We start from the raw sequence: 115,343 nt of genomic DNA, 5'->3' as shown, positions 1-115,343 counted from the left end.
CTGAGTTAGGAATGATGTCTGCATCAATGAGAGCCTGACGATAACCATCGGCACGTTGCTTACTGGCTAGCATCCAACTTTCACCAGACAGCATGGCAATGCGACGATAACCTTGCGCTGTGAGGTGTGAAACTGCTTTGTAAGCTCCAATCATATCGGCCGGCAAAATACTTGGCGTTTCGGTGTGTTCTTCGTTGGTGCAGTTCAGCAGCACAGTCGGTAAGGAAGTTGTGACGCGTTGCTGCTCCAACTCTCGCGTCATACTGGATGCGTAAACCAAACCTGCGTAATCACCGCCGTTGATCTCCGACTCAATCTTGCTTGCCAACACTTCATCATGGCTGTAATTGAACGTCACCAATATGTAGTCGTTCGACCACGCTTCTTCTCTCGCTGCATTGATGGCATCGATAAATGGGTCATAACTGGTTAAGCCGTTGATCACCAATGCGATCTTTTTAGGGCGTCCCAAAGCATGGGCAACCTTTTTGTTTTTGTAGCCAAGTGATTCTGCGGTTTCGAGCACTTTACGTTTGGTCGCTTCCGCGATTTTTACGGAAGTTGAGCCATTCAATACCAGCGATACGGTCGACTGAGAGACGCCAGCCGCCGCCGCAATGTCACTCATGGTGATTTTTTTAGCCATTCTGCTCTTTTACTTAATTTCGTTAGCTAAAGATATTAGCTAAAGATTAAGTTCGGATCATCCTTTAAAGATGAAGATCACAAAAGTAAGTCAGAGCAACTTAAAAGCTGTGATTTTCACCACGTTTATTCTTTGAGCACCTAGTCATTAAATTATTAATTAATATATTAGCTAATATTATTAGTTAATAATTTAGCTTTAAGGTGAGTAAGATGAAAAGATGGTCGGAAGAGAAAGCGTGGCAATGGCAAAAAGAGCATGGCTGGCTACGTGGCTTTAACTATTTACCGCGCACAGCGGTTAACTGGAATGAGATGTGGCAAGCGGAATCTTTTTCTCCAGAGGTGATGGAACAAGAGTTAGCTTGGGCGCATGATGTGGGTTACAACACTTTACGTACCAACTTACCATTTATAGTTTGGCAAGCGGATCGCGATGGTTTACATGCGCGAATTGAGCGCTTTCTGGATATTTGCGAACGCAATCAAATCAAAGTGATGCTCACGCCGATGGATGACTGCGGTTTTTCGGGCGACCATCCTTATCTTGGTGAACAAAAAGCGCCAGTACCGGATTTGCACAACAGCCAAGCAGCAGCAAGTCCTGGTCGCAATGTGGTGATGGACAAATCTATGTGGGGTGAGGTCGAAGCGTATATTCGCGACATCATCTCTACCTACAAAAATGACCCTCGAATCGTTATTTGGGATCTCTATAACGAGCCAACCAACCGCATGATTTTCACCACTACGGGTGAGATCGCTTACGACGAAGAAATGGAAATCTTTAGTCATGAGCTGATGGAACAAGCGTTTGAGTGGGCACGTGAAGAAAACCCAACTCAGCCTCTCACCGTTGGCGCTTGGCATGCGCCAAGCATTCTTGACCGAAGCCTGCCGATTTATGAACACCCAACCGATCGCAAAGCGATGGAGCTATCGGACATCATTACTTTCCACGCTTACTTACCACTCGATCTGTTCCATAAAGCCGTTGAAATTGTAGAAAGCTACAACCGACCAATGATGTGTACTGAGTGGCTTGCTCGTCATGCGCAATCGTACATGCACGAACAGCTTCCGGTCTTTAAACAGAAAAACATTGGCTGCTACCAGTGGGGATTAGTGAAAGGAAAAACACAAACGCATCTGCCTTGGCCAGAGATAAAACGTAGCGATGCAAACTATGCGAGTCAATGGTTCCACGATCTGCTTGATGAGCAAGGACAGCCGTATGACGCAAGCGAAGTGCAATTGATAAAAACACTCGCAGAAGTGGATTAATTGCCTGTGAGCCGACTCTGAGAAATGGGTCGGTTTCTTATTTACAATAAAATCAATTGAGACGTGAACAATGACTACTCTACAAAACAAACTCACTAATAAGGAGCTGATGTCTTATTTCGGCTATGGGGTAGGCCAGTGCTTTAGCTTTGGTCTAGTCGGCTCTTTTATTCTTTATTTCTATACCGATATTTTGGGCATTTCTCCAATTGCGGCGAGTACGATTTTTTTGATTGCTCGTGTGTGGGATGCGGTAAACGATCCGCTCATTGCCGGATACATGGACACGTTAGACTCTCGCTTTGGTAAATTCCGCCCTTACATGCTGTTTACGCCGGTTCTGATTGTTCTGGTCACGGTGGCCGCTTTCTATAACATCGATGCTGATACATCGACAAAAGTGATGTATGCCGGTATCACTTACATTCTTTGGGGTACGCTTTACACCATTTCTGATGTGCCGTTTTGGTCTATGTCTTCTGTTATGACGGATGAACCACAAGAGCGAGCAAAAGCGGCAACTTGTGCCATGTTAGGGGTGAATGCGGGTATTGGTGCGACTTTGGTTGTGTTCCCAAAACTGAGCGCTTACTTCGCTGATGGCCGGGCAGATCAGGGTTACTTACCAGCTGTGACTGTGTTGATGATTGCGGGTTTGTTCTTCATGCTGAACGGTTTTTACAACACCAAAGAACGCATCTCGACGAAGAGCTGCGAAAAAGTTACTCTAAAACAAACCTTTCAAGCTGTTCGTAAAAACAAGCCGTTGTTTTTTATTCTGGCAGCTTTTTTCATGAATGTGTTTTTCAATCTAGTGAATGGCCTGTACATTTTCTTCTTCACATACAACATGGGGGACGCAGGGTTAGTCTCTCTGATTGGTACCATCACTTTGGTAAGTGCGATTGCGTGTTTGGCTACGCCTGTGCTGACAAAGCGTTTCAAAAAGCGTGACATCTTTATTGCGCTGTGTGTTTTAGAGATCATCGCTCGCATTGGGTTCTATTTTACTGGCTATGATAATCCAACGGTCGTGATGGCGTGGTTAGCGGTGATTACAGGCATCTTTATGATGACCAACCCTCTTATCTCGGCCATGATTGCAGATACAGTAGAGTACTCGTACTACCACAGCGGCAAACGTACTGCGGCGATCACGTTCTCGGGACAAACCTTTACAGGCAAACTCTCTGTCGCGGTAGCGGGCGGCTTGACGGGGGTAATCTTGACGATGATTGGCTATGTACCAAATGCGGCGCAAACGGAAACCGCGCTCAATGGCATGTTCTTCTGTATTGCGTTGCTACCCGCATTGGGAGCTCTAGGGCGCATCTTCATTATGTCTCGCTACACATTTACCGAAGACCAACATGCGATTTTACGAGAAAAATTACAGCGTGGTGAGTTTGCGCAAGGCGTTGACGTTAAGTCTGTAAAACCGCATGAAGCCTTGAGCTAGAATCCATATCGTCTCGACAAGTGCTCAAAGAAAAGCCCACTCAATAAACTGAGCGGGCTTTTCGTTTTCAATTTACAGATTATCCACTATCAACAACGCTCAACAGAATTTCTTCGTACTAACGTTGGGCTAAAAATAATGGTTTCATCTTCAACTTTTTCGTCACGAGATAGCGCCAAAGCCAAACGGGCGGCGCGTTCTGCCATCATCTCGATTGGGTAGCGAATAGTAGTCAAGCTAGGGTGAACAAAGCGGGCGATCAAGCCATCATCGAACCCGACCATAGAAACCTTACTTGGTACGTCAATGCCATTTTGATCTAACGCTGCGAGTGCGCCAGCGGCCATGTAGTCGTTGTAGGCCACCACTCCAGTAATCTCCAAAGATTTGGTTAACAGGTTGGTCATCGCAACTTCGCCACCATCACTGTTGGGCTCACCGTATTCGATGTAGCTTTTGGAGAGTTCAATACCATGTTCTTTCAATGCGGCTTGGTAACCTTGCAAGCGTTCATCGGTATCTTCGATATCGTGGGATGAGGCAATGCAAGCGATTTTGCGATGCCCGTGACGAATCAAATATTCTGTCGCGAGGAATGCTCCTTTGCGGTTATCAAGGGAAATACAGCGTTCGGCCAGCTCTGGGATATGACGATTGATAAGCACCATACCTTTCACCTCTTGGGCGTAGCCAATTAGCTCCTCATCAGATAAGCCTTTCGAGTGGATGACTATTGCATCGCAACGGCTGTTGATCAGCAATTCTAGGGCTTGACGCTCATCTTCTGGATTATGATAACCGTTGCCAATCAAGATATGTTTGCCATTTTCGCGCGCGACATTATCGACGGATTTGACCAGCGTGCCGAAGAAAGGATCGGACACATCACTCACCAACACACCCATGGTATTTGTGCTTTGACTCACCAGAGCGCGAGCTGCGGCATTGGGTCTGTAACCCAATTTTCTCATTGCTTTGGTGACCGACTCTACCGATGATTGACTGGCTTTTGGGGACTTGTTGATCACGCGAGAAACCGTTGCGACCGAAACGCCGGCTTCTTTCGCGACATCCTTGATCGTTGCCATATAGAACCTTTAGTGGCTAAAAAATTTTGACTGAAAGTATTAAACACCCATTGTGTAATAAGTGCAATTTGATAGAGGATTTGCTTTCGGAAATGAGATCTTTACCACTTGTATTTATTAAGCTTACTGATAGTGTAAACGTTATCTTTTTAGTAAAACTTTACTGAGGTTTTAATTATGGAAACTATCGCTTACTCTGATTTTGCCAAATTAGAAATTCGTACCGGAAAAATCATTGAAGTAGCTCGTCATCAAAATGCAGACAAGCTGTATATTGTGCAGATTGATATTGGTGAAAAAACACTGCAAACCGTAACCAGCTTAGTGCCTTATTACACCGAGGAAGAGTTGATGGGCAAACAAGTGGTCGTATTGTGTAATCTTGCCAAAGCCAAAATGCGCGGTGAAACCTCTGAATGTATGTTGTTATGCGCAGAAACGGATGATGAATCCGAAAGTGTGTTGCTAACGCCAGAAAGAGCGATGCCGACCGGGGTGAGAATTGTTTAATCAGTTCACTGGTCGCTCTATTGTAAAAACAGCTCTTAGTTTAGAGCTGTTTTTATAGATGGGATTGAGCTACGAATTTTGGGCAATCAGATTATCAATCAACTCATAATGGTGCTCTTGCACGCCTGCAAGGTTGCCATATTTGGGTTGGTGGCGGTCATTTTCTTTCGCGTGGTGCCAGCCAATGGTGTGACGTACAAAATGCTCCGCAAACGCATGGGATACCTCCAAGCAACCTGCTAGCACGGTATCAACATAGCTTTGCATGATTGGGCTGTTTGCGCACGGTGGTAGTGGCTCGTCTTTTACGTAAACCCAAATCTCATGTCCTTGGTTAAAGTTCGCGTCCGTTTCGATTTGATCTGGCTGAATTTGAATACGATGATAGCCACGTTCACGGCGATCGAATTCTGCGAGAGCTTCTTCATTCACTTCGAGTAAAACGCCATTAACCTGTCCATTGCCTTGGTTCACAACCAGTGGAGACAGAGTGTAGCTGTCATCAATCTTTCCCCAGTAGCGAACCAGTCCATGAGCAATGACGGGAATGGCTTCTCCCGTTTGTCCTGTTAACTTGCGCGACGCGGAATTGATTAAACTGCCATAGCCAAATATGTACATCTTCGTTGCATCCCTTAACTCATTTTTTGTGTCTTGGACTGTTTATACCTAACCAGCCCATGAAGCACAAACTTTACCCCTTAAGTATAATCTTATTTTTTAACATGTATTTTTTATGCATGTTTATGGTAGCATCAACATCGTAGTTGAGTTAACCAGCATCGAGAGACGCTTGAGGGCAAGATAATGCTGAACATCACCGATAAAAAAGTGGAAGAAAAAATCCCCGCATGGCTGCGATTAGGCTTTCGGCCGTTTTTTCTGTTTGGGTCGATTTACGCCATTGTTGCGATTGCGTTGTGGGTGTGGATGTTCCAAACCGGACAGCCAAACGCATTAGCTGTACCGGCATTGTGGTGGCACGTACATGAAATGTTGTTTGGTTTTTCGATGGCGATTGTGGTTGGTTTTGTATTGACTGCTGTACAAAACTGGACGGGCATTAATGGCACCAAGTATTACACGCTTTTGGTCATATTTGGCTTGTGGTTAGCACCTAGAATATTGCTTTGGACGCCAGTACCCTTGTGGTTAACCAGCAGCATTGAAGCGGTATTTTTACTGTTTGTTGCCTATGAGGTAGGCATTCGTGTTTATCGAGCCAAAGGCTGGCGTAATTTATTTTTTGTGCCTCTGTTCCTTTTGGCCATCTTTGCGAACTTTGCAAGCTACGCGGCGATAAAAGGCATGCCGCCGTTTACTTCTTCTGCTGTGTGGCAGGCGATGTTGTGGTGGTTTACGTTGTTATTGTCGGTGATGGGCGGACGTGTGATTCCATTTTTTACTGCGCGTCGATTTAACTTCGAAAAAGCGCAACCATTACCGTGGTTAGATTGGTTCGCGAACTTGCCGTTGGCAATGCTATTTGTGCTGAGTTTTTTCCCCGTGACGTTTGCAGAATTAGGCAATCCGTTGATGCTGTTTGCAGGAGTTGCTCAGTTGGTGCGTTTTGTTCGCTGGAAACCTTGGTTAACCCTGAGCGAGCCTTTAGTGTGGTCGCTGCATGCTGCGTATTTGTGTTTGCCGCTAAGCTTAATTTTGCGAGGCGCTTGGGGAGATGCATTTGCTAGCCATAACCTCATTCACCTGTTTGCGATAGGTGCGTTAGGCGGTTTGATTTTGGCGATGATCGCGCGCGTGACGATGGGGCACACTGGTCGCATGATCTACAAAGGGCCAAACATGAGCCTTGCGTTTGCGGCGATTACCGCGGCTGCTTTGGTTCGCAGTTTCGCCGTGATCTTTGACCCAGCGAACATGATGCTGTGGATTGATATCAGTGGCGGATTGTGGATTGTCGCGTTTGGGCTGTTTGTGTGGCGCTTTGGTATGATGCTCGTGACCCCTCGTGTGGATGGTCATCCGGGATAAATCGTTTAGACTTGAGTGATAAAAAAGAGGAGCGACACGCTCCTCTTTTGGTTTCTGCGCTTTACGGTTTTATCGCTTATTCATCATCCGTTTTGTTCGTGAACCCTAAGCGTTTGAACAGCAACCACTCTAGGCCAAAGATCACAATCAAAGCGATGCAGAACCAAGTGAACGCCATGGAGGATTCTACGCCCGGCATGCCACCAATGTTGATACCAAGTAGTCCTGTTAGGAAGCTGGTTGGTAAGAAAATGGTGGCAACTAAAGTAAACAGGTAACTGTTTTTATTGGTCTTCTCGTCTCGGTTGTGTTTGATTTCGTCTTGGAAAAGCGCCACTTCGCCAAGGTAAAATTCAATCGTTTCGTTGATGCGAGTAATGTTGTTATGCGCGAAGCGATATTGGTGAGGTCTTGATGTTACCAATTCTGACTCTGACTCGATCAAATCACGAATCGCATATTGCTGAGGGCGAATAAAACGTTTGATGGAAATAAGCGCCTTTTGTGCCGCAATGTGGTTGTACGTTGACTCATCATTGACGTCAAACTCGTTTAACGTTTCTTCGATGGTGTCGAGATACAAGTCGATTTTGCCGTTCAACCCTTCGATGATTTGATTCAGTAAGCTCGCCAGGCTTTTCGGCCCTTTGTGCTCTGCTAATGCTTGGCGAATTTCCATGATTGCACGTGATGGGATCTTACGAGTCGAGATCAGTGCGCCCTGAAAATAGAGAATACGGATACTGAGCATGTCTTCCGGCGACGCATTCTCGTTCATGTTGATGCCTCGTAAGATCAGCATGAAGTTATCGTCATCCAAAGGATGGAAAGATGGTCGGCTCTCGTCGGCTAACAGATGATCGACCGTCGCACGTGGTACGTGATTGTCCTCTAGCCAGCCACGAATATCGGGATGAAGCCTTTCACAGTGGTACCAATGATTCGATTGAATGTGTTCCGCCGCTGTTGTTTCTTGAGTCGCCATTGGGGTTGAGAAATCCCAATGTTCAATCATAAAACCCATTTTCTTTTCCTTGTATGAGCCTATACCCCAATAATCCCCAGATGCTTAACTTAGCGAGAATGACTGAGCGCACTACACGCCGCAACTTTCTCACTCCTTCACATTGAAGTCATGGGGGATAATTATTCAAATGAGTATGATTGCATTTTACGCCAAATGTCTATGAATAATTGTTCTTATTGGTAAGCAAGTGAAGCAATAAGAACCGCACAGCAACAAGGGGAAACAAAAAGCCTGCAACGAGGCAGGCTTTGTCATAGGTGAGGGGGGAGGAGCTTTCTAGCTAACCTGAGAAAGGTTGACCACTTTTTGTTGCAACTTTTCTTTCAGGTAGTCGGCAAGTGCCTGTTTTTCTTCGTCGTTCATGTAAAGGCCAAGTTTAGTACGACGCCATAAAATGTCTTCGTCGGTTAGCGCCATTTCATGATTCATCAAGTAATCGATCTCGCGTTGGTATACGCCGCCTGCTTGCTCTGAGAACGCTTGGCCAAGATCGGCTTCACTGGATGCGCCTTCCATCAAATCCCACGTTTGCGTACCAAACTGAGTCACATAGCGCAGAATCAGCGCTTGCGGTGCCCATGAGTATTTCGCGTGAATTTGTTTCGCTAACTGTTCACGGGTGCAGCTAAAGTTACCACCTGGTAGCGTTTGATTTGCTGTCCAGTTACCACCCATTTGAGGTAGGTACGGTTCCAGCTTCTTCATCGCCGCTTCACCGAGTTTACGGTAAGTCGTTAGCTTGCCACCGAATACTGACAACAATGGTGCTTGGTCGTACTCTGCATCGAGCTCTAGCGTGTAGTCTCGTGTGATCGCTTGCGGTGAGTCAGACTCATCATCACACAGAGGACGTACACCACTGTAAGTCCAAACCACATCTTCACGAGTAAGCTGGTGGACAAAGTGTTGGTTCACGATGTCGATGAGGTAATCAACTTCGTCATCCGAGATCGCCACTTCACGTGGGTCACCTTTGTATTCCACATCTGTCGTACCGATGATTGAGAACTTATCTAGATAAGGAATCATAAATACGATGCGGTTATCTTTGTTTTGAAGAATGTAGGCTTGCGGTTCGTTGTGGATACGAGGAACAACGATGTGCGAGCCTTTGATCAAACGAATGTTGCGAGGGGAGGTTTGCTCCAATCCTTCATCAAAGAACTGTTTCACCCATGGACCAGCAGCGTTAACCAGAGCTTTCGCTTTGCGCTCGAAGCGTTGGTCTGTCGTTACATCATGGATAGTCACATGCCATACGCCGTTTTCACGGTGCGCTTTTTCAACGCGACAGTAGTTACGTACTTCGGCGTGGTTTTCACGAGCCGCCATAACGTTCAGCAAGACTAAACGAGCGTCATCAACCCAGCAGTCTGAGTATTCGAAACCGGTTTTCATTTCTGGTTTTAGCAAGCCAGATTTTGCAAGGTTGACGGTTTTACTGCCTGGTAGAGTTGTGCGTTTGCCCAAGTTATCGTAAAGGAACAGGCCACAGCGGATCATCCAAGCTGGGCGTAGGAATGGGCGATGAGGCAAACGGAAACGCATTGGTAGAGCGACGTGTGGTGCTTTACGTAGAATCACTTCACGCTCTGCGAGCGCTTCCGAAACCAAACGAAACTCGTAGTGTTCAAGGTAGCGTAATCCACCGTGAATAAGTTTAGAACTTGCTGAAGACGTTGCTGATGCAAAATCGTTAGCTTCATATAAACCGACACTCAAACCGCGGCCAGCTGCATCAGCTGCAATGCCAGCCCCGTTAATGCCGCCACCGATAACGATCAAGTCTAAAAGAGTGGATGAGCTAGTTGTGGAAGTATTTTTTTGTATACTCATGAATTTGACCTCTTGGTGAGCGAACGAGCATTTTAGAACATGATTTAATCCTAGCTCAGGTTTCGTTTGTGATCATCTATTATTTTCGTTTGTGAGCGTTTTGTGTGATTTGGGCATAAAAAAACCTCTGTCTAATTAAGACAGAGGTCATTTTGAGGTTCAAATTTGAGCGATTTATCTATTCGGCGTCTGCTGATGTTACATTCGCTTCGACCACTTCGAGGGGAATTGCGGCGTCTTTTAAGATCGCGAGAATTTCTTCTGGTGGCTGTTTGTTAGTAAATATCATGTTCAGTTGCGCGATGTTGCCCAGTTTCACCATGGCATTGCGACCAAACTTGGTGTGGTCGACGGCGAGAAATACGCTGCGGCTGTTGTCGATGATCGCTTGCTTCACGCGTACTTCGTGGTAATCAAAGTCCAATAGGGAACCATCAAAATCGATGCCACTGATGCCGAGAATGCCAAAATCGAGACGGAACTGTTTCACGAAATCGAGCGTTGCTTCGCCTACGATACCGCCATCGCGGCTGCGGACTTCACCACCTGCTAAGATGACCTTAATCTCTGGGTTGGGGAAGAGAATGGTTGCCACGTTGATGTTGTTGGTGACGACGCGTAGCTGCTTGTGGCTCTTAGTTAGCGCACGTGCGACTGCTTCTGGTGTTGTGCCGATATCAATAAATAGCGTCGCGCCGTCAGGAATGTGTTTCACCACCTCTTCTGCAATGACATCTTTTTCATTGAAGTTAAGCGCTTTACGCGTGTTGTAAGATGTGTTTTCAGAACTGAGAGGGATGGTGGCACCACCGTGATAACGACGAATTTTGTTGTCGTCTGCGAGTTCGTTGAGATCGCGTCGGATGGTTTGTGGGCTGACATTGAATCTTTCTACCAACTCATCCGTGCTGACATAGCCTTGTTTTTTCACCAGTTCAACAATCTGCTGGTGTCTAGGTATTTGCTTCACTTACCACTCCCTTGTGCATTGGTAACGGCCAATGCTTCAAATTCGAAGCGCTATTGTGCTCGAATTTGCGCGTTGTGAGAAGTAAAGGCAGGTAGGAATCGGGGATAAGACGCAAAAAAGAGCGCTCAAATGGCGCTCTTTGTTCGTTTGGGAGAAAAATTAATCGTCTTCGTCGTGCAGTTCAGACCAAGTTTGCGCACATTTCACAGCGCGTTTCCAACCTTTGTAACGACGGTTGCGTTTTTCTTCGTCATCATGCGGTTCGAACGTACGATCAAGCACCGCTTTATCTTGCAGCTCATCAATGCTGTTCCAGTAACCAACCGCTAAACCTGCCAGGTATGCAGCACCAAGAGCCGTTACTTCAGTCACTTGTGGGCGGTGCACTTCTGTGTTTAATACATCCGATTGGAATTGCATTAGGAAGTTGTTTGCTACCGCACCGCCATCAACACGCAAGTTTGCGAGCTTGATGCCAGAGTCAGCTTGCATCGCATCCAATACGTCACGAGTTTGGTAAGCGATGCCTTCCAGAGTCGCGCGGATAATGTGGTTTGAGTTCACACCGCGAGTAAGACCAACAATGGTGCCACGTGCGTAAGCATCCCAGTATGGAGCGCCAAGGCCAGTAAAGGCTGGTACCACATAAACGCCGTTCGATGTGTCTACTTTTGTTGCGAAGTATTCAGAATCTTCTGCACCGTTTAGGATTTTCAGTTCATCACGTAGCCACTGGATAGAGGCACCACCCATGAACACCGCACCTTCAAGTGCGTAAGCAGGCTCGCCTTTCGGGCCGCAAGCTAGCGTGGTAAGCAGACCATTCTTCGAGGTGACTTTCTCTTGGCCAGTGTTCATCAGCAAGAAACAACCTGTGCCGTATGTGTTTTTCGCTTGGCCAGCTTCCACACACATTTGGCCGTATAGCGCCGCTTGTTGGTCACCTGCAATCCCTGCGATAGGAATACGAGTACCACCTTTACCACCGATGTTCGTTTTGCCGTAAATTTCCGAAGAGCGTTTTACTTCTGGCATCATTGACGCCGGAATGCCCATCTCATCCAACAGCTTTTGGTCCCAACATAGGTCGTTGATGTTAAACAGCATGGTACGTGATGCGTTGGTGTAGTCAGTAACGTGAACGCGGCCTTGAGTCATCTTCCATACTAACCACGTATCGACGGTACCAAACAGCAGTTTACCTGCTTCTGCATCTTCGCGTGCGCCTTCTACGTTATCCAGAATCCACTTAACTTTAGTGCCAGAGAAGTAAGGGTCAAGCACCAAGCCGGTGTTGTCGCGAACGTAATCTTCTAAGCCGCGGCTTTTTAGGTCTTCACAAATGTCTGCGGTACGACGACATTGCCATACGATTGCGTTGTAGACGGGTTTGCCTGTTTCTTTGTTCCAGACGATGGTGGTTTCACGCTGGTTCGTAATACCAATGGCAGCTAATTGGTCGCTTCGGATGCCTGACTTAGCCAAAGCTTCAACTAATGTAGAGCTTTGTGTTGCCCAGATTTCCATTGGATCGTGCTCAACCCAACCTGCTTGTGGATAAATCTGAGTAAACTCTCGCTGAGCGACGCTTACGATATTGGCGTCGTGATCAAGAATAACAGCGCGAGAGCTTGTCGTACCTTGGTCGAGGGCAACAATGTATTTTTGCTCAGTCATGGTAAGAATCCTTTTGTTTCGTTATTTATATTTTAGTAATTGGCAAGCGGTTAAGCTCGAGCTTCTTCTGTTTCTTCTTCAGTATCACATTGGTTTGGAATGGTACAACCGTGACCTTGGCGAGGGAGGTACGCCGCGATCGCTTTTGGATATAACCAACCACCAAAGCAAGCACCCGCAATAGGAGCAAGAAGGGGAACGATAAAGTAAGGGATGTCTTTAGCGCCGGTCAGTGCGTAATCCCAACCTGCAAAGTACGCGAACAGTTTAGGGCCAAAGTCACGAGCTGGGTTCATTGCAAAGCCAGTCAGTGGACCAAGAGAACCACCAATAACCGCAATCAGAATACCAATCAATAATGGGTTCATCGCGCCACGAGCGGCACCGTTGTTTTCATCACCCAGAGCCAAAATGGCAAACATTAATACAGCTGTAATGACGAATTCCACAGCAAATGCGCCAAAGAAAGAAAGAGAAGCGTGTGGGTAAGTTGAGAAAATACCAGCCGTTGCAAGGGCGTCTTGGCTGCTACGTACAAAGTTGTGTGCGATTTCGTAATCGGTGAAAAGGTTGCTGTACAAGCTGTAAACCAAAGCGGCAGAGAAAAATGCACCTAACATCTGAGCGATGATGTACGGCACTACTTTCGCTTTATCGAAACCATGAAACATCGCTAATGCAATGGTCACGGCTGGGTTGATGTGTGCGCCTGAAACGCCGGCAGTACAGTAGATCGCGATGGAGACACCTAAGCCCCATACAATACTAATTTCCCATTGTCCAAAAGATGCGCCTGTTAACACTAAGGCTGCGACGCAGCCAACGCCGAAGAAGATGAGTAGTCCTGTACCGATGAACTCGGCCAAACATTCTCCGAGCAGAGAGGGGTGTTTGTTGGTTGTCATGTTAAGAGTCCTATAGTTATTTTTGCTTATCTAGCACGATAGTATTGTGCACATATAAACGTTTGCGAAAACAAACGAGCATTAAAAATGAGCGTTTGAGCATGAATTTGTTAACCAAACTCTTCGTTTTTGTTAAATGGCGCATCTTTTGACCAGAAAGGAAACTGATAGAAAGCTCTTTATAGGGATGAGCGAGTCATTTTCAACGCTCAAATTACCGATGTGAAAACAAATGCACAACTGGTAAGAGGAGTTTTGTGAAGCTGGTTCGTCAATGGTGGATTATCGTTCAATAGTTTGTGTGAAAAGTAATCCCTAAGAGGTAGTTAAAGCCAGATACAGCAAAGGCTTTGGGGGAGATCCTGAAAGAAAATAACTAGAACGCACGACGATAAAATCGGACTCGCGTAGAACGAGAGTATGATGTGGATTCTGCCTTCCCAAAGTGTGTTCATCGCGCTAAGTGTACGAAATGTACACCTCAGTAGAACTTGGTTGTTTTTGGACTCTTTATTTCGTTTGAAACTAAACACCAAACTTTTCCTTCACTTTTGTTATTACTGATTTTTCCTTAGCTTAATACGTCATGCCGCACCATTTATCTCGAATTTGTGTTCCTATTCGAGCCTTTATTTTGTTTAGTTTCGAATGTGAGTGATTAAATGTTCTTTTTTGATCAAGAAAAGATATTAACGAATTCTGAGTAAAGTTGAACGGCTGTCTAATTAATGGTGGCTAATTTGCTGTATTTACTAATAATTAATTCCTATGCAACATTTATCACAGAAATTAAATCCTAACCTCATACAATGCAGAAACTTTCGAACGAATGTTGATTTTGTTTCGTTCGCTCCTTTTGGGTTCTTTACCATCGCATATACATAATGAGGTTCCTATGTTTGGAATATTCAAACCTAAGGCGCACATTGATCGTCTATCCCCAGATAGCATTGATAGCACCTATTCTCGCCTCCGTTGGCAACTGTTCATCGGTATTTTTGTTGGCTACGCTGGCTACTATTTGGTTCGTAAAAACTTCAGTTTAGCGATGCCATACCTCATCGAGGAGGGTTACAGCCGTGGTGACCTTGGTGTTGCTTTGGCCGCTGTTTCAATCGCTTATGGCCTTTCAAAATTCTTGATGGGCAGCGTGTCTGACCGTTCTAACCCGCGCTATTTCCTCAGTGGCGGTTTGTTGATGTCTGCTTTGGTTATGTTCTGCTTTGGCTTTATGCCATGGGCAACAGGCAGCATCACGGCGATGTTTATTCTTCTATTTTTGAACGGTTGGTTCCAAGGTATGGGGTGGCCGGCCTGTGGGCGAACCATGGTGCACTGGTGGTCACGTAAAGAGCGTGGTGAGATCGTTTCGGTTTGGAACGTGGCGCACAACGTGGGTGGCGGTTTGATTGGTCCACTATTCATTTTGGGTCTGTGGGCATTTAACGATGATTGGCGCACCGCATTTTATGTACCTGCATTTTTCGCCACTTTGGTTGCAGTGTTCATTTGGATGACGGTTCGAGATACGCCTCAGTCTTGTGGTCTACCGCCGATTGAAGAGTACAAAGATGACTACCCAGATGACTACGACAAGTCGCATGAACAAGAAATGACGGCGAAGGAAATTTTCTTCAAGTACGTATTCAACAATAAACTGTTGTGGTCGATTGCGATTGCAAACGCGTTTGTTTACTTGATCCGTTACGGTGTGTTGGACTGGGCACCCGTTTATCTAAAAGAAGCGAAGGACTTCTCGGTAGATAAATCGTCTTGGGCTTACTTCCTATATGAGTGGGCGGGTATTCCTGGCACGTTATTGTGTGGTTGGATTTCGGACAAACTGTTCAAAGGCCGTCGTGCACCTGCAGGCATCTTGTTCATGGTATTGGTAACGTTGGCGGTATTGGTTTACTGGTTCAACCCTGCGGGCAACCCAACTATCGATATGATGGCTCTTATCGCGATTGGCTTCTTGATTTATGGCCCTGTCATGCTGATTGGTTTGTATGCACTTGAATTGGCACCGAAAAAAGCAGCGGGTACTGCTGCTGGTCTAACTGGCTTGTTTGGTTACTTAGGCGGTGCGGTGGCTGCGAACGCGGTTCTTGGTTACACCGTGGACCATTTCGGTTGGGATGGCGGTTTCATCATTCTAATTGGTTCATGTATTACTTCTATCGTGTGTTTGACGTATGCGCTTCTAGGCGAACGCGCACACCACGAGCAAAAAGAGCGCGAAAAGGAACAAGAAGCGCTAGCGTAATATTTATTTAAAGAGGCAGTGGAATACTGCCTCTTCGCTTTATCAAGGATATAACAATGAAAACCAAGTCAGTATGTCTCACATTTTTAGCGCTTAGCCTATCTGCTGGCGCAATTGCAAAGCCGCTTGTTATCGCTCACCGCGGCGCTTCTGGTTATTTACCAGAGCACACTTTAGAAGCCAAAGCTTTGGCTTATGCAATGAAGCCAGATTACATCGAGCAAGATGTCGTGATGACGAAAGACGATCAGTTAGTGGTGTTGCATGATCATTATTTGGATCGCGTCACGGATGTAGCGGAGCGTTTTCCTGATCGCGCACGCGAAGATGGTCGTTATTACGCGATTGACTTTACTCTGGCTGAAATCAAATCTCTGCGAGTCACTGAAGGGTTCAATATCGACGAAAACGGCAAAAAAGTCGCCGGTTATCCAACCCGATTCCCAATGTGGAAATCTGATTTCACTGTACCGACGTTTGCTGAAGAGATTGAACTGATCCAAGGCCTTAACAAGACGTTGGGTTACGACATCGGTATTTACCCAGAAATTAAAGCGCCTTGGTTCCATCGTCACGAAGGCAAAGACATTTCTAAAGCGGTGCTTAAAGTCTTGAAGCAGTACGGTTACGACTCGCAAGACGACAAAGTCTACCTGCAGTGTTTTGATGCGAATGAACTGCAACGCATTAACAGTGAGTTGATGCCCGCAATGGACATGGATTTAAAGCTCGTTCAGCTCATGGCTTACACCGATTGGAACGAAACTATGGTGTACAAAGGCGATACAGCAATGCCATACAGCTATGATTGGATGTTCGAAGCCGACGGCATGAAGAAAGTGGCGAGTTACGCCGAAGGTATTGGACCTTGGAAGCCGATGCTGGTGGATGATAAGTCAACCAAAGACAATATCATCATCAAGCCGTTGATGAAGTCTGCAAAAGACGCTGGCTTGCAAGTTCATCCATACACGTTCCGTGCCGATCCAGGACGCATTCCTGCGTACACGGACAGCTTTGAAGGCATGATGGATGTGTACTACAACCAAGTGAAAGTGGATGGTTTGTTTACTGATTTCCCAGATAAAGCAGTCAGCTTTTTAAATCAGTAATCAGCACTCACACATTTTGCTTTAAGCTAAAAAATCCCCCAACAGTTTCCTGCAGGGGGATTTTTGTATTCTTATTAGTTGTTTTTATGCAGTTCGCTGTTCAGTTCAACCGCGCTCTTGTTTGCAAGACACTCGATTTGACCTGTCACAGAGTTACGACGGAACAGTAGGTCAGAAACACCAGCAAGGTCACGTGCTTTCACCACTTCGACTTCTTGACCTGCAGAATCTAGCATGCGCACTTTAGAACCAGCAGTCACGTACAAACCTGACTCGATAGTACAACGGTCACCCATTGGGAAACCAAGGCCAGCGTTCGCGCCTAGTAGTGAGTTTTCCCCAATAGAAACCACAACTTTACCACCGCCAGATAGCGTACCCATGATCGATGCGCCGCCACCGATGTCTGAACCGTTACCAACAACCACGCCAGCAGAGATACGGCCTTCAACCATGCTCACGCCAGTTGTACCCGCGTTGAAGTTGATGAAGCCTTCGTGCATAACAGTTGTGCCTTCGCCAACGTGTGCGCCAAGACGAACGCGAGAAGTGTCTGCGATACGAACACCAGTTGGAACCACGTAGTCCACCATTTTAGGGAACTTGTCTACGCAATCTACGCTTAGCGTACGGCCAGCTAGGCGAGCTTCGATTTGACGCTCAGCCAGCTCAGGTAGGTCGATTGGGCCTTCGTTTGTCCATGCGATGTTGTGCAGCAGACCGAAGATGCCATCCAGTACTGTGCCGTGTGGCTTCACTAGACGGTTAGAGATAAGTTGAAGTTTTAGGAAGCCTTCAGCAACAGATTGTGGCTGTTCATCCGTAGCTAGGATAACCAGTACAAGCGGTTGTGTTGATTCTGCTGCTTTGGTTGCGAAAGATGCGTTTGCTGCATCGCCGTTTGCTTCGAATGCTGCCGCAAGTTCTGCACTTTGTGCCGCAGAGATCTCGATAGCTTGGTTGCCTTGCTCGTAACCTGCTACTGCAGCCAGTGCGTTAACAAGTGCGTCGCTTGGGTTAAGAACTGGGTTTGGGAAAAACGCTTCGATGATTTTACCGTCGCGGTTTTTAGTTGCCGTACCAAAGGCTAGAGAAAAGAAAGCCATAGTTGATCTCCATGTGTTGAGTCTTGTGTCTCGTCTGTTCACTGACAAGAAATAATTACGTTGTCAGCCATCATAAAGAGAGTATTGGGGAGTTTAAAGGGGAGAAATGGAGAAAGTCCGTAGATGGATACCTTTTGTCTTTTCGGAGATATGTCTGTCTGATGAGAAATGTGGCTGCGAGGTGGTCTATTGGGAGAGTTTTGCTGAAACGATAGAAGGCAGTTTCTTGTCTCGGATCTAGAAAGAAAGGGCGTTCTTTCATTATGTTCTATGCTTTCAGGCATAAAAAAACGCCACAAGATGCGGCGTTATTTGAAGGGCAGTCATTGGATTATGCTGCGTCTTCTTGCTGTTCTTCTTCAACAGCTTCAAGCTTTTTTGCTTTCTTTGGTGCAGGTTTACGTTTTGCACCGATTGCGTAAAGCAACTCTTCTTTGTTTTGCGCAAGGAACATCGCAAGATCTTCTTGCTTGCCTTCGTCTTCTAGAAGTTCACTTTTACCTAGCAGTGTGAATAGTTCATCTGCCATATCCAGCATTTTGTCGTATGCGTCAGCTTCCGCTTTAGAGGTAAAAGTCATTTTCTCTTCTCCATTGCGTTCTACCACGTACTTGACGATTACAGCCATGGTTGGTCCCCTAATTTGGTGTATTGATACTGGCTTTTTATACAGTTTTTGACCAATCAAGTCTAGCCACAAGCCTCAGAATGAGAGACACGTACAACTAACTGACTAGCATTTAAACTATCTTGGTTTCACTTTGCGGATTTATTCCCCAAAGGAAGGTTGGTTGGTCGTTCCCAATCTTGGCAAAATTCGATAAACGTTTTGAGCAATGGGCTTTGATATTTCTCTTTATGAACCAGTAACCAGAAGCGACGTTTCATATCTAAAGGCATGTCGAGCAGTTTTACACGACCGTCACGAATAGCAGGTTCTGCAGACAAGCGTGACAAGCAGCCTAAGCCCAGCCCAGCAGATACTGAGTTGATCAACGCTTCGGTGGTATTGAGCTGAAAAGCTTCATGCCAATGTTCCAAGCGCGGCGCGACAACGCGCATAAAAAATTCGCGTGAACCAGATCCCGCCTCTCGTAATATCCATTCACTGTTTTCTAGCTCGGTTAAGTTTACTGGCCCTTCGTGCGCGGCTGGGCAATCGGGCGCGCAAATCACGCACATTTCATCTTCGCTAAACTGGGTAGACTGCAATTCAGGGTGAAGTGTTTTGCCTTCAATGAGGGCTATGTCTAACTCGTAATCGGTCAGCATGTCGCAGATTTGTGCGGAGTTAGAAATGAACAGACTTTGAGAACGATGGTTCGTTTGCTGACGAAATTCGCTAAGCAAATAGGGCGCGACTTGGTTGCCAATGGTGTCGCTGGCACCAATGCGAAGTTGGCCCGATAGCGCTTGGTCACCATCGAAAATGCTCTCGATGTCCTTGGCTCGGTTGAGTAATTCATCTGCCAGTGGCAGTAGCTTTTGGCCTTCTTGGTTCAAAATCAGTCGGTTATTAACACGATCAAACAAGTGATGGCCGATCTGCTTTTCTAATTCTGAGAGTGCCATGCTCACAGCGGCTTTTGATAAAAAGAGACTATCAGAAGCTGCTGTGAGCGTTTTGTGCTGCGTGATCGTCGTAAACACTTTCAGTTGTTTAAGAGAAATGTGACTTGCCATACCCCACCGTTAAGTAATTTTGAACGTTTGTTTTAAATAATTAGATATATCGGAACGAAGTGCAAGCGTATTATACGCTCCATCAAGAGTGAGTCTGGTTGAGGTCATCATGATTCAAAGAACAAAAGCAAAAGTAATGGGAGCACCAACTCCGATGGCGGGTTTGGCTCTTGGTATTGCTAGCTTAGGCTGGAGTTGGGAAAACTTCGCCGAATTACATGGCTACGGACAGTGGATTAGTGCGGGTATTGCGAGCGTATTGTTGGTTATATTGGCAACCAAGTTTTTGCTACATAACCATCTATTGAGAGAAGATCTTGCTCATCCGGTTGTGGGCAGCGTGGTTCCGACATTTGCGATGGGCACTATGGTGGTATCGAACTCTCTCGGCCATTTTTACCCATTGGCTGGTGATGTACTTTGGCTGATTGCGGTGGTTCTGCACATCGTGTTCTTGGTGAGCTTTGTTTACCATCGCGCCAAAGATTTTGAATTGCACCACATGGTTCCTAGTTGGTTTGTACCGCCAGTGGGTATCATCGTTGCGGATGTGTCTTTCTCTGGCAACCTGATGTTAGCACCAGTGGCACAAGGTGCATTGATGTTTGGTATGGTGGCGTATGCGATCATGTTGCCGATGATGATTTACCGTTTCATGTTTACCTATGAAATTCCGGATGCAGCGAAACCAACAATGGCAATCATGGCAGCGCCAGCAAGTCTATCATTGGCAGGGTACTTAACGGTCACTGCGACACCATCACCAGTGATCATCGCTATGCTATTTGGTATCGCGGTATTGATGACAGCCATCATTTACCTCGCATTCTTTAAATTGCTTAGACTGCCATTTAGCCCAGGCTATGCGGCGTTCACTTTCCCGATGGTGATCGGTGCGACGGCGCTGTTTAAAATGGCGAATTGGATGGAGTTGCAAGGATTGGCTGCGCACTATGTTCAACAAGTGCGCGGCTTAGCTGGTCTTGAGTTGATTGTGGCAACATTTGTTGTCTCTTATGTGGCTTTACAATACATCAACAACTTATTGATTCAGCCACGCTTGATGCACGCTCATCACGCTTAAATAGCAGATAGGAAAAAGCCTCTTGGTCTTACAACCAAGAGGCTTTTTTATTTCAATCGGCGTCGATGTTGGACGCTAGCCTTTTTTGTAAAATCGCGACATCTCATCCAGAGAATGACGAATGATATCGACAGGAACTTTCTGTTCTTTCTCGACTTTTAACTGGCGATTCAGTTGCTGAGAGTGCCCGCCAGGATTGACCACAAGCATCAGTTCTTTGCCGACCAATGCATAGTTGTAGTAGCTGCCAGCAATATACCAATCGCGAGGGGCAGAGTTATCAAACAAGTTATGACCAACACTGTATGAACTTGTTGTGCCTTGAACGTCAAACAGCGTATTCATCATGGTTGGCACGACGTCAAAATGGGTCGTGCGGTAATCAATTTGCTCTGGTTGACGATTTGGCATGTACACATAAAGAGGCACATGTACTTGAACGTCACTGTAGTTACCCGTGTGGCCCCAATAGTTCATCTTATGGTCGTTAAACTCTTCACCATGATCTGATGAAATCACCACAATGGTGTTGTCTAAGTCGACGTTTTTCAGCACATCGCCAATCAAGCTATCGATGTAGTACAACGAGTTCTTGTATCGATTGTGGTAAAGCGAAGCGTCAAAATCGTTGTTGAGCAAAATGTGGTCAACGCGTTCCCAGTATGGTTTGAATTTCGCAAATTCAGGTTCGGGAAATACTGTGCCGTGGGCGGCATCGTAGAACAGAAAACCAAAGTACGGCTTGTCGCTGTCCTGCTTTTGGAACTCGATGAACTTGTCTGTTATCTGCTGATCGCGCTCTACTGCTGTTTCCCCAGTTTGTTTCAAGGTCAAGTCCGACACTTTTTTGAATACCGTGCGAGAAAGTGGCGGGCTGGTGAGCGGTGCCGAGCCAAAAATGCCCATGCGGTAGCCTTCTGCTTGCAGCGTATCCATAAAAACAGGAGAGCGTTGGCTTGCGTAAAAGCTTTCCCAGTAGGTCGCTGGCAAGCTGTAAAACAGGCTGAAAATACCGGCTTGAGTTGAGTTGCCGCCGCTCATATGTTGTGTGAAATTCACCGTTTTTTCGGCGAACTTACTGACATTTGGCATGACTTCCGGCGTCGCATCACTGTAGCGCCACGCGTCAACCAAGATAAACAAAACATTGGGCTGCTTCTCTTTGCTTTGCACTTGAATGGGCGCAAGCGGGTAGTTGAGTGAGCTACGTTCAATATTTGTTAACTCTACGCGGTTCTTCGATGCAATGTTCTCATCCACTAGATCGTGTTTGTAAATAAATTTACGAGCCGTCAGCGGGTAGTAAAGTGGCCAGTTATTCGAAAACTGACTGACTTCATCGTCGTAAAGCGCGTTTTTGTACGCATGAATCATCTGTGTGCTGAGCAATACAGCAAACCAGACGCTGATCAAAACGAACTTAGCTCGGCTTTGTGCCAGTTTATTACTTACCCAAACGGTACAGGCGAGCCCGATCACCAGAACGGCAACTTCACTGACGAAGATAAGCCAACTCATCCACGAAATATCGAAGACATCACCGCCACCTTCGAAAAACATACGGATTAATAGAGCGTTGATGTGAAGTTTGTATTGCTGAAAAACGAGGATATCGACTTTAAACATGATCAATAGACAGATCGCGATAGCGATCACGATGCCTTTGAATGCTCGAGTCGGTAGAAAAGAGAGCAATAAACTCAACAACATAAATGGAAGAGCGATCAAGCCCAGCCAGCCATATTGAGTTGAAACCAAATAGTAACCTTGCAACAAGGTTAGCGGTTCATTCTGATTGTTAGACAACACAAAAGGATAACAAGCGATCGACAGATACACTGCAAAGCAAGCAAAAAAAGCAATCAGCCAAGCGCTGTTGGAAGACAGTTTGCGAAACATACTTTTTATATATTTATAAATTATAGGTAGCAAGAGTATAAAACAGTGTTTTTTATTATGGAATAGTTGCGAGTAATGTCACATTTTGTATGGCTGTGTAAGATTTTGCTTACGCCTTGAAAAGGTGATGTTTTCTGTCCATTTTGAGCGATATGTAACCTTTTACTTTTTTCAGAACACGAGATCACTGCGGGTTTAAATAGGGCTGTGCTAAGCTAGCTAACAGTTTCAATCGGCGCTCGGTATTCCCAATTTGTTTACTGTTTATCACTCCAACCAAGTTGACGTTCTTAAATCACTCCTTGTCGAACTGATTCGAATCAGTCCGCTGGAAAACCCGTTCGAAAAAGAACAAATTCTGGTTCAAAGTCCGGGCATGTCCCAGTGGCTAAAAATGGAATTGGCCAAAGAGTTTGGTGTTGCTGCGAACATTGATTTTCCGCTCCCTGCTACCTTCATTTGGGAAATGTTTACGCAGGTGTTGCCAGACGTGCCCAAGCGCAGTGCGTTTAACAAAGAAGCGATGACGTGGAAGTTGATGCATCTGCTACCGGGGCTTCTCAACCAAGACGTGTTTTCGCCGTTAGCGCAGTACCTCAAAGATGACAGTGACCACTCTAAGCTGTATCAGCTGGCTGAGAAAATTGCCGATATTTTCGATGGTTACTTGGTGTATCGTCCGGAATGGATCGCAAGTTGGGAAGCTGGGCAGAGTGTGGCAGAGCTGGAAGATGAGCATCCGTGGCAGCCGATCTTATGGCAAGCGTTGTACGATCACACTGTGTCATTAGGACAGTCTCCTTATCACCGTGCCAACCTTTATGAGCACTTTATCGACGCGTTAGCGAGTTTTAACGGCAATTTTGACCATTTACCCAAGCGTTTGTTTGTTTTTGGTATTTCCTCGTTACCGCCTCGCTATATGGATGCGCTAAAAGCCATTGGTGAGCATATCGATGTGCATCTGATGTTCACCAACCCGTGTCGCTATTACTGGGGTGAAGTTCGAGATCGCAAGTATCTGGCTCGTTTGGCAGCGAGACATCGTCAGCACGTTGTGTGGCAGGACGATCACTCGGAAGTGCAAGGTGAAACTGAGCAACTGAAAGGCTCATTGGAAGATAATGTGATCGATGAGCTACACACCGATGTGGTCGGAAACAGTCTGTTGGCGTCCATGGGTAAACTCGGGCGTGACAATATGTATCTGTTGTCTCAGCTGGAATCTCATGAAATCGAAGCGTTTGTTGATGTTGAGCGCGACAGTCTGCTCCATCAATTGCAAGCGGATATTCTCAATCTTGAAGAACATCAAGATGACCAACAGATTGAAAACAGTCATCACAAACAAGTGGTTAGCTTGGGTGATAAATCACTGAGCCTACACGCTTGTCACAGCCCGATGCGTGAAGTGGAAGTGTTGCATGATCAACTGTTGGCGATGTTCGATGCTGACTCAACGTTAAAACCGCGCGATATTATCGTGATGGTCGCGGACATCAACGCTTACAGCCCTGCGATTCAGGCGGTCTTTGGTAACGCACCGGGTGAGCGTTTTATTCCATATTCGATTTCTGACCGAACCGCCGATCAAGAGAGCCCTATTCTGGCCGCATTTATGCAGTTGGTGAACTTACCCAATACGCGCTGTTTGGCATCAGAACTACTCGAACTTCTGGAAACGCCGGCGATATTAAAGCGTTTTGAACTCAGCGAAGATGATTTCTTACAAGCCAAACAATGGGTTGAAGAATCGGGAATTCGCTGGGGGTTGGATGCCAATACCGGACGCGAATTTGAACTGCCGGAAACCCGTCAAAACACATGGCAATTTGGTATTCAACGCATGTTGCTTGGCTACGCGATGCCAGAATCCGCAGGTTTGTTTGAAACCGAGCAAGGCAGTTTGTCTCCGTACAACGAAGTGCAAGGCATGGGCGCAGAGCTTGCGGGCAAGTTGGCACACTTTATCCAACAAATTAGCACTTATCGCAGCAAACTTTCTCATGTTCAGACTATTGATGGTTGGCGAGAGACTTTAGTTTTACTGCTGGATGACTTCTTCTCAGTTGAGTTAGAAGGCGAAATGGCGCTCAAATCCATTCGCGATACGCTCAGCCAACTCAAAGAGCAATTAGCTGATGCCGCATTTGATGATGCGTTATCGCCGTCGATCATCAGCCAATACCTTCAAAACAAATTATCTGGCACACGAGTCAGCCAGCGCTTCCTGGCTGGTCAAGTGAACTTTTGTACCCTGATGCCGATGCGCTCTATTCCGTTTAGAACCGTTTGTCTACTGGGGATGAATGACGGCGTGTACCCACGCTCCATGCCGCCAGAAGGCTTTGACTTGATGACGGGAAGAACCAAGCCGGGCGACCGTTCGCGCCGAGATGATGACCGTTACCTATTCCTCGAAGCGATGTTGTCTGCACAGCAAACGCTCTACATCAGTTATGTTGGCCGCTCAATCCAAGACAACACCGAGCGAGTGCCTTCGGTTCTGGTTTCTGAGCTGATGGAATACTGCCACCAAAACTATTGTTTAAGTGGTGATGAAGCGTTGCCCGTTGATGAGTCTGGCGACAACTTGTTAAACGCGTTGGTGAATACGCACGCCATGGTGCCGTTTAGCCCAAGTGCGTTCCAAGGCATGCACGCCAGCTATGCGAAAGAGTGGATTCCAGCGGCATTGACTCAAAGTAGTCAATCGCAAGGCTATGTTCGTCGTGATTTTAATCGGGCATTAGACGACTATCTGTTAGGAGCGACGTTCCCACTTGAGATCGACTTAGTCGAATTGCAACGTTTCTGGCGCTTACCGGTGCAGTATTTTTTCAATCGTCGCTTAAAAGTAATCTTTGAACCGCCATTACCGGTGATGGAAGACGATGAACCCTTTGTTTTAGGTGGTTTGGAAAGCTATCAAATGCGTGATGAGCTGTTAGAAACCTTGCTTGAAACGACATTGACGCAGCCAGAGAAAAAAGCAGAGGTGCTTAAACACTTTATGAGTCAACAGCGCGCGCAAGGCAAACTGCCGGTGGGGGCGTTTGGTGATATCGAGTTTGAAACCAACCGAGTTCAGGCGGAAGAGCTGGTGGACAAACTGGCGTTTTTATCTGGTGCGCCTCAAGACGATTTGGAAATCGACTTGACGTTTGATTCCTTGTTTGAGCGAAATGAAGGCGAAGAGAAAAACGTTCGCCTAACAGGTTGGCTAACCCAGTGCTACCAATCTGGGTTGATTCGTTACCGAAGCGGTAAGATTCGCTCGCAGGATTACCTTGCAGCGTGGATCGATCACCTTGCCATGTCGGCGTCGGGTTATGCCAAGAAAACTCATCTGATTGGCTACGATCGTAAAGAAGGCGCGCTGCATTTGATCTACCCAGAAATTGCCGATGCGCAGTATGCCAAACAGCTACTGACTGAATTAGTTCGCTTATTCTTCGAAGGCATGACTAAGCCTTTGCCTTATTTCCCGAAAACGGCGTTGGCTTGTGTTGAAGCGGGCTTTAGCCGCGGTCAGTGGGTCGATGACGAAGAGAAATCTTTGAAGAAAATGGCTGACGCATTCAATGATGGCTTCATGAGCCCGGGTGAAGGCAATAATGCGTACATCTCTCGAATTTGGCCTGCTTGGAATGATGAGTTGGCCTCAGAAGTTCGTTTTCTGACAGCATTAGTTTTGCAAGGTGCGTGCTTAGCGGTTCAAGACGCTGATGACGTAAAAGCGTAATAAAGACAGTTGGATAAAGAGAAGGAAGAGTAGGGTGGCCGCCAGAAAATCATTATTTTTTGTAGGGCGTTCGCTGTACGGCCACAAGGTCAGAGGGACCATGATACTTTTGTTTAATTCGTTTGAGTTGTGCCGCCAAAAAGGTTTGGCTTATCTCGTGGGGCGCATACTAACGGTACGTCTTATGGATAACCGTGAGAAAGATCTCACAAAGCTCTAAATTATCCAACTTGTTAAACATATTAATAGAATTTTTAACTATAGATCACATTTATTAGGTGATACGTCCTAGTAAATAATCCGGAGAGATTCAGCGTTATGGATCAAATGTCAGGTGCAGAGTGCCCTCTACATACGTTAGACCGCACAGAGCAGCCTCAACCAACGCCACTAGAACCGATGACGTTCCCTCTGCACGGTGCGAGGTTAATCGAGGCATCAGCAGGTACAGGTAAAACCTTCACTATTGCAGGTTTATATCTGCGCCTTTTGCTTGGTCACGGCAGCGCGGAAACTCGACATCGCGTACCGCTTACGGTCGACCAAATTCTGGTTGTAACCTTTACCGAAGCGGCAACTGCGGAATTGCGCGATCGTATCAGGGCAAGAATCCATGATGCGCGAATCGCGTTTGCGCGTGGACAGAGTTACGATCCGGTGATCCAACCTTTGCTTAATGAGTTTGACGATCACAAGCAAGCCGCAGAAATTTTATTGCAGGCAGAGCGTCAGATGGACGAGGCGGCGGTCTACACGATTCACGGTTTTTGCCAACGTATGCTAACGCAAAATGCGTTTGAATCTGGCAGCCGATTTAATAACGAGTTTGTGACCGATGAAAGTCACCTAAAAGCGCAAGTTGTAGCCGATTACTGGCGTCGCAATTTCTACACGTTGCCGTTTACCTTGGCTGGGGAAATTCGCCAGCTATGGAGCTCTCCATCTGCGTTGTTGTCTGACATCAGCAATTACTTAACTGGTGCGCCGTTAAGCCTTTCTGTTCCTGCAATGAAAGGCAGTTTGGCTGATCTTCATACTGAAAATCTGAAAAAAATTGATGAATTAAAAGCACAGTGGCGAGAAAGCCAAGATGACTTCTTAACGCTGATTTCGTCTTCAGGTGTAAATCCGAGAAGTTACAACAAAAAGTCTCTGCCGACGTGGTTGGATGCGGTAAACGCTTGGGCAGCAACGGAAACCACAGGATACGATTATCCAGACAAGCTGGAGAAATTCGCGCAAAACGTCTTGTTGGAAAAAACACCGAAAGGCAGTGCGCCGCAGCACGCGGTATTTGAAGCCATTGAAACATTTCTTGCCAATCCAATCAGCTTAAAAGCGCCACTGCTTGCTCATGCGATTGAGCATTGTCGTGTGATGCTGGCCAATGCGAAAAATCAAAAACAGTGGCTCTCTTTCGATGATTTGCTGACGCAACTTTCTGCTTCTATCGATACGGACGAAAGCGAGCTTTTAGCGGCGCGTATTCGTACTTTGTATCCTGTCGCAATGATTGACGAGTTCCAAGATACCGACCCGCTTCAATACAGTATTTTCAGCCGTATTTATCTGAATAATCCGGAATGTGGTTTGTTTATGATCGGTGACCCCAAGCAGGCGATTTATGGCTTTCGTGGCGCAGACATTTTCACCTATATCAAAGCGCGTAACCAAGTAAGTGCCCACTACACGTTAGGAACCAACTGGCGTTCTAGCGCAGATATGGTGCAGGCGGTAAACCAAGTATTTGCTTTGCCAGACAGTCCATTTATCTATGATTCGGACATCCCGTTCTTACCTGTAAAATACAGTCCCAATGCCGAAAAACGCATTTGGACTATGGGTGGTCAAAAGCAACCCGCGCTGACTTATTGGTTGCAAGAAGCAGACGATAAACCGCTACCAAAAGGCGAGTATTTGACTCGAATGGCGGAGGCGACCGCAAGCCAAATCCAAACCATTTTGACGCAGGCTCAACAGGGGCAAGCGTGTCTGGCGAATGGCGAAAAACAGAAAGCGGTTCAAGCGGGCGATATCGCGGTGTTGGTTCGAACAGGTAGTGAAGGTCGAATGATCAAACAAGCGCTAGCAGACCAAGGTATTGCCAGCGTGTACCTGTCTAACCGAGACAGTGTGTTTACCAGTTCAGTGGCGCAGGATTTACAGCGTTTGCTGCAAGCGGTGCTGACGCCAGAAAATGACCGTGCGCTGCGTGCAAGTCTTGCCTCTGAGCTGTTTGCCCTCGACGCAGCAAGTTTGGATGCGCTTAATAACGATGAAGTGGTGTGGGAAAACGCCGTAAACGAATTCAAAGAATATCGCAAATTTTGGGTTCAACGTGGTGTGCTGCCGATGTTGCGCGCGGTGATCAGCAAACGCCATATTGCCGAGCGATTACTAGAAGAAGGTGCGAGTTCACAAGGTGAGAATGGTGAGCGAGTACTTACCGATTTAATGCACATCGGTGAACTGCTTCAACAAGCCAGTAATGAACTGGACAGCGACCACGGTCTGCTGCGTTGGCTCGCTCAGTCTATCAGTGATGCGGAAAACGGTTTGGGCGGCAGTGATGACCAAATCCAACGTTTAGAATCGGAACGTAACTTAGTGCAGATCGTAACTATTCACAAATCAAAAGGCTTGGAGTATGACCTCGTATTTCTGCCGTTTGTGTTCAGCTATCGAGAAGTCAGCGAAGCCAAATATTACGATGCAGCCAATGACCGCACGGTACTGGATATCACTGGCAACGATGCGTCCATGAAGCAAGCGGATAAAGAGCGTTTGGCGGAAGACTTACGCTTGATATACGTGGCACTAACGCGTGCTGTGTATGCGTGTTTTATCGGTGCCTCACCTTTGCGCAATGGCCGTTCGACCAAAGAGCCAACTGGCGTACACCGCAGTGCGATTGGCTATTTGATTCAGAATGGTCAAGAAGGTGGCATTAACGATTTGCACCAAGGTTTAACAAAGCAACAAGACGAGCTTGATTGTGTCGTTGTGGCCGATCCGCCGCAGCAACTCGAAGACAAGTACGTAGCGCCACAAGAAGAAATACACGATCTTAGCGCGAAAGAGCTGCAAAACCCTATCGACAGAAACTGGCGCATCACCAGTTATTCTGGCTTGGTCAAGCAAGGCTCTCATCACGCCGAGCATGATGCCACGATTGAGATTACGGGTTTTGATATCGACTCATCTGAAGAGCAAGACGAAGCGGATTTGGTGGAGCCAGAGCGTTCTATTTTTACCTTCCCTCGCGGTGCGCGTCCGGGTACGTTCCTGCACAGCCTGTTTGAGGAAATTGAATTTACTCAGCCAGCCACGACGGCAGAGAATACACAAATCATCCTTGGTTTGATGGAAAGCGAACAGCTCGATGAAGAGTGGTTACCCATTTTACAGCAATTGATTGATACCGTACTCGCAACTCCGTTGGATGGTAAGTCTTTGCTGCTGAATCAAAAAGCACCATCGCAACGTTTGGTGGAGATGGAATTTTTGTTGCCGATTGAAGTGTTGTCTGCACCGGCGTTAAACCGAGTCATTCAACGTCACGATCCGTTGTCGGCGAAAGCGGGGGATTTAGGTTTCCAAACCGTGCAAGGTATGCTCAAAGGTTTTATCGACTTGGTGTTTGAACATCAAGGTAAATACTACGTGCTTGACTGGAAATCGAATCATCTTGGCGACGATGTAACGAGCTACCATGGTGAGGCTCTGAAATCGGCGATGGCGGATCACCGCTACGATTTGCAGTATCAGATTTATGCGTTAGCACTGCATCGTTTCCTACGCAGCCGATTGGCGAGTTATCAATATGAGCAGCACTTCGGTGGCGTGTATTACTTGTTCTTGCGCGGTATGGATGGGCAGAGTGACCACGGCATTTTTGCCGCGAAACCAACCTTAGAGTTCTTACAAGAGATGGATCGTTTGATTGATGGTCAAGCACTTGAAACGCGCTCAACTCAAGCCGGGCAGATGGAGCTACTTTAATGACGACAAATCACAATCTTCATTCTGGCCAAGATAGTTTATTGGTAGTGCTGGAACGCTTGGCGCACAAAGGTGCTATTCGTCAGCTCGACTACCAATTCGCCTGTTTTATTGATTCTCAAACGCATGATGAACAGTCGGACAGTCAAGCATTGGCGTTTATCGCGGGTGTTGTCAGTAGTGAGCTTGGCAAAGGACATATCTGTCTGTCTCTGTTCGATGCACAAGGGCAATCTACGGATTTAGCCAGTAAGCTAGGGCTGTTTGGTGAGTCGGCATTGGCGCTCAACACACAGTTGCAAGGCATAGACTGGATTCAAGTATTAAAAAATTCCACCGTGGTCGGCGCGCAAGGAGAAGCCTTACCGCTGATGTTCGATGGCGAGCGTCTGTATCTGCACCGCTATTGGCATTATGAAGTGACACTGGCGGAAAAGCTTAATCAGTTGGGCGCCGCAGTTAACTTGCAAGCGCAAGAGTTTGCGCGATTATCCGAGTTGCTCAACCATTTGTTTGCACGCCAATACCATTTTCTGTTTAACGCGTTAGGCAAAGCAGTAGAAGCGGGAAGCAGCAACCAAGTGTTGCGTCAGCAATTGGTGTGTGACCACCTTGATGTGGTCGCAAGCGAATCGTTGGATTGGTACGCCATTGATTCCGTGCTTAGCAATGCGCGCAAAGTTCAAGATTTGCAAACACTGGATGAACTCGTACCACTTTCAGCTTGTGTGAACTGGCAAAAAGTCGCGGCGGCGGTTGCGTTAACTCGTCGATTTGCTGTGATTTCTGGTGGCCCTGGTACGGGTAAAACGACGACAGTAACCAAATTGCTTGCTGCTTTGATTGAACAGGCGACGCACGAGAAAAATCTAACCATCAAGCTGGTGGCCCCGACGGGGAAAGCGGCGGCGCGATTAACCGAGTCCATTGGTAAAGCAGTGCAAGAACTGCCAGTTTCTCCGGAGCTAAAAGCTAAAATTCCGGCTGAATCGAGTACCTTGCATCGATTGCTTGGCGCGATTCCTAATAGCGCAGAATTTCGTCACAACAAGCAAAATCCACTGCATTTGGATATTTTAGTTATCGACGAAGCGTCGATGGTCGATTTGCCAATGATGTACAAAGTGGTCGATGCCTTACCGAAACATGCGCGGCTGATTTTGTTAGGTGATAAAGACCAACTTGCCTCAGTTGAAGCAGGGGCTGTGTTGGGTGATATCTGTTCGTTCCATGCATTGGGTTATGGCAAAGAGCAGGCGTCAGCCATCGCAAAACTGACGGGTTTCGATACTTTAGCCCATACGGGGAACAGTGCCTCCAGCATTGCCGATAGCTTATGTATGCTGCAAAAGAGCTACCGATTTGACGCTCGCTCAGGCATTGGTCAGTTGGCAAAAGCGGTTAACTCTGGTTCTGCTGCGAGCGTAGATAACGTCTGGGCGCGTGACTTTTCCGATATCGAACATTTCGCGCTAAGTAGTCAACATTACAACCAAATGATGCAGACGTTGGTGCAGGAATACGGTCGTTACCTCAAACGCATTGGACAACAGGAAATCGATCCTAAAACCGGAGAGCCAGAGTCGCTAACGCACAAAGCCAAAGCGGTGTTAGATACCTTCAACCAATGCCGACTGCTGTGCGCGATCCGTGAAGGTGACTTTGGTGTGGCTGGGCTAAACCAACGCATCGAGAAAGCGCTCGCGGCGCGCAAGTTCATTCAAGTTCAGGATGAAATTTGGTATCACGGCAGACCCGTCATGGTTACGCGTAATGATCACGGTTTAGGTTTGTATAACGGTGATATTGGTATTTGTATGCGAGATGACAGTGAAGAAGAACCGCGTTTGAAAGTCTTTTTCGAGTTACCTGACGGCAGTGTGAAATCGGTCTTGCCAAGCCGAGTACCTGAACATGAAACGGCTTACGCCATGACCATCCATAAATCGCAAGGCAGTGAATTTGATTACACCCTTATGATTTTGCCACCAGACTTTAGCCCGATATTAACCCGTGAGTTGATTTACACAGGTATTACCCGCGCGAAAAAGCGCTTAGCTCTTTATGCCGAGCTCAATGTTCTGAAGCGAGGCATTAAGGTGAAAACGACTCGTGCGAGTGGGCTAGTACAGCGGCTTACTAACTAAAACAAGAAGACCGAGCTTATGGCTCGGTCTTCTTTTATGTACGTTGTGCAAAGGCATCGGTAAACGACACGCTGCGTATTTTGTATTGCTGTTGGTAAGTAAGGATAAAGTCTCGAATGGCGTCATTCACAGGAAAAACACAGTGAACATCTAGGCCTTCTAAAAACTGATTGTCAGCCATATCCCAGAAACTTTGAAGCGAATTACAAATGATTGTTCTCATAACAGTGCTCGTCTCGGCTTATTGAAAGTCAGATTAACAACTGTCCTTGGTGTGCAATGCGGGCTAACTAGTTATCGACTGCCCAGCATTTTAGGGTGAAGGCTACGTATCATCACCTAGATCCATTTGCATTGGTTAAAAACCAATCACTAGCGCGCAGAGTATAGCCAACAGTGTGTATATTGAAAAGGTAAAAATGGAACTAAAATCAATGTAATGCTTTGCATATCTAAATTAATGGTATTACTGCTTATGATTCATGGATTTATTATTGAGAGAGTCGGAGCATGGCGTTCCAAACCTCGGATTGAGGATTCAGAACGCATCTGTTAATGATGTTGAGTTTGTTTATAAGTCTAACGCTAAGATTTTGGACTTACGCTGAAAGTTGTACAGCCCTTGTTTGGCTCCTGGCAAGTAATCGACTCCAACTTCGTAGAATCCTTGCTCTCTAAACCAATGTAGACTGTGGGTGGTAAGGACAAAAATCTGGTTGATGTTTTCTGATTTTGAACGATGCTTCATGTAGTTCAGCAGCAACAAACCTCGGTTGCCATCCCGATAGTCTGGGTGAATAGCAACACAGGCCATTTCAGCTTTTCGTTCTTCAGAATATGGGTATAAAGCCGCGCATCCGATGATTAAGCCATCTTTTTCAATGATGGTGAATTTACCAATCTCTTGCTCTAGCTGTTCTCTCGAACGCCTGACCAAAATGCCTTGTTCTTCCAATGGATGAATCAATTCCAAAATGCCGCCGATGTCATCAATACCAGCTTGACGAACTTGCTCTGCGCTCGCCATGACGACTTGAGTTCCGATACCGTCAAACGAGAACAACTCCTGAATCAAAGCCCCATCTACTTTGTAGCTGATGAGATGGCTACGTGGGACGCCAGCGCGACAAGCGGCGATGGAACCTTTGAGGAAACGCAAAGTGCCCGTGTTGTAATCGGAATCTGAAGCGTGGTTTTCTGAAAGCGTTTTGATGACGTGCTCTGCCTCGATAGGCAGCAACTCTGCGACGGCATTGCCATTGTCGTCAATCACGCCTTGTTCAGAGCAGAAACCAATCAGTTTGTCTGCGCCTAGTTTGATCGCCAGTTGCGTCGCGACTTCTTCAGAAAGTAAGTTAAAACATTCGCCAGTCACGGAGCTCGCAATGGGGCCAAGTAGCACAATAGAGCCTTGGTCGAGCGTGCGATTAATCGCGTCGGTGTCAATGCGGCGAATGCGTCCACTGTGGCAGTAATCGACACCGTCATCTACGCCAAGTGGCTGTGCAATGACAAAGTTGCCACTGACTACATTCAGTTGTGTGCCAGCCATTGGGGTGTTGTTTAAGCTCATTGAAAGGCGTGCGGTAATGGCAAGTTGAAGCTGCCCCGCAGCTTGCATAACTACCGATAGTGCCGCTTCGTCGGTAATTCGGATGTTTTTGTGGTATGGCGTAGTAAGGTCTTGTTTTTCAAGTAATTGATTGATTTGTGGACGAGCGCCATAAACGACAACGACTTTGATGCCTAAACTGTGCATCAAAGCAATATCATTGATTATATTGCCAAAGTTATTATGGGCGACCGCTTCACCTCCCAGCATAATTACCATGGTTTTCCCACGGTGAGCGTTGACGTAAGGGGTTGATTGGCGGAATCCTTTTACGAGAGCGGTACTACGAATTTTCACTACTGCCATTCCTTGTGTTTATTTATGCTTAAATAATGTCTTTTTATTCAATTAATGGCAAGGCAATTTTTTGGAATAAAGCACAAACATCTGGAGTACGGTGCTTTGTCCAGTTTGGTTATGGAGGTTACAATACGCGCGTCTATTTCAAATAAGTGAACCTCATGTCTTCAGTTGTAAATAAGAATGCTGCGATCACTGCTCAAAACGAGTCTAATTCATCCACAAAATCGTCACTTCGCAAGTGGGCGGAACGTTCTCTCATGCTAATGGCAGTGCTGGGTACGGTCATTGTTTGTATGCTGTATGGCGATTTGATCACTCGGTACATTAACCCTCCCATCTCTAAATCAATAATTTATGGCCGCTGGGTTGAGCAAGATGTAGCGCCTTACTCGAGGGAAGAGTTTGTGCTTAGTGAAAGGGGCGTGACCGTTAATGGCTCGACCATTGCAACCGATTTTGAGTTTGATGGCGATTCGTTCTCATACAAAGTCGGTTCGACCGTGCGCCATTTTGATTTTGTCGGAAAACAACATACAGAAATGAAGTTGGATGCGCGGGCGCACTATCTTCCGGTCTTTCGTCTTGAAGGGCACGCTGGCATCGCCGTTCGTTAAATACTGTGTTTTCTATTTGAGCATTCGCCATTGCGCGAGTGCTCAACATTCCTATCTTTTTGATATCCACATCAGTTCAGACATTGTCTGGACAATTTCGTAAATATTCTCCTGTTATCATGTTGTTCGTCCCGAAATGGATGATTTAACAACAAGTAAACGGATTGGCTTAGTGTTGAAACATTTTGTCGTCGCTTTTCAATTGCGTCGTTTGCATTTGTTTGCCATCCTTTTGCTATTCTTTTTTACGGAAAAATCACGTGTTAAAAAAACTCCTTCCTATTATTTCTTTGAGTCTTCTATTTGGTTGTGCTCAACAAAATGATCGCGCTCAGCAATATCTCGATGGTGAGTTCCCTCAGATCCTAAATAAAGTGGATGTAGTTGAGTCCAACAAACCACGCGATTTTACTGAGTTTAATAAGCAAGCTGAGCAAGTGGTGATGAAGTCACCATCCATGGCGAAGATTTACCAACCGCTTTACCAAAGATTGAGTGAGTGGGCGCAGCAAAGTGGAGACACCAGCGCGCTGAGTGCGTTTGGCATTCAAGCTGCGCAATTGGGTGGTGGTGATAAAAAAGGTAATGTGTTGTTTACCGGATACTTTTCTCCCGTGATGGAGCTTCGTCATACACCAAACGACATTTTTAAGTACCCAGTTTACGGTAAGCCGAACTGCACATCAGATTGTCCGACTCGCGCGGAGATCTACAATGGGGCATTAGATGGCCAAGGTTTAGTGCTTGGTTATGCGCCAAATCGTATTGACCCGTTTATGATGGAAGTGCAGGGCAGTGGCTATGTGCATTTTGAAGATGATGATACGTTGGAGTACTTTGCGTACGCAGGGAAAAACAACAAAGCTTACGTCAGCATTGGCCGCATTTTGATTGAACGTGGTGAAGTGCCGCGTGAAAAAATGTCCCTCAAAGCGATTAAAGAGTGGGTGATGGACAACGACGATGCGACAGTGCGCGAGTTGTTGGAGCAAAATCCTTCTTACGTTTTCTTTGCACCAAAAGCGGAAGCGCCTGTAACAGGCTCGGCTGGTATTCCGTTGTTGCCAATGGCCGCTGTCGCGGGCGATCGTTCTATCTTACCAATGGGCACGCCAATCTTGGCGGAAGTGCCGTTGTTGAATGCCGATGGTACGTGGAGCGGCGCTCACCAACTGCGCATGCTGATCGTGTTAGACACAGGTGGTGCGGTAAAACAAAACCATTTGGATTTGTATCATGGCATTGGTGCGAGAGCAGGGACAGAAGCTGGGCACTACAAGCATTTTGGTCGAGTGTGGAAACTTGGGTTGGAAAACTCACCAACTCAAGCGCCTTGGGCTTTACCGCCAGAAAAGCTACAATAGCCATCCAAGAAAGAGGAACCCCCTCTTATCTAGACATTTCATCAAAGAGTGCGTATAAATCGCACTCTTTGTTTTTCTATCGATCATCTGGACTTCAATATGCGTGAACTCGATACCCCTGCATCTGACAGTTACAACCAACGCTTTGGCGGCACACGCCGTCTTTACGGCAATAGTGAAGTGGACATTCTTCGCGCTGCACACGTTTGTGTGATTGGTATTGGTGGTGTCGGTTCATGGGCGGTGGAAGCGCTGGCTCGTACGGGGATCGGTGAGCTGACTCTAATTGATATGGACGATGTTTGTGTCACGAACATTAACCGCCAAATTCATGCGATGACGGGTACCGTTGGTCAAAGCAAAATTGAAGTGATGGCTGAGCGCGTCAAGTTGATCAACCCGGAGTGTAAAGTTAATCTGATTGATGATTTCATTACGCCAGACAATCAACATGAGTACTTAAGTAAAGAGTTTGATTACGTGTTGGATGCGATTGATAGCGTAAAAGCGAAGGCGTCTTTGCTGGCGTATTGCCGCAGCAACAAGATCAAAGTGATCACCACGGGTGGCGCTGGTGGTCAGGTCGATCCAACGCAGATCATGGTCGCTGATTTAACGAAAACGATTCAAGATCCTTTAGCGAAGAAAATCAAAGACACTTTGCGTCGTCATCATAACTTCCCTAAGAATCCGGCTCGTAAGTTTGGTATTGATTGCGTGTTTTCAACCGAGCAGCTGAAGTATCCTCAAGCAGACGGTTCAGTGTGTGGTGTGAAGTCGACAGCGGAAGGTCCAAAACGTATGGATTGTGCTAGCGGATTTGGTGCGGCAACTGTCGTAACTGCGACGTTTGGCTTTGTTGCGGTATCGCGAATCGTTGAGAAGCTGATTCAAAAACACAAGAAGTAGTTCAGCCAAAAAGCATCAAACAGAAGGGCACATTATGATCGATTTTCCTGCATCTCCATTTGGAACAGAAATCACCAACGAAGATATTGTCGCAACGATGCAGCAATTTAAAGGCTGGGAAGATCGTTACCGTCAGGTCATTCAGTGGGGTAAAAAGCTGCCACAAATGCCAGAAGAGCTGAAATCAGAACAAGTTACAGTATCGGGTTGCGAAAGCTTGGTGTGGTTAGTGAGCCAAGCGCAAAATGGCGTGTGGCATTTTTGTGCAGATTCCGATGCGCGCATTGTACGCGGATTAATTGCGTTGGTAATGGCGGCTTATGACGGTAAAACGGCCGATCAAATTCAAGCGTTTGACATTGATGCTTATTTTGAGCAACTGGGACTCATCGCGCATTTAAGCCCATCACGTGGTAATGGCCTGAAAGCTATTGTTGAGCAGATTAAGCACACTGTCGTGTAATGAGCCATTTCCCCAATTTTTAAAAAACGCCGAATAGCTAGCTGTTTGGCGTTTTTTGTATCTGAGTTGAGACGTTTTTTGCGTGTGAATAAAAAATATGCAAATAGTCGACTATTTTGGCTTTAATTGACCTTTCTATTGATCCAGATTCATTATATTGCCCACTTGGTTTTTATAGACTCAATTGTATTTAAAATTTGTCTATATTAGATAATAGACATATGCCCCATTCGCTTCTATTCCCCAATGTTGAAACACATTTGGAGGCGATTGGGTTACTTAGATACAAACGCTAGGAACCTCCCTGTATGCAATTCACCTTGGAACATGCGCAAGACGTGTTATCCGGAATGCCTGACCCCACTTTTATTTTGAGTGAAGATGGTATCTATATTGATGTTTTTGGAGGAACAGACAAAAAAGCCTATCACGATGGAAGCAATTTGATAGGTAAGACGCTGCACAGCGTACTTGAGAAAGAGCAAGCCGACTGGTTTATCGAACAGATCAATCGGTCACTCAATCAAGACAGTATTGTGACGATCGAGTACAAGATGTGCGCCGACAGCATTCAGGGAATAGATGCGAACAGTGGGCCAAAAGGCGACCTCTATTACGAAGGGAAAATCTGTCCGCTCACTATAAACTATCAAGGTCGTCGCGTTGTTCTCATTCTTACCCGCAACATTTCCAACCGGCACCGAGTCGAAACCCTTCTTCGCCACCAAAGCCAAATTGACGCTCTCACAAACATCTACAATCGACGTGTTTTTTTCGAAAAGCTCACAGAAGAAGTCATTAAATCCCAAACTCCTGACTACCAATCTGCTCTATTATTGTTTGATTTGGATTTTTTTAAAGTTATCAATGATAAACGTGGCCATGATGCGGGAGATTATGTCTTAGAGACATTAGCCGATTTGGTTTCACACTTGTTGGTTAAAGACGAGATTTTTGCAAGAGTCGGAGGGGAGGAGTTTGCGATTATCCTGCCAGAAACCTCTCTATCGGCGGCGAAAGAAGTGGGAGAGGAAGTACGTTCCCATATTCAAAATTGCCAGTTTGAATTTGAAAAGATTGAAATTCCGGTCACGGTGAGCGTAGGCGTGGTCAAAATAGGCAGAAATGAAACCACCAAACGCTTGTATGCGCATGCAGATAAAGCGCTTTATGCTGCGAAAAGAAATGGCAGAAATTGCGTGGCGACTCTGGATAGGCAGATGGAGTAACCTTGTTGGTTACTCCAAGTCGAAAGGTGGGCGTTATAACATGTCGACGGCTTTCTCTACGGCGGCGATGAGCCTATCCACATCTTCAGCCGTGTTATAAATACCAAAAGAAACGCGTACCGTTCCTTTGACGTTTAGCGCATCCATCAATGGGTGAGCGCAATGGTGTCCTGCTCGTACCGCAATGCCTTGTTGATCGAGCAGCGTCGCCATGTCTTGGTGATGAACGCCGTCCATTACGAACGTCAGTACAGAGGCATTCGGTTGATAGCCTAGAATATGGATGTCATCCAACGCGTTTAGTGCTTGGTAGGCCTTATCCTGAAGCGCATGGAGATGATCCTCGACTTCGTGATGGTCAAAACCTTGGTACCACTCAATGGCTTTCGCTAAAGCAATCGCGCCCGCTACGTTTGGTGTGCCCGCTTCAAATTTGCCAGGAAGTGCTGAAAAGGTCGTTTTCTCGAAAGAAACGCGTTCAACCATTTTGCCGCCGCCGTGCCATGGTGGCATAGCTTCTAACAACTCTAGTTTGCCGTATAGAACGCCAATACCTGCTGGCGCATAAAGCTTGTGACCTGAGAAAACGTAAAAATCGATATCTGATGCCGACAAATCTAGCTGCTCGTGCACGATGCCTTGTGCGCCATCAACTACAACTACCGCACCAACGCTGTGCGCTAGCTCGGTGATCTTTTCGATAGGTTGGCGTGTGCCTGTTACGTTGGTTATTTGTGCGCACGCGACGATTTTGCATCGCTCAGAGAGCTTCTGTTCAAACGCCTGCAAGTCAAACTGGCACTCGGGTGTCATTGGCACTTTCACGATTTTCGCGCCAGTTTGTTCTGCCGCAATTTGCCACGGCACGATGTTGGCGTGGTGTTCCATCTCGCTAATCAAGATCTCATCGCCCGGTTGTAAGGTGCTGCGAGCGTAAGTTTGTGCAATTAAGTTAAGTGCTTCGGTCGCGCCTCGCGTCCAAATGATTTCTTTAGAGCTGTATGCACCAATAAACGTTGCTACGGCTTCGCGAGCGGCTTCAAACTGGCTAGTCGCGTTTGCTGTCAAACTGTGGCTACCACGATGCACGTTGGCATTTTGCGCGCTGTAGTAATGGCTGATGACATCAATGACGCAATGCGGTTTTTGTGTTGTTGCTGCGCTATCAAGGTAAACTAAAGGCGATTGGTTTACGTCTTGATTTAGGGCCGGGAACTGTTCGCGTACAGCGTTTACGTCAAACATTACTCTTCACCAAATTCGTGATAATGCAGTGTTGGGATAGTGACTAGCGGTTCTGCGACCATCCATCCATGCTCTTTACCGGAAAGTTTGATAATGATTTCCATTGCGAACTCAAGTGCGGTTCCTGGTCCCTGACTTGTCAGTAGGTTGTGATTCACATCCATGGTGACACGTTTAGCTCGCCATTTGTCTTCAGGAATATGAGATTGGAAGCTTGGATGACATGTCATCAAGGCTTCAGGGTAAAGGTTGTGGTGTTGCAAAACCAAAGCAGGAGCTGCACAAATTGCCGCCACCAGTTTACCCTCGTACATGTGCTGTTTGAGGATTTCAATCATAATGGTGCTATCACGGAAAGTTTCTGCGCCGCCCACGCCGCCAGATAATACAATGGCATCAAACTCGTCGTCAGCAATATCGACCAATTTGCAATCCGCGGTTAGTGTTACACCGCGAGAGGCTTTCATTGTCAGTGCACCATCAAATGCAGCACTTGCAACTGTAACGTCATAACCCGCGCGAACCATCAAGTCGATAACGGTGACGGCTTCCATTTCTTCGGTGCCCGGAGCGATTGGCACTAAGATTTTCTTACTCATTCTTCTGTCCAGCTTTGTTCTATTTGTTTGATGCGTTGGTAAAGTTCTAAATTCTCAGGTGTATTGATGCGATGTTTCTCTGCCGCTTTTAGCAAGTACCCAGTGATAAAATCAATTTCGGTCGGGCGCTGATGAAACACATCTTGCCTCATTGAAGAATAGTTCTCAGACGTTGCCCGCACCACTTGCATAATGGTCTCGAAAAGTACGTCGAACTGCGTCGCAATGTCTTCCTTATTCATCACTTCGACAAGTTCTTTCGTGATGATTTTCAAGGTGTCTTGAAAATCACCGTGTGCAAGGTCGCCATTTTTACATTGATGCAATGCTGTAAGCGGGTTGATTGCACAGTTTATGGCGAGTTTGGTCCATAACGCGGCATTGATGTTTGGGTTCCAAACAACTTCTGGTAAAGCGTGCTGCATAACATCTTGCAAAAACTGGCAATGAGCGCCAGATGCATTAAAGCCGCCAACTTGAGTGATGCCTTGCCCCGTGTGCATTACGAGTTCTTTATTCGGCTTATAAGCACCATGGGTTGTGGTTGCGATAACGACGGGATTTCCGGATAGCATCTCTTCTACCTGCTCGGCCGTACCCATACCATTGTGCATAAGCATAACAATGGCATCGCGATGAATGTACTCAATAAGAGGTTTGAGTGCAGTGATCACTTGCCACGCTTTCACCGTGACCAAAATCAAATCCGCTTGTTGTAAAGAGGGAATATGTTGGTTAGGAAACTCCATTGCAGGTGAGTCATCAAGCGTAAGGGAGTGTTGCGGCTCAGACGTTCTGCCCCACACTGATACTTGGTGTCCTGCCAATTGAAACTTTGTTGCCCACAGTGAGCCAATGGCCCCCGGACCTAAAATGAGAATATTCACCAAACGCTCTCGGTAAAAAGGTTTGCTGCAAGGATAATGAGGGGAGAGAGGAAAGCAAATAAAAATGGCGCCAATTGGCGCCATTTTTGAGGAAACTTATCGGTTCAATTAGAACTTGTAAGTTACTGCTACGTAGTGACCTGCACCAGAAGATTCTGGTTTGTGACCCCATGGTAGAGCTTCGCCGTCTTTGAAACCGTACACGTCTTTGTAAAGTTTTAGACCGTAACCAACTGCAAAGCGGTCAGAGTGCCAGTAGATACCGTTGAACATTGCACCGCCGTTAGACGCTGTAGTGTTGAACTTGTTACCTTTGTCGTCATCCATACCAAATTGGTAATCGATGTAACCTTGGTAAGAAATGAATGAACCGTTCTCGAAGAAGAAGAATGGTTTGAACCAGTTAGTAGAAACTTGGAAACCGTTCCAATCTTTCTTGTTGCCATCGTAAGTACCGTATAGGTTTAGGCCGATTTTGCCTAACCAAGGTACCATCACGTCAGAACCTAGACCGATTTTTTGAGAGTTAACGTCAGAGTTACCGCCCCACTCCATTAGAGTAGAAACGTATAGCTCTTGAACAGGACCGAAAGATAGGTCTTTACCAGTTAGCGCGTCTAGAGACATACGTGGTGCGAATTTCATGAAGATTTTCTCGCCGCCAGCTTTGTCGCTGCCTGGGTCAGAAGCTAGGTTGAATACGTCAACGTAACCGTAAAGATCGAAAATACCAGAGCGACCGCCGAATTCCATCTCTAGGTAATCATGAGAAGATTCAGCATAACCTTTCTCGTTGAATGCACCCATTAGGTTAAATTGCATCCACTTGTAATCGTTTTTGTGGATATCGCCGTCAGAGTAATCTGCAGCCAATACTGGAGCTGATGTAGCCGCTAGAAGGCTAAGAGCTAGAAGTGATTTACGCATAAGGGGACTCTCTATGTTTGTAATGATTCAGAACACGCAATCTGTGCTGCGCTTTCCAATTGGCGGGAATAATAGCGATAAAAATCGCAAATGAAAGTGATAAAGGGTGCAAAAATGAACGTTTTTAGTGAGGTGTGTCACGAACTTATCTTTATTTACGGAACTTTTTGTTTGTTGCATTAACTTGCAATAAATATGTGATTTAGATCGTTTGCGTAAGCGATTTTATGACTTTTTAAGCCAGTCGATTAACCAACACAAATCGTTAGTGATCCGAGTGATAAGGCGTTCGTATGAATCGGAGAACCAAAGAGGACGTTTGAATGAAAGAAGTCATGTTATTCCCGCTCACCTCGGTTGTACTACCCGAAGGCAAGATGAATCTGCGTATTTTTGAACCTAGATATAAGCGTATGGTGAAAGAGTGTAGTCTGCAAAATGTGGGGTTTGGAGTTTGCCTAGTAGGAAGCGAGGGTGACCCTAAAGACGTAGGAAATGTTTCATCTATCGGAACTTTGGTCAAGATGGTTGATTTCGAAACGCTTAGTGATGGGCTTCTTGGTATCACCGTCGTCGGCGAAAAACGTTTTACAGTGAAACGTGTACGCGCTGACGCTGATGGATTACGACACGCCGAAGTTGATTGGTTGGATAATTGGCAAACGCCTTCTCAACAGCTCGACTTTGGGTATTTGAGTCAACAACTCGCCCAAGTATATGAACAGTTTCCCCAACTCGGAACGTTGTATCAGCATCGCTTTTACGATGATCCAATTTGGGTCACGCAACGATGGCTAGAGTTGTTGCCCCTAGACAGTCATTTGTTTGAAATCTTAGTCGGCGCTCAAGATTGCCGTCCTGCATTGCGATTTCTTAACCAAGCAATCGAAGCCCCTTCAAACAAAGAGGCAAGGATATGAAAGGATTGAGCTGAGTCTGAGCAGAGCCGCTGCAATATTGGCAATGGCTTTAGGTTTAGTCGCTTGTGGTTCATCAGACACTGACGCAATCGAACATTCCAGCAGGAGACTATCAAGTCCGATTAACCGTGGGCGATTCCGTTGTTTTTGATTCGGGTGCAGTCGTGCTTTCTGCTAACTCCAATTTGACCATTGCAGCTATTAATACTGGTGATTCAAGTAGCTCTTTACCAGTTAAGCACCTCGTTCTTGATGGTTCCTCCTCTTCTATAATTGAAATCACAGGAAACCAAGTTAAGTTCGAGTCGGGCATCTTGTCGATGGCACTACGAGTCATCCGATCATTGATGTTGATGGACTAAGGGTTGATGGCGGGAAAGATGACAGCGTATATGCTGTCGGGGTCGTAAGCCCTTTTACCGCGATAGAGTCTTTAATGGTGAAGACATGAGAAGAGCGGTTGCAACCAGTGCGACGTTAAACGTGACTCATGCGGCAGCCAACCCAGTAGCAGAGATGGTTGATATCTACCTCACAACGTCAGTAGGGATAGAGGGCAGTGATCCAACCATCACAAACTTTGCGTATAAAGAAAGTGCGAAAGGATTGTATGTTGCGGCAGGCACTTACTACGTAACTGTCACCGTCGCGGGCAACCCTGCCGCGGTCGCGATCGATTCGCTACCAGTAGACTTAATGAATGGTGTTGTCTACCAAGTGGTTGCTATTGATGACGGAAACAATGGTGGCTTCAATCTTCTCGTTGATGACATCACCGATTAGGAAGAAGGGAGGTGAGAGCCTCCCTATAGTAAAGGCTGATTATGATGAGTGATAGCCCACAAAAATTGGGGCGAAATGAATGGAACGCTTACATGGATAAAGTAAAAGCCAAAGATAGAGAGGCTTTTGCGTTCGTATTCCGTTTTTATGCACCCAAGCTAAAACAGTTTGCCTACAAGCACGTTGGTAATGAGCAAGTTGCTATGGAGATGGTTCAAGAAACCATGGCAACGGTCTGGCAAAAAGCTCATCTTTACGATGGAAAGAAGAGTGCGTTATCGACGTGGATATACACGATTATACGCAACTTGTGTTTTGACTTACTCAGAAAACAAAAGGGTAAAGAGCTTCACATCCATTCTGATGACATTTGGCCATCGGAATATTATCCGCCAGATTTGGTTGATCATTATTCTCCAGAACAAGACATGTTGAAGGAACAGGTGGTGAAGTTTCTTGATATTTTGCCTAAAAATCAGAGAGACGTATTGCAAGCGGTTTATATCGAAGAACTGCCACATCAGCAAGTAGCGGAACTTTTTGACATACCACTAGGCACGGTGAAGTCTCGGTTAAGACTCGCAGTAGAAAAGTTAAGGCACTCAATGCATACGGAGCAACTATGAACAAACATCCAGATAACAACTTGTTAGAAGCATACGCTTCGGGCAGCATTGATGCGGTTTCTGGTCTTGTGGTCGCCACACATTTAGAGACGTGCTCAAAGTGCCGAGCGTATGTAAACCAAGTAGAAGCAAGTCAAGCAAATACAGTGAGCGAAAGTCCATCAGAGTATTCACCTGAGTTTGATGACATGTTGAACGACATTATTAACGCAGAACCTGTGAACGACTATGTGGTGATTCAAGATACAGCTTTCGTCAATGTCGCAGGTAAAAGCTTCGAGCTTCCAAAAACGTTAGTGCGCTTTTCTGATTTGGTGGGATCGTGGCGAAGCTACGGTGGGAAAGTTTTCAGTGCACAAATTGATTTGGGTGAAGATGCTCGAGTGAGCCTGATGTACATCGGCGAGAATGTACAAATCCCGCAACACACGCACAGAGGGTTGGAATCCACACTGGTTCTGCATGGTGGATTTAGCGATGAAGACGGGCAGTATGAAGAAGGCGACTTGATGATACGTGATGCCTCAGTCAAACACAGCCCATTTACTCAGGAAGGTGAAGACTGTTTGTGTTTAACGGTGCTCACTGAGCCAATGATTTTCACGCAGGGTGTTGCACGAATCTTCAACTTGTTTGGCAAAGGGCTTTACCCGTAAGCTTCGAACGCCGCGTTTTGTATAGAAAAAACCACCGTATTGTGCGGTGGTTTATTATTACTTTTGCGCAAATTTGCGGTCGTTAGTGCTTATGCCGCGCTTTTTCCAAAAGATCCGTAAAGTAATGACGCAGTGAATACAACATGATCAAGCTCGGGATCACCATTACGGCCGTGAGAATGAAAAACGTGCTCCAGTCATTTAGGTAGTCAACCAATTCACCGCTGAATGACGCTAGCGTGGTTCGTCCAAAGTTTCCTAGCGACGCAAGCAATGCATATTGAGTGGCAGAGAACGCTTGCCCGGTTAATAGAGTCAGAAACGAGACAAAGGCCACGGTAGAAAATGCCGTCGTAAAGTTATCAACGATGATAGTCGCTAAATACAGATGCTCGTTAGGGCCAACAGATGCTATCCAAGCAAACATCAAGTTACTCGCTGACATAGCAATGCCGCCAATCATCAAACCGCGCACGATACCAAACTTCACATTGAACATACTGCCAACGAGAGTAAAGAAGATGGTGGCTCCCCATCCGATCAACTTCGAGTAGTAGCCAATTTGTTCGTTGCTAAAGCCAATGTCTTTGTAGAAAGCAATCGACATGCGGCCCAGAAATGCTTCGCCAATCTTAAACAAGAAGACAAACAGCAACAGGGTTATCGCGACGCGAACACCATTTCGGTTGAAGAAATCGAGGAAAGGCTCAACAACGGTGACAGTAAACCACGCCACAAGTTTTGAACCGACGACTTCTTTGTGTCTTTGTTCCGCTTCGGATTGGAGCTTTTCACGTTGTGTGACAGGTTCGCCCACTAGCAAAGTGAACACCATGAGTACCACAACAACGGCTGCCATACCGTAATACACACCGTTCCAGCCGATAGTATCGGCGTTAACAAACGCTAAGTATCCTGGCAATGAGTAGCCTGTCCACCATCCGATGACTGCCATAGCCGAAGCTTGTGGCAACTTAGATTCTTCCGATTTTGGAAAAGTATCAATTCGGAAAGCGTCGATGGCGATGTCTTGTGTTGCCGATGCCGTTGCAATACACAAGGCGAGCAGAGAGGCGAAAATGAGATTTTCCGCAGGATTGACCCCTGCAATGAATAATGTGGCAACCAGCACAATGCTTTGACAGAAAAAGATCCAACTGCGTCTTTGTCCAAGCAGAGGATACAACAACGGTAACTTCACTCGGTCGACCAAGGGAGCCCACAGAAAGTTGATCGCATAGACCGCAAAGACACTACCAAAATAGCCGATTGCGGAAAGGGTCAAGCCGGCGTCTTTTAGCCAACCAGACATGTTTGAGCCGATAAGTACCCATGGAAAACCGCTAGAACAGCCCAACATGAAAACCCACATGAGTCGCTTATCAAGGTAACTTTTTACCGTTTCCAACCAAGTGATGGAAGGTAATGAAGACATAAATCAATCCAATAAAATGAAGCCATGGAACGAGAAAGCCCTTCGAATATTCAAAGGGCTTATGGATTTGGTTATTTGAGTAGCGTTGCTTTAGTAATGACGATTTGCGTCTCTGGTACATCGCGCATTCGACCTACTGTAGTGGTCGGTTGCTGTGCCATTTTTTCGATAACGTCGAATCCTTCAGTCACCTCACCAAATACCGCATAACCAGGTGGGCGAGCGCCATAGTTTAGGAAGTCATTGTCGACGAGGTTGACGAAGAATTGGCGAGTTGCAGAGTCTGGTGCATTAGTGCGTGCCATTGCGATGGTCGCACGGTCATTGTTCAGACCATTGTTTCCTTCGTTTTTGATTGGCGCGTATGTTTTTACCATCTGCATGTCTTGGTTAAAGCCGCCACCTTGTGCCATGAATCCTGGGATAATACGATGGAAAATCGTACCTTCGTAGCTGCCGTCTTCTACATATTTCAGGAAGTTAGCCACTGTGATTGGCGCTTTTTCTTCATTCAGTTCGACGGTAAATGAACCTAACGTTGTTTCAAACGCCACTTTTGGCCCTGCCCAAACACTGCAGCTAAGTAATGATAAAGAAAGAATCGCTTTGCGTAACATTAGAAACGCTCCTGCATGTACTGACGAAGTTCAGGGTCGTTAGCAATTTCTTTAAGCGTTAACGTCACTACATCATTCAGTGTTTCTTCAATATCAGAATCTGAAGCGCTTAAAGTGCCAGAGCGTTTTGCAGTACCTGTATAGGTTTTCACCAATTTGCCTTGTGGTGTTTCTGCTGTGATCTCTAGTATCACTTTGGCATCCATTTGGTTTTCCATCACGGAATGTTTGACGTTCACTAGCGCTTCTTGAACATTCAGTTCAATTGCGTTGTTGCTGTTTAAATCAGAGTGGAAACCTTGAGATGAGAACTGTTTCTCTAAAGCTTCTTCTAATGCAATGCGTAAGTTTTGTTTCGCATGAAGCGGTAGAATGTTTGAACGACCGTTATCAACCAAAGCTACGTACTGCGCTGCGCGCACGTCTTTGCTGGTCAAGCTGTATGTTTTGCCTTGTACAATAGGATTGGTGCTCAAGGTGCTTTCAGGCATTAGGTTCAGTTGCGGTTGTTGTGGCGCTGAACATGCAGCAAGTAATGCAACCGAAGCCGCGAGTAACAGTTTTTTCATTTTATTGTTCCTTGTAAACATTTTGCTCGGAGAGCTCTATTGTTTTGCGCTTAATTTAGCAGGATTTTTTGTTGCCTGTAAAATCACGAACTTATTGTTAGAAGCGATGAGTTTCACATTCTTATCGCCAAACAGACGTTTCAACTTGGCATCGTAGCCGAGGTGACGGTTTCCTATGACGAGTAACTTGCCATTTTGGTTCAAAATTTGTTTTGCATCACAGAACATTTGCCATGCGATATGATCGGTAATGGCTTGTTGCTGATGGAACGGTGGGTTACACATGATTAAATCGCAACTGTCAGGTTTGAATCCATCCAAACAGTTATTGGCCACGCACTGAATGTCGCGACCTTCGCCTAAGTTATCCAATAAGTTCTGCTTGGCAGATTCAAGCGCCATGAAGCTTTCATCAACGCAAGTCAGTCTTACATTTGGATTGAGTTGACCTGCTTTTACCGATAAGACGCCGTTACCGCATCCCAAATCGATAATGTGGTTGATTGAGGCGTCTTGAGGAATATGTTGCAGCATAAAACGCGCACCTAAGTCTAAGCTTTCTCCTGAATAGACATTTGGCAGGTTTTTAAGCTGAATGTGTTCTCCTTCGACACCCCAAGCCGTGATTGGATCTACTTCAATTCTTGGTTCTGCATTGGCCTGAGAAAAGACCAGTCGATGCTTTTTCCACGCCAGTGACGTTTTAGTCTCTCCAAGGTATTTTTCGAACAATTTTAATGTAGACGTATGGATTTCTTTGGCTTTGTTTACAGCAATCACAGGGCAAGCGGTTGGAAGCATTTTGCGAAGTTGGCTCAAAATCCAAACAAGATGACGATTACTTTTAGGTAGCTGGACTAACACAAGATCTGTATTCGCAGGAATACTGTCCATTGTGGTCAGAAATGCCACTTTATTACATTGATTGTCTTCAAGATTTTTTTGAGCACCTTTGTGAGAGACGAAAGAATCGCTCATAAAAGTGACATGATGTTTTTCAGAAAACCAGCAAGCGAGGGCGCCAAAGTTGTCATTGATAATAACGATGTTTTGATGGTCGGGTAATGCCATTTCTTCGACGTGATTGATCAGGTACTCATCACCCGCATCCCAAGCTTGAAGCGTTTCGTTAGAACGCTTAGGAAAACGATGAAGCGTGAGGCTTCTACCGTGAAGATTCAATTCGGTTTTCATAAGTAAACGTAGGTTGATTCAATAAACTAGTGATTATTGTCGCAAATGATGGCTTACGTAGATACAAAAAGCTGTCAAATTTTCTATTTAACTCGCCGAAATAGCGTAAAGTGGCAAGCTTGTGGCTCGTGCTTTAAACGCATCAGTGCTGAATGGGTTGAACCTTTGCCAGTATTAACGCGAAACAAAGTCGCAAAATGGAAAGAGTATCAAGTCTCCACCTCTTTAGGAGTTGGGTATATACTTATGGCATTTGCATCATTGAGGAAAGAATATGATCCAAGAAATCATAGAGAAGAAGTTACATAGTGAGCTGCAACCAAGCTACTTAAAAGTCATCAACGAAAGTTACATGCACAATGTGCCGCCTGGCTCGGAAAGTCACTTTAAAGTCATTGTTGTGAGTGACTTATTTGCCGGTCAGAGATTGATTGGCCGTCACCGTCAAGTTCATCAAATTCTTGCCGATGAGCTAGACAATCATATTCACGCGCTTGCGATCCATACTTACACAGAGGAAGAGTGGAAACGTGAGCAAAATGGTGCACCAGACAGTCCAATGTGTATGGGAGGAGGGCGTTAACCCCTTTCAACCCAGACGTTTTTAGAAAGATGGCTCAGGCCATCTTTTTTTGTTTTACATTTTGTGTGGGACAAAAATGTGGCACAAATGTTGGTTAAAAAATGTGTTAACAGCGTTTCAACAAATGAATATAAATTAAAGCATATTTCAGGCTGTGAATATTTCATTTCCATAAGATATGTGTGGAATATGTCATTTGTGCGTTCGGTCAAAGTTATGACTAATATTTGACCTTTTAGACCTGATTCTATCGAAATTACCCCTCTATTCTGATGATTGGTCATGGCATCAAGTTCCTAAAAAATGCTAGACTACCGCACCTGATAAATCTCTCATATTTCATGTGACGAGATTTTTAATAGGATGTTGCGATTTTGGTGTTTTAAACAACATCAAAACCGGACACTGATGTCGTGTCTAAAAGTTACGCAATCAAAAGAATCTTTTTCCCGATAAAAGTAGTGCAAGTGCGTATGATTACAATAAAGAAGGGCTTGGATCTTCCTATCGCAGGAACTCCATCCCAGGTGATTAATGATGGTAAGACCATCAAAAAAGTCGCCTTGCTTGGCGAAGAGTACGTTGGCATGCGTCCTACCATGCATGTCCGCGTTGGTGATGAAGTGAAAAAAGCGCAAATTCTTTTTGAAGACAAGAAGAACCCTAGCGTGAAATTTACTGCACCAGCAGCCGGTAAAGTGATCGAAGTTAACCGTGGCGCTAAACGTGTCCTTCAATCTGTAGTGATTGAAGTGGCAGGTGAAGAGCAGGTGACATTCGATAAGTTCGAAGCCGCTCAACTATCTGGTCTAGATCGCGAAGTGATCAAGACTCAACTGGTTGAATCTGGCCTTTGGACCGCTTTACGTACTCGTCCGTTTAGCAAGGTTCCAGCAATCGAGTCTGCTACTAAGGCTATTTTCGTAACTGCAATGGATACTAATCCTCTTGCAGCTAAGCCTGAGTTGATCATTAACGAACAACAAGAAGCATTCATTGCCGGTCTAGACATTCTTTCAGCCCTGACAGAAGGCAAGGTTTACGTATGTAAATCTGGCACTAGCTTGCCACGCTCTTCTCAGTCTAACGTAGAAGAACACGTCTTCGATGGCCCTCACCCAGCAGGTCTTGCTGGCACCCACATGCATTTCCTATACCCAGTAAATGCAGAAAACGTGGCTTGGAGCATCAACTACCAAGACGTTATCGCGTTCGGTAAGCTGTTCCTAACAGGTGAGCTATACACAGACCGTGTTATCTCTCTAGCGGGTCCAGTGGTGAATAACCCACGTCTGGTTCGTACCGTAATGGGTGCTAGCCTTGACGACCTAACAGATAGCGAACTGATGCCTGGCGAAGTTCGTGTGATCTCTGGCTCAGTACTAACTGGTACTCACGCTACAGGTCCACACGCGTACCTTGGCCGTTACCATCAGCAGGTTTCTGTATTACGCGAAGGCCGTGAAAAAGAACTGCTCGGCTGGGCTATGCCTGGTAAGAACAAGTTCTCAGTAACTCGCTCATTCCTTGGTCACCTATTCAAAGGTCAGTTGTTCAACATGACAACATCGACTAATGGTAGTGACCGTTCAATGGTTCCAATCGGCAGCTACGAACGCGTAATGCCATTAGATATGGAACCTACTTTGCTACTTCGCGATCTATGCGCGGGCGATAGTGACAGTGCTCAAGCACTGGGCGCTCTAGAGCTAGACGAAGAAGATTTGGCATTGTGTACCTTTGTTTGTCCTGGTAAGTACGAGTACGGTCAACTACTTCGTGAATGCCTAGATAAGATCGAGAAGGAAGGGTAATTTCCATGGCTCTTAAAAAGTTTCTTGAAGACATCGAGCATCACTTTGAGCCTGGTGGTAAACATGAAAAATGGTTTGCCCTGTACGAAGCTGTAGCGACAGTTTTCTACACGCCAGGTCTAGTAACAAAGAAAAGCTCACACGTTCGTGATAGCGTTGACCTAAAACGTATCATGATCATGGTTTGGTTTGCGGTATTCCCAGCAATGTTCTGGGGTATGTACAACGCAGGTGGCCAAGCTATTGCAGCTCTAAACCACATGTACGCTGGTGATCAACTAGCGACAGTTATCGCAGGTAACTGGCACTACTGGCTGACTGAAATGCTAGGCGGATCGATTTCTGCTGATGCAGGCGTCGGCAGTAAGATGCTACTAGGTGCGACGTACTTCCTACCAATCTACGCAACAGTATTCCTTGTTGGTGGTTTCTGGGAAGTGCTTTTCTGTATGGTGCGTAAGCACGAAGTTAACGAAGGTTTCTTTGTAACTTCTATTCTGTTCGCACTTATCGTTCCACCAACGCTACCTCTATGGCAAGCGGCACTAGGTATCACATTTGGTGTTGTTGTTGCTAAAGAGATCTTCGGTGGTACAGGTCGCAACTTCCTTAACCCTGCACTTGCAGGTCGTGCTTTCCTATTCTTTGCTTACCCAGCGCAAATCTCGGGTGACGTAGTTTGGACTGCAGCTGACGGCTTCTCTGGTGCAACTGCTCTTAGCCAATGGGCTCACGGCGGTAGCGGCGCGTTGATCAACAACATCACTGGCGCTCCTATCACTTGGATGGATGCTTTCATCGGCAACATCCCTGGTTCAATTGGTGAAGTATCGACTCTTGCTCTAATGATCGGTGCAGCGATGATCGTTTACATGCGAATCGCTTCATGGCGCATCATTGCGGGTGTAATGATCGGTATGATTGCAGTATCGACACTGTTTAACGTGGTCGGTTCTGACACCAACCCAATGTTCAACATGCCATGGCACTGGCACCTAGTTCTAGGTGGTTTTGCATTCGGTATGTTCTTCATGGCTACAGACCCAGTATCAGCTTCATTTACTAACAAAGGTAAATGGTGGTACGGCATCCTAATCGGTGCAATGTGTGTGATGATCCGTGTAGTTAACCCAGCGTACCCAGAAGGTATGATGCTGGCGATTCTATTCGCGAACCTATTCGCACCTCTGTTCGACCATGTAGTAATTGAGAAGAACATCAAGCGGAGACTAGCACGCTATGGCAAGTAATAACGACAGCATTAAAAAGACGCTGGGTGTTGTTATCGGGTTGAGCCTTGTTTGTTCAATCATCGTATCAACAGCAGCAGTAGGTCTGCGTGATAAGCAAAAAGCTAACGCTGTCCTAGATAAACAATCAAAGATTGTTGAAGTTGCTGGCATTGAAGCAAATGGTAAGAAAGTACCTGAGCTATATGCTGAATACATCGAGCCTCGCTTGGTTGATTTCGCAACAGGCGAATTCGTTGAAGAAGCGGCTGATGGTTCTAAAGCAGCTAACTACGATCAACGTAAAGCAGCGAAAGACAACGCGACGTCTATTAAGCTTACAGCTGAGCAAGACAAAGCTAAGATCATTCGTCGTGCTAACACGGGTATCGTATACCTAGTGAAAAACGGTGATGACGTTTCTAAAGTTATCATCCCAGTTCACGGTAACGGTCTATGGTCGATGATGTACGCATTCGTTGCAGTTGAAACTGACGGTAACACTGTGTCTGGTATCACTTACTACGAGCAAGGTGAAACTCCTGGACTTGGTGGTGAAGTTGAGAACCCATCATGGCGTGCTCAATGGGTTGGTAAGAAACTGTTCGACGAAAACCACAAACCAGCAATCAAGGTTGTTAAAGGTGGTGCGCCAGCAGGTTCTGAACACGGCGTTGATGGCCTATCTGGTGCGACACTAACTGGTAACGGTGTTCAAGGTACATTCGACTTCTGGTTAGGTGACATGGGCTTTGGTCCTTTCCTAGCAAAAGTTCGTGACGGAGGTCTGAACTAATGTCTAGCGCACAAAACATTAAAAAGAGCATTATGGCGCCGGTGTTGGATAACAACCCGATCGCGCTACAAGTTCTTGGTGTATGTTCTGCTCTTGCAGTAACAACTAAACTAGAAACGGCGTTTGTAATGACACTAGCGGTAACATTCGTAACTGCTCTGTCTAACTTCTCTGTTTCTCTGATCCGTAACCACATTCCTAACAGTGTGCGTATCATCGTTCAAATGGCGATCATCGCATCTCTAGTAATCGTGGTAGACCAGGTGCTAAAAGCTTACCTATACGATATCTCTAAACAGCTATCAGTATTCGTTGGCCTGATCATCACAAACTGTATTGTAATGGGTCGTGCTGAAGCATTCGCAATGAAGTCTGCGCCAGTACCTTCTCTAATCGACGGTATTGGTAACGGTCTAGGTTACGGTTTCGTTCTTATCACTGTTGGTTTCTTCCGTGAGCTATTCGGCTCAGGCAAACTATTTGGTATGGAAGTACTACCTCTAGTGAGCAACGGTGGTTGGTACCAGCCTAACGGTCTAATGCTACTAGCACCATCTGCATTCTTCCTAATCGGCTTCCTGATCTGGGTAATCCGTGTGTTTAAACCAGAACAAGTAGAAGCGAAGGAGTAAGGGCGTCATGGAACATTACATCAGTCTGTTAGTTAAATCGATTTTCATCGAGAACATGGCACTGTCTTTCTTCCTAGGTATGTGTACTTTCCTTGCCGTATCTAAGAAAGTTAAGACCTCTTTCGGTCTAGGTGTTGCAGTTGTGGTAGTTTTGACTATCGCTGTTCCTGTGAACAACCTAGTTTACAACCTAGTTCTGAAAGAAAATGCGTTAGTTGAGGGCGTGGACCTTAGCTTCCTAAACTTCATCACCTTTATCGGTGTAATTGCAGCACTTGTACAGATCCTAGAGATGGTTCTTGACCGTTTCTTCCCACCTTTGTACAACGCGCTAGGCATCTTCCTACCGTTGATCACAGTAAACTGTGCGATCTTCGGTGGTGTATCTTTCATGGTACAACGTGACTACAACTTTGCTGAATCTGTTGTTTACGGTTTCGGTTCTGGTGTGGGTTGGATGCTAGCAATCGTTGCTCTTGCAGGTATCCGTGAGAAGATGAAGTACTCTGACGTACCTCCAGGTCTACGTGGTCTTGGCATCACATTCATCACTGTAGGTCTTATGGCGTTAGGCTTTATGTCTTTCTCTGGTGTTCAACTGTAAGTCGGGTAAACCGCAACAATTAAGGAATAGTCAATGGACATTATTCTTGGTGTAGTGATGTTTACTCTGATCGTACTTGCGCTAGTACTAGTGATTCTTTTCGCTAAGTCTAAGCTTGTACCAACAGGTGACATTACAATTTCTGTGAACGGTGACGCTGATAAAGCGATCGTTACACAACCAGGTGGTAAGCTACTGAGTGCTCTAGCTGGTGCTGGCGTATTCGTATCTTCTGCTTGTGGTGGCGGTGGCTCTTGTGGTCAGTGTCGCGTAAAAGTTAAATCTGGCGGTGGCGACATCCTACCAACTGAGCTTGATCACATCACTAAAGGTGAAGCTCGTGAAGGTGAGCGTCTAGCGTGTCAGGTGGCAGTGAAAACTGACATGGACATCGAACTACCAGAAGAAATCTTCGGCGTTAAGAAGTGGGAATGTACGGTTATCTCTAACGATAACAAAGCGACATTCATCAAAGAGCTTAAGCTCCAAATTCCAGATGGCGAATCAGTACCTTTCCGTGCTGGTGGTTACATCCAGATTGAAGCGCCAGCTCACCACGTTAAATACGCGGACTACGATATTCCTCAGGAATACCGTGAGGACTGGGAGAAGTTCAATCTTTTCCGTTACGAGTCTAAAGTTAATGAAGAAACAATTCGTGCATACTCAATGGCTAACTACCCTGAAGAGCACGGTATCATCATGCTTAACGTTCGTATCGCAACTCCGCCGCCGAACAACCCAGACGTACCACCGGGCATCATGTCTTCGTACATCTGGTCTTTGAAAGAAGGCGACAAGTGTACTATCTCTGGCCCATTTGGTGAGTTCTTCGCGAAAGACACTGACGCAGAAATGGTATTCATTGGTGGTGGTGCAGGTATGGCTCCAATGCGTTCTCATATCTTCGACCAGCTAAAACGTCTGCACTCTAAGCGCAAGATGTCATTCTGGTACGGTGCACGTTCTAAACGTGAAATGTTCTACGTTGAAGACTTCGATGGCCTAGCGGCTGAGAACGACAACTTCGTATGGCACTGTGCACTGTCAGATCCACTTCCAGAAGATAACTGGGATGGTTACACAGGCTTTATTCACAACGTTCTTTACGAGAACTACTTACGTGATCACGAAGCTCCAGAAGACTGTGAGTACTACATGTGTGGTCCACCTATGATGAACGCGGCTGTTATCGGCATGCTGAAAGACCTAGGTGTAGAGGATGAGAACATCCTACTAGATGACTTCGGTGGTTAATCCCTCCAAGTGATTGTATTTGTGGCTAGCTCTCTAAGGGCTAGCCATTATTTTTTCTGGAATACAAAACCATATTCAACAGTTGCTATAGGAAATTGGATTGACGGACATGGTCCTATTTCCCATATCAATTCAACAACAATGGGAGTAAACAAGTGAAAAAGTGGCTTGTTGCATTCGCTTCTCTATTGATTTTGGCTGGTTGTGAACAGCCTGCTGATCAAATTCATCTAAGCGGTCCTACAATGGGGACTTCTTACAATATTAAATACATTGAGCAAGATGGCATTCCGACGCCGAAGGCTCTGCAAACGGAAATCGATCGCCTGCTTGAAGAAGTCAACGATCAAATGTCGACTTACCGTGAAGACTCAGAGCTGAGTCGTTTTAACCAGCATCAAACAAGTGAGCCTTTCGAAGTGTCAGCGCAAACGGCAACCGTAGTAAAAGAAGCGGTTCGTCTCAATGGCCTAACTTTAGGTGCGCTCGATGTAACGGTTGGTCCTCTGGTTAACCTTTGGGGCTTTGGCCCAGAAGCTCGCCCTGACGTAGTGCCTTCTGATGAAGAGTTAGCGGCTCGTAAGGCAAACACTGGGATTCACCACCTGACCGTTGATGGCAATAAACTGTCAAAGGACATTCCTAATTTGTATGTTGATCTGTCAACGATTGCAAAAGGTTGGGGGGTTGATGTGGTTGCTGATTACCTACAATCGGTAGGGATCAAAAACTACATGGTCGAAGTTGGTGGCGAAATGCGTTTGAAAGGTATCAACCGAGAAGGTGTGCCATGGCGAATCGCAATTGAGAAACCAACGGTTGATGAGCGATCTATTCAAGAGATCATCGAACCAGGTGACATGGCAATTGCAACAAGTGGTGACTACCGTAATTACTTTGAGAGCAATGGTGTGCGATACTCTCACATTATCAATCCGCAAACAGGCAAACCAATCCATCATAAAGTGGTGTCTGTGACAGTATTGGATAAATCGTCGATGACTGCTGACGGTCTAGCAACGGGTCTTATGGTGCTAGGCGAAGAAAAAGGCATGGAAATCGCGAACGAAAATAACATTCCTGTTTTCATGATTGTGAAAACGGAAGATGGTTTTAAAGAGCTGGCTTCGGAAGCATACAAGCCATTCATGAACAAATAACATCAGAAGTGAGCATGTTCTTATGAGTACATTTCTAATTACATTTGCAGTGTTTGTTGCGGTGATCGCAGCGATGGCCGTTGGCTACATCTTCCAGAAGAAAGTAGTGAAAGGCAGCTGTGGTGGTCTTGGCGCAGTCGGCATAGAGAAAGTATGTAACTGCCCAGAGCCATGTGACGCGCGCAAGAAGCGTGAAGCTCGCGAAGCTGCTCGTGCTGAAAAGCTAGCTGCGTGGGAAAAAGACCGTATCGCGTAACGCGCAAGCATAGAGTGCTTATCATTTTTCTATAACCCAGCTTCGGCTGGGTTATTTTTTGCGTGTATCAAAGCGCCGTGCTTTCTACATAGAGAGTGAAATATTAGTACTTTCACGGGCGCATAATTGGGTGAGGTATATACTCAAGTAGAGGTTCATTCGAGTCGGGGGACACAATGGAATTACATCAACATGGCATGGCTGATCTTTTCAATCAGCTCGGGTTAGGGAGCTCTTCCAAAGAAATTAAAGATTTCGTCAATACGCATCGACATAAACGTGAATCAGCACCTTTACACGAAGCGAGTTTCTGGACACATTCTCAGGCTGCATTTTTAAAACAAGCTATTGAAGAAGATGCTGATTGGGCTGAGCTTGTGGATCAGCTCGATGTAATGTTGCGTGATTGAACCGCGATAAAAAAAGATAATTCAACCCTTTAGAAACTTGGCAATATGTTCTTTGAGCGGTGGTTTTAATCTTTCATTTTCTTGCTTCGTTAATTGAATTATACTGTATTTTTAACCAGTATTTTGTCGGGTATGTCAGAGCGAATCAGAAAGATTATTCATGTCGATATGGATTGTTTAAGTATGCTGCCGTCGAGATGCGAGATAACCCAAATTATCGAGATATAGCGCTTGCGGTTGGCGGGCATGAAAAACAGCGCGGCGTCATTAGCACGTGTAACTACGAAGCACGCAAGTTTGGCGTACGTAGTGCCATGCCTACCGCTCGTGCGTTGCAGCTTTGCCCGCATTTGCTCGTTGTTCCCGGTCGAATGCATATCTACAAACAAGTCTCACTGCAAATTCGAGCTATCTTCGAACGTTATACTTCCTTAATTGAACCTCTTTCTCTTGATGAGGCCTACCTAGATGTTACCGATGCGACAGCTTGCAGGGGCTCAGCAACCCTGATTGCGGAGTCTATCCGTAATGATATTCGAAACGAGTTGGGCCTGACGGCATCAGCTGGAATCGCGCCGATTAAGTTTCTCGCTAAAGTTGCTTCGGATATGAACAAACCCAATGGACAGTTTGTTATTCCTCCTGAGAAAGTTCAAGAAGTGGTCGATAAGCTACCACTAGAAAAAATCCCTGGAGTTGGTAAGGTCAGTCTAGAAAAGTTACATCAAGCGGGCTTTTATCTGTGTGAAGACATTAAAAATAGCGACTATCGAGAACTGTTACGCCAATTCGGTCGCCAAGGCGCATCATTGTGGAAACGCAGTCACGGTATCGATGATCGAGAAGTTGTGGTCGAGCGTGAGAGAAAGTCGGTTGGTGTTGAGCGAACGTTTAGCCAAAACATCTCTACTTATGATGAGTGCTGGCAAGTGATCGAAGAGAAACTTTACCCTGAACTGGAAAAGCGACTGGAGCGTGCCAGTCCAGATAAATCGATCATTAAGCAAGGCATTAAGGTAAAGTTCGCGGACTTCCAGCTCACTACCATTGAACACATTCATCCTCAGTTAGAACTTGAGGACTTTAAGTTGCTGCTAAAAGACATTCTAAAGCGTCAAAATGGTCGTGAAATTCGCCTCTTAGGCTTGAGCGTTATGCTCAAGCCAGAAGAGCAAGCTCGCCAACTCAGCTTCTTTTAATCTATTCCCGCACACTTTCAACTAATTGTAGTACCTGTTCGAAGGACACATTAGCCAATGCACCATACCCAGATAGCTTTGAGGCTTTAAGTTGGCTGATCAACGGCGTGCTGATGCCACATAAGAATCGGGCGATGGCTTCGTTACTGATTGCAGAAGGGGAAAGTTGGACAAACTCTGCAATCCAAGCGGAGGCGACTGCTGGTTCAGGTTGGTCGTAAATCCGAGGTGGGAACGCCGCTCTCTGTCCTCGACACACAGAACAATGACCGCAGTGAGCAGGGGCATTGTGGTCGGCAAAGTAACTGGCTAATTGATGACTTAAACAATCTGACGATTGGAACAATCTCAACATGGCGTGAATTCGGTCGATGTCTTTGCGCTCTTTAGACTGGAACAGCTCGTACAGATGCTGCGTGATGTCTTCGATATTCTGTGTCTCAGGTAAGACGGAATACACATCGGTTAGCTGCTTGCTTTCCAGTTCAACCCAACCATTCTGATGAAAGTAATCCAGTGCAGCGACCACGCGGCTACGCTCCGAGTGATAGTGCATCCAAAGAGCATCGAGATCGACTTGGCACCATACTTTCGCTTTGGTTGAACAAGTGAAAATGGCTTCTACAAACTCGCGTCGTTCTCCTTGGAATTGGTTAACGATAAATTGCTGATCTTGTAGGAATTTGAATCGATATTCGGCAAAGTAGCTAAACTTAGCTTCGATCACTTTCGCAAGCTCTAAATACACCAACAGCGTCTTGAGTGGTAACTGGCGGATATTGCTCTCGCGAGACAACCGTAGTGGCACGACTTCCCACTGAGGTTGGTGCTCTTTGATTTGACCCAATACATAACTAATCGAAGAGCGCTCAGGCGTGTCGCCAAACACAAAGTTTTCTAATACAGTTAGCCCAGAAGTATTGCCAAGCAGAATGCATTCAGAGCGTTGCCCGTCTCGTCCTGCTCGACCTATTTCCTGGGCATAGTTTTCAATGGATTTAGGCAGATCAAAGTGAATTACTCGGCGAATATCGGATTTGTCGACACCCATCCCAAAGGCAATCGTGGCCACAATGCAGTCAATTTGGCCCGCCATAAATTGCTGTTGTATTTGCTCACGAACTTCACTTTTCATTCCCGCGTGATACGCATGAGCGTTAACGCCAATGTGGATCAATGACTTAGCCACTTGCTCTGCAGTTTGCTGTTGCGTTACGTAAACGATGGTTGGCAGTTTAGGGGCTGCGGCGACAATCGTGTTGAGTTGCGTTTGCTTTTCGGACTCTTCGCAAGGGATGACTGAAATATCGAGGTTCGAACGGTAAAAGCCAGTTACAGTAATGTGGTCACTCGCAATATCGAATTTATTTTTCATGTCCTCAATAACGGCAGGTGTTGCTGTGGCGGTCAGCAACAAGGTTTGGGGAATATTCAGTTCTCGCTGATATTGCGGCAACTTGAGGTAATCCGGACGGAAGTTATGCCCCCACTCAGAGATACAGTGCGCTTCATCGACCACCATCAAAGAGATTGGCACCTGACGAATGAACTCGCGAAAGCGCTCGTTTTTGAGGCGTTCGACAGAAATCATCAGAATTTTGATTTCACCGTTTTTGACTCCAACCATTACGCGTTGCGCTTCTTCTCTGCTTTGGCTGCTATCAATAGAAGCGGCGGCGATCCCTTTGCTTTGCAAAAAGCTCAGCTGATCTTTCATTAGTGCCAGTAATGGCGAGATCACTAAAGTGAGGTTTGGCAGCATGGTGGCGGGGAGTTGATAACAAAGAGATTTGCCCGAGCCCGTTGGAAATATTGCTGCTGCAGAGTAACCATTCATGACCGATTCAATAACGGGTTGTTGGCCTTGGCGTAATGAGTCAAAACCAAACACGGATTGAAGCGTTTGTAGTAACTGGGTACTTTGCATGTTAGGGAAACCTTTCTTCGGTGATAGACTAGGGTACATTAACATATCCTGCTTACTGAGCGCGCCTTCAAAAAGTATGAACAAAGCTGAGTTAATCCAAATCATCATTCATCAATTGGAAGAAAAACTTCGAATTGCACACGCTTCCACCCAAAGAGCCATTGATGCCGCAACGGACGAAGAAACAGTGCCCGAGCATAAGTACGACACGCTTGCATTAGAGGCTTCCTATCTTGCTCACGGCCAAGCAATGCGAGTACAAGAGAGTGAGGACGAATTGCGTCAGTATCGCTCAATGGTTATTCGCGACTTTACGGATGCGCCAATAGGTGTAGGAGCGTATGTGGTTCTCGTCGATGAGAATAATATCGAAAAACGCTTTTTCATCGGTCCGTGCTCTGGTGGACTAACGGTGGCTTGGCAAGATCAGGAAGTCTTTGTCTTAACAGCGAAATCACCATTAGGACGAGCGTTACTTGGCAAAGAGGAAGGCGAAGAGTTTGAGATGAAAATTGGCGATAAAACAACTTGTTACGAAGTCGTGACGGTGTCCTGACATCAAATGTATAACTGAGTGTTATGTTTAACAGAAGTTATTTTGAAGATAAGAGAATGACATGAAGAAACTTTTTACACTTTCATTGCTGATGGTTAGTGCAACAGGCTATGCAGCGCAATGTCGTGTGGACATCCATAATGAAGTTCGTATGGATGGACAGAGTTTGGAAATTCGCCAGACTTCTGGTGATAAAGCCGTCGTGGACGAAGACAACAACTTGTTCATCAAAGGTGAGTTGATTGAACTCGATGCGGAGCAGAAAGCCGCGATTGAAGCATATCGCGAAAAAATGAATGCCTATATCCCTCAAGCTAAGCAGCTAGCGAGTGATGGCTTGGAACTCGCCAATGACATCATTGATGATGTGGCAGCGAGTTTGGATGCGCCGGGCGCGTTTGATAACGTAAAAGTTGCAGTTAAAGACTTCTTTGCTGATGTGCAATCTCGTTATTACAAAGATGGTGATTTTATTTTGCCTGCAGACAGCTTTGAATCGATGACGCAGGGCTGGACGAAAGATTTTGAAAAAGCGCAGGAGATTTTTAATAAAGAGTTTCTGGCTAGCGCGTTCGATGCTTTATCGAAAAAAATGAAAGAAGAGGGTGGTTTAAACCTAACAGCACTCTCTGAAAGCATGGCAGAATTAAGTGCGAAAGTTGAGCAGCGTCTGGCTGAACATTCGAAAGAGGTGGAGCAACAAGCGGAAGACTTATGTGAATCTCTGGACAATATGGCAGGGCAAGAAGACGATTTGTTGAAGAAAATTCCTGAGTTGAAAGACTATCGAGTCTTTACCATTTGATGAATCGCTTCGCGTAGAAACAACATCTAAAAATACAAAGAAAGAGAGCGCCGTTTGGCACTCTCTTTTCGTTTTAGTGGTTCCATCTTTTGGTCGAGTTGCGAGGGTTTGACCAAACGCACCTAACCGGCTTAAAGGCGCTTATTGCGCGTTCATCTGAGTTAACTTATCACCAACAGGTTTTGAGAAGTTAAAGCCATCATGCTGATCCCAGTTGATAGACCACGTCATTACGCCAGCATAATTCGGGTAGTTGAACGCTGGTTTAACGGTGCCACAGGATGTGCCTTTTGTTAAACAGTCTAGCGCACTAAGAATATTTTGTGTCGGAGCCTGACCTGAGTTTGCCGAGCTTGGGCCTGAAGGTAAACCGATCGCGACTTGATCATCACGCAATGGCGCAAACTGAGTGCCGTCGGCTAGTTCAAAACCTTCGATGAGCATCTTAGATTGAGCGACCATCATATCAACAGAGCCTTCTGGTGCAGAACCTGGTAGGTACGGGTTTGGTAGACCGCCGTTGTTGTATAGCTGAACATGAAGCAAGTCGAGCGTGCTGCGAGTATCGTTGATCACGGGAATGTACGCTCCCCAAATTCCGCTGTAAGCGACGTAACCGCCTTGAACATAAGGGTGTTCAGGAGCCATGGTTAGGTACATATCGCCACCCATGTTTTGCTCAATTTGCAGCAAAGCACGACCAAGACGAGCTTGAATTTGTGAACCGTGTACTAGGTTAGATCCACTCTCTAAATCCACATCGAGACCATCAAAGCCCCATTCAGCGATAAGGCCAGTTAGACTAGAAACAAAGTTCGCTTCGTCTTGGTCAGTGTTTAGAGTGATAGTGCCTTCAGCACCTCCAAGAGATAGAACGAACTTCTTACCTTTCGCCTGCAATGCTGCCATATCTTGTTTGAATTGCGTTGGGTCGAGTGCAGGACAATCACTGTAAATATCGCCAGAATACAGGTTGAAGTGCACTGTGCCATCGCTGTTTCGGTCGTTTTCAGCAAAGGCAATATCAATCACATCCCAAGCATCAGCCATGTCTGCCAGTCTGATTGGGCAACCCGCACCGTTCACGAAGTTGTGCCAGTAACCAATCAGTTTATGACGTTTTTCTGTCTGCTCTACAACTGTCACCGCTGCTGCGTCAGATAATGCGGTGCTTCCGGCAAGATCGACGGCTTGAGCGCTTACGGTAAACTGTCCGATTGCGGCTGGTGTCCAGTTCGCAGAGTAAGGTGCAGTCGTATCTGTGGCGACAACGGCGCCGTTGACCATAAAGTCAACTTGCTTAATGCCTGAAGTTAAAGACGTTGCATCGGCGCTTAATGCGAGATTTTTGCCTAAGCCAACCGTTTGACCTGCGCTAGGCGAAGTAAGAGAAATGACTAAATCTTTATCACTGACATTTATGTTCACAACAGATTCTGACGTATTGTTGTCGTTATCGGTTGCGACGGCTTTAAGCTGGTTAGCGCCAATAAGTGTGGCGTTCCAAGTTACGGAATATGGCGCTTGAGTAACGACACCTAAGCGAGCGTTATTCGCGTAAAACTCCACTTGCGTAACCGTGCCATCTGAGTCGCTTGCGTTGGCTGTGATTTCGTTGTTGCTGCCTGCGAGCACGACTTGCCCATCAGTTGGGGCGGTAATGGTAACTTGAGGTGGTGTTGAGCACGCTCCTAGGCCAGTCCAAGCATCTTTCCAGTACAGGCCTTCACCTGGCTCGTAGGCCCATGTTGCATCGGACGAACACCAACCTGCAACGTCACAACGATATTTTTGGTTAAGATTAGAAACCAGAGTACCTACTTCATAACGCGTGCCAGCAACGTAAGGTAGAGCATCAGCACACCCACCATTGCCTGTTTCTGAATTCGTGACGACAAGCGCCACTTCTTGACTCATGGTAGAGAGATTAGAGTCATCTGTCGCTTGAGCTTTAAATGAGTACGTGCCAACACTCGCTGTCCATTGGTATTCGTAAGGTGCACTGGTATCAATGGCGACAGATTGGTTGTTAACGAAGAACTCAACTTGAGTAACTACGCCATCAAAGTCATCAGCTTGAGCAGTGACGGTTAGGTTATCCCCCACACTCAGTGTTTCCGTACCTGTTGGGCTAGTGAGAGTAATGCTAGGTGGCGGCAGCTCTACTTGAGGCTGAACGACGATAGCAACCGTTGTGGAGGTTACAGCGCCTTCATTGTCTGTCGCAATCGCGGTGAGTTGAGAAACGCCTTGGGCTGCGGTCCAAGAAGCCTCAAATGGCGCTTGGGTGACGATAGCAACGGTTTGGTCACCCGCTAAAAACTCCACTTGTGTGACCTGTCCGTCCTCGTCGGACGCATTGGCTAACAGAGTAATGGCGCTGCCTTCAGGAATTTGCGCGTTGTTCGTTGGAGAAGAGAAGGACACCGTTGGCGACAGATTACTGTTTCCTCCATCACATTGACCTAATGCCTTCCACGCTTCCCATGAGCCTGAGTTGGTGACGGGGTCGTTACCTTGTGTCCAATAAGCGGCCTCATAGGCGGCGCCTTGAGTTTTCACTTGAGTGCCTGAGGTGTAGATCGCTGTGCTATCCCAATCAGGCAGGCTTTGACAGTTGTAGGCTTGAGCTTGATAGCTAACACTGAGTGCAGCGACCACCGCTCCGTGAAGTAGAGTGACCTTCATTTTCCTCTCCTTGAGTCATGGATATAAATGAGAACAGAGTAATAACTAGCTGATAAATAGATATAAGGGGGAAAAAGCGAAGCACAATATTCTGCTTTTCGACACAATATCACGAGGAACTATTCGCCTCTTACAGTCGAGCTCATTATTTTTCGGCTCACTTCACGATGAATGAATCAGTGGTTTTTGCGTGGTGATACAGTCGATTTGATAGCAAATAACGGTCTGATAGCGGCATGATGAATATGAGATGTATGTAAAAATTTACAAACTGAATGTCTGTCATTTGTATCGTTTGTCGAGTATTTGACCTGCTTGCTCTTGTTGATTAGTTAATATTGCTATAGTGTACTAGTTAGCTAGTTCATTGATATTTTGTGTGAGTGGTATGACACAACAAACTTCTTCTCAGCCTCGCGAGCATTTTGGCTCTCGTCTCGGATTCATCTTAGCAGCCGCCGGCGCTGCGGTTGGTCTGGGTAATATTTGGGGCTTCCCAACACAAGCAGCAAGTAATGGTGGTGGAGCCTTCTTGCTGGTTTACTTAGTGATGATTCTGATCGTTGCTTTTCCTATGCTGGTGGTTGAAATGGCGATTGGTCGTCATGGTCAAGCCAACCCAGTAGATAGCATGCGTGCATTAACCAACCACCCGACAGGCAAAAAGCTTGGCGGTATTGTGGGCTGGATTGGTTTGAGTGTACCAAGTGCAGTCTTAGCGTTTTATTCCATTGTTGGCGGTTGGTTGATCTGCTTTTTGCTAGGTGCGGTTACCGACATCATGGGAATGGAAGCGGCGACTCAATGGTTAAAAGGTTTTAGTGTAGAGCGCAACTTGTTCGGTACGATTACATTTTATGTACTTACCATTTTGATCGTGCAAGGTGGCGTTAAACAAGGCATTGAGAAATGGTCAACACGTCTAATGCCTGCGTTGTTCGTGTTATTCGGTTTGCTGTTTGTTTACATCATGACTCAAAACGGCGCGATGGAAGGTCTGAAGCATTACTTGGTGCCTGATTTCGAGAAAGTATGGGACCGTAAACTAATTCTTGCTGCAATGGGGCAGGGCTTCTTCTCACTGACGATTGGTGGTTGTTCAATGCTGATCTACGGCTCTTACTTGAGCAAGAAAGAGAACCTTCCCAAGATGGCAATGAATGTGACCTTGGTCGATACGGCTGTTGCCTTTATTGCAGGGCTAGTGGTGATGCCAGCGATGTTTGTTGCGATGCAAAAAGGTGTCCAAATCTACGCTGAAGACGGTTCTCTATTGAGCTCAGACACCTTGGTATTTACCGTATTGCCACTGATGTTTGATAGCTTAGGTTTACTTGGCCAACTGTTCTCAATCGTGTTTTTCTTATTGCTGACGATTGCGGCGCTGACGTCTTCCATCTCAATGTTAGAGTGTCCGGTGGCGTTAGTGAGTGAACGTTTCAATACTAAGCGCAGTGCGACTAGCTGGGTGCTAGGTGGTCTTATTGCTCTGTTCAGCGTAGTGATTGTGTACAACTTTGGCGCGTTGTTTGGCATGGTTGCAACGGTTGCAACTCAGTATTTACAGCCAACGGCGGCACTACTGTTCTGCTTGTTTGGTGGTTGGGTATGGAATCGTAACTCTAAAATTAAAGAGCTTGAGCAGGGTTGCCCTGAATTCACACAAGGCTGGTTTGGTAAATTGTGGCCTGCGTATGTGAAGTTTGTGTGCCCTGTATTAGTTGCGACGGTGATCTGGGCATCATTCGGTTAACAAGCAAAGATACAGCTTAAACGAAAAGGGCTTGATGTATTCATCAAGCCCTTTTCATTATTGTCGTTGGGGTTGCCGTCGTGATTAACGGAACTGACCTGCTTCGGGTAAAAAATCAAACCCTGCCGTAGCCAATTTTGCTTCAAGTGCCGCGCGGTTTATATCAAAAAAAGCAACCAGCTTATCCAGATCACCGCCGAAGTCGTCACGTAGCTTCATGTTGACGATACTCATCAGCATGACTGGGTCCATCGATTCAAAGTTCGCTAAGTTCATTACTTGTCCTCAAAATCTGAAATCAGTAGGTTTGCAGCCGCAAACGCCGCTTTCTCACGTACTTCTTTTGGCAAAGATTCATCCGCCGCAACATCGTTTAGCGCTTTCACTGCACAAGAAATTGCTTGAGGGATGTAGGCTTGATCGCCGCTACCAATTTGAGCATAAAGCTCACGAACTAATTCACAACAGCCGTATACTTGCATGTTTTCTTTCCACTAAATGATAACTTATCTCAATATACACATAGCGGATTTGAAACTCAAAGCTGAGAGTTGTTTTGGCTCAAGTTGAGGTGCATCTTGGACAAGCTTTAATCACTGCATCTGCGATTCTAATTGATACGTCACTTCCGGAGAAAGCTGAAGCTGCTTAGCCAGTTCTTGTAAGTAAGCTTTTTCCATGAAGTTTTGTTCATCGGCAACAATGAGTGACGCTAAATAGATCTCAGAAGCTTGCTGTGGTGTCGACGCTTGGCTTGCGATTTCTACTGGATCAAGTGGCTTATGCAACTCTTGCTGAACCAACTGACGAACGTGTTCATCTGCCCCCATTTCTGTAAGGGCTTGTTCAATTCGGGCCATTTCCACATCATCGACATGACCATCGGCTTTAGCTGCACCAATCATGGCTTTTAAAATTAATGCGCTGTGTTTGCTATCTTGTGGATCGAAGGGTTCATGGACGCCTTGATCACTCTGCTTAGCTTGCCAATCGTTATACACTTTGTAGGCAAGTGCACCGAGTGCTGCCGCTCCACCGACTTTAAGCGCGCCAGAACCCATTTTCTTCGCCATCTTTTTGCTTTTCTTTGAGCCCATAAGCATGCCAATCAATCCACCACCGATGGCTCCTGCGCCGAGAGTTTTGAACTGGCTAGAGCTGGATGATGATTTGATGTTTTGAGTTTGCTTACCCAGGGCGTCAGCACCTTGTTTGAGTAAATCAGAGTTGAGCGCTTGGTTTAGAAGACTTTTTAAATCCATAACTGACCTCCTGTAAATGTTGAGATCAGTGTACAAACAACAAGCTGAACCAAAGATTAACGAAATGAATAGTAAAGAAATTAGGGGCAGTGTCATTTCTGAGGACAATAGAAAAGAGTTGACCGAAGCCAACCCTTTTATTTAATCGAAACCTTTTAGGCGTTTATTTAAGTTGAGATTTAACGTGCTCAACAATATCCGCCATCGCTACTGGAGTTTTCTCACCAGTACGACGGTTCTTGTACTCGAAGTTACCTTCATCCATGCTGCGATCGCCAATCACGATAGTGTGAGGGATACCGATCAATTCGATGTCAGAGAACATTACACCTGGGCGTTCTTTACGGTCATCAAATAGAACTTCAATGCCCATAGCAGTTAGTTCCGCGTATAGCTTCTCTGCTGCTTCTTTTACGCGCTCAGATTTGTGCATGTTCATTGGCACGATTGCTACTTGGAAAGGTGCAATTGCGTCTGGCCAAATGATGCCGTATTTGTCGTGGTTCTGTTCAATCGCAGAAGCAACAACACGCGATACACCGATGCCGTAACAACCCATCTCTAGGATTACGTTTTTACCGTCAGGGCCAAGAACGCTACAGTTCATTGCTTCTGAGTAAACGTTACCAAGTTGGAAGATATGACCAACTTCGATACCACGTTTCAGCATTAGCGTACCTTTACCACATGGGCTTGGATCGCCTTCTACTACGTTACGTAGATCTTCTACTTGACCCAGTTCAACGTCACGACCCCAGTTAATACCGAAGTAGTGTTTACCGTCGATGTTTGCGCCGGCGCCAAAGTCGCTCATGACTGCTACGCTGCGGTCAACGATGAATGGCAGTTCAAGGCCGACAGGGCCAAGAGAACCAGGGCCAGCACCGATCAGTTCACGAATTTCTTCTTCTGATGCCATCTCTAGTGGGGAAGCCACTTGAGGTAGGTTTTCTGCTTTCACTTCGTTTAGCTCGTGGTCACCACGAACGATCAACGCAATGATTGGTGCATCGATTTCGTCAGACGCCTTAACAAATAGCGTTTTAACCGTCTTCTCGATAGGTAGACCGTGTTGCTCAACCAACTCCGCGATTGTTTTCGCGTTTGGAGTATCAACTAGTGTCATTTCTTGAGTTGGTTCTGCGCGTTCTACCGCAGGCGCTAACGCTTCTGCTTTTTCGATGTTCGCTGCGTAATCAGACTCAGTAGAGAATGCAATTAGGTCTTCGCCGCTGTCTGCAAGTACGTGGAACTCTTGAGAGCCACTACCACCGATAGCGCCTGAGTCCGCAAGTACTGGACGGTACTCAAGGCCCATACGGTCAAATGCTTTACAGTAAGCATCGTGCATTGCTTGGTAAGATTTCTCTAGACCTGCTTTGTCGATGTCGAAGCTGTATGCATCCATCATGCAGAATTCGCGTGCACGCATTACGCCGAAACGTGGACGACGCTCGTCACGGAATTTAGTTTGGATTTGGTACAGGTTTAGCGGAAGCTGTTTGTAAGAGCTCACTTCATTACGCACAAGGCTAGTGATCACTTCTTCAGCTGTTGGGCTAAGTACAAACGGACGAACATGACGGTCAGTAAAGCGAAGTAGCTCAGGACCCATCTTCTCGCTGCGGCCTGTCTCTTCCCATAGTTCAAACGGCTGAACAACGGGCATCAAAGTTTCGACTGCACCTGCATTGTCGATTTCTTGACGAACGATGTTTTCGACTTTACGCAGCACACGTAGACCAGTAGGCAGCCAGGTGTAAAGACCTGAAGCCAGCTTACGGATCATACCTGCACGTAGCATGAGCTGGTGGCTCACTACTTCTGCGTCGTTTGGAGTCTCCTTCAGAGTAGAAAGAAGATAATTACTGGTACGCATTAAATTTATCCGTTTATTAAAGTTAGTTACTCAAGCCAGAATGGACAGGAGTATGAAGGTCCCAAGAAGGGAAAATTGTTAGCCGTCTATAATATCAGCCAAATGGCTTTGTCAAAAGCTTTCAATCGCCGTAACTGTTATTAAGTTGCTATTCACGCTGAACTTAACGTTCAGATCGAACAAATTTACCGCATATTCCTTGGTATCCGGTTTGTTCTTCTTGTATGCAGGACGTGGATCCTGCGCCAGAACTTGTTCGATCACCGATTGTACATATTGAGTATCGGATCGCTTTGCTAGCATCGCCAATGCTTGAGACGAAAAGGTGACGTTCGATTTTTCAGGCTCCTCACCAGCGTAGCCGCCAATCGCTTCAGGAATGGCATCTGAGTAAGGAATATAAGGTTTGATGTCGACAATCGGTGTGCCATCGACCAAATCAACACTGCCAAGATCAATATATATTTGATCACCTTTCTTCGTGATGCCTTTCATTTCGACTGCCGACATTCCAATGCCATTTGGTCGAAAGGTAGAGCGTGAAGCAAACACGCCAATACGCTCATTTCCACCCAAACGAGGAGGCCGTACGGTTGGTTTCCATCCTGCCTCCAAATTTTGGTCAAACAGAAACAATAACCAGACGTGAGAGAACTGTTCTAATCCGCGCACCGCTTCTGGGCTATTTGCCTCGCCTAACAGTTTTACTCGCGCTTTAGCGGCTGGAATTAGGCGCGGTTGGCGAGGGACGGCAAACTTCTCTTTGTAAGGGGTTTCAATGATGCCAATCGGCTCAATCGAATACATAGCAAATTTCTTCAAGATTCATTTAAGTGAAAAAGTATCACAAATTTCTCTTGCATTTCTTATTGGGAATGATTATTAATTAAAATGTTATAACATAACAATTTAATTTGAAGGAAATTGAAATGAAACCAGGAATCCATCCTGACTATCGTCCAGTGGTGTTTCATGACACAAGTGTGGATGAATACTTTGTTGTCGGCTCAACATTGAAAACCGATCGCACCATTGAGTGGAAAGACGGAAAAACATACCCGTACTTCACATTGGATGTGTCGTCGTCTTCTCATCCGTTTTACACAGGTAAGCAACGAGTGGTTCAAGCGGAAGGGCGTATTGCGAACTTCAACCGTCGTTTTGGTCAATTTACTAGTGAGAAGGAATAAGTCATGAAAGTTGTGAAATCACTTAAAAGCGCGAAGAGCCGTCATCCTGACTGTCAGATAGTGAAAAGAAGAGGGCGCTTGTACGTTATTTGTAAGACAAATCCGAGGTTCAAAGCTGTACAAAAATAACAGTAGAAACGAACAACAAAGGGGTGTGTAGCTAAACTTAAGGTATTTTCGTCCATGACAACGGATGATTGCCTCAGCAGCTCTGAATGTACACACCCCACCTAATACTCGCCAAGTGCCAACGTTTATTCGCTCGTGCTTGGCATGGTTTTTACTGGCACGACTTCATCGTTATTCAAGTCAAAATTGAACGTTTGCCAGACTGCTCGGCTCTTTGAGCTTACACCACACACTATCTTTGCATTCGACTTTATATAGGGATTAGGCATTCCTGCATATCTAATGGTTATATCTTTGTTTAATTTATAATGTTGGTTAATTTGTTTTACATGGATGAAATATCTACATTTATGCAAATAACTGGTTATAAATTTGCCATTGATTTACAATTTGTAACGTTTTTGGCTTTTAATTGACTCTTTACTCAAGTACCCTTCGCTCGCTTTGTGACATTTTTTTCACAATTGCACAGGAATAAAAACAAGGAGGGAACAGATGAGTTCATCTGCTTCAATTAAACAAAACTCACCTAAGAAGCCGTTGTTTACGCGCTTTTTGGATACTGTCGAATATTTGGGGAACCTGTTGCCCCACCCGATCACACTATTTGCCATTTTCTGTTTAGCCATTTTGGTGATGTCGGGTATAGCTGGTTACTTCGAAGTATCGGTTGTCGATCCTCGTCCTGAGGGAGCAAAAGGTCGTGCTGCAGACGGCATGATTCAAGTGGTCAGCTTACTTAACGCTGACGGTCTAGAGCTTATTGTTACCAATCTAGTGAAAAACTTTGTTGGTTTCGCACCGTTAGGCACGGTATTGGTTGCGATGCTTGGTGTTGCAATTGCGGAATACTCGGGCCTACTTTCAGCAGCAATGCGTGGCCTAGTAATGGGCGCGTCACAACGTATGGTGACGGTTACGGTTGTTTTTGCTGGTATCATTTCAAACACCGCTTCTGAGCTTGGCTACGTGGTTCTTATCCCACTAGCTGCAATGCTTTTCCATTCCCTTGGTCGTCATCCTCTTGCTGGTCTTGCGGCAGCATTTGCTGGTGTATCGGGCGGTTACTCAGCAAACCTTCTAATTGGTACGGTTGACCCACTGCTTTCAGGTATTACTGAGACAGCAGCTCAAATGATTGACCCGACTTACACTGTTGGACCAGAAGTAAACTGGTACTTCATGTTTGTGTCGACGTTCTTCATCGCGGGTATGGGTGCATTCGTTACAGAGAAAATCGTTGAGCCGAAACTTGGCAAGTACAACGAGGAAGAAGCGGCTGAAGATTTGTCTAACGACAAAATGGGCAACCTAACTGACCTTGAGAAGAAAGGTCTGAAAGTTGCTGGTCTTGCTGTGTTGGTTGTGTCTGCTTTGTTGGCTTGGACGATTGTTCCAGAAGACGGCATTCTACGTTCAGACGCTGGCACTGTTGCAGGATCCCCATTCCTGAAAAGTATCGTAGCTTTCATCTTCGTATTCTTCGCTATCCCTGGCTTTGTATACGGTAAAGTCGTTGGCACGATGAAAACCGACCGTGATGTTATCGATGCGATGTCTAAATCAATGTCTTCGATGGGCATGTACATCGTGTTGGTGTTCTTCGCTGCGCAGTTTGTTGCTTTCTTTAAGTGGACGAACTTTGGCCAAGTATTTGCCGTTGCAGGTGCTGACTTCCTGCAAAGCATCGGTCTGACTGGCCCTATGTTGTTCTTCGCATTCATTCTGATGTGTGGCTTCATTAACCTGATGATCGGTTCTGCATCGGCGCAGTGGGCCGTGACAGCTCCTATCTTCGTGCCAATGCTAATGCTAGTGGGTTATGCTCCAGAAACCATTCAAGCGGCTTACCGTATCGGTGATTCAACCACGAACATCATCACACCGATGATGAGCTACTTTGGTTTGATTTTGGCGGTAGCGACTCGCTACATGAAGAATCTAGGTATCGGTACGCTGATCGCGACCATGCTGCCTTACTCAATCTGCTTTATCGTAGGTTGGAGTCTGCTGTTCTACCTATGGGTATTCGTATTTGGTCTACCAGTCGGCCCGGGCGCTGCAACGTATTACACACCGTAATACTTAGGGCACCTCACACAGCTCCAAAAAAAGCCTGCGATATTCGCAGGCTTTTTTGCATGTTTGAAGTACGAACTCTGTTGAGTCTTATTTCAGAGATGGATCATTTCAATGTTTGAAAGAAAGCCCTTTATCGCTTCGCGAGGATTCTATCCAGATGGTTTGCAAACTCGCGGCGTTCGGTTTGCGAAAGTGCCGCAGGTCCGCCAGTTTGAATACCGCTTGAGCGCATGGTTTCCATAAAGTCACGAATATTAAGACGCGCTTTGATGGTGTCTTTGGTGTAAAGCTCGCCACGAGAGCTCAACGCTAGAGCGCCTTTAGTGATGACTTCATCGGCAAGTGGGATATCGGATGTGATGACCAAATCATTTGGCTCTACACGACGAACAATTTCGTTGTCAGCAATATCAAAACCTGCAGGGACTTGAAGTGAGTGAATGTTGGCTCTTTTTGGCACTGGTACAACGTGATTAGCGACAAAGGTGCACTCTACGCCGGTTCGTTCTGCGGCACGCACGATGGTCTCACGGATCACTTTAGGACAAGCGTCTGCATCTACCCATAACTTCATTCTTATTTCTCACCCAGTTTTGCTTCTAGCTCTTCAATACGAGCGGTTAATTTTTCGACTGTGTTTTCAAGTGCCGTCAGGCGATCTTCTTCTTTCGATAGTGGCGCAGTGACTTCTACTTTTGGAACGTGATTCGCGCTCTTCCAGCTTTTGATAACAGTAATGAGTGCAGGCATTGGGACTGGTGTCTTCATACGTGCTTTCACTAGTGCAACCGTTGGCTCTTTCCCTTCTCGTTGCAGCTGCTCCATCACAGCTTCCAGCTCTTTCGTGACGTCTTGAGTTAACATTTTCAATCCTTAATAACGATATAGTTGTCATCATACTTTGAGAGGTGGGATTTAGCGAATAGCAATTTCGGTAGTGGGTTGTGAGAGATCTCTTACATAGCGTGTAAGAGAAAACGATTTCGTCATCAGTTTTAAAGAAAAGCTTGCTCGTAAGGTTTTGATAAATAATGATTTAACATGTTATTAACCGTTGCGAATAAAAAAAATTGTTTTAGGGTAGATTGTGAAAGCTAAGGAAAAGCGTAAATTTAACCTTGTCTGCAGGAAGCAGACACGGAACAGGAAAGCACCAAGGATTTGGTTATCGTCAGGAAGACGATTTGGTTAATCAGGATGATTGATCAAGCATGGAGCGCAGGACATTGTAAGGAAGCAATCATCAATAGGATGTTGATGACTAAGGATAGACAATGGACCCCTCATAGGATTGAGGTTATGGACAGCATCAGGAAGATGCAAGGGACACCGCTCAAGGAACAAGTGATGTGCGCTAACGGGGAATGTTAGCTATCAGGATGATAAGGACACCGCTAGGACGGCGACGTAAGGACTGAGCTGACGGAATCAGCAACTATTATGGATGATGCATGGAGCACTATTTAGTAGCCGGACTGCTGCGAGTAAGACCATGACCCCGATACATTCGTGTCGGGGTCTTTCTTATTTTCGATGGTAAAACCGTCAATGTCACAAAATTTATAAAATCCTAATAACACTTAATAAAAAACAATCCAGATCAATATCCTTTCCAATCAGTTGGTTTAACTTTCGGCTTCTCTACAAGGCGTTATCTCCCGCAGTCACTTGGCAGGCTCAGCTTCGCTTAGCTTGTGATATGCGGATTAATTAAGTTTGCTGTAATCAAGGAACAGATGTGGCCATAGTAACCAGAAGAATGCTTCTTCTACCCTACAATGAGTCGTTGCAACTAGAATTCGTTATGCTTAATTGCTGTGCGAAAAACCGTGCCGAAATGAATGGTCCTCATACAGTAGCCTCTGCCAAACAATTGTTTGAGAAAATACTGGATGACGAAAATATTTATAGTATGGCGGTACTTGAGAGTACGAGCCGTGACTATATGGGGCATGTATTCATTTCCCATCTCGATTCCGAACCCGAATTAGGTTTTATTTTTGATAAGGCGTATTGGGGTAAAGGGCTAGCGACAGAAGCGCTAAAAGCGTTTTTCCCTAAAGCGTGCCGCGAATTGGAACTACATAAGGTGAAAGCGAATGTAAACAGCAATCACCAAGCATCAATGGCGGTATTGGAAAAACTGGGATTTGTTAAAACAAGAGAAAGTAAGGACTTATTCGGCCCTTACTTTGAAATGGAATTTACAAGCGATGTGGCGGTAGGTGAAAGCTCTGCGGCCTGAATCCAACCATTGTCAATTGGCCTTGATAGCAGTCATCGCCAAGAGATGAAAACTCAAATTGATACACTGTATGCCAACGCCAGACTCCGTCTGGCGTTTTCAGTTTGTGTGCTCCAAAAGCGATGCTAACGAGCTGAAGATCTAATTGCTCGCATTTTCGTGAGATGGCAACTTTGGCTAACTCAGATTGACGTCGTTGTTGCCAAAATAGAAAACAGAAAAAGCACAGTCCAAGTATTGCCAGTAGATCTCCTATCATCCTTAATCCTTTCTTATCCCTTTGTGGCTTGCTGCAATTTGATGAGTGCAGTGGCTAGCTCTTCCGATGGGCTAGAGTGCAGCAAAGGTAGCAATACCATTCTTAGCTCTGGCAGCATAACTAAATCGGCAAATAATTGATTGAACAGGGTTTGATTGCCTGTTTGTGCGAGTCGCAGCAAAAATTGTTCAGCGATTTTTGCATCAGAAAGAAGATGCCATGCTCGTCCCGCAATACCGATCAGTACTTCTTGGTGACTTAAACGAGGGCTTTGCAAAATCGCTTCTAGTACTGGCAAAGAGATTTCAGTTGGAGCGCCTGCTAACGCTCGAGTTAATGCCGATAGCAAGAACAAATCTGGTTCTGTGCTGTGAATCTCTTGCTGCGCTTTTTCTGCGATACGCTGCGCCAGTCGTTCTTGTAAGTTGACATGCTCAAGAGCACCAAGCAGTGCGTATAGAGGCTCGTTAGGTAAATGATTGAGAGCTTTACGCAGAGTGACCGCATTTTGCTCTTTACCAAGGCGTGCGGCGATATCGGTGATTCCTTGCAGGCCAACCGTCTGCCAATTTTCCCAGCCTAGACCGCCTGTGAAGTAGTGCTGTGTATGTTCGTAATATTGGCTGGTGGGTAGATCCAAATTTGCTCGAACTTGGCTGTGGAATACCGCCATCTTGTCTTCAGAAGGTTTGAACGTGTATGGATTATTGGAGAGTTTTTGTTGTTGCTCTTCAGACATCTCTTCGCTTAGACGAGTGCCCATGGCTTCAACTACGTATTTAATGAAGTTGCCAATATCAGATTGCTTGAGTAAGCCGCGCTCATCCAGTTCAAACTTTAAAAACCAAATCCAAGGTTGTTTTTGTTCATTCCAATAAGCAATCGCTAAATGTGCTTTACGCTGCATTGGGTATGGGTAAGGGCACAGACCTTTTTCAACATCGGCGAACAATTGCGAATCGATCGTTTTGATGCGTCGGCCAAGGTCGAAGATTTGATATTCACAATGACTGTTTTTCAGTAACTGGGTGAGGGTTTGAATGTTTTCCATTAAATACGACGTCCTAACGTTCTTTTGACAAGAAATGGTATCATTCTCGGCTAATTCAAGGTTCGAGATGTAAAAGTTAATGACTACAAGCACAAAACTGGTGGAATTACTGTACCAACTTGAAGCACAACTTCAAAAGCACGAGCTATGGCAACAAACCATGCCGTCGCCAGAAGCGTTGCAAAGTGTGGAGCCTTTCGCGATAGATACGCTTGATCCACATGAATGGTTGCAGTGGATTTTTATTGCTCGAATGCACGCTTTAGTAGAAAGTAGCCAACCTTTGCCAAGAGGTTTCTCTATTGAACCTTATTTTGCAGAAGCGTGGAAGCAAGAGCCGCAGTACGCAGAGCTTTTGAACACGATTCGAACTATCGACGAACTATGTAAGTAACTTCAATGTCAGAACAAGAAACATCACAAACCGTGGCTCCAGTAGAGTTGGAGATTGTTTATCAAGATGAGTATTTTGTTGCGGTGAACAAGCCCGCCGGCATGTTGGTTCATCGCAGTTGGCTAGATAAACACGAAACTCAGTTTGTCATGCAGACTCTGCGAGACCAAATTGGTCAGCATGTCTTTCCGTTGCATCGCTTGGATCGTCCGACTTCTGGCGTTTTGGTGTTTGCGCTCTCCAGTGAAGTGGCTTCTCAAGTGATGCCTATGTTTGCTGAGCACAAAATGGAGAAGACCTATCACGCGATTGTCCGTGGTTGGATTGAGGAAGAGGGCGTTTTAGATTACGCGTTAAAAGTCGAATTAGACAAAATTGCAGATAAGTTCGCCTCACAAGAAAAAGAAGCTCAAGAGGCCGTAACCGCTTACAAACCACAGGCGAAAGTGGAAGTGCCTTATTCGACGGGCAAGTTCCCAACAACGCGCTACTGTTTGATGGAAATGAAGCCCAAGACTGGTCGCAAGCACCAATTGCGTCGTCACATGGCCCACCTACGTCACCCAATTGTGGGGGACACATCGCACGGTGATGGTAAACACAACAAATTGTTCCGTAACGAATTTGATTCACACCGCTTGCTGTTACATGCTTCGGAGCTGCGTTTTGTGCATCCATTTACAAATGAAGAGCTAGTGATGAAAGCGAGTATCGACGATACGTGGCAGCAATTGTTTACTCGATTTGAGTGGGACGAAGAGCTCGTTAAGTAAAGAGGCTGTGCTCTAGCGAAGAGAAATAGAAAAGGGTTGGCATGTTTGCCAACCCTTTTTGTTGTTTACCGATTCTCAAAGGCTATTTGAGTTTTTCTAGATCCGCTTCGATCTCGGCGATCTTGCTAGAAACGACTTTTTCTAAATGGCGAAGATCAGAAAGAATCTTTTGTTTTACATCCAGTTCAGACACTTTCGCTGGTTTTGTGATCTTGTTGAGTTCGTCGATAACCAAAGTAAGGTTACGGTTGATTTCCGTTACTTCCTTGTATTTATGACTACCGCTATCAACTAAGACATTTTTTACTTGGCGTGGGTATTTGAATTTGACGCTTTTGGCAAAGAACTCGCCTTTTTGCTTATGGAAGTAGATTTTGAGCACGTCTTTATGTGCTTCTTGACGTAGGGAATAACGTTCAATCTGCTTGGGATCATGAATACCCAAACCAGTGAGGTGGGGATACATAGGCTACCTCTATTACATCTAATTGATATTGATATAACTGTAGCAGCCTATGTATGAGCTAGATAGCTGATATTTAGCCAAATTGCTCAACTTGTGGACAAGATCGCCCTCACTCTGAACCGGATGTTTTGGCAGTTTCGAATTAGGCAGTGACGGCGTCAGATAACTTCTCGATCAGTTTGTCTCTCAATTCATTTTGCTGTTCTTCGCTGAGTCTACCGCCAGCTTCGCTAGTGAGAATAAATAAGTCCTCTGCTCGTTCGCCGATGGTCGTGATCTTTGCGCCGTGGAGGTTGATATTCAAATCGGCAAAAGTACGTCCGACTTTGGCTAGTAGTCCCGGAGTATCGAGTGCTACAAACTCCATCAAGGTGTGTTTCTTCCCTTTTGTTGGTAAGAAATCGACTTTGGTTTTCACATTGAAGTGTTGAAGTTTATTTGGGGTGCGGCGCGTTTTAATCTTCGTCGGACGACCCGCTTCCAGTACGTGAGTGAGGTGTTTAATCACGGCAGCATGGCGAGATTCGTCAATGGCTTCTCCATGTTGGTCGAGCACCATGAAGGTATCAATCACGTGGCCGTCTTTGCTGGTCATGATTTGTGCGTCATGAACGTTAAAGTTACGACGGTCGAGCTCCGCCACCACGGTAGCAAACAACGCTGGTTGATCTTTGGTGTAAACGAACACTTCTGTTCCACCGCGCGTAGCCTTTTTGCTGATAAGTACCAGCGGCTTGTTTGGATCATCCATACGGAGTAAATGCGCACAATGCCAAGCGATTTGAGTGTGAGTATGGCGCAAGAAATAGTCGGCTTTGAATCGTTGCCACAACACTTCGATTTGGCGCGCAGAAAACCCTTCTTTGCGCAGCAATGCGGAAGCCATCTGTTGGTTATGGCGAATACGCTCACGCACATCAACCGGATTTTCTAATCCGCGACGCAGTGCGCGTTGCGTTGAGTAGAAGAGCTCGGCAAGCAGCGTGCGTTTCCAAGCATTCCACAACTCTGGATTGGTTGCGCAAATATCCGCAACCGTGAGACACACTAAATACTCAAGAGATTCTTCGTCACGAACTTGTTTCGCAAACTCTGTAATGACGTCAGGATCGTAAATATCGCGTCGTTGTGCGGTGACTGACATGAGAAGGTGATGCCTCACCAGCCAGCCCACTAACTTAGCTTCTGGCTTCGACAGCCCGTGTTCAATACAGAAATCGTACGCTTCACCTTCACCAATCACTGAGTGATCACCACCGCGACCTTTACCAATATCATGGAAGATTGCTGCAATGATCAGCAGTTCTTTCTTTTGCATGCGAGGGTATATGTCGCAACAAATCGGATGCTTCGCATGGTTGTCTGGATTGTTAAAGGTATTGATGTGTTTGAGTAGGCGGATGCTGTGCTCGTCAACCGTGTAGGCGTGGAACAGGTCGAATTGCATCTGACCAACAATCTGGCTCCATTGCGGTAAATATGCGGCCATTACCCCAAGTCTATGCATCAAACTGAACGTTTTATGAAGTGCATTTGGGTGTCGACATAACGCTAAGAATTTTTCACGAGCCGCTGGAATCGTGTGTAAAAACTTGTTTAAGCGGCGACGTGCAGTACGCAGTTGGCGCAGGGTTGGAGGGCTTACCCCCTCAATGGTTGAGTCGTTCGCGATATGCAAAAACATATCAAGAATAGTTTCAGGTCTGGCTTGGAATAGCGCGGGTTTTCTGGCTTCGATTAACGATCCACGGCGTTGAAAATCGGCATCCAAAATTTCCGCGTTTTCCGTTGCGCCACCATTGATGATGGCTTGATCAAACAGTTTGAGCAGCATTTTGTTTAATTCGGCGACGCGACGAAGTGTGCGATAAAACTCTTTCATCATCATCTCGACGCCGCGATTGCCTTCACCAACATAACCGAGGTTTTCGGCCACTTGTGCTTGATGTGCGAAGGTCAAACGGTTGTCGTATCGGCGAAGTTCAATGTGCAGCGCAAAGCGGACACGCCACAAGAAGTCCTGACACTCCACCAGTTCGCGGTATTCCGCATCGGTAAGAAAGCCGTAACGGCTCATTTCTAGCAGAGATGTGGCGCCAAAGTGACGGCGCGCTACCCAGCTCAAAGTGTGAATATCGCGAAGACCTCCTGGGGTCGATTTGATGTCGGGCTCTAAGTTATAGGTCGTATCGTGGTAGCGAGCATGACGTTCGCGTTGTTCTTGGATTTTTGCGCGGTAGAAGGTTTCGCTCGGCCAGAAAGAGTCGGATAGCACGACCTTTTTTAGAGCTTGGAATGTGTCTTCGCTGCCACAAAGCAGACGTGCTTCTTGTAGGTTAGTGGCAACCGTTAGATCGTCACGACCGATTTGTGCACATTCATTGACAGTGCGAACCGCATGGCCAACTTCCAGTTTTAAGTCCCATAGTAAGGTAATAAATTCACTGATTTTCGCTTCCAACGCGGTCGGCAGTTTGTTGTTAGAAAGAACAAGAATGTCTATGTCGGACAACGGATGCAGTTCACCGCGACCATATCCGCCCACGGCCACTAATGAGATGTTGTAAATGTCATTAAAACCGAAGTATTGCCATAAACGCGTCAGCAGCAAGTCCATGTACTCTGCGCGAGCCAATACTAAGCTGGTCACAGGGTGATGGTTAAGAAACTCTTGTTTTTGGGTTGAGCTGAATTTTTCTAACTCTTGTTTTAGTTCGCCGATATTGATTTGTTCGTCGGAAAACGTAAGAGGGGACTGAAGTGGCATATTTGCTATCCGTGCAAGCTAAAAGTAAAGATCTACAAACCTTTCTAATTTAACAAATCTCGCGGAGATAAAAAATATCCCCGCATGAGCGGGGATATTGAAGTCATTCTTGGTTACGCATTTTTCATTAGGCGAGGAATCGTATCATCGCTGCGTAGCGTTAATACTTCACAACCATCTTTGGTTACCACGATAGTGTGTTCCCATTGCGCTGAGTTTTTGCCGTCACCTGTGTATACAGTCCAGTCGTCTTGTGCGTCAACAGTACAACCGAATTTACCTGCGTTGATCATTGGTTCAATAGTGAAACACATGCCTTCTTTAAGTACGCGGCGGTCTTTGTTCTTGTAGTGAACCACTTGTGGTTCTTCGTGGAACTCATCACCGATACCGTGACCACAGAAGTCTTTAACAATAGAGAACTTATTTCGAGGGTTGTTCTTATTGTTTTCTTTGATGTATTTCTCGATAGCTGTACCGATATCACCAACAGTTGAACCAGGTTTAACGGTACGCATACCGACATAAAGAGCTTCTTGAGCAACCATGCATAGACGCTTGTTGGCTGGTGAAACATCACCGACTAGGAACATTTTAGATGTGTCACCGTGGTAGCCTTGAGGGCGTACGCTTAGGTCTGCATTCTCATCGTTCGGGATGATCACCGTGATATCAACGTTAAGAATGTCGCCATCTTTTAGTACCGCCGGCTTCATTTGGCCGTTGCTACCAATCTCGTCTTTTTCAGCAGGAATTCCGTGACAAACAATATGGTTGATAGACGTACAAATCGACTTAGGGAAACCATGGTAATCAAGCGGTGCAGAGTATGCGCCTTTTTCTAGAGCGTATTCATGACAGATTTTGTTCAGTTCATCTGTCGTAACTCCCACTTGAATATGTGGTTCGATCATTTCTAGAATTTCTGCGGCCAGCTTGCCCGCAATGCGCATGCGTTCGATTTCTTCAGCAGTTTTAATCTTGATTGACATTGGCTTTCTCTACTTATTCGTAAGCACGTAAACGTGCGAATGGCCGCATTCTATCAGACATCTGGCGGTTAACCCAAGCCAGTTAAGAATATGAGTCATTCTTACTTGAAGTGTAGTAATAGAATCTGGCCGAGAGTAGGGTAGCATTCCTGCTAATGTGACAAGTATAAGAAACAATTTTTACTAGCCATCTTGAGCTAAAATATGATATAAAGCGCGCCGGAATAGAGGACTGTTCTCTTCGCTCTGCAAAAGCTAAGCGGCGAAGCAAGCTTCATCCGATTAACCTTTTTATCTTTAAATCACACACATTCCGTCACATGTTCCGGGGTGCTGAGCAGAAGCTTGGTCGGAATTATGGGGGATGTGGAGGCCTAACCCCATAGAGGATTTTAAAATGGCAACTGTATCAATGCGCGATATGCTGAAAGCTGGTGTTCACTTCGGTCACCAAACTCGTTACTGGAACCCAAAAATGAAGCCATTCATCTTTGGTGCTCGTAACCGCGTTCACATCATCAACCTAGAAAAAACTGTACCAATGTTCAACGAAGCTCTAGCTGAACTAGCTAAAGTTGGCGAGAAAAAAGGTAAAGTTCTATTCGTAGGTACTAAGCGCGCTGCATCTGAAGCTGTTAAAGAAGCTGCAATCGCTAGCAACCAGTTCTACGTGAACAACCGTTGGTTGGGCGGTATGCTAACGAACTACAAAACTGTTCGTCAGTCAATCAAGCGTCTAAAAGAACTTGAGATTCAATCTCAAGACGGTACTTTCGACAAACTAACTAAGAAAGAAGCTCTAATGCGCACTCGTGAAATGGAGAAGCTAGAGAAATCTCTTGGTGGTATCAAAGACATGGGCGGCCTACCAGACGCTCTATTCGTAATCGACGCTGATCACGAACACATTGCAATCAAAGAAGCTAACAACCTAGGTATTCCAGTATACGCTGTGGTAGATACTAACTCTAACCCAGACGGCGTTGACTACATCATCCCAGGTAACGACGACGCGATCCGCGCAGTTCAACTATACCTAAACGCTGCTGCATCTGCAGTAACTGAAGGTCGCAACAAAGACGTTGCAGTAGTTGCTGAAAAAGACGGCTTCGTAGAAGCTGAATAATAGCGGCTCTGTGTCACACTTAGTTTATGTGAAACCTTGTTGTAGCATAGACTGAGTTATAGTTAGCATCGGGGGCCGACAATGTAGGCCCCTGTTTTTTACCTTATTTCGAATCAAACGAGGAATAGAGAATGGCAACTGTAACTGCTGCTCTAGTTAAAGAACTTCGCGAGCGCACTGGCGCTGGCATGATGGAATGTAAGAAAGCGCTTGTAGAAGCAAACGCTGACATCGAACTAGCAATTGAAAACATGCGTAAATCTGGCGCAGCGAAAGCAGCTAAGAAAGCTGGTAACGTTGCAGCTGAAGGTGCGATCATCATCAAAGAAGAAAACGGTTCAGCTGTTCTTCTTGAAGTTAACTGCCAAACTGACTTCGTTGCTAAAGACGGTAACTTCACTGCGTTTGCACAAGAAGTTGCAGCTGCAGCTCTAGCTTCAAAAGCTACAGTTGAAGAGCTACAAGCGCAATTCGAAGAAGCTCGCGTTGCTCTAGTTGCTAAAATCGGCGAAAACATCAACATCCGTCGCGTACAATACGTTGAAGGTACTGCAATCGCTTCTTACCGTCACGGTGAGAAAATCGGTGTAGTTGTTGCTGGTGAAGGCGACGCTGAAACTCTTAAGCACGTAGCAATGCACGTTGCTGCTTCTAAGCCAGAGTACGTAAACCCAGAAGACGTACCAGCTGACGTAGTTGCTAAAGAGAAAGAAGTTCAAGTTGAAATCGCTATGAACGAAGGCAAGCCAGCTGAGATCGCTGAGAAGATGGTTGTTGGCCGCATGAAGAAATTCACAGGCGAAATCTCTCTAACTGGTCAAGCATTCATCATGGAACCTAAGAAAACTGTAGGTGAAATGCTGAAAGAAAAAGGTGCTTCAGTTGCTACATTCGTTCGCCTAGAAGTTGGTGAAGGTATCGAGAAAGCAGAAGGCCTAAGCTTCGCTGAAGAAGTTGCACTAGCTCAAAAAGGTTAATCCTTAGAGACTTGTGTAAAGATTAGACCGTGGCCTTGGCTGCGGTCTTTTTATGAGCAGTAGACGATTAGCCGTGATGAATAACCATAAGCAAGCTTGTGATTATTCATGACTGTTAATCAACAACTCTCTTTGGAAGGTAAACTCCATGACTACGAACCCTAAACCAGCGTATCAACGTATTCTATTAAAACTGAGTGGTGAAGCTCTTCAAGGTGAAGACGGTTTTGGTATTGATCCTGCGATCCTTGATCGTATGGCACAAGAAGTTAAAGAACTTGTTGAACTGGGTGTTCAGGTTGGTGTAGTTATCGGTGGCGGTAACCTGTTCCGTGGCGCTGGTCTTGCAGAAGCTGGTATGAACCGTGTAGTGGGTGACCACATGGGTATGCTTGCTACAGTAATGAACGGCCTTGCGATGCGTGACGCTCTTCACCGTGCATACGTAAATGCGCGCGTAATGTCTGCAATTCCTCTTAAAGGCGTATGTGATGACTACAATTGGGCTGATGCAATTCGCGAACTTCGTCAAGGCCGCGTTGTAATCTTCTCAGCAGGTACTGGTAACCCATTCTTCACAACAGACTCTGCTGCGTGTCTACGTGGTATCGAAATCGAAGCTGACGTAGTTCTAAAAGCAACGAAAGTTGATGGCGTATTTACTGCTGACCCAGTAGCAAACCCAGACGCAGAGCTGTATGATAAGCTATCTTACGCAGAAGTTCTGGATAAAGAGCTTAAAGTAATGGATTTGGCTGCGTTCACACTTGCTCGTGACCACAAAATGCCTATCCGCGTATTTAACATGAACAAGCCAGGCGCACTACGTCGCGTGGTGATGGGCGAAGCAGAAGGCACGCTGATCAACTCTGACGCATAATTCTAATACGCCATCCAAACAACGTTGGATGGCGTTTCGCTTTGCTCAACCCTTTTAAGCTTTCTTCAGGAAAGATGACATTTTTAAGGTGAAACCGTGATTAACGAAATCAAAAAAGACGCGCAAGAGCGCATGGACAAAAGCGTTGAAGCGCTAAAGAACAACCTTTCTAAAGTTCGTACTGGTCGTGCACACCCAAGCCTACTATCTGGTATCTCTGTTGAGTACTACGGTGCTGCTACTCCTCTTAACCAAGTAGCGAACGTTGTCGCTGAAGACGCACGTACACTAGCAATCACAGTTTTCGACAAAGAACTAACTCAAAAAGTTGAAAAAGCGATCATGATGTCTGACCTTGGTCTAAACCCAATGTCTGCTGGTACTATCATTCGCGTTCCACTTCCACCACTAACAGAAGAGCGTCGTAAAGACCTAGTTAAGATCGTTCGTGGTGAAGCTGAAGGTGGTCGTGTTGCAGTACGTAACATCCGTCGTGACGCAAACAACGATCTAAAAGCGCTTCTAAAAGATAAAGAAATCTCTGAAGACGAAGATCGTAAAGCACAAGAAGAGATCCAAAAGCTGACTGACGTAGCAGTTAAGAAGATCGACGAAGTTCTTGCTGCAAAAGAAAAAGAGTTGATGGAAGTTTAATACTCCCACCTACATCACTGTTGGAAAACGCTGTGCTCACAGTGCAGCGTTTTTTTGTGTTAATCTATCCAACTGATGGAACTCAATTAACTCCCTATGCAAAATTCTCAAGCCTTCTCTGACTCCCTCCCTAAGCATATTGCCATCATCATGGACGGTAATGGTCGCTGGGCTAAGTCCAAAGGAAAACCTCGCGTATTTGGCCATAAAAAAGGCGTTAATGCCGTTCGTAAGACCGTTGCTGCGGCTTCCAAACTTGGCATTAAAGCGATGACATTATTTGCTTTTAGTAGTGAAAACTGGCGTCGTCCGGAGGAAGAAGTTGGTCTTTTGATGGAACTGTTCATCACAGTCCTGTCTAGTGAAGTAAAAAAGCTACATAAAAACAACTTACAGTTACGTGTTATTGGTGACACAAGCCGCTTTAGTGAGCGCCTACAAAAGAAAATTGTAGAAGCGGAAAATCTAACGGCAAGCAACACTGGTATGGTGATTAACATTGCGGCCAATTATGGTGGTAAATGGGACATCACAGAAGCGGCTAAAGCACTAGCGCTTAAAGCTCGTAACGGTGAAATTCGTGTAGAGGATATTAATGAGCAGTTAATCACTGAGCATTTGACCATGGCAGACCTACCAGAGGTGGATCTTTTGATCCGTACTAGTGGCGAATGCCGCATCAGCAACTTCATGCTGTGGCAAATGGCTTATGCTGAAATGTACTTTACGCCAGAGTTTTGGCCAGAGTTTGACGAAGACAGCTTAGTTGAAGCTGTGACGTGGTTTATTAACCGTGAGCGTCGTTTTGGCTGTACTGGTGAACAAGTAAAGGCATTGATGACGGCTCAATAAGGACTAATTAGTTTGAAACAGAGAATAATAACAGCACTAATTTTAGCTCCCCTGGTTATTTTAGGTATTTTTAAGTTACCCCTAATGGGCTTTATTATCGCGTTGACGGCGATAACACTGTTAGGTTTTTGGGAGTGGACACAATTTACAGAAAGCAATTCTCGCATTGCTGCACTGATTCCGGCAGCCGTTGTTACCGGACTTAGTTTTCTCTTTATCTCACCTGACGCACATAGCTTAAACCATTTAAGTACACCTCATTATGTTGTGTTAGGGCTTGGTTTTGTGTGGTGGATTATTGCGAGCTTGATGGCAATTACTTACCCGAAAACCACAAAATCTTGGCAAGGCAACCTTGCTTTACGACATGTTTTTGGTTTTCTGACATTACTCCCTTTTCTTTGGAGTGTAATCATTCTAAGAGCCACAGACATTTCCGTAGATCCATACCACGGTGCAAAGCTCGTAATGTACGTTTGCTTCTTGGTATGGGCTGCAGACAGCGGTGCTTACTTCGCTGGTAAAAGTTTAGGCAAGCGCAAGATGGCACCACATGTTAGCCCAAACAAAACGATTGAAGGTCTTATTGGCGGTATAATCGCGGCACTGATTGTTGGCTGGTTGTTCGCCGATTGGTTCAATATCCAGTTCACGAGCCCAATTCATATGATCATCATTACGTTGATCACTGTCGTGATTTCTGTATTAGGTGATTTAGTCGAAAGCATGTTTAAGCGTGTTTCTGGCATCAAAGACAGCAGTAACATCATTCCAGGCCACGGTGGCGTATTAGATCGCATCGATAGCCTGACTGCTGCATTTCCAGTCTTTGCTCTTCTATACTACGTATTCTAATTTATCGGGAGCGGCTTCATCGCTCCTGAATTTTTCTAACGGTCTTACATCATGCAAAAGTTAACGATTCTTGGTGCAACAGGCTCAATAGGTGCAAGCACCTTAAAAGTGGTTGAACAAAACCCAGAGCTGTTTTCTGTGGTCGCACTAGCGGCTGGCACTAACGTTGAAAAGATGGTGGCACTTTGTCGCCAATGGCAGCCTAAATTCGCGGTAATGGCGGATAAGGCTGCGGCTGTTGATCTGCAATCAGAAATCCACACCATTTCACCAAATACAGAAGTGTTAGGTGGTGTTGATGCACTTTGTCATGTGGCTTCATTAGAAGAAGTAGATAGCGTAATGGCGGCCATCGTTGGTGCAGCGGGTTTGTTGCCAACCATGGCGGCCGTTAAAGCGGGCAAGCGCGTATTGCTGGCGAATAAAGAAGCGCTTGTCATGTCTGGACAGTTGTTTATTGATGCCGTTGAACAATATGGGGCAGAGTTGCTGCCAGTAGACAGTGAACATAATGCTATTTTCCAATGCCTACCACAGCAAGTTCAAACCAATCTTGGCCGCTGTAACTTAGATGAGCATGGCATTTCTAGTATTCTGTTAACCGGATCTGGCGGTCCATTCCGTTACGCTGACATTGCCGATCTCGACAGCGTAACGCCAGCACAGGCAATCGCGCACCCTAACTGGTCTATGGGGCCAAAGATTTCGGTCGATTCTGCGACTATGATGAATAAAGGTCTTGAGTACATTGAAGCAAAATGGCTATTCAATGCGGCTCGTGAGCAGTTAAAAGTGATTATTCACCCGCAATCCGTGATCCATTCAATGGTTCAGTATCGTGATGGTTCGGTACTGGCGCAAATGGGGGAGCCAGATATGGCAACACCAATTGCGCTGACAATGTCTTATCCTTCTCGTGTTGATGCCGGTGTAAAACCGCTAGACTTTACTCAAGTAGGTGAATTGACATTCTTGCAACCAGACTTTGCTCGTTATCCTTGTTTGAAGCTTGCGATTGACGCGTGTTACGAAGGGCAACACGCGACTACTGCTCTAAATGCAGCCAATGAAGTTGCTGTTGATGCGTTTCTAAATAATCGCCTTGGTTTTACAGACATAGCTCGCATCAATGAATTGGTTTTGCATAAAATCACCGCAAGCTGCAAACCTGAGAATGCGAATAGCTTGGAAAGCTTGCTAGAGCTAGATAGAATGTCTCGAACTATCGCCCTAGAAATTATACGCGAGCGTAGCTAATGACTGGTATTTTGTGGAATCTTGTTTCTTTTATCGTTGCACTGGGCATTCTCGTTGCCGTGCACGAGTTTGGGCACTTTTGGGTTGCTCGTCGTTGTGGCGTGAAGGTTGAAAGATTTTCCATCGGTTTTGGTAAGTCTATTTGGCGAAAAGTTGGTCAAGACGGAACCGAATACACTATCTCAATGATTCCTCTTGGTGGATACGTCAAAATGGTAGATAGCCGTGTTGACGATGTGCCAGAAAGTGAAAAACATTTAGCCTTTGATCAAAAGCCGCTTTGGAAACGAACGTCTATTGTTGCAGCTGGCCCTATCTTTAATTTCTTATTTGCTATTTTTGCTTATTGGTTGGTTTTCCTGATTGGTGTACCAGCGGTAAAACCCGTAATTGGTGAAGTTACGCCCAATTCGATTGTTGCTGAGGCAGGAATTGAATCTGGAATGGAACTAAAAGCAGTATCAGGCATCAAAACTCCGGATTGGGAATCAGTTAATATGGGATTAATTTCTCATATTGGTGATGACGCTATGACGCTAACACTGACGTCAGACTCAGAAGTTGGCGCTGAAGTGACGAAAACGCTGGACCTTCGTGACTGGAAATTTGATCCAGAAACCGAATCTGCGATGCATTCACTTGGTTTTGCACCATATACACCAGAAATCTATCGCGTTATTAAACAAGTTTCTGAAGGTGGTGCAGCCGCGAAAGCAGGTGTGCTTCCAGAAGATGAAATCATCGCGATTGGTGGTGAGCCTATCAATGACTGGAAACAAGTCGTAGATGCTGTACGCTCAAATCCAAATACTCCAATCGAGTTGACGGTATTACGCCGAGGCATTGAGCAATCACTAACATTAACACCAGACAGTCGTGAGCTGGCTAACAAACAAGTGGTTGGCTTCGCAGGTATCGCACCTGAAGTCGCAGAATGGCCAGAAAGTTATCGCTTCGAGCTGCAGTTTGGTGTATTCGAATCAATTGGTAAAGCGGTTGATAAGACAGGCCAAGTGATTGGTTTGACCGTCAGCATGTTGAAAAAACTGATTGTTGGTGATGTTGGTCTTAACAATCTGAGCGGCCCAATTTCGATTGCAAAAGGTGCGGGTGCGACGGCGGACTACGGTCTAGTTTACTTTTTAGGTTTTCTCGCTCTAATTAGTGTTAACCTAGGTATTATTAACCTCGTTCCGTTACCTATGTTGGATGGTGGTCATTTATTGTTCTTCGCAATTGAAGCCGTTATCCGACGCCCAGTCCCAGAAAAAGTACAGGAAATGGGCTTTAGAATTGGTGGTGCAATCATCTTCTCGCTCATGGCGTTAGCGCTATTTAATGATTTTACTCGTCTGTGATAGTTCAGAGACAAAAGCAGTAGCAAGGAATAATTAGAACAAGTATGGCGATTAAGCGAATTCTGTTTGCAAGTTTACTGGCGACCAGTGTATCTGCAAACGGAGCAGAGAACTTCGTAGTTCAAGATATTGAAATCGATGGATTGCAGCGTGTAGCACTTGGTGCGGCGTTGCTAAAAATGCCTGTACGTGTCGGTGATACCATTGACCAAGGCGATGTTGCAGAGATTATCCGCGCACTGTACGCATCTGGTAACTTCGAAGATGTAAAAGTGCTGCGTGATGGTGGCGTGTTGATGGTTCAAGTGAAAGAGCGTCCAACTATCGCAAGCATCTCATTCTCAGGCAACAAAGCGATCAAGGACGAGCAGCTACAAGAAAACCTGAATGCATCTGGCGTTCGTGAAGGTGAAGCGCTTGATCGTACTACGCTAAGTAACATCGAAAAAGGCTTGGAAGATTTTTACTACAGTGTTGGTAAGTACAACGCAACAGTGAAAGCGGTTGTGACTCCATTGCCACGTAACCGTTCTGACTTGAAATTTGTCTTCACGGAAGGCGTGTCGGCAAAAATTCAGCAAATCAACTTTATCGGTAATGAAGTCTTTTCGGATGAAGAACTTCTTTCTCGTTTCAACTTGAACGTTGATGTGCCTTGGTGGAATTTCCTCGCGGACGAAAAATACCAAAAGCAAGTGCTTGCCGGTGATATCGAAGCGCTGAAGTCATTCTATCTTGACCGCGGCTACCTGAAATTTAACGTTGATTCTACACAAGTTGCGATCTCTCCTGACAAGAAAGGGGTATACATTACTCTTGGCTTGGAAGAGGGCGAAGTGTACACCGTTAAAGATGTAAAATTCCGCGGTGACCTGATTGGTGAAGAAGCGACCTTCGAACGACTCGTTCCATTCGAAGACAATGAAACGTACAACGGTTCTCTTGTGACTTCGATGGAAGAAGGCATCAAGCGTGTGCTTGGTGAATCTGGCTACGCTTACCCTCAAGTAAACACCATCCCTGAATTTGACGATGAAAACAAACAAGTCTCCTTGGTTGTGAATGTTGATCCAGGTAATCGAATTTACGTTCGCGACATTCGTTTTACTGGTAATAACTCAACGAAAGATGAAGTGTTGCGTCGTGAAATGCGCCAAATGGAAGGCAGCTGGCTAAACTCCAAGTCGATTGAAACTGGTAAGACACGTCTTAACCGTCTTGGCTATTTTGAAAACGTAGAAGTACAAACGGTTCGTGTACCAGGTAGTGATGATCAAGTTGATCTGGTTTACTCGGTTAAAGAAGCGAACTCAGGCAGCGTAAACTTTGGTGTTGGCTACGGTACCGAATCGGGCGTCAGCTTCCAAGTTGGTCTGCAACAAGACAACTTCTTAGGTAGCGGTAACCGCGTTGGTATTAACGCGATGATGAACGACTATCAAAAGAACGTGAGCTTAGACTACCGCGACCCATACTGGAACCTTGATGGTGTCAGCTTGGGCGGTAAGATTTTCTACGATGAATTTGAAGCATCGGAAGCGGGTATCGTTGACTATACCAACCAAAGTTATGGTGCAAGTTTGACATGGGGTTTCCCATTTGACGAACTGAACCGTTTTGAATTCGGCGTTGGTTATACCCACAACAAGATCGGTAATTTGTCACCTTACTTGCAGGTAGAGCAATTCTTGCAAGCTCAAGCAGACAATATCGACTCAAGCGGTGCGTTAAACACCAACGACTTTGATTTCAACATCTCTTGGACTCGTAACAACCTGAACCGCGGTTATTTCCCGACAGCGGGTAACCACCAACGTGCATTCTACAAGATGACCGTACCTGGCTCTGACGTTCAATACTTCAAAATGCAGTACGATGTGCGTCAGTACGTGCCTTTGACTAAGAAGCATGAGTTCACGCTCTTGTTCCGTGGTCGCTTAGGTTATGGTAACGGTTACGGTCAGACGGATGGCAACGATAACTTGTTCCCATTCTACGAAAACTATTACGCAGGTGGCTTTACGACACTACGTGGTTTCGGCTCTAACAGCGTAGGTCCGAAAGCAGTTTATCGTGATTACTCTGGCTCGAACAATGGTGCTGATACTGCTACAGACGATTCTGTTGGTGGTAACGCAGTAGCGCTAGCAAGTATCGAGCTGATTGTTCCTACACCATTTGCGTCGGACGAAGTTCGCAACCAAATTCGAACCAGTATTTTCTTCGATATGGCAAGTATTTGGGATACCGAGTTTGACTATCGCGACTCTGGTGCAGAATATGGTGACCGTTACTACTACGATTACTCAGATCCAACCAACTACCGTTCATCTTATGGTGCGGCGTTGCAGTGGATGTCTCCAATGGGGCCTCTAGTCTTCTCACTAGCGAAACCAATTAAGAAATTTGATGGCGATGATGAAGAGTTCTTCACATTCACTATCGGTAGAACTTTCTAAAGAGGAAAATATTTTGAATAAAATGATCAAAGCGGCTGGGATTGGCCTTCTTGTACTGAGCTCTTCAATGTTTGCAAACGCAGCCGAAGCTGCACAGAAAATCGCTTACGTAAACACTGCTCAAGTTTTCCAAGCTCTTCCTCAACGTGAAGTCGTTCTACAAAAAATGCAGAAAGACTTTAAGAGCAAAGCTGATGAGCTGAAATCAATTCAAGCGCAAGCTAAAACCAAGATTGAAAAACTACAACGTGATGGTGAGCTTCTAGGTCAGGAAGAAATTGAGAAATTGCGTATCGACATCGCTAAGCTAGACAGCGAATACAAAGTAAAAGCTCAAGCTCTAGAGAAAGCAAGCGCTCGTCGTGAAGCAGAAGAGAAAGCGAAGCTATTCAAAACAATCCAAGATGCTGTGAAGAAAGTAGCAGACAAAAAAGGTTACGACCTAGTTATTGATATTTCTGCACTGCAATACGGCAAACCAGAATACAATATCTCAGAAGACGTAATTAAAGCTCTAAAATAAGAAGTTATGAAAAAATTGACATTAGCCGAGTTGGCGACAATTACCGGGGGTGAGCTATTTGGTGACGAGTCACTCGTCGTTGGCCGTGTAGCTCCAATGGATAAAGCGCAAGAAGGTGACGTGACTTTCTTGTCTAACCCAAAATACGCAAAGCATCTATCTGAATGTAAAGCAACAGTGGTGATGGTGAAGGCAGAGCATAAGGACCAGTGTGCTGGTAATGCACTCGTCGTTGCTGACCCTTATGTTGCATTCGCTCGTGTTGTTCAGGCTATGGATACCACACCAAAACCTGCTGAAGACATTGCACCGAGTGCAGTGATTGCATCCGATGTGAAGATGGGTGAAAACGTTGCAATTGGCGCAAACGCGGTTATTGAAACGGGAGTTGAACTGGGTGATAACGTTGTTATCGGCGCAGGTTGCTTTATCGGTAAAAACGCGAAGCTGGGGAACAACACCAAGCTTTGGGCTAATGTGACAATTTATCATGAAGTATCATTGGGCGATGACTGTCTGGTTCAATCTGGCACAGTCATTGGCTCTGACGGTTTTGGTTATGCGAACGATAAAGGCGAGTGGATTAAAATCCCTCAGCTTGGTTCTGTGCGCATTGGTAACCGCGTCGAGATTGGTGCATGTACTACGATTGACCGTGGCGCACTTGAAGACACCATTATTGAAGACAATGTAATTCTTGATAACCAACTTCAAATCGCACATAACGTGCAGATCGGATATGGTACCGTGATGCCAGGTGGTACTATTGTCGCCGGCAGTACTAAAATTGGTAAGTACTGTCAGATCGGCGGCGCGTCGGTTCTAAATGGCCACATCACTATCGCAGATGGTGTTGCCATCACCGGTATGGGCATGGTAATGCGCAGTATCGAAGAAAAGGGTCTTTATTCATCAGGTATCCCATTACAGACGAACCGAGAATGGCGCAAGACGGCAACTCGTGTTCACCGTATTGACGAGATGAACAAACGCTTGAAAGCTGTTGAAAAACAGCTGGAGCAGAAAGAAGAATCTTAGTTCCATATTCTGAACAAAGACTCGCGAAATGCGGGTCTTTTTCTTCTATAATGACGCGCTATTAGTAGATTTATTATCAAGCTGGTATACACTTTGCAGGCATTTCCCAGTTTGCGGCCTTTGCCGCTGCCTTGCCATCTTGGTTAAGAGAATTGATATAGGAAGACGACTTTGACTACTGAAAAGAAAACGATGAACATCTCTGAAATTCAAGAGCTACTACCTCATCGCTACCCATTCTTATTGATCGACCGAGTGATTGACTTCCAAGAAGCGAAGTACCTTCACGCAATTAAAAATGTGTCGGTTAACGAACCTCAGTTCACAGGTCACTTTCCTCAACTACCAGTATTCCCAGGTGTGTTGATTCTGGAAGCTATGGCTCAGGCTACTGGCCTACTAGCATTTAAATCATTTGGTGCACCGACAGAAAACGAGTTGTACTACTTTGCGAGTGTAGACGGCGCGAAATTCCGTAAACCTGTGGTTCCTGGTGACCAAATGGTTATTGAAGTTGAATTTCTAAAAGAGCGTCGTGGCATTGCTGCATTTAGCGGTGTAGCAAAAGTTGACGGCGAAGTAGTGTGTTCAGCAGAGCTGAAGTGTGCTCGTCGAGAGTTTTAATATGATTCATGAAACCGCTAAAATCCACCCAGCTGCGGTGGTAGAAGAAGGCGCAAAAATTGGCGCTAACGTGACGGTTGGTCCTTTTACCTACATCACCTCAACGGTGGAGATTGGTGAAGGTACTGAAGTCATGTCTCACGTAGTAATCAAAGGCCATACCAAAATTGGTAAAGATAACCGTATTTTCCCACATGCAGTGATTGGTGAAGAAAACCAGGACAAGAAGTATGGTGGCGAAGATACAACCGTGGTTATTGGTGACCGTAATGTGATTCGCGAAGCGGTTCAGGTTCATCGTGGTACTGTGCAAGACAAAGCGACAACAGTGATTGGCGACGACAACCTACTGTGCGTGAATGCGCACATCGCGCATGACGTCGTAGTAGGCAACCATACTCACATTGGTAACAATGCGATTCTGGGTGGTCACGTAACAGTAGAAGATCACGCTGGTGTAATGGCACTTTCTGCTATTCACCCATTCTGTACGGTAGGCGCTTATGCATACGTTGGTGGTTGCTCTGCGGTTGTTCAGGACGTTCCTGCTTACGTACTTGCTCAAGGTAACCATGCTACGCCGTTTGGTTTGAACCTAGTTGGCTTGAAGCGTAATGGTTTTGAGAAACCAGAAATTCGAGCACTACAAAAAGCGTACAAAGAAATTTACCGCTCTGGTAAAACGCTAGAAGAAGTGAAACCAATTCTTGCAGAAATGGCACAAGAATGGCCAGCAGTGAAGCGTTTTTCTGACATTCTAGAAACAACGGAACGTGGTATCATTCGTTAATTCACGAATGAATCAATAAGTGGAAAAGATCGCGCCCAATTAGGGCTGCGGTCTTTTTGTGTTTTATGGATAAGGAATCCCTTATCCATAGTACATAGGGCGGAATCGATATGGAAAAACCATTACGTATTGGCATCATTGCTGGCGAGTTATCTGGTGACACGCTAGGGGAAGGCTTTATCAAGGCAGTGAAAGAGCGATACCCGAATGCAGAGTTTGTCGGCATCGGTGGGCCAAAAATGATCGCGCAAGGCTGTGAATCTCTTTTTGATATGGAAGAGTTAGCTGTAATGGGCTTAGTTGAAGTGCTTGGACGATTACCTCGTTTGTTAAAAATAAAAGCTGAGCTTGTTAAGTACTTCACCCAGAACCCGCCAGATGTTTTTGTCGGAATTGATGCGCCAGATTTTAACTTGCGTCTAGAGTTAGATTTAAAGCAAGCAGGCATTAAAACCGTGCACTACGTGAGCCCTTCAGTATGGGCGTGGCGTCAAAAGCGTATCTTCAAAATCGAGGCAGCGACCAACCTGGTACTGGCTTTTCTACCGTTTGAAAAGGCGTTTTACGATAAATTTAAAGTGCCTTGTGAGTTTATCGGTCACACCTTAGCGGACTCTATCCCTTTGCAATCTGAGCAAGCGCCTGCGCGAGATCTGCTAGGACTTGAACAAGACAAAAAATGGTTAGCAGTTTTACCGGGTAGCCGTGGTAGTGAGCTCAAGATGCTCTCTCAGCCATTCATTGAGACGTGCAAGCTTCTGCACCAAAAATACCCTGGTTTGGGCTTTGTAGTGGCGCTAGTTAATCAAAAACGTCGAGAGCAATTTGAGCAAGCGTGGAAAGAGCATGCGCCCGAGCTTGATTTCAAATTGGTGGATGATACGGCTCGCAATGTTATTACAGCCTCTGATGCGGTAATGCTAGCATCTGGAACGGTAGCGTTAGAGTGCATGTTGCTTAAACGTCCTATGGTTGTTGGCTATCGCGTCAATGCCTTTACCGCCTTTCTGGCCAAGCGCCTATTGAAAACTAAGTACGTGTCACTACCCAATATTCTCGCAGATGACGAACTGGTTAAAGAGTATCTTCAAGACGATTGCACACCAGACAACTTGTTCAATGAAGTTTCTCGTTTGCTAGAGAGTGATAATAAGCCAATGCTTGATAAGTTCACCGAAATGCATCATTGGATTCGTAAAGACGCGGATCAACAAGCTGCGAATGCAGTATTGAAATTGATTGAAAAATAGAGAAGTACCATGGTCGCGAAAGCAAAAACGACAAAAGCAAAAGTAGAGCTCCCTCCGTTTGAATACCCTCAAGGTTACCAATTGATCGCCGGAGTCGATGAAGTTGGACGCGGCCCTTTGGTTGGAGATGTCGTCACCGCTGCAGTTATCCTCGATCCCAATAACCCAATCGAAGGCTTGAATGACTCTAAGAAGCTGAGCGAGAAAAAGCGTCTGGCACTGCTTCCTGAAATCAAAGAAAAAGCGCTAGCGTGGGCGGTAGGCCGTTGCTCTCCCGAAGAGATTGATGAACTGAATATTCTGCAAGCTACCATGGTTGCTATGCAACGTGCGATTGCGGGACTGAAGGTACAGCCAGATTTAGTGCTGATCGATGGTAATCGTTGCCCTGAGCTACCGATGGATTCTCAAGCTGTGGTGAAAGGCGATTTACGAGTGGCTGAAATCAGTGCCGCTTCCATCATTGCCAAAGTTGTGCGCGACCAAGAGATGGAAGAGCTGGATAAACAGTATCCGCAATTCGGCTTTGCGAAGCACAAAGGTTATCCAACCAAAGCGCACTTTGAAGCAATTGAGCAACATGGTGTGATAAGCGAGCACCGTAAGAGCTTCAAACCAGTAAAGAAAGCTTTAGGCTTAGATTAATAAATTGGGCGGATTGGTGTTATAAACCTAGCCCTTTAGGTTAGAATCCCAAACAAAATAGAGTTACACGGTACCTGTTAATGTCAGATCCCAAGTTCGTCCACCTTCGTATTCACAGTGATTTCTCGATGGTGGATGGTATCAATAAAGTTCCACCGATAGTCAAGAAAGTCGCCGAGCTTGGTATGCCTGCCATGGCTTTGACCGACTTCACCAACTTATGTGGTTTGGTGAAGTTTTATGGCACAGCGCATGGTTCTGGCGTTAAACCGATCATCGGTGCAGATTTCAAAATGCAATCTGATGAATTTGGTGAAGAACTGACCCAGCTGACAGTACTTGCTGCCGACAATGCAGGTTACAAGAACCTCACGTTACTGATTTCCAAAGCGTACTTACGTGGCCACGTTCAGCACCAACCTGTGATTGATAGGGCGTGGCTGGCCGAGATGTCAGAAGGCTTAATCGTTCTCTCTGGTGCTAAAAATGGCGATATCGGCAAAGCGCTGCTTAAAGGTAACCGTAAACTGGTTGAAAGCTGTGTAGAGTTTTACAAACAGCATTTCCCGGACCGTTTCTATCTAGAATTGATTCGTACAGGCCGTCCGGATGAAGAGACGTACTTGCATTTTGCCATCGATCTCGCTGAGCAACATGACTTGCCTGTGGTCGCGACAAACGAAGTGGTTTTCCTAAGTGCAGAACTTTTTGATGCGCACGAGATTCGTGTTGCGATTCATGATGGTTACACACTAGAAGATCCACGCCGACCAAAAAATTACAGCCCGCAGCAGTACCTTCGCACTGAAGAGGAAATGTGTGAGCTGTTTGCTGATATTCCAGAAGCGCTAGAAAACAGTGTAGAGATCGCCAAGCGTTGTAACGTGACCGTTCGTTTGGGTGAATACTTCTTGCCAGCCTTCCCAACAGAAGGGATGGAAGAAACTGAATTCTTGGTCATGAAGTCGCGTGAAGGTTTGGAAGAGCGTCTAGAGTTCCTATTCCCTAATGAAGAAGAGCGCAAAAAGCGCCGTCCAGAATACGACGAGCGTTTACAAATCGAACTCGACGTAATCAACCAAATGGGGTTCCCAGGCTACTTCTTGATCGTAATGGAGTTCATCCAGTGGTCGAAAGACAACGCGATTCCAGTCGGTCCTGGTCGTGGTTCGGGTGCCGGTTCTTTGGTGGCCTACGCACTGAAAATCACCGATCTTGATCCGCTTGAATATGACTTGCTCTTCGAACGTTTCTTGAACCCAGAACGTGTATCCATGCCCGATTTCGACGTCGACTTTTGTATGGATAAGCGTGACCAAGTGATTGATCACGTTGCCGAAATGTACGGTCGCGATGCCGTATCTCAGATCATCACATTCGGTACGATGGCGGCGAAAGCGGTAATCCGTGACGTTGGTCGTGTTCTTGGTCACCCATTTGGTTTCGTTGACCGTATTTCGAAACTGGTTCCGCCAGATCCGGGTATGACGCTAGAAAAAGCGTTTAAAGCCGAGCCTGCTCTGCCTGAGCTTTATGAGGCCGATGAGGAAGTTAAAGAACTCATCGATATGTGTCGCCTATTAGAAGGTTGTACACGTAACGCCGGTAAGCACGCGGGTGGTGTTGTAATTTCACCAACCACGATTACAGACTTTGCGCCAATTTATGCGGATGCGGAAGGGCATTTCCCCGTAACTCAGTTTGATAAGAACGACGTAGAAACTGCTGGTCTGGTTAAGTTTGACTTCTTGGGCCTACGTACTCTAACCATTATCGACTGGGCATTAGGGTTGATTAACCCGCGCTTGGAGAAGGAAGGTAAACCTCCTGTTCGTATCGAGTCGATACCTTTGGAAGATCCGGCTTCGTTTCGTTTACTCCAAAACTCAGAGACCACTGCGGTATTCCAGCTTGAATCGCGTGGTATGAAAGAGCTGATCAAACGACTTCAGCCTGACTGTTTTGAAGACATCATAGCATTGGTGGCCTTGTTCCGTCCGGGTCCGTTGCAATCGGGCATGGTAGATAACTTTATCGACCGTAAACATGGCCGAGAAGCGATCTCTTACCCCGATGAAAAGTGGCAACACGAGTCACTAAAAGAAATCCTCGATCCGACGTACGGCATCATTCTGTATCAAGAACAGGTAATGCAGATTGCGCAGGTTTTATCTGGCTACACCCTTGGTGGTGCGGACATGCTGCGTCGTGCGATGGGTAAGAAAAAGCCGGAAGAAATGGCCAAGCAGCGTGCAACCTTCGAAGAAGGGGCAGTGAAGAACGGTGTTGATGGCGAGTTGGCGATGAAAATCTTCGACTTGGTAGAAAAGTTCGCAGGTTACGGTTTTAACAAATCGCACTCAGCGGCTTACGCACTGGTGTCTTACCAAACGTTGTGGCTTAAAACGCACTATCCAGCTGAATTCATGGCGGCGGTAATGACTGCCGATATGGATAACACCGAAAAAGTAGTTGGTCTGGTGGATGAATGCTTCCGCATGAAACTCACCGTGTTGCCGCCAGACATCAACTCCGGTTTATACCGTTTCAACGTTGATGAAAACGGTGCGATTGTTTACGGTATCGGCGCAATCAAAGGTGTGGGTGAAGGCCCTATCGATGCGATACTAGAAGCGCGAAACAAAGGTGGTCACTTTAAAGACCTATTTGATTTCTGTGCTCGTATCGATCTCAAACGTGTTAACAAGCGCGTCATCGAAAAGCTGATTTATGCAGGTGCACTTGACCGACTTGGTCCTCATCGAGCGGCGATGATGGCGTCACTGAACGATGCCGTTAAAGCGGCCAGCCAACATCACCAAGCAGAGGCCTTTGGCCAAGGCGATATGTTTGGTGTGTTGACCGATGCACCAGAAGAAGTTGAGAATAAATACACGCAAGTGCCACCATGGCCAGAAAAGGTTTGGCTAGAAGGGGAGCGTGAAACTCTCGGTTTATATTTGACCGGGCACCCCATTAACGCGTATTTAAAGGAACTAAACAAATACACCAGTTGTCGACTAAAGGATGCGACCCCAACACGTCGCGATCAATCGGTAACGGTAGCAGGTTTAGTGATTGCTGCGCGAGTGATGACAACCAAGCGAGGTACTCGCATTGGTATCATGACGTTGGACGACCGAAGTGGTCGAATGGAAGTAATGCTGTTCTCCGATGCACTTGATCGGTATGCTGAACTTCTCGAAAAAGACAGAATTTTGGTGGTTTCGGGACAGGTCAGCTTTGATGACTTCAACGGTGGCCTTAAAATGTCGGCGCGTGAAGTTATGGATCTCGGCAGCGCGCGCGAAAAATACGCACGTGGTCTGTCGGTATCAATTGATGCTAACCAGATCAATGATCAATTCTTTGAGCAGTTTAGTCGTATTTTAGAACCGCACAAAGCCGGAACCGTACCCGTCAATGTATACTACCAGCGTGCCGACGCCAGAGCGCGGTTAACATTGGGCACCGAATGGCGAGTAACGCCAAGTGATACATTAATAGACGATTTAAAACAGTTGCTTGGCAAAAGCCAGGTAGAACTCGAATTTAACTAAAAAATTCAGCGCAATATGTCAGACGCTGAGTCAACAAGGATTCATAGATGAGCCTAAACTTTCTTGAATTTGAAAAGCCAATTGCAGAACTAGAAGCGAAAATCGAAGCACTACGTGACGTATCACGTCATGGTGGTGATTCTGCAATTGACCTGGATAAAGAAATCGAACAGCTTGAGAAGAAGAGCCTAGAACTTAAGAAGAAGATCTTCAGCGACCTAGGTGCATGGGAAACAGCTCAACTGGCTCGTCACCCACTACGTCCGTACACGCTTGATTACGTTCAACACGTATTTGAAGAGTTTGACGAACTCGCGGGTGACCGCGCATTCGCAGACGACAAAGCGATTGTCGGTGGTATTGCACGTCTTGAAGGTCGTCCTGTGATGATCATTGGTCACCAAAAAGGCCGTGAGACAAAAGAAAAAGTACGACGTAACTTTGGCATGCCAAAGCCAGAAGGTTACCGCAAAGCACTACGTTTGATGGAAATGGCCGAGCGTTTCAACATGCCAATCATCACATTCATCGACACAGCTGGCGCATACCCAGGTGTTGGTGCAGAAGAGCGTGGTCAATCTGAAGCTATCGCGAAAAACCTAAAAGTGATGTCTGGTCTTAAAGTACCAGTAATCTGTAACGTTGTAGGTGAAGGTGGTTCAGGCGGTGCATTAGCTATTGGTGTAGGCGACTACGTGAACATGCTTCAGTACTCTACGTACTCAGTAATTTCTCCAGAGGGTTGTGCTTCAATCCTATGGCGTGATTCTGACAAAGCGCCTCAAGCAGCAGAAGCAATGGGTCTAACTGCTCCTCGCCTTAAAGAACTTGAGCTAATTGATGAGATCATCGAAGAGCCACTAGGTGGCGCGCACCGCGATCACGTTAAAATGGCTGAAAACATGAAAGCGACGCTACTTCGTCAGCTAGAAGATCTTGAGCAGCTAGATGAAGAATCGCTACGTGAACGCCGTTACCAACGTCTAATGAACTACGGTTACTGCTGATATCTCACGAGATAACGGATAAAATGGAAAGGGTTGGACATATGTCTAACCCTTTTTTGTACCTATCGGATCGCTTATGGAATCGCTTTACCAGCAGTTTTCTCATGTATTGAACACCTATTATCAACCACAAACGAAGGTCGTTGTCGCGTTTAGTGGTGGTGTGGACTCGCGCTTGTTACTTGAGTTGCTTCGCCGTTATCGAGAAGAAAACCCCCTCTCTTGCCACGCGGTTTATGTTCATCATGGTTTGAGTGAAAATGCGGACATTTGGGCCGATAAGTGTCAAGTATGGGCGAAACAAGCAGGTATTTCGTGCTCGGTAGAGCGTGTGAACCTAGATACCAATAGTGGTGAGAGCATTGAATCGCTGGCACGTGAAGCGCGCTATGAAGCTCTGGCTCGTCATATCAATAGTGGCGACTTATTGCTAACAGGTCAGCATGCCGACGACCAAGTCGAAACATTTTTACTCGCGTTGAAACGTGGAAGTGGACCTAAGGGTTTATCTTCGATGGCAGAAAGTATGCCGTTTGCTGGTGGCACATTAGTTCGTCCGCTACTTAACACCAAGCGCGAGCAGATAGAAACGACGGCGAAGAACATTGGTTTGGAATGGGTAGAAGACGAAAGTAACCAAGATACGCGCTACGATCGAAATTTTTTACGTCATCGTATCGTCCCTGAGTTGTCTGAGCGTTGGCCGAGTATTCATCAAGCCGTGCAACGAAGCGCAAGCTTATGTGCTCAGCAAGAATCGTTATTGGATGAGCTCCTAGGTTCGGTGTTTGCGCGTGCTCTACAGGCGGATTTGAGCTTAAGTATTGATGAGTTAGCTATCCATAGTGAATTAGCTCAAGCGCGTTTGATTCGTATGTGGTTGAGTAAATTGAATGCCAATATGCCGAGTCAAACTCAATTGCGCTTGATTTGGCAAGAAGTGGCATTGGCGCAACAAGATGCCAATCCAAAGCTTAAACTCAAACAAGGAGAGATCCGACGCTTCCAAAACAAATTGTACTGGGTTACGCCTCATGCCGATGTGACGAGTTGGCAAGGCCATATCCAAATCGATGAGCCACTGATTTTACCAGAGAGTCTGGGGACGTTAACGCTTAGTTCGGGTTCTCATCAGCCAAATATTTCGCTGCCATCACACCCCGAGTTATTGAGGGTTACTTTCAATCCCGAAGGTTTGTCGGCACACCCCACAACACGTAGTCGCAGTCGTAAACTGAAAAAGTTATTCCAAGAATACAATGTGCCAAGCTGGTTACGTCGTCAGATCCCGATTTTGATGTACAAAGACCAAGTTGTTGCAGTCGCAGACTTGTTTGTGGATCAAACATTTAGTGGCCAAGACTGTGAACTCATTTGGCGCAAGCCTTTGTAATTCATGTCACAATATCGACCATAACTATCTCAAATAAAAAACGATTAGGTGAAGCAATGAAGAGATTAATGATCGGTGCAGTGGCTGCACTAACCATGTTGAGTGGCCAAGCTCTGGCGGGTGATGCCGCTGCGGGACAAGCTAAAGCTGCAGTATGTGCGGCATGTCATGGCGCAGACGGTAACGCAACGATTCCAGGCTACCCAAATTTGAAAGGGCAAAACGAGCAGTACATCGTGAGCTCAATCAAAGCTTACAAAAACAAAGAACGTAGCGGTGGTCTTGCTGCAGTAATGCAGGCTCAGGCGTCGCTGCTTTCTGATGACGATATTGCAAACCTTGCCGCTTACTACTCAAGTTTGAAGTAAGTAAAAAGTGCATTAACACGTCGTTATCTTATTTCTACAAAACCAGAGCATTGCTCTGGTTTTGTTTTATCTCGACTTAATAAACCTTATTGGGCTCAGGATTTTAGCCGATGAAGCAGAGACAAACATTGAATGTTATGAGACGCTAAACGATAATATGCGCAAACGATTGAAGCTTAAGGGATGAACATGAAAAAGATTGAAGCGATTATCAAGCCATTTAAATTGGATGATGTTCGAGAAGCACTTGCTGAAGTAGGCATCACAGGGATGACCGTTTCTGAAGTGAAAGGTTTTGGTCGTCAGAAAGGCCACACTGAGCTATACCGCGGTGCGGAATACATGGTGGACTTCCTACCAAAAGTGAAACTGGAAATTGTTGTTACTGAAGATGTAGCAGACAAATGCGTAGAAACCATCATCGAAACCGCGCAAACAGGTAAGATTGGCGATGGTAAAATTTTCGTAACGGATGTTGAGCGTGTGGTTCGTATCCGTACTGGTGAAGAAGACGAAGACGCGATTTAAGATTTCACTACAATTGCATTTTTGATTAAGCTAAAAGGGAGCCCAATAAGGCTCCTTTTTTATTTCATGCATTCAGGTACGCTCTCATGTTTAAGCGTTTTGTTCTCTCTTTAGCCTTTCTAATCATGGCTGCGGTAGTGAGTTTTCAAGTCATCTTTACCGTGCCAGAACACCCACAGATCATCACACAAACTGGTTCTGAAATTACCGAAGATATTCGATGTATAGAGTTTAGCGGAGCAAATGCTCTGGACGATAACGGTGAACTCAACCTTTTAGTTTGGAACATCTACAAGCAAAATCGCGCTAACTGGCAATCTGAGCTGGAGTTGTTCTCGGCAGATAAGCAATTGTTATTGCTGCAAGAAGCCAGCATGACAGACAGTTTTAAACAATGGTTGGTAGATGGCAGCTGGGTCAGCAACCAAGTCAGCGCGTTTAAAGCGTTAGGCAGCGGAGCTGGCGTGATTAGTATTGCTCAAAAGCAGCCAATTAAAGCATGCGCGTACACGTCAAAAGAACCGTGGTTGCGTTTGCCAAAATCGGCGTTGTACAGCCAGTATCGTTTAAGTAATGGTGAGAGCTTGGCCGTTATCAATGTGCATGCGATCAACTTTACCGTTGGAACGGAAGAATATACTTCGCAACTTTCTGCGCTTGAGACGCTACTTAAACAACACAGCGGGCCAATCGTATTTGCTGGTGATTTTAATAGTTGGAGCGAATATCGGATTACGGCCATGAAGCAGGCCCTGAGGGAAGCAAATTTGAGAGAAGTACACTTCTCGCCAGATCATCGTACGCAGTTTATTACGGGCTTGCCGCTAGACCATGTGTTCTACCGCGGATTAACGCTGAAAAATGCGAAAGCGCCGCAGAGCGACGCTTCCGATCATAATCCATTACTGGTGTCGTTTACGCTTAACGATTAGCGTTAGTCAGCTTAAGCGATAACGATGTACAACGCCCAAATCACGTAAAACGCGATCCAAGGCAGGCTCGAAATCACCAGAGCCTGTCCGCGTTCAAATTCAGTCCACGTTAATACCACGCCGTAACCTAGAACAATGTACCAAGGCAACAGAAGTGGCAGTGAGCTAGCAAAGTGAGACCATTCGTTGGTGAGTGGCAACTTCAGTAAGCCATTGAGACTGTTGAGATCCGCCGCATAGGTCATTACCTGACCATGTTTCAATAGTAAGCTTGCGTAGCTTGCAATGTCGCCCAATACCGCTGGAAACAAAATGGCGCACGATGCCGCAAACCATTTCCAATAACCGTATTGTTGTTTACTTGCTTTAGTCGCAAGGAAGAACCAAAACGCAAGCAACAAAAGCGTCGCAAAGCGATTGAACACGTCATTAATAATCGCACTTGCCATCAACGTGTTTGGTTCCAATAGCTCAATCTGCTGTGGGTCGATTTGTTGGAACTGTACAGTGAGTTGGTCACTTAACCACGTAAAATCAACGTTCGAAAAGTACGCGCCCCAAAATAGGAATGGGCTTAGCATCAAAAAGATGAAAGGTTGCCATCCCCAACCACCACGCTGATAAAGCGCAAGAAAACAAGAGGTTGGAGAACGGAATATATCCAACAACATTACGAGTGGGTTACTTGACGGGTTCATACACTTACCTTAGTTACATCTACGTACAGCTTAAGTTTTTGACCCGGTTTTAGGTACTTCTGCTTATGCAGCGAGTTCCATTTTACGATGTCGTTGCTCTTCACCTTGAATTTGCTTGCGATGCCACTGATGGTGTCGCCAGAGCGAACGTTGTAGAACACGGTACGAATCACGGCGCCTTGGTCTGATTTTTTCCAAATCACCAGCTTTTGACCGACGCGCAGGGTATCTTTTGGTCCCATGCCGTTCCATTTTGCTAGCGATTTGTGTGAAACCTTGTTGTCACGAGCGATAGACCACAAACTTTCACCCGATTGCACAACGTGTGACAGTTTCAGTTGGCCACGAGCTTGCGATTGCGTTTTGTTCAAACGGTTTTGCGCTGTAAGTGCGTACTTTGAATCGTCTTTGGTTGACGTCGGAATAAGTAAGTACTGACCAATGCGAATGTTGTTGTTCGACAGGCCGTTAGCACGACGAATCACTTTTGAGGTCGTACCGTATTTCTTCGCCAACATACTCAACGAGTCGCCAGATTTGACTTTGTAACGCGCGACTTTCATGCCTTTACCGCGATTGCTCTCAACTTGAGTTAAGAACGCATCCTTCTTCTCCACAGGAATAAGAAGCTGATGAGGCCCTTCTGGTGCGGTGGACCATTGGTTGTAGGCAGGGTTGTAGCTTTGCAGCTCTTTTACCCCGATGCCCGCGTAATCAGCAGCGATAGCGAGATCCAGTTGTTCTTTCGGATCGACCAACGTCAGCACTGGTTTGTTTGGGATAGATGGAATGTCGATACCGTACTTTTCTTGGTTTGCCACCACGTCCGCAAGAGCGAGAAGTTTTGGCACGTAGCTACTGGTCTCTTTTGGCAGATCTAAAGAGAAAAAGTCGACAGGTTTACCCAATTTTTTGTTCTTACGGATAGCGCTAGATACACGACCGCCGCCACTATTGTAGGCTGCGATTGCGTGTTCCCAGTTTCCGTCAAAACGTTCATTTAATTGAACAAGATAATCCAATGCAGCATCGGTAGAGGCAGCGACATCGCGACGCCCGTCATACCAGTAGTTTTGTTCAAGCCCCATCATTTTCCCGGTGCCTGGCACAAACTGCCACAAACCTGCTGCGCTACCGTGCGAGTAGGCGAAAGCGTCAAATGAGCTTTCCACAACCGGTAGAAGAGCAAGCTCCATTGGCAACCCACGTTCTTCGATACGTTGCGTGATCATGTAAAGAAATGGCGCTGCACGTTTAGATACCGTGTACAGGTGGTTTGGGTGTTTCAAATACCACGTACGGTAATAATCCACTTTCTTGTTGTTTGGGATGTCCATTTCAAGCTGCATAGCAATACGTTGCCACACATCTTCTTGTTCCTGAGGGGAGAGAACTTTTGGCGTATCCTTGGCAGAATCTTTCGCCAAAGATTGTTTGTTTTTAGATTTAGTCTTAGTGGCATTCTGTTTAGCAGTTTGCTCTGACTTGTTGGTTTCTGGAGTTGGAGTGGTGGACGAATTTGGCTGAGTCAATTGACAGCCAGATAATAACAACACCAACGCCCAGCTATACTTCAAACGCATGGGTTCAGCCTATTTAGGGCCTTTTTATCTTCTCCTGCCTGTCGCGCAGCCTAAGTTGCGTGGCAGTCGTGAGATAATAGACATCTTTTAACACTAACTAATATTCAATAGAGGCGGAGAGCTTCTAAAATTATGCATGGGAGCGACATTCAAGTTGATTTATATCGACCCCAAACGTAAGAGAAGCGCCAGTGGCGCTTCCCAAAAAATCAGCCCCTGATAATACTGGGGTCTTGCAAACTTACAAGCAGAAAATGGTTAAAATTCGTTCTTCCACTCACGCAAAGCAGTAAAAACCGAGCATGGATCGCTATTTTTAATGCGGTTCGCGACAGACTTAACAACGTCTGGATTGGTGGTACGCAAGAATGGATTAATCCACTTTTCTTTTCGCAGCGTTGTAGGAAGGGTAGGAATGTTTAGTGCACGAAGTCGGTTCACATCGTCTCGGTATTGACGCAGTTGCTCGTTATCAGGTTCCACAGCCAGCGCAAAGGCAACGTTACTCGCTGTATATTCGTGCGCGCAGAACACTTGTGTTTCTTCTGGAAGCGCTGCAATTTTGCTCAGAGACTCAAACATCTGCTCTGGTGTGCCTTCGAAAATACGACCGCAACCAGCAGAAAATAGCACGTCACCACAAAATAGCTTGCTATCGCCCACATACCCTATATGACCGAGCGTGTGCCCCGGCAAACCGAGCACCAAGAAGATTTCGCCGAACAGCTCAAGCTTATCGCCTTCTTCCATAGGAGTTGTTAAGGTCGGAATTGGCTCCGCTTTCGGGCCGACAACGGTGACGTGAGGAAATGCACGAACTAAATCTGGAACACCGCCAATGTGATCGTTGTGGTGGTGTGTAACTAAGATCGCTTCTAAAGTTAATTCGTTAGCCTGCAAATAATCTAATACTGGCTGTGCATCGCCTGGATCGACCACGGCGCAACGCTTGTCGCTATTTTGTATCAGCCAGATGTAATTATCATTAAATGCGGGTATGCTTTTGATCTCTAACACGATTCGTTCTCCGTCACCCTTTTTAAGTCAGGTGGTTAATGAAACCAGCACTCAGCAACAAAACTTTACCGCACCCATCGACTTGGTCAGCGATGAACAATGGGCCTTGGGTGCTTGAGTCAATCCAGACCCGACTTGATGAATGGTGTCCGAAATTGTTCGGCTACCATATGCTCAAACTGGGCGGGTTGAGCTGTGAGCTAACCAGCTGTAATTGTAACATTCAACACCAAGTCAACGTAGATATCCAGAACCCGTTGCACAATGTTATCGCAGATGGTTACGAATTGCCCTTTTTGGAAAAAAGCTTTGATGTCGTGATACTTGCCCATCAGCTTGATTATGCAAGTGATCCACATCGTCTGCTGCGAGAAGTCGACAGAGTGATGATGGATGATGGCTGCTTGATCATTACGGGTTTTAACCCAATTAGCTTTACTGGTTTAGCGAGTTTGTTCCCATGGCGTAAAAATAACTTGCCGTGGAGTGGACGAATGTTTACTTCGAGCCGAATCAATGACTGGTTGGGGTTACTCAATTACCAAGTAATTCATTGTGATCGTTATGCGCTGTTTCCTATGACACGTTATCGCACCATGTGGACTTGGTTAGAAAACAGCTTGGGGGATTGGGCTTCTCCGGCGGGGAGCTTGTACTATATCGTCGCTCGTAAACGAACGTACCCTCTCAAGCCAATCAAACCACATTGGCGTCTAAAGAAAAAACTGACGCCGCTTGGCGTGATGAACCGAGAGGGATTTGGTGTGAAGAGAGTGTCGAGCCAGCGCTACTAGCGTATTAAGATGGCTGGTAGCCTGTATCTTCTTCTGTTGGGTTTTCTGCTGCTGTGCGGGCGAGTTCATCACAGATTTCGTTTTCTCTGTGTCCAGCATGGCCTTTAACCCAATGCCAATCCACTTGGTGGCGTGCCGTTTCTTTATCCAGTGCTTGCCATAAATCGGCGTTCTTCACGGGCTTTTTATCTGCGGTTTTCCAGCCGCGTTTTTTCCAGTTGTGAATCCACTGCGTGATCCCTTGGCGCACGTACTGACTGTCGGTCGTCAGCGTGACACGGCACGGCTCTTTCAGTGTTTGCAGGGCGACAACTGCGGCTAACATTTCCATGCGATTGTTGGTGGTGAGGGTGTAGCCTTTGGAGAGCGTCTTTTCTACGTCTTTGTAGCGTAAGACGATGCCGTAGCCACCAGGGCCTGGATTTCCTAAACAAGATCCGTCTGTGAAAATCTCAACGTGTTTGGTCATATTTTTGGTACTATTAGCCGAAACATTTAATAAAGCATAGTCTGACATACATAACCTTATGAATACCAGCAGCAATTCTGAACATAATCGCATTGTCGTTCTCGATACCGAAACCACAGGTATGAACCAAGAAGGTGGTCCGCACTACTTAGGGCACCGCATCATCGAAATCGGTGCCGTGGAGATCATCAACCGTAAGCTGACTGGTCGTCATTTTCATGTGTACATTAAGCCCGATCGTGAAATTCAACCTGAGGCGATACAAGTACACGGTATTACCGATGAATTCTTGGTAGATAAACCGGAATACGCGAGTATCCACCAAGAGTTTCTTGATTTTATCAAAGGCGCAGAACTGGTTGCGCATAACGCGCCCTTCGATACTGGCTTCATGGATTATGAGTTTGAAAAACTCGATCCAACAATTGGTAAAACCGACGATTACTGCAAGGTGACGGATACGCTTGCCATGGCGAAGAAAATCTTCCCGGGCAAGCGCAACAACCTCGACGTATTATGTGAACGTTACGGCATTGATAACTCGCACCGTACACTCCACGGGGCATTGCTCGATGCGGAGATTCTAGCCGACGTTTACCTACTGATGACTGGTGGGCAAACGAGTCTAGAATTTAACGCCAACAAACAAGAAGGCGGGGTAGAAACCATTCGCCGCATTGAAGGAAGAAAAGCACTAAAGGTTTTGCGTGCAACTGCCGATGAATTAGAAGCGCACCAGAAAAGATTAGAACTGGTAAACGACTGTATTTGGCACCAATAGGAGAAGCTATGTTGAGGGCTTTGTCGGTCGCTATTTTAGCGATCTGGAGTTGTTTCGCATTTGCCGCGAGCGAGTCCGCCATGTCTTTGTTGGATAACCGTTTTCGTGTCGACCCGACCATCGAACAGATTACTTTTCTGGTTTATCGTGAACAAAGTTCTCAACCTGTTGTGTTAGTTCGTCCAGATGGCAAAAAATATTACGCGTGGGGCTCTTACGACAACGTTCGTTGGTATCAAGAACCATCACTCGACATCATTTCAGTCGACAACCCAATGCCCGGCCCTTGGCAAGCAGTGGGGAAAGTAACCCCAAAAAACAACATCCGCTTAATTTCACATCTCAAGCTCAGCACCGACGTATTCCCTAACCGTCTCTATAACGGAGAAGCGCTCAAGTTCACCGCGCGTTTAACTTCAGACGATAAGCCACTTGTCCTGCGAGACTTTCTCGACCGCGTCAACTTGCGTGTCACCTTTACTAAGTTTGTCGAAAATGAAGACGAACTGATAAAAGAAGCACGCCCAGTGCCGATGATCATTGGCGAATTTTCTGATGATGGTCGCGGTCTGGATGAACAAGCGGGCGATGGCGTCTTCACCGTTCAATTACCTATCGAAGTGGAACCGGGCAAGTACCGCGCACGAATCACTTCTGGAAACGGCGTATTTTTGCGTGCGCAAGAACAGGTGATTTTGGTGTACCCAAACCCAGTCTCACGTACGTTTATTCAATCTCGTAGCCCAGAGAAACCACATCAGCTGGTGGTTAGTGGTGAGCAAGGTATGATTGCTCCCGGCTCTATCGCGGTAAACGTCGAGCAAAATGCACCTGATGGCTTCATTACCTACAGCCAAGGGCAAGTGTCACAGGATGGTATGAAAACCACCTTGAACTTGGATAACGATCCTGAACTAGGCAAGTACTCATGGCGCGGAGAAATCTTTGCAACGGATTTCGCAACCCAGCGTGCACTGGTGTTTCCTATTCAAGAACAAACCTTCAGTGTCGTTGATGAAGTGGATTTAGAAGCTGCCCGCATCGCCAAAGAAGCAGAGCTGGCCGAGCAACGCCGTATTGAGATGGAAAAACGCATCATTGCAGAGCGCGAAGCAGAGCGTAAACGCAGCATGATCATCATTGCGGTCGGCAACGTAGTGATGCTTTTGATTGCTATTGTGGCTTGGATTGTGTGGCGCAAGTTAAAAGCGAAACGACAAGCCATGCCTGAAATGCAATTAGAAGTGCCAAAGAAATAAGGCAGAAGAGTTAGAGAAAGAACGGAGCCTATCGGCTCCGTTTTTTGTTTATCTTAGATTATCGCTTAAGCCACTTCTGGAATTGGCTTTGGTGGTTGTTCCAAATCGGGTTCTTTTTGCACGGTTGGAACAATCCCTTCACCGACCGCACTGAGGTAGCTACCACTGAGTTTGATCGCAAGGTACATATCGGCACGCAGCAAAATCCCGCCTTCGCTGGTGCTTATTCCCGTTAACTCACACCATTGACGCAAGCGGCGTTTTCTTCCCGCGAGGACTAATCGTATTCCTCTTTTCTTGAGCACTTCGTGAATGTCGGCCAATGTCGCCATGACACTCAAATCTAGGTGAGTAAAGCTTGATACGGCATCGACTACGACACAGCTGACATCTTTGTTTTGCTCTGCGTGCTCTAGCAAACGACGCTTAAAGTACGGCGCATTAAAGTAGGTCAACGGTGAGTTGAAGCGATAAATCACCATTCCCGGAATTGGAGACGCTTTTCCGGTTTCATCAATGGTGCGAATGGTGCCTTTTTCATCCAGACCAAGTAGTTGGTCACTTGGTCGCATGACGATGCGTAAAAACTGAAATAGGCCTAATAGAACTGCCAGTGTGATACCTGGAATAACCCCAATTACTAACACGGAAATAAAGGTGATGGTGGCAAGGTAAAAGGCATCTTTGTCACGTGTTTTCAGTATCCATATGGCTTTGAGATCAAGCAGTGACAGTGACGCGATGATGAGTACCACGCCGAGTGACGCAATAGGGATGAACTGTAACGGCTCGTAAATAAAGACCGCGATAATAGCAATGGTGATGGCTGCCACAATCGATACCAATTGCGATTTTCCCCCATTGGCGTCGTTAACGGCGGTACGAGAATCTGCGCCGCTGATGGCAAAGCCTTGCGAGAAAGCAGAAGCAATATTGGCAAAACCCAATGCCTGAAACTCTTTATTAGCGTCAATGTCGTAGCCGTTCTTTGCTGCGAAGCTGCGCGCGGTCAGCATCATGCTGACAAAGCTAACGATCGCTAAGTTTAACGCTGGCACGACGAGCTCACGCACTTCGCCAAGCTCAAATTGTGGGGCTTGAAATTGAGGGAAACCACCTTGAGTTAAGCCGACTACGGCCACGTCCATTTCTTGTAAGTGCAGTAGCCAAACCGATGCTGTAGTAACCAGTATGGCAAGCATTGCTGCAGGCCAAGTAGGACGGTAGCGTTTGGTTACCAAATAGACCACCACAGTCGCTACACTTAACGCAACGGTTGGCCAATGAAGTTCTGCCAAGCGTTGTGGAGCTTCCCATAATCGTTCAAGTAGATAGCGTTGTTCGTATTTCAAACCCACGACTTTCGCAAACTGACCGACAATGATGGTCAACGCCACGCCGTTGAGTAGCCCTAAGAGGATTGGGCGGGAAAGGAAGTCAGCAAAAATTCCCAGTTTGAAACGGCTGGCCAGTACACACCAAATACCTGTCATGGCTGTCATGGTCATCACGAGCTGCCAGTGTTTGGTTGGGTCGCCAGCGGCAATTGGGGTAACGACGGCGGCAATGACGGCACAGGTTGCGGCGTCCGGGCCAACAATGAGTTGTCGGGAAGTGCCCATTAAAGCGTAAACCAGCATCGGCAGCATGCATGAGTAGAGGCCGACGATAGCAGAAACGCCAGTTAGCTGTGCATAAGCAATAGCAACAGGTAGTGCAACAGCAACAACAGAAAATGCTGCTCTAAAGTCGTTCACGAGCCATTCTTTTTGATAGTTTTTAAGTTGAATGAGTCCTGGGAACCACTGAGCGAATAAGAGTCTAGCCAACAGATTTTCCATATATGTGGTTGAGATACGGTAAAGTATACATCGTTAATGGGTAAGGTCTGTGAGCTATTTATCACTCATATCGCGATCAATTGGTTTGGCTGTGGTTACAACGGTTGTCTGAGAGTGAGCATCGGATGCGTCGAAAGGGAGGGGGCGTTATTTGGAGTCAGAGTACAAGAAAACGGGAGCCAAAGCTCCCGTTTTTGTCTTTCTTATTGGTTTTTAAGCAACGCTATCCATTTGAGGGTAAAGTGGCTTTGCTGCCAATAGTTCCGGCTCAAAATCGTCAACGTTAATGGTATCGATACGATGTTGCTCGGCTTCTCTCAGCAGTTCTGCTTCTTCTTGAGTGATCACGCCTTGCTCTAGACCTTCTTGAGCAATCATATCCAAGCAGAGGAATGGACGACGTTTACCTTGCGCTTTACAAACTTTGTCGAACACAGGCTCAGCTTGAAGAATCACAGACAGTGCCAACTCAATCTTACCTGCTGGGTTGTGCTCTGTTGGCTCTAGGTACTGGCCACGGCCAATGCGCGAGCGTGTTGCACTTGGGGTTTGTAGAATACGTGCCACTTTGCTGTCTAGCTTGTCACTTGGTGCTTTGCGTACACGACCGAATGGCATAATCAGAACGCGAAGTGTGCGGCCAATGACTTTGTTCGGGAAGTTTGCTAGGAACTCATCAACGGCGATTTCTGCTTGTTTTAAGCTATCTTGTAGACCCCAGTGAACCAAAGCCAAATCTTCAGCTGGACGACCATCTTGTTCAAAACGTTTTAGTGTCGCGGAGCTTAGGTATAGCTGACTGAGAATGTCACCTAAACGCGCAGATAAGCGCTCTTTACGTTTCAACGAACCACCAAGTACCGCCATTGAGATATCAGACAGAAGCGCTAGGTTGGCACTGTAACGGTTTAGCTGTTGGTAGTAGCGTTTCGTTGCATCTTTAGTCGGTGCCGATGAACCGAGACCATCGCTTAAACCAAACCAAATACTGCGAACGAGGTTACTCATGGTAAAGCTCACGTGGCCAGCTAACGCTTTGTCGAATTTCTCAACCGCGTCGCTTGCTTCTGAGTATGCTGCGTTCATTTCTTCAAGCACGTATGGGTGACAACGAATCGCACCTTGACCGAAGATGATCATCGAACGAGTCAGAATGTTTGCACCTTCTACCGTTACGGCGATTGGAGAGCCTTGGTAGCCACGAGCGAGGAAGTTCGAAGGGCCTAAACAAATGCCTTTACCGCCGACAATGTCCATCGCGTCGATGATGCTTTGTTG

At 46.0% G+C, this 115,343-nt stretch carries 103 protein-coding genes and 2 pseudogenes (2 of these 105 running past the window's edge); 63 read left to right on the top strand and 42 right to left on the bottom strand.

Annotation, left to right across the window (positions count from 1 at the left end; genetic code table 11):
- On the bottom strand, nt 1-646 hold the 5' portion of the coding sequence (locus ACYJZR_RS11795) for a LacI family DNA-binding transcriptional regulator (protein WP_006742407.1). 380 nt of this gene lie to the left of the window's left edge; 646 of the gene's 1,026 nt are visible here — the first part of the coding sequence; its start codon is at nt 644-646; the stop codon falls past the left edge of the window.
- A gap of 212 nt (nt 647-858) precedes the next feature.
- On the opposite strand from ACYJZR_RS11795, the gene ACYJZR_RS11790 reads away from it, so the two are divergent.
- Nucleotides 859-1,929 carry a cellulase family glycosylhydrolase gene (locus ACYJZR_RS11790; RefSeq protein WP_024699377.1) on the top strand — a complete coding sequence of 357 codons (1,071 nt, stop codon included), beginning with the start codon at nt 859-861 and terminating at the stop codon, nt 1,927-1,929.
- A gap of 70 nt (nt 1,930-1,999) precedes the next feature.
- Entirely contained in the window at nt 2,000-3,388 is a 1,389-nt protein-coding gene (locus tag ACYJZR_RS11785; RefSeq protein ID WP_138938277.1) for an MFS transporter, read from the top strand.
- Nucleotides 3,389-3,477: 89 nt separating this feature from the next.
- Here the strand turns inward: ACYJZR_RS11785 and ACYJZR_RS11780 are convergent, their stop codons facing one another.
- On the bottom strand, nt 3,478-4,476 hold the full coding sequence (locus ACYJZR_RS11780; RefSeq protein ID WP_005456547.1) for a substrate-binding domain-containing protein: 999 nt from the start codon (nt 4,474-4,476) through the stop codon (nt 3,478-3,480).
- Nucleotides 4,477-4,653: 177 nt separating this feature from the next.
- Between ACYJZR_RS11780 and ACYJZR_RS11775 the strand changes: the two genes are divergently transcribed.
- Nucleotides 4,654-4,986 (top strand): tRNA-binding protein, encoded by a 333-nt coding sequence (locus ACYJZR_RS11775; protein ID WP_005494151.1) that lies wholly within the window; start codon nt 4,654-4,656, stop codon nt 4,984-4,986.
- A gap of 69 nt (nt 4,987-5,055) precedes the next feature.
- On the opposite strand, the gene ACYJZR_RS11770 is transcribed toward ACYJZR_RS11775, so the two are convergent.
- On the bottom strand, nt 5,056-5,607 hold the full coding sequence (locus ACYJZR_RS11770; protein ID WP_025508445.1) for a gamma-glutamylcyclotransferase family protein: 552 nt from the start codon (nt 5,605-5,607) through the stop codon (nt 5,056-5,058).
- Between the two features lie 186 nt (nt 5,608-5,793).
- Here ACYJZR_RS11770 and ACYJZR_RS11765 point away from each other — a divergent pair, with 186 nt between their 5' ends.
- The gene (locus tag ACYJZR_RS11765) at nt 5,794-6,978 is read left to right on the top strand and encodes an NnrS family protein (protein ID WP_335927879.1); all 1,185 of its coding nucleotides are present in this window, start codon (nt 5,794-5,796) and stop codon (nt 6,976-6,978) included.
- 76 nt (nt 6,979-7,054) lie between these two features.
- On the opposite strand, the gene ACYJZR_RS11760 is transcribed toward ACYJZR_RS11765, so the two are convergent.
- From ACYJZR_RS11760 to ACYJZR_RS11740, 5 genes are all read right to left on the bottom strand, one after another.
- Nucleotides 7,055-8,002: a magnesium transporter CorA family protein gene (locus ACYJZR_RS11760; RefSeq protein ID WP_021486768.1), complete on the bottom strand. Its 948-nt coding sequence runs from the start codon at nt 8,000-8,002 to the stop codon at nt 7,055-7,057.
- 279 nt (nt 8,003-8,281) lie between these two features.
- A complete protein-coding gene (gene glpD / locus ACYJZR_RS11755; RefSeq protein WP_005456665.1) occupies nt 8,282-9,841 on the bottom strand; it encodes a glycerol-3-phosphate dehydrogenase in 1,560 nt (519 codons plus the stop codon).
- A gap of 178 nt (nt 9,842-10,019) precedes the next feature.
- Nucleotides 10,020-10,811: a DeoR/GlpR family transcriptional regulator gene (locus ACYJZR_RS11750; RefSeq protein ID WP_005456614.1), complete on the bottom strand. Its 792-nt coding sequence runs from the start codon at nt 10,809-10,811 to the stop codon at nt 10,020-10,022.
- 159 nt (nt 10,812-10,970) lie between these two features.
- On the bottom strand, nt 10,971-12,488 hold the full coding sequence (glpK, locus tag ACYJZR_RS11745; RefSeq protein ID WP_005456578.1) for a glycerol kinase GlpK: 1,518 nt from the start codon (nt 12,486-12,488) through the stop codon (nt 10,971-10,973).
- Nucleotides 12,489-12,538: 50 nt separating this feature from the next.
- Nucleotides 12,539-13,393, bottom strand: coding sequence for an MIP/aquaporin family protein (locus tag ACYJZR_RS11740; protein WP_005456607.1), 855 nt, complete (start codon nt 13,391-13,393; stop codon nt 12,539-12,541).
- Nucleotides 13,394-14,288: 895 nt separating this feature from the next.
- Here ACYJZR_RS11740 and glpT point away from each other — a divergent pair.
- Together glpT and glpQ are read left to right on the top strand one after the other, a co-directional pair.
- Nucleotides 14,289-15,659 (top strand): glycerol-3-phosphate transporter, encoded by a 1,371-nt coding sequence (gene glpT / locus ACYJZR_RS11735; RefSeq protein ID WP_005456512.1) that lies wholly within the window; start codon nt 14,289-14,291, stop codon nt 15,657-15,659.
- 56 nt (nt 15,660-15,715) lie between these two features.
- On the top strand, nt 15,716-16,771 hold the full coding sequence (gene glpQ, locus ACYJZR_RS11730; protein WP_015297193.1) for a glycerophosphodiester phosphodiesterase: 1,056 nt from the start codon (nt 15,716-15,718) through the stop codon (nt 16,769-16,771).
- A 74-nt stretch (nt 16,772-16,845) separates the two neighbouring features.
- On the opposite strand, the gene dapD is transcribed toward glpQ, so the two are convergent.
- The 3 genes from dapD to ACYJZR_RS11715 form a co-directional block, all read right to left on the bottom strand.
- Nucleotides 16,846-17,877 carry a 2,3,4,5-tetrahydropyridine-2,6-dicarboxylate N-succinyltransferase gene (dapD, locus tag ACYJZR_RS11725; protein WP_029802235.1) on the bottom strand — a complete coding sequence of 344 codons (1,032 nt, stop codon included), beginning with the start codon at nt 17,875-17,877 and terminating at the stop codon, nt 16,846-16,848.
- A 331-nt stretch (nt 17,878-18,208) separates the two neighbouring features.
- Nucleotides 18,209-18,505 carry a YebG family protein gene (locus tag ACYJZR_RS11720; protein WP_005482297.1) on the bottom strand — a complete coding sequence of 99 codons (297 nt, stop codon included), beginning with the start codon at nt 18,503-18,505 and terminating at the stop codon, nt 18,209-18,211.
- 128 nt (nt 18,506-18,633) lie between these two features.
- A complete protein-coding gene (locus ACYJZR_RS11715; RefSeq protein WP_406966196.1) occupies nt 18,634-19,560 on the bottom strand; it encodes a LysR substrate-binding domain-containing protein in 927 nt (308 codons plus the stop codon).
- Between the two features lie 109 nt (nt 19,561-19,669).
- Between ACYJZR_RS11715 and ACYJZR_RS11710 the strand changes: the two genes are divergently transcribed.
- Nucleotides 19,670-20,644 (top strand): TDT family transporter, encoded by a 975-nt coding sequence (locus tag ACYJZR_RS11710; protein ID WP_406966198.1) that lies wholly within the window; start codon nt 19,670-19,672, stop codon nt 20,642-20,644.
- Nucleotides 20,645-20,719: 75 nt separating this feature from the next.
- Here ACYJZR_RS11710 and ACYJZR_RS11705 read toward each other — a convergent pair whose 3' ends face one another.
- Nucleotides 20,720-22,543: a DUF3413 domain-containing protein gene (locus ACYJZR_RS11705; RefSeq protein ID WP_021486797.1), complete on the bottom strand. Its 1,824-nt coding sequence runs from the start codon at nt 22,541-22,543 to the stop codon at nt 20,720-20,722.
- A gap of 253 nt (nt 22,544-22,796) precedes the next feature.
- Between ACYJZR_RS11705 and recC the strand changes: the two genes are divergently transcribed.
- The 3 genes from recC to recD all read left to right on the top strand — a co-directional run bounded on the left by recC (nt 22,797) and on the right by recD (nt 32,437).
- Nucleotides 22,797-26,288 carry an exodeoxyribonuclease V subunit gamma gene (recC, locus tag ACYJZR_RS11700; protein ID WP_406966200.1) on the top strand — a complete coding sequence of 1,164 codons (3,492 nt, stop codon included), beginning with the start codon at nt 22,797-22,799 and terminating at the stop codon, nt 26,286-26,288.
- A gap of 327 nt (nt 26,289-26,615) precedes the next feature.
- Nucleotides 26,616-30,290, top strand: a complete 3,675-nt coding sequence (gene recB / locus ACYJZR_RS11695; RefSeq protein WP_406966236.1) for an exodeoxyribonuclease V subunit beta — start codon at nt 26,616-26,618, stop codon at nt 30,288-30,290.
- The gene (recD, locus tag ACYJZR_RS11690; RefSeq protein WP_406966202.1) at nt 30,290-32,437 is read left to right on the top strand and encodes an exodeoxyribonuclease V subunit alpha; all 2,148 of its coding nucleotides are present in this window, start codon (nt 30,290-30,292) and stop codon (nt 32,435-32,437) included. The genes recB and recD overlap by 1 nt, the downstream gene beginning before the upstream one ends.
- Nucleotides 32,438-32,471: 34 nt before the next feature.
- Here recD and ACYJZR_RS11685 read toward each other — a convergent pair whose 3' ends face one another.
- Together ACYJZR_RS11685 and argA are read right to left on the bottom strand one after the other, a co-directional pair.
- Nucleotides 32,472-32,660: a hypothetical protein gene (locus ACYJZR_RS11685; protein WP_011106047.1), complete on the bottom strand. Its 189-nt coding sequence runs from the start codon at nt 32,658-32,660 to the stop codon at nt 32,472-32,474.
- A 348-nt stretch (nt 32,661-33,008) separates the two neighbouring features.
- The gene (gene argA / locus ACYJZR_RS11680) at nt 33,009-34,346 is read right to left on the bottom strand and encodes an amino-acid N-acetyltransferase (RefSeq protein ID WP_005482311.1); all 1,338 of its coding nucleotides are present in this window, start codon (nt 34,344-34,346) and stop codon (nt 33,009-33,011) included.
- A 164-nt stretch (nt 34,347-34,510) separates the two neighbouring features.
- On the opposite strand from argA, the gene ACYJZR_RS11675 reads away from it, so the two are divergent.
- From ACYJZR_RS11675 to ACYJZR_RS11655, 5 genes are all read left to right on the top strand, one after another.
- Nucleotides 34,511-34,966 (top strand): DUF2850 domain-containing protein, encoded by a 456-nt coding sequence (locus ACYJZR_RS11675; protein WP_005456510.1) that lies wholly within the window; start codon nt 34,511-34,513, stop codon nt 34,964-34,966.
- Nucleotides 34,967-35,226: 260 nt separating this feature from the next.
- Nucleotides 35,227-36,330, top strand: a complete 1,104-nt coding sequence (gene mltA, locus ACYJZR_RS11670) for a murein transglycosylase A (protein ID WP_005456533.1) — start codon at nt 35,227-35,229, stop codon at nt 36,328-36,330.
- Nucleotides 36,331-36,429: 99 nt separating this feature from the next.
- A complete protein-coding gene (gene tcdA, locus ACYJZR_RS11665; protein ID WP_005484934.1) occupies nt 36,430-37,239 on the top strand; it encodes a tRNA cyclic N6-threonylcarbamoyladenosine(37) synthase TcdA in 810 nt (269 codons plus the stop codon).
- Nucleotides 37,240-37,273: 34 nt separating this feature from the next.
- Nucleotides 37,274-37,702: a cysteine desulfurase sulfur acceptor subunit CsdE gene (gene csdE, locus ACYJZR_RS11660; protein WP_406966204.1), complete on the top strand. Its 429-nt coding sequence runs from the start codon at nt 37,274-37,276 to the stop codon at nt 37,700-37,702.
- A gap of 308 nt (nt 37,703-38,010) precedes the next feature.
- Nucleotides 38,011-38,931: a sensor domain-containing diguanylate cyclase gene (locus ACYJZR_RS11655; protein WP_005456666.1), complete on the top strand. Its 921-nt coding sequence runs from the start codon at nt 38,011-38,013 to the stop codon at nt 38,929-38,931.
- A gap of 33 nt (nt 38,932-38,964) precedes the next feature.
- On the opposite strand, the gene csdA is transcribed toward ACYJZR_RS11655, so the two are convergent.
- From csdA to ACYJZR_RS11635, 4 genes are all read right to left on the bottom strand, one after another.
- The gene (gene csdA, locus ACYJZR_RS11650) at nt 38,965-40,176 is read right to left on the bottom strand and encodes a cysteine desulfurase CsdA (protein ID WP_406966205.1); all 1,212 of its coding nucleotides are present in this window, start codon (nt 40,174-40,176) and stop codon (nt 38,965-38,967) included.
- On the bottom strand, nt 40,176-40,775 hold the full coding sequence (locus tag ACYJZR_RS11645; RefSeq protein ID WP_020835452.1) for a DJ-1 family glyoxalase III: 600 nt from the start codon (nt 40,773-40,775) through the stop codon (nt 40,176-40,178). Before ACYJZR_RS11645 ends, csdA begins: the two co-directional genes overlap by 1 nt.
- Nucleotides 40,772-41,662, bottom strand: coding sequence for a 2-dehydropantoate 2-reductase (gene panE / locus ACYJZR_RS11640; protein WP_180767741.1), 891 nt, complete (start codon nt 41,660-41,662; stop codon nt 40,772-40,774). Before panE ends, ACYJZR_RS11645 begins: the two co-directional genes overlap by 4 nt.
- A 108-nt stretch (nt 41,663-41,770) precedes the next feature.
- Nucleotides 41,771-42,589, bottom strand: coding sequence for a nucleoside-specific channel-forming Tsx family protein (locus tag ACYJZR_RS11635; RefSeq protein WP_005456639.1), 819 nt, complete (start codon nt 42,587-42,589; stop codon nt 41,771-41,773).
- Between the two features lie 323 nt (nt 42,590-42,912).
- Here ACYJZR_RS11635 and ACYJZR_RS11630 point away from each other — a divergent pair, with 323 nt between their 5' ends.
- From ACYJZR_RS11630 to ACYJZR_RS11615, 4 genes and pseudogenes are all read left to right on the top strand, one after another.
- Nucleotides 42,913-43,509 (top strand): LON peptidase substrate-binding domain-containing protein, encoded by a 597-nt coding sequence (locus ACYJZR_RS11630; RefSeq protein WP_031819583.1) that lies wholly within the window; start codon nt 42,913-42,915, stop codon nt 43,507-43,509.
- A 92-nt stretch (nt 43,510-43,601) separates the two neighbouring features.
- Nucleotides 43,602-44,292 (top strand): annotated as a pseudogene (locus ACYJZR_RS11625) (DUF4397 domain-containing protein); the annotation flags it as partial.
- Between the two features lie 41 nt (nt 44,293-44,333).
- A complete protein-coding gene (locus ACYJZR_RS11620; RefSeq protein WP_140097858.1) occupies nt 44,334-44,918 on the top strand; it encodes an RNA polymerase sigma factor in 585 nt (194 codons plus the stop codon).
- Nucleotides 44,915-45,574, top strand: a complete 660-nt coding sequence (locus ACYJZR_RS11615; RefSeq protein ID WP_406966206.1) for a ChrR family anti-sigma-E factor — start codon at nt 44,915-44,917, stop codon at nt 45,572-45,574. The genes ACYJZR_RS11620 and ACYJZR_RS11615 overlap by 4 nt, the downstream gene beginning before the upstream one ends.
- Before the next feature lie 82 nt (nt 45,575-45,656).
- Here ACYJZR_RS11615 and ACYJZR_RS11610 read toward each other — a convergent pair whose 3' ends face one another.
- The 4 genes from ACYJZR_RS11610 to ACYJZR_RS11595 all read right to left on the bottom strand — a co-directional run bounded on the left by ACYJZR_RS11610 (nt 45,657) and on the right by ACYJZR_RS11595 (nt 49,389).
- Nucleotides 45,657-47,009 (bottom strand): AmpG family muropeptide MFS transporter, encoded by a 1,353-nt coding sequence (locus ACYJZR_RS11610; RefSeq protein ID WP_005456555.1) that lies wholly within the window; start codon nt 47,007-47,009, stop codon nt 45,657-45,659.
- Nucleotides 47,010-47,080: 71 nt separating this feature from the next.
- The gene (locus ACYJZR_RS11605; protein ID WP_406966207.1) at nt 47,081-47,626 is read right to left on the bottom strand and encodes a peptidylprolyl isomerase; all 546 of its coding nucleotides are present in this window, start codon (nt 47,624-47,626) and stop codon (nt 47,081-47,083) included.
- Nucleotides 47,626-48,195: a YajG family lipoprotein gene (locus ACYJZR_RS11600; RefSeq protein WP_005456550.1), complete on the bottom strand. Its 570-nt coding sequence runs from the start codon at nt 48,193-48,195 to the stop codon at nt 47,626-47,628. Before ACYJZR_RS11600 ends, ACYJZR_RS11605 begins: the two co-directional genes overlap by 1 nt.
- A 36-nt stretch (nt 48,196-48,231) precedes the next feature.
- Nucleotides 48,232-49,389, bottom strand: a complete 1,158-nt coding sequence (locus ACYJZR_RS11595; protein ID WP_025627298.1) for a methyltransferase — start codon at nt 49,387-49,389, stop codon at nt 48,232-48,234.
- 274 nt (nt 49,390-49,663) lie between these two features.
- On the opposite strand from ACYJZR_RS11595, the gene bolA reads away from it, so the two are divergent.
- The 11 genes and pseudogenes from bolA to dinB all read left to right on the top strand — a co-directional run bounded on the left by bolA (nt 49,664) and on the right by dinB (nt 59,329).
- On the top strand, nt 49,664-49,972 hold the full coding sequence (gene bolA, locus ACYJZR_RS11590; protein ID WP_005456570.1) for a transcriptional regulator BolA: 309 nt from the start codon (nt 49,664-49,666) through the stop codon (nt 49,970-49,972).
- A gap of 473 nt (nt 49,973-50,445) precedes the next feature.
- A complete protein-coding gene (locus ACYJZR_RS11585; protein WP_406966208.1) occupies nt 50,446-51,786 on the top strand; it encodes a Na(+)-translocating NADH-quinone reductase subunit A in 1,341 nt (446 codons plus the stop codon).
- A 5-nt stretch (nt 51,787-51,791) separates the two neighbouring features.
- Nucleotides 51,792-53,036: an NADH:ubiquinone reductase (Na(+)-transporting) subunit B gene (locus ACYJZR_RS11580; RefSeq protein ID WP_005456580.1), complete on the top strand. Its 1,245-nt coding sequence runs from the start codon at nt 51,792-51,794 to the stop codon at nt 53,034-53,036.
- Entirely contained in the window at nt 53,026-53,811 is a 786-nt protein-coding gene (locus ACYJZR_RS11575; RefSeq protein ID WP_005456526.1) for a Na(+)-translocating NADH-quinone reductase subunit C, read from the top strand. Before ACYJZR_RS11580 ends, ACYJZR_RS11575 begins: the two co-directional genes overlap by 11 nt.
- On the top strand, nt 53,811-54,443 hold the full coding sequence (locus ACYJZR_RS11570) for an NADH:ubiquinone reductase (Na(+)-transporting) subunit D (RefSeq protein ID WP_005456515.1): 633 nt from the start codon (nt 53,811-53,813) through the stop codon (nt 54,441-54,443). Before ACYJZR_RS11575 ends, ACYJZR_RS11570 begins: the two co-directional genes overlap by 1 nt.
- 7 nt (nt 54,444-54,450) lie before the next feature.
- Complete coding sequence (nqrE, locus tag ACYJZR_RS11565; protein WP_005436652.1) at nt 54,451-55,047, top strand: NADH:ubiquinone reductase (Na(+)-transporting) subunit E; 597 nt, start codon at nt 54,451-54,453, stop codon at nt 55,045-55,047.
- 33 nt (nt 55,048-55,080) lie between these two features.
- Nucleotides 55,081-56,304 carry an NADH:ubiquinone reductase (Na(+)-transporting) subunit F gene (gene nqrF, locus ACYJZR_RS11560; protein ID WP_005456545.1) on the top strand — a complete coding sequence of 408 codons (1,224 nt, stop codon included), beginning with the start codon at nt 55,081-55,083 and terminating at the stop codon, nt 56,302-56,304.
- Between the two features lie 155 nt (nt 56,305-56,459).
- On the top strand, nt 56,460-57,464 hold the full coding sequence (locus ACYJZR_RS11555; RefSeq protein WP_005494217.1) for an FAD:protein FMN transferase: 1,005 nt from the start codon (nt 56,460-56,462) through the stop codon (nt 57,462-57,464).
- Between the two features lie 22 nt (nt 57,465-57,486).
- Nucleotides 57,487-57,720: a (Na+)-NQR maturation NqrM gene (nqrM, locus tag ACYJZR_RS11550; RefSeq protein ID WP_005436655.1), complete on the top strand. Its 234-nt coding sequence runs from the start codon at nt 57,487-57,489 to the stop codon at nt 57,718-57,720.
- A gap of 176 nt (nt 57,721-57,896) precedes the next feature.
- Nucleotides 57,897-58,130: a DUF2789 domain-containing protein gene (locus ACYJZR_RS11545; RefSeq protein ID WP_020841183.1), complete on the top strand. Its 234-nt coding sequence runs from the start codon at nt 57,897-57,899 to the stop codon at nt 58,128-58,130.
- A 132-nt stretch (nt 58,131-58,262) separates the two neighbouring features.
- Nucleotides 58,263-59,329 (top strand): annotated as a pseudogene (dinB, locus tag ACYJZR_RS11540) (DNA polymerase IV).
- A gap of 1 nt (nt 59,330) precedes the next feature.
- On the opposite strand, the gene ACYJZR_RS11535 reads toward dinB, so the two are convergent.
- Nucleotides 59,331-61,256 carry a RecQ family ATP-dependent DNA helicase gene (locus ACYJZR_RS11535; RefSeq protein ID WP_406966237.1) on the bottom strand — a complete coding sequence of 642 codons (1,926 nt, stop codon included), beginning with the start codon at nt 61,254-61,256 and terminating at the stop codon, nt 59,331-59,333.
- A gap of 76 nt (nt 61,257-61,332) precedes the next feature.
- Between ACYJZR_RS11535 and ACYJZR_RS11530 the strand changes: the two genes are divergently transcribed.
- Nucleotides 61,333-61,812: a GreA/GreB family elongation factor gene (locus tag ACYJZR_RS11530; RefSeq protein ID WP_015297155.1), complete on the top strand. Its 480-nt coding sequence runs from the start codon at nt 61,333-61,335 to the stop codon at nt 61,810-61,812.
- 61 nt (nt 61,813-61,873) lie between these two features.
- Nucleotides 61,874-62,617 carry a YggN family protein gene (locus ACYJZR_RS11525; RefSeq protein WP_021449939.1) on the top strand — a complete coding sequence of 248 codons (744 nt, stop codon included), beginning with the start codon at nt 61,874-61,876 and terminating at the stop codon, nt 62,615-62,617.
- Nucleotides 62,618-62,758: 141 nt separating this feature from the next.
- Here ACYJZR_RS11525 and ACYJZR_RS11520 read toward each other — a convergent pair whose 3' ends face one another.
- Nucleotides 62,759-65,305, bottom strand: a complete 2,547-nt coding sequence (locus tag ACYJZR_RS11520; RefSeq protein WP_273982459.1) for an Ig-like domain-containing protein — start codon at nt 65,303-65,305, stop codon at nt 62,759-62,761.
- A 388-nt stretch (nt 65,306-65,693) separates the two neighbouring features.
- Between ACYJZR_RS11520 and ACYJZR_RS11515 the strand changes: the two genes are divergently transcribed.
- Nucleotides 65,694-67,058, top strand: a complete 1,365-nt coding sequence (locus ACYJZR_RS11515) for a sodium-dependent transporter (protein ID WP_005456537.1) — start codon at nt 65,694-65,696, stop codon at nt 67,056-67,058.
- Between the two features lie 84 nt (nt 67,059-67,142).
- Here ACYJZR_RS11515 and ACYJZR_RS11510 read toward each other — a convergent pair whose 3' ends face one another.
- The 5 genes from ACYJZR_RS11510 to tsaA all read right to left on the bottom strand — a co-directional run bounded on the left by ACYJZR_RS11510 (nt 67,143) and on the right by tsaA (nt 71,006).
- Nucleotides 67,143-67,334, bottom strand: coding sequence for a DUF4250 domain-containing protein (locus ACYJZR_RS11510; protein ID WP_005494238.1), 192 nt, complete (start codon nt 67,332-67,334; stop codon nt 67,143-67,145).
- Nucleotides 67,334-67,540 (bottom strand): YaeP family protein, encoded by a 207-nt coding sequence (locus ACYJZR_RS11505; RefSeq protein WP_005391765.1) that lies wholly within the window; start codon nt 67,538-67,540, stop codon nt 67,334-67,336. Before ACYJZR_RS11505 ends, ACYJZR_RS11510 begins: the two co-directional genes overlap by 1 nt.
- A 111-nt stretch (nt 67,541-67,651) precedes the next feature.
- Entirely contained in the window at nt 67,652-68,320 is a 669-nt protein-coding gene (locus ACYJZR_RS11500) for a tellurite resistance TerB family protein (protein ID WP_406966210.1), read from the bottom strand.
- Between the two features lie 163 nt (nt 68,321-68,483).
- Complete coding sequence (locus tag ACYJZR_RS11495) at nt 68,484-70,199, bottom strand: proline--tRNA ligase (RefSeq protein ID WP_005479053.1); 1,716 nt, start codon at nt 70,197-70,199, stop codon at nt 68,484-68,486.
- Nucleotides 70,200-70,310: 111 nt separating this feature from the next.
- The gene (tsaA, locus tag ACYJZR_RS11490) at nt 70,311-71,006 is read right to left on the bottom strand and encodes a tRNA (N6-threonylcarbamoyladenosine(37)-N6)-methyltransferase TrmO (protein WP_005456640.1); all 696 of its coding nucleotides are present in this window, start codon (nt 71,004-71,006) and stop codon (nt 70,311-70,313) included.
- A 122-nt stretch (nt 71,007-71,128) separates the two neighbouring features.
- On the opposite strand from tsaA, the gene ACYJZR_RS11485 reads away from it, so the two are divergent.
- The 3 genes from ACYJZR_RS11485 (at nt 71,129) to ACYJZR_RS11475 (ending at nt 73,600) form a co-directional block, all read left to right on the top strand.
- On the top strand, nt 71,129-71,389 hold the full coding sequence (locus ACYJZR_RS11485; protein ID WP_005479047.1) for a type B 50S ribosomal protein L31: 261 nt from the start codon (nt 71,129-71,131) through the stop codon (nt 71,387-71,389).
- Between the two features lie 3 nt (nt 71,390-71,392).
- Nucleotides 71,393-71,518 (top strand): type B 50S ribosomal protein L36, encoded by a 126-nt coding sequence (ykgO, locus tag ACYJZR_RS11480; protein ID WP_005380299.1) that lies wholly within the window; start codon nt 71,393-71,395, stop codon nt 71,516-71,518.
- A 495-nt stretch (nt 71,519-72,013) separates the two neighbouring features.
- Nucleotides 72,014-73,600, top strand: a complete 1,587-nt coding sequence (locus ACYJZR_RS11475; protein WP_005484923.1) for an AbgT family transporter — start codon at nt 72,014-72,016, stop codon at nt 73,598-73,600.
- 130 nt (nt 73,601-73,730) lie between these two features.
- Here ACYJZR_RS11475 and ACYJZR_RS11470 read toward each other — a convergent pair whose 3' ends face one another.
- Both ACYJZR_RS11470 and ACYJZR_RS11465 read right to left on the bottom strand, forming a co-directional pair.
- Nucleotides 73,731-74,174: a YaiI/YqxD family protein gene (locus ACYJZR_RS11470; RefSeq protein WP_005456606.1), complete on the bottom strand. Its 444-nt coding sequence runs from the start codon at nt 74,172-74,174 to the stop codon at nt 73,731-73,733.
- 2 nt (nt 74,175-74,176) lie between these two features.
- Nucleotides 74,177-74,464 (bottom strand): hypothetical protein, encoded by a 288-nt coding sequence (locus ACYJZR_RS11465; RefSeq protein WP_025510110.1) that lies wholly within the window; start codon nt 74,462-74,464, stop codon nt 74,177-74,179.
- A gap of 895 nt (nt 74,465-75,359) precedes the next feature.
- Here ACYJZR_RS11465 and ACYJZR_RS11460 point away from each other — a divergent pair.
- On the top strand, nt 75,360-75,845 hold the full coding sequence (locus ACYJZR_RS11460; protein WP_021452994.1) for a GNAT family N-acetyltransferase: 486 nt from the start codon (nt 75,360-75,362) through the stop codon (nt 75,843-75,845).
- Here the strand turns inward: ACYJZR_RS11460 and ACYJZR_RS11455 are convergent.
- Entirely contained in the window at nt 75,805-76,104 is a 300-nt protein-coding gene (locus ACYJZR_RS11455) for a DUF3301 domain-containing protein (protein WP_005494258.1), read from the bottom strand. The two genes, ACYJZR_RS11460 and ACYJZR_RS11455, sit on opposite strands and share 41 nt — an antisense overlap.
- Nucleotides 76,105-76,117: 13 nt before the next feature.
- Entirely contained in the window at nt 76,118-77,155 is a 1,038-nt protein-coding gene (locus ACYJZR_RS11450) for a DUF3549 family protein (protein WP_406966211.1), read from the bottom strand.
- A gap of 79 nt (nt 77,156-77,234) precedes the next feature.
- On the opposite strand from ACYJZR_RS11450, the gene ACYJZR_RS11445 reads away from it, so the two are divergent.
- Both ACYJZR_RS11445 and truC read left to right on the top strand, forming a co-directional pair.
- Entirely contained in the window at nt 77,235-77,549 is a 315-nt protein-coding gene (locus tag ACYJZR_RS11445; RefSeq protein WP_023584124.1) for a YqcC family protein, read from the top strand.
- 5 nt (nt 77,550-77,554) lie between these two features.
- Nucleotides 77,555-78,322, top strand: coding sequence for a tRNA pseudouridine(65) synthase TruC (truC, locus tag ACYJZR_RS11440; RefSeq protein WP_406966212.1), 768 nt, complete (start codon nt 77,555-77,557; stop codon nt 78,320-78,322).
- 82 nt (nt 78,323-78,404) lie between these two features.
- Here truC and ACYJZR_RS11435 read toward each other — a convergent pair whose 3' ends face one another.
- The 3 genes from ACYJZR_RS11435 to map all read right to left on the bottom strand — a co-directional run bounded on the left by ACYJZR_RS11435 (nt 78,405) and on the right by map (nt 82,547).
- Nucleotides 78,405-78,788 carry a DUF3461 family protein gene (locus tag ACYJZR_RS11435; RefSeq protein ID WP_005456756.1) on the bottom strand — a complete coding sequence of 128 codons (384 nt, stop codon included), beginning with the start codon at nt 78,786-78,788 and terminating at the stop codon, nt 78,405-78,407.
- 142 nt (nt 78,789-78,930) lie between these two features.
- Nucleotides 78,931-81,555 carry a bifunctional uridylyltransferase/uridylyl-removing protein GlnD gene (glnD, locus tag ACYJZR_RS11430; RefSeq protein ID WP_406966213.1) on the bottom strand — a complete coding sequence of 875 codons (2,625 nt, stop codon included), beginning with the start codon at nt 81,553-81,555 and terminating at the stop codon, nt 78,931-78,933.
- A 113-nt stretch (nt 81,556-81,668) separates the two neighbouring features.
- The gene (gene map, locus ACYJZR_RS11425; RefSeq protein ID WP_005456732.1) at nt 81,669-82,547 is read right to left on the bottom strand and encodes a type I methionyl aminopeptidase; all 879 of its coding nucleotides are present in this window, start codon (nt 82,545-82,547) and stop codon (nt 81,669-81,671) included.
- A 397-nt stretch (nt 82,548-82,944) separates the two neighbouring features.
- Here map and rpsB point away from each other — a divergent pair, with 397 nt between their 5' ends.
- From rpsB to ACYJZR_RS11320, 21 genes are all read left to right on the top strand, one after another.
- Nucleotides 82,945-83,673 carry a 30S ribosomal protein S2 gene (rpsB, locus tag ACYJZR_RS11420; RefSeq protein ID WP_005456727.1) on the top strand — a complete coding sequence of 243 codons (729 nt, stop codon included), beginning with the start codon at nt 82,945-82,947 and terminating at the stop codon, nt 83,671-83,673.
- A 131-nt stretch (nt 83,674-83,804) separates the two neighbouring features.
- Nucleotides 83,805-84,650 carry a translation elongation factor Ts gene (gene tsf / locus ACYJZR_RS11415; RefSeq protein ID WP_005456729.1) on the top strand — a complete coding sequence of 282 codons (846 nt, stop codon included), beginning with the start codon at nt 83,805-83,807 and terminating at the stop codon, nt 84,648-84,650.
- A gap of 148 nt (nt 84,651-84,798) precedes the next feature.
- Nucleotides 84,799-85,530, top strand: a complete 732-nt coding sequence (gene pyrH / locus ACYJZR_RS11410; protein WP_005484104.1) for a UMP kinase — start codon at nt 84,799-84,801, stop codon at nt 85,528-85,530.
- Nucleotides 85,531-85,626: 96 nt separating this feature from the next.
- Nucleotides 85,627-86,184, top strand: coding sequence for a ribosome recycling factor (gene frr, locus ACYJZR_RS11405; protein WP_005456723.1), 558 nt, complete (start codon nt 85,627-85,629; stop codon nt 86,182-86,184).
- Between the two features lie 96 nt (nt 86,185-86,280).
- The gene (locus ACYJZR_RS11400) at nt 86,281-87,036 is read left to right on the top strand and encodes an isoprenyl transferase (protein ID WP_005480970.1); all 756 of its coding nucleotides are present in this window, start codon (nt 86,281-86,283) and stop codon (nt 87,034-87,036) included.
- Between the two features lie 12 nt (nt 87,037-87,048).
- Entirely contained in the window at nt 87,049-87,891 is an 843-nt protein-coding gene (locus ACYJZR_RS11395) for a phosphatidate cytidylyltransferase (protein WP_020838634.1), read from the top strand.
- A gap of 51 nt (nt 87,892-87,942) precedes the next feature.
- The gene (gene ispC / locus ACYJZR_RS11390; protein ID WP_053320327.1) at nt 87,943-89,148 is read left to right on the top strand and encodes a 1-deoxy-D-xylulose-5-phosphate reductoisomerase; all 1,206 of its coding nucleotides are present in this window, start codon (nt 87,943-87,945) and stop codon (nt 89,146-89,148) included.
- Entirely contained in the window at nt 89,148-90,506 is a 1,359-nt protein-coding gene (rseP, locus tag ACYJZR_RS11385; RefSeq protein WP_005487230.1) for a sigma E protease regulator RseP, read from the top strand. Before ispC ends, rseP begins: the two co-directional genes overlap by 1 nt.
- Before the next feature lie 44 nt (nt 90,507-90,550).
- Nucleotides 90,551-92,965 carry an outer membrane protein assembly factor BamA gene (gene bamA, locus ACYJZR_RS11380; protein ID WP_005456717.1) on the top strand — a complete coding sequence of 805 codons (2,415 nt, stop codon included), beginning with the start codon at nt 90,551-90,553 and terminating at the stop codon, nt 92,963-92,965.
- Between the two features lie 13 nt (nt 92,966-92,978).
- Nucleotides 92,979-93,488, top strand: a complete 510-nt coding sequence (locus tag ACYJZR_RS11375) for an OmpH family outer membrane protein (RefSeq protein ID WP_005456715.1) — start codon at nt 92,979-92,981, stop codon at nt 93,486-93,488.
- 6 nt (nt 93,489-93,494) lie between these two features.
- Entirely contained in the window at nt 93,495-94,526 is a 1,032-nt protein-coding gene (lpxD, locus tag ACYJZR_RS11370) for a UDP-3-O-(3-hydroxymyristoyl)glucosamine N-acyltransferase (RefSeq protein ID WP_015297139.1), read from the top strand.
- Nucleotides 94,527-94,697: 171 nt separating this feature from the next.
- The gene (gene fabZ, locus ACYJZR_RS11365) at nt 94,698-95,150 is read left to right on the top strand and encodes a 3-hydroxyacyl-ACP dehydratase FabZ (RefSeq protein WP_005456699.1); all 453 of its coding nucleotides are present in this window, start codon (nt 94,698-94,700) and stop codon (nt 95,148-95,150) included.
- A 1-nt stretch (nt 95,151) separates the two neighbouring features.
- On the top strand, nt 95,152-95,940 hold the full coding sequence (gene lpxA / locus ACYJZR_RS11360; RefSeq protein WP_005456706.1) for an acyl-ACP--UDP-N-acetylglucosamine O-acyltransferase: 789 nt from the start codon (nt 95,152-95,154) through the stop codon (nt 95,938-95,940).
- Between the two features lie 110 nt (nt 95,941-96,050).
- The gene (lpxB, locus tag ACYJZR_RS11355; RefSeq protein ID WP_053312874.1) at nt 96,051-97,190 is read left to right on the top strand and encodes a lipid-A-disaccharide synthase; all 1,140 of its coding nucleotides are present in this window, start codon (nt 96,051-96,053) and stop codon (nt 97,188-97,190) included.
- Nucleotides 97,191-97,199: 9 nt separating this feature from the next.
- Nucleotides 97,200-97,835, top strand: coding sequence for a ribonuclease HII (rnhB, locus tag ACYJZR_RS11350; protein WP_020841167.1), 636 nt, complete (start codon nt 97,200-97,202; stop codon nt 97,833-97,835).
- 80 nt (nt 97,836-97,915) lie between these two features.
- Complete coding sequence (dnaE, locus tag ACYJZR_RS11345; protein WP_074531400.1) at nt 97,916-101,395, top strand: DNA polymerase III subunit alpha; 3,480 nt, start codon at nt 97,916-97,918, stop codon at nt 101,393-101,395.
- 47 nt (nt 101,396-101,442) lie between these two features.
- Entirely contained in the window at nt 101,443-102,402 is a 960-nt protein-coding gene (gene accA / locus ACYJZR_RS11340; protein WP_005480969.1) for an acetyl-CoA carboxylase carboxyl transferase subunit alpha, read from the top strand.
- Between the two features lie 76 nt (nt 102,403-102,478).
- Nucleotides 102,479-103,795: a tRNA lysidine(34) synthetase TilS gene (gene tilS, locus ACYJZR_RS11335; protein WP_029828386.1), complete on the top strand. Its 1,317-nt coding sequence runs from the start codon at nt 102,479-102,481 to the stop codon at nt 103,793-103,795.
- A 56-nt stretch (nt 103,796-103,851) separates the two neighbouring features.
- Nucleotides 103,852-104,163 carry a c-type cytochrome gene (locus ACYJZR_RS11330; protein WP_025795805.1) on the top strand — a complete coding sequence of 104 codons (312 nt, stop codon included), beginning with the start codon at nt 103,852-103,854 and terminating at the stop codon, nt 104,161-104,163.
- A gap of 189 nt (nt 104,164-104,352) precedes the next feature.
- Nucleotides 104,353-104,691: a nitrogen regulatory protein P-II gene (glnB, locus tag ACYJZR_RS11325; protein ID WP_005436810.1), complete on the top strand. Its 339-nt coding sequence runs from the start codon at nt 104,353-104,355 to the stop codon at nt 104,689-104,691.
- A gap of 86 nt (nt 104,692-104,777) precedes the next feature.
- Nucleotides 104,778-105,623, top strand: coding sequence for an endonuclease/exonuclease/phosphatase family protein (locus tag ACYJZR_RS11320; RefSeq protein ID WP_406966216.1), 846 nt, complete (start codon nt 104,778-104,780; stop codon nt 105,621-105,623).
- A gap of 11 nt (nt 105,624-105,634) precedes the next feature.
- On the opposite strand, the gene ACYJZR_RS11315 is transcribed toward ACYJZR_RS11320, so the two are convergent.
- The 3 genes from ACYJZR_RS11315 to gloB form a co-directional block, all read right to left on the bottom strand.
- Nucleotides 105,635-106,321 carry a YIP1 family protein gene (locus ACYJZR_RS11315; protein ID WP_005494291.1) on the bottom strand — a complete coding sequence of 229 codons (687 nt, stop codon included), beginning with the start codon at nt 106,319-106,321 and terminating at the stop codon, nt 105,635-105,637.
- Entirely contained in the window at nt 106,318-107,904 is a 1,587-nt protein-coding gene (locus ACYJZR_RS11310) for a lytic transglycosylase (protein WP_020838643.1), read from the bottom strand. Before ACYJZR_RS11310 ends, ACYJZR_RS11315 begins: the two co-directional genes overlap by 4 nt.
- A gap of 258 nt (nt 107,905-108,162) precedes the next feature.
- The gene (gene gloB / locus ACYJZR_RS11305; protein ID WP_005456739.1) at nt 108,163-108,921 is read right to left on the bottom strand and encodes a hydroxyacylglutathione hydrolase; all 759 of its coding nucleotides are present in this window, start codon (nt 108,919-108,921) and stop codon (nt 108,163-108,165) included.
- Nucleotides 108,922-108,959: 38 nt separating this feature from the next.
- Between gloB and ACYJZR_RS11300 the strand changes: the two genes are divergently transcribed.
- On the top strand, nt 108,960-109,715 hold the full coding sequence (locus tag ACYJZR_RS11300) for a class I SAM-dependent methyltransferase (protein WP_005481108.1): 756 nt from the start codon (nt 108,960-108,962) through the stop codon (nt 109,713-109,715).
- 4 nt (nt 109,716-109,719) lie between these two features.
- Here ACYJZR_RS11300 and rnhA read toward each other — a convergent pair whose 3' ends face one another.
- Nucleotides 109,720-110,184 (bottom strand): ribonuclease HI, encoded by a 465-nt coding sequence (gene rnhA / locus ACYJZR_RS11295; RefSeq protein ID WP_005484436.1) that lies wholly within the window; start codon nt 110,182-110,184, stop codon nt 109,720-109,722.
- 58 nt (nt 110,185-110,242) lie between these two features.
- Here rnhA and dnaQ point away from each other — a divergent pair, with 58 nt between their 5' ends.
- Together dnaQ and ACYJZR_RS11285 are read left to right on the top strand one after the other, a co-directional pair.
- On the top strand, nt 110,243-110,965 hold the full coding sequence (dnaQ, locus tag ACYJZR_RS11290; protein WP_005457782.1) for a DNA polymerase III subunit epsilon: 723 nt from the start codon (nt 110,243-110,245) through the stop codon (nt 110,963-110,965).
- 8 nt (nt 110,966-110,973) lie between these two features.
- The gene (locus ACYJZR_RS11285; protein WP_015297131.1) at nt 110,974-112,224 is read left to right on the top strand and encodes a TIGR03503 family protein; all 1,251 of its coding nucleotides are present in this window, start codon (nt 110,974-110,976) and stop codon (nt 112,222-112,224) included.
- A gap of 65 nt (nt 112,225-112,289) precedes the next feature.
- On the opposite strand, the gene ACYJZR_RS11280 is transcribed toward ACYJZR_RS11285, so the two are convergent.
- Together ACYJZR_RS11280 and fadE are read right to left on the bottom strand one after the other, a co-directional pair.
- Nucleotides 112,290-114,065, bottom strand: coding sequence for a SulP family inorganic anion transporter (locus ACYJZR_RS11280; protein ID WP_406966217.1), 1,776 nt, complete (start codon nt 114,063-114,065; stop codon nt 112,290-112,292).
- A 213-nt stretch (nt 114,066-114,278) separates the two neighbouring features.
- Nucleotides 114,279-115,343, bottom strand: partial view of an acyl-CoA dehydrogenase FadE gene (fadE, locus tag ACYJZR_RS11275; protein WP_406966218.1) — the end only. The gene runs 1,380 nt beyond the window's last position; the window shows 1,065 of its 2,445 coding nt (coding positions 1,381-2,445); its start codon lies off the right edge, out of view; its stop codon occupies nt 114,279-114,281.

The sequence above is a fragment of the Vibrio sp. RC2502 genome (assembly GCF_054850435.1).
Note: the sequence above shows the minus strand (reverse complement) of the source record. Positions and strands in the feature narration are given on the sequence as shown.

Bases quoted from the DNA above. Each gene is read 5' to 3' on its own strand.
- ACYJZR_RS11790 (WP_024699377.1), top strand. From the start codon at position 859: ATGAAAAGATGGTCGGAAGAGAAAGCGTGGCAATGGCAAAAAGAGCAT.
- ACYJZR_RS11785 (WP_138938277.1), top strand. From the start codon at position 2,000: ATGACTACTCTACAAAACAAACTCACTAATAAGGAGCTGATGTCTTAT.
- ACYJZR_RS11780 (WP_005456547.1), bottom strand. From the start codon at position 4,476: ATGGCAACGATCAAGGATGTCGCGAAAGAAGCCGGCGTTTCGGTCGCA.
- ACYJZR_RS11775 (WP_005494151.1), top strand. From the start codon at position 4,654: ATGGAAACTATCGCTTACTCTGATTTTGCCAAATTAGAAATTCGTACC.
- ACYJZR_RS11770 (WP_025508445.1), bottom strand. From the start codon at position 5,607: ATGTACATATTTGGCTATGGCAGTTTAATCAATTCCGCGTCGCGCAAG.
- ACYJZR_RS11765 (WP_335927879.1), top strand. From the start codon at position 5,794: ATGCTGAACATCACCGATAAAAAAGTGGAAGAAAAAATCCCCGCATGG.
- ACYJZR_RS11760 (WP_021486768.1), bottom strand. From the start codon at position 8,002: ATGGGTTTTATGATTGAACATTGGGATTTCTCAACCCCAATGGCGACT.
- glpD (WP_005456665.1), bottom strand. From the start codon at position 9,841: ATGAGTATACAAAAAAATACTTCCACAACTAGCTCATCCACTCTTTTA.
- glpK (WP_005456578.1), bottom strand. From the start codon at position 12,488: ATGACTGAGCAAAAATACATTGTTGCCCTCGACCAAGGTACGACAAGC.
- ACYJZR_RS11740 (WP_005456607.1), bottom strand. From the start codon at position 13,393: ATGACAACCAACAAACACCCCTCTCTGCTCGGAGAATGTTTGGCCGAG.
- glpT (WP_005456512.1), top strand. From the start codon at position 14,289: ATGTTTGGAATATTCAAACCTAAGGCGCACATTGATCGTCTATCCCCA.
- glpQ (WP_015297193.1), top strand. From the start codon at position 15,716: ATGAAAACCAAGTCAGTATGTCTCACATTTTTAGCGCTTAGCCTATCT.
- dapD (WP_029802235.1), bottom strand. From the start codon at position 17,877: ATGGCTTTCTTTTCTCTAGCCTTTGGTACGGCAACTAAAAACCGCGAC.
- ACYJZR_RS11720 (WP_005482297.1), bottom strand. From the start codon at position 18,505: ATGGCTGTAATCGTCAAGTACGTGGTAGAACGCAATGGAGAAGAGAAA.
- ACYJZR_RS11715 (WP_406966196.1), bottom strand. From the start codon at position 19,560: ATGGCAAGTCACATTTCTCTTAAACAACTGAAAGTGTTTACGACGATC.
- ACYJZR_RS11710 (WP_406966198.1), top strand. From the start codon at position 19,670: ATGATTCAAAGAACAAAAGCAAAAGTAATGGGAGCACCAACTCCGATG.
- ACYJZR_RS11705 (WP_021486797.1), bottom strand. From the start codon at position 22,543: ATGTTTCGCAAACTGTCTTCCAACAGCGCTTGGCTGATTGCTTTTTTT.
- recB (WP_406966236.1), top strand. From the start codon at position 26,616: ATGTCAGGTGCAGAGTGCCCTCTACATACGTTAGACCGCACAGAGCAG.
- recD (WP_406966202.1), top strand. From the start codon at position 30,290: ATGACGACAAATCACAATCTTCATTCTGGCCAAGATAGTTTATTGGTA.
- ACYJZR_RS11685 (WP_011106047.1), bottom strand. From the start codon at position 32,660: ATGAGAACAATCATTTGTAATTCGCTTCAAAGTTTCTGGGATATGGCT.
- ACYJZR_RS11675 (WP_005456510.1), top strand. From the start codon at position 34,511: ATGTCTTCAGTTGTAAATAAGAATGCTGCGATCACTGCTCAAAACGAG.
- tcdA (WP_005484934.1), top strand. From the start codon at position 36,430: ATGCGTGAACTCGATACCCCTGCATCTGACAGTTACAACCAACGCTTT.
- csdE (WP_406966204.1), top strand. From the start codon at position 37,274: ATGATCGATTTTCCTGCATCTCCATTTGGAACAGAAATCACCAACGAA.
- ACYJZR_RS11655 (WP_005456666.1), top strand. From the start codon at position 38,011: ATGCAATTCACCTTGGAACATGCGCAAGACGTGTTATCCGGAATGCCT.
- csdA (WP_406966205.1), bottom strand. From the start codon at position 40,176: ATGTTTGACGTAAACGCTGTACGCGAACAGTTCCCGGCCCTAAATCAA.
- ACYJZR_RS11645 (WP_020835452.1), bottom strand. From the start codon at position 40,775: ATGAGTAAGAAAATCTTAGTGCCAATCGCTCCGGGCACCGAAGAAATG.
- ACYJZR_RS11635 (WP_005456639.1), bottom strand. From the start codon at position 42,589: ATGCGTAAATCACTTCTAGCTCTTAGCCTTCTAGCGGCTACATCAGCT.
- ACYJZR_RS11630 (WP_031819583.1), top strand. From the start codon at position 42,913: ATGAAAGAAGTCATGTTATTCCCGCTCACCTCGGTTGTACTACCCGAA.
- ACYJZR_RS11620 (WP_140097858.1), top strand. From the start codon at position 44,334: ATGATGAGTGATAGCCCACAAAAATTGGGGCGAAATGAATGGAACGCT.
- ACYJZR_RS11615 (WP_406966206.1), top strand. From the start codon at position 44,915: ATGAACAAACATCCAGATAACAACTTGTTAGAAGCATACGCTTCGGGC.
- ACYJZR_RS11610 (WP_005456555.1), bottom strand. From the start codon at position 47,009: ATGTCTTCATTACCTTCCATCACTTGGTTGGAAACGGTAAAAAGTTAC.
- ACYJZR_RS11605 (WP_406966207.1), bottom strand. From the start codon at position 47,626: ATGTTACGCAAAGCGATTCTTTCTTTATCATTACTTAGCTGCAGTGTT.
- ACYJZR_RS11600 (WP_005456550.1), bottom strand. From the start codon at position 48,195: ATGAAAAAACTGTTACTCGCGGCTTCGGTTGCATTACTTGCTGCATGT.
- ACYJZR_RS11595 (WP_025627298.1), bottom strand. From the start codon at position 49,389: ATGAAAACCGAATTGAATCTTCACGGTAGAAGCCTCACGCTTCATCGT.
- bolA (WP_005456570.1), top strand. From the start codon at position 49,664: ATGATCCAAGAAATCATAGAGAAGAAGTTACATAGTGAGCTGCAACCA.
- ACYJZR_RS11585 (WP_406966208.1), top strand. From the start codon at position 50,446: ATGATTACAATAAAGAAGGGCTTGGATCTTCCTATCGCAGGAACTCCA.
- ACYJZR_RS11580 (WP_005456580.1), top strand. From the start codon at position 51,792: ATGGCTCTTAAAAAGTTTCTTGAAGACATCGAGCATCACTTTGAGCCT.
- ACYJZR_RS11575 (WP_005456526.1), top strand. From the start codon at position 53,026: ATGGCAAGTAATAACGACAGCATTAAAAAGACGCTGGGTGTTGTTATC.
- ACYJZR_RS11570 (WP_005456515.1), top strand. From the start codon at position 53,811: ATGTCTAGCGCACAAAACATTAAAAAGAGCATTATGGCGCCGGTGTTG.
- nqrE (WP_005436652.1), top strand. From the start codon at position 54,451: ATGGAACATTACATCAGTCTGTTAGTTAAATCGATTTTCATCGAGAAC.
- nqrF (WP_005456545.1), top strand. From the start codon at position 55,081: ATGGACATTATTCTTGGTGTAGTGATGTTTACTCTGATCGTACTTGCG.
- nqrM (WP_005436655.1), top strand. From the start codon at position 57,487: ATGAGTACATTTCTAATTACATTTGCAGTGTTTGTTGCGGTGATCGCA.
- ACYJZR_RS11545 (WP_020841183.1), top strand. From the start codon at position 57,897: ATGGAATTACATCAACATGGCATGGCTGATCTTTTCAATCAGCTCGGG.
- ACYJZR_RS11535 (WP_406966237.1), bottom strand. From the start codon at position 61,256: ATGCAAAGTACCCAGTTACTACAAACGCTTCAATCCGTGTTTGGTTTT.
- ACYJZR_RS11530 (WP_015297155.1), top strand. From the start codon at position 61,333: ATGAACAAAGCTGAGTTAATCCAAATCATCATTCATCAATTGGAAGAA.
- ACYJZR_RS11525 (WP_021449939.1), top strand. From the start codon at position 61,874: ATGAAGAAACTTTTTACACTTTCATTGCTGATGGTTAGTGCAACAGGC.
- ACYJZR_RS11520 (WP_273982459.1), bottom strand. From the start codon at position 65,305: ATGAAGGTCACTCTACTTCACGGAGCGGTGGTCGCTGCACTCAGTGTT.
- ACYJZR_RS11515 (WP_005456537.1), top strand. From the start codon at position 65,694: ATGACACAACAAACTTCTTCTCAGCCTCGCGAGCATTTTGGCTCTCGT.
- ACYJZR_RS11510 (WP_005494238.1), bottom strand. From the start codon at position 67,334: ATGAACTTAGCGAACTTTGAATCGATGGACCCAGTCATGCTGATGAGT.
- ACYJZR_RS11505 (WP_005391765.1), bottom strand. From the start codon at position 67,540: ATGCAAGTATACGGCTGTTGTGAATTAGTTCGTGAGCTTTATGCTCAA.
- ACYJZR_RS11500 (WP_406966210.1), bottom strand. From the start codon at position 68,320: ATGGATTTAAAAAGTCTTCTAAACCAAGCGCTCAACTCTGATTTACTC.
- ACYJZR_RS11495 (WP_005479053.1), bottom strand. From the start codon at position 70,199: ATGCGTACCAGTAATTATCTTCTTTCTACTCTGAAGGAGACTCCAAAC.
- tsaA (WP_005456640.1), bottom strand. From the start codon at position 71,006: ATGTATTCGATTGAGCCGATTGGCATCATTGAAACCCCTTACAAAGAG.
- ACYJZR_RS11485 (WP_005479047.1), top strand. From the start codon at position 71,129: ATGAAACCAGGAATCCATCCTGACTATCGTCCAGTGGTGTTTCATGAC.
- ykgO (WP_005380299.1), top strand. From the start codon at position 71,393: ATGAAAGTTGTGAAATCACTTAAAAGCGCGAAGAGCCGTCATCCTGAC.
- ACYJZR_RS11475 (WP_005484923.1), top strand. From the start codon at position 72,014: ATGAGTTCATCTGCTTCAATTAAACAAAACTCACCTAAGAAGCCGTTG.
- ACYJZR_RS11470 (WP_005456606.1), bottom strand. From the start codon at position 74,174: ATGAAGTTATGGGTAGATGCAGACGCTTGTCCTAAAGTGATCCGTGAG.
- ACYJZR_RS11465 (WP_025510110.1), bottom strand. From the start codon at position 74,464: ATGTTAACTCAAGACGTCACGAAAGAGCTGGAAGCTGTGATGGAGCAG.
- ACYJZR_RS11460 (WP_021452994.1), top strand. From the start codon at position 75,360: ATGCTTCTTCTACCCTACAATGAGTCGTTGCAACTAGAATTCGTTATG.
- ACYJZR_RS11455 (WP_005494258.1), bottom strand. From the start codon at position 76,104: ATGATAGGAGATCTACTGGCAATACTTGGACTGTGCTTTTTCTGTTTT.
- ACYJZR_RS11450 (WP_406966211.1), bottom strand. From the start codon at position 77,155: ATGGAAAACATTCAAACCCTCACCCAGTTACTGAAAAACAGTCATTGT.
- ACYJZR_RS11445 (WP_023584124.1), top strand. From the start codon at position 77,235: ATGACTACAAGCACAAAACTGGTGGAATTACTGTACCAACTTGAAGCA.
- truC (WP_406966212.1), top strand. From the start codon at position 77,555: ATGTCAGAACAAGAAACATCACAAACCGTGGCTCCAGTAGAGTTGGAG.
- ACYJZR_RS11435 (WP_005456756.1), bottom strand. From the start codon at position 78,788: ATGTATCCCCACCTCACTGGTTTGGGTATTCATGATCCCAAGCAGATT.
- glnD (WP_406966213.1), bottom strand. From the start codon at position 81,555: ATGCCACTTCAGTCCCCTCTTACGTTTTCCGACGAACAAATCAATATC.
- map (WP_005456732.1), bottom strand. From the start codon at position 82,547: ATGTCAATCAAGATTAAAACTGCTGAAGAAATCGAACGCATGCGCATT.
- rpsB (WP_005456727.1), top strand. From the start codon at position 82,945: ATGGCAACTGTATCAATGCGCGATATGCTGAAAGCTGGTGTTCACTTC.
- tsf (WP_005456729.1), top strand. From the start codon at position 83,805: ATGGCAACTGTAACTGCTGCTCTAGTTAAAGAACTTCGCGAGCGCACT.
- pyrH (WP_005484104.1), top strand. From the start codon at position 84,799: ATGACTACGAACCCTAAACCAGCGTATCAACGTATTCTATTAAAACTG.
- ACYJZR_RS11400 (WP_005480970.1), top strand. From the start codon at position 86,281: ATGCAAAATTCTCAAGCCTTCTCTGACTCCCTCCCTAAGCATATTGCC.
- ispC (WP_053320327.1), top strand. From the start codon at position 87,943: ATGCAAAAGTTAACGATTCTTGGTGCAACAGGCTCAATAGGTGCAAGC.
- rseP (WP_005487230.1), top strand. From the start codon at position 89,148: ATGACTGGTATTTTGTGGAATCTTGTTTCTTTTATCGTTGCACTGGGC.
- bamA (WP_005456717.1), top strand. From the start codon at position 90,551: ATGGCGATTAAGCGAATTCTGTTTGCAAGTTTACTGGCGACCAGTGTA.
- lpxD (WP_015297139.1), top strand. From the start codon at position 93,495: ATGAAAAAATTGACATTAGCCGAGTTGGCGACAATTACCGGGGGTGAG.
- lpxA (WP_005456706.1), top strand. From the start codon at position 95,152: ATGATTCATGAAACCGCTAAAATCCACCCAGCTGCGGTGGTAGAAGAA.
- lpxB (WP_053312874.1), top strand. From the start codon at position 96,051: ATGGAAAAACCATTACGTATTGGCATCATTGCTGGCGAGTTATCTGGT.
- rnhB (WP_020841167.1), top strand. From the start codon at position 97,200: ATGGTCGCGAAAGCAAAAACGACAAAAGCAAAAGTAGAGCTCCCTCCG.
- dnaE (WP_074531400.1), top strand. From the start codon at position 97,916: ATGTCAGATCCCAAGTTCGTCCACCTTCGTATTCACAGTGATTTCTCG.
- accA (WP_005480969.1), top strand. From the start codon at position 101,443: ATGAGCCTAAACTTTCTTGAATTTGAAAAGCCAATTGCAGAACTAGAA.
- tilS (WP_029828386.1), top strand. From the start codon at position 102,479: ATGGAATCGCTTTACCAGCAGTTTTCTCATGTATTGAACACCTATTAT.
- ACYJZR_RS11330 (WP_025795805.1), top strand. From the start codon at position 103,852: ATGAAGAGATTAATGATCGGTGCAGTGGCTGCACTAACCATGTTGAGT.
- glnB (WP_005436810.1), top strand. From the start codon at position 104,353: ATGAAAAAGATTGAAGCGATTATCAAGCCATTTAAATTGGATGATGTT.
- ACYJZR_RS11320 (WP_406966216.1), top strand. From the start codon at position 104,778: ATGTTTAAGCGTTTTGTTCTCTCTTTAGCCTTTCTAATCATGGCTGCG.
- ACYJZR_RS11315 (WP_005494291.1), bottom strand. From the start codon at position 106,321: ATGAACCCGTCAAGTAACCCACTCGTAATGTTGTTGGATATATTCCGT.
- ACYJZR_RS11310 (WP_020838643.1), bottom strand. From the start codon at position 107,904: ATGCGTTTGAAGTATAGCTGGGCGTTGGTGTTGTTATTATCTGGCTGT.
- ACYJZR_RS11300 (WP_005481108.1), top strand. From the start codon at position 108,960: ATGAAACCAGCACTCAGCAACAAAACTTTACCGCACCCATCGACTTGG.
- rnhA (WP_005484436.1), bottom strand. From the start codon at position 110,184: ATGACCAAACACGTTGAGATTTTCACAGACGGATCTTGTTTAGGAAAT.
- dnaQ (WP_005457782.1), top strand. From the start codon at position 110,243: ATGAATACCAGCAGCAATTCTGAACATAATCGCATTGTCGTTCTCGAT.
- ACYJZR_RS11285 (WP_015297131.1), top strand. From the start codon at position 110,974: ATGTTGAGGGCTTTGTCGGTCGCTATTTTAGCGATCTGGAGTTGTTTC.
- ACYJZR_RS11280 (WP_406966217.1), bottom strand. From the start codon at position 114,065: ATGGAAAATCTGTTGGCTAGACTCTTATTCGCTCAGTGGTTCCCAGGA.